The organism is Streptomyces sp. JNUCC 64, assembly GCF_054484115.1.
Genome location: NZ_CM137015.1, coordinates 4,367,722 through 4,482,368, shown reverse-complemented (window position 1 = coordinate 4,482,368; position 114,647 = coordinate 4,367,722). Strand labels below are relative to the sequence as shown.

The 114,647-nt window shown below is 72.5% G+C and carries 93 protein-coding genes, 5 tRNA genes, 1 other RNA gene and 3 pseudogenes (1 of these 102 running past the window's edge); 33 read left to right on the top strand and 69 right to left on the bottom strand.

The window, feature by feature from the left end; translation table 11 throughout:
• Positions 1-576 precede the first annotated feature (576 nt).
• From ACVWNX_RS18525 to ACVWNX_RS18485, 9 genes and pseudogenes are all read right to left on the bottom strand, one after another.
• Positions 577-1,812, bottom strand: coding sequence for a kynureninase (locus tag ACVWNX_RS18525; RefSeq protein WP_454414827.1), 1,236 nt, complete (start codon positions 1,810-1,812; stop codon positions 577-579).
• 95 nt (positions 1,813-1,907) lie between these two features.
• Positions 1,908-2,819, bottom strand: a pseudogene (locus ACVWNX_RS18520) (tryptophan 2,3-dioxygenase family protein); the annotation flags it as partial.
• A 562-nt stretch (positions 2,820-3,381) separates the two neighbouring features.
• Complete coding sequence (locus ACVWNX_RS18515; protein WP_454408335.1) at positions 3,382-3,795, bottom strand: DUF3151 domain-containing protein; 414 nt, start codon at positions 3,793-3,795, stop codon at positions 3,382-3,384.
• A gap of 295 nt (positions 3,796-4,090) precedes the next feature.
• A complete protein-coding gene (gene fbaA, locus ACVWNX_RS18510; protein ID WP_454408333.1) occupies positions 4,091-5,113 on the bottom strand; it encodes a class II fructose-bisphosphate aldolase in 1,023 nt (340 codons plus the stop codon).
• A 580-nt stretch (positions 5,114-5,693) separates the two neighbouring features.
• On the bottom strand, positions 5,694-6,242 hold the full coding sequence (gene pyrE / locus ACVWNX_RS18505; RefSeq protein WP_454408331.1) for an orotate phosphoribosyltransferase: 549 nt from the start codon (positions 6,240-6,242) through the stop codon (positions 5,694-5,696).
• Positions 6,243-6,310: 68 nt separating this feature from the next.
• Complete coding sequence (locus ACVWNX_RS18500; protein WP_454408329.1) at positions 6,311-7,111, bottom strand: aldose epimerase family protein; 801 nt, start codon at positions 7,109-7,111, stop codon at positions 6,311-6,313.
• A gap of 22 nt (positions 7,112-7,133) precedes the next feature.
• Positions 7,134-8,267, bottom strand: coding sequence for an SRPBCC family protein (locus tag ACVWNX_RS18495; protein ID WP_454408327.1), 1,134 nt, complete (start codon positions 8,265-8,267; stop codon positions 7,134-7,136).
• A 770-nt stretch (positions 8,268-9,037) separates the two neighbouring features.
• Positions 9,038-10,630 (bottom strand): annotated as a pseudogene (locus ACVWNX_RS18490) (spermine/spermidine synthase domain-containing protein); the annotation flags it as partial.
• A gap of 92 nt (positions 10,631-10,722) precedes the next feature.
• The gene (locus ACVWNX_RS18485; RefSeq protein ID WP_454408325.1) at positions 10,723-11,241 is read right to left on the bottom strand and encodes a DUF2617 family protein; all 519 of its coding nucleotides are present in this window, start codon (positions 11,239-11,241) and stop codon (positions 10,723-10,725) included.
• A gap of 1,496 nt (positions 11,242-12,737) precedes the next feature.
• On the opposite strand from ACVWNX_RS18485, the gene ACVWNX_RS18480 reads away from it, so the two are divergent.
• On the top strand, positions 12,738-13,928 hold the full coding sequence (locus tag ACVWNX_RS18480) for a pyridoxal phosphate-dependent aminotransferase (protein WP_454408323.1): 1,191 nt from the start codon (positions 12,738-12,740) through the stop codon (positions 13,926-13,928).
• Between the two features lie 36 nt (positions 13,929-13,964).
• Here ACVWNX_RS18480 and ACVWNX_RS18475 read toward each other — a convergent pair whose 3' ends face one another.
• The 3 genes from ACVWNX_RS18475 to ACVWNX_RS18465 all read right to left on the bottom strand — a co-directional run bounded on the left by ACVWNX_RS18475 (position 13,965) and on the right by ACVWNX_RS18465 (position 15,793).
• Positions 13,965-14,315 carry a hypothetical protein gene (locus tag ACVWNX_RS18475; RefSeq protein WP_454408321.1) on the bottom strand — a complete coding sequence of 117 codons (351 nt, stop codon included), beginning with the start codon at positions 14,313-14,315 and terminating at the stop codon, positions 13,965-13,967.
• Positions 14,312-14,797 (bottom strand): prevent-host-death family protein, encoded by a 486-nt coding sequence (locus tag ACVWNX_RS18470; protein WP_454408320.1) that lies wholly within the window; start codon positions 14,795-14,797, stop codon positions 14,312-14,314. Before ACVWNX_RS18470 ends, ACVWNX_RS18475 begins: the two co-directional genes overlap by 4 nt.
• A gap of 168 nt (positions 14,798-14,965) precedes the next feature.
• The gene (locus ACVWNX_RS18465; protein WP_454408319.1) at positions 14,966-15,793 is read right to left on the bottom strand and encodes an aminoglycoside phosphotransferase/kinase family protein; all 828 of its coding nucleotides are present in this window, start codon (positions 15,791-15,793) and stop codon (positions 14,966-14,968) included.
• A gap of 422 nt (positions 15,794-16,215) precedes the next feature.
• On the opposite strand from ACVWNX_RS18465, the gene ACVWNX_RS18460 reads away from it, so the two are divergent.
• The gene (locus ACVWNX_RS18460; RefSeq protein ID WP_454408318.1) at positions 16,216-17,898 is read left to right on the top strand and encodes a hypothetical protein; all 1,683 of its coding nucleotides are present in this window, start codon (positions 16,216-16,218) and stop codon (positions 17,896-17,898) included.
• Between the two features lie 40 nt (positions 17,899-17,938).
• Here ACVWNX_RS18460 and ACVWNX_RS18455 read toward each other — a convergent pair whose 3' ends face one another.
• From ACVWNX_RS18455 to ACVWNX_RS18440, 4 genes and pseudogenes are all read right to left on the bottom strand, one after another.
• On the bottom strand, positions 17,939-18,484 hold the full coding sequence (locus ACVWNX_RS18455) for a type III secretion system chaperone family protein (protein WP_454408316.1): 546 nt from the start codon (positions 18,482-18,484) through the stop codon (positions 17,939-17,941).
• A gap of 332 nt (positions 18,485-18,816) precedes the next feature.
• Positions 18,817-21,408, bottom strand: a pseudogene (gene clpB / locus ACVWNX_RS18450) (ATP-dependent chaperone ClpB); the annotation flags it as partial.
• A 368-nt stretch (positions 21,409-21,776) separates the two neighbouring features.
• Positions 21,777-22,127: a hypothetical protein gene (locus ACVWNX_RS18445; RefSeq protein WP_454408314.1), complete on the bottom strand. Its 351-nt coding sequence runs from the start codon at positions 22,125-22,127 to the stop codon at positions 21,777-21,779.
• Positions 22,124-22,384, bottom strand: coding sequence for a hypothetical protein (locus ACVWNX_RS18440; RefSeq protein ID WP_454408313.1), 261 nt, complete (start codon positions 22,382-22,384; stop codon positions 22,124-22,126). The genes ACVWNX_RS18445 and ACVWNX_RS18440 overlap by 4 nt, the downstream gene beginning before the upstream one ends.
• Before the next feature lie 169 nt (positions 22,385-22,553).
• Here ACVWNX_RS18440 and ACVWNX_RS18435 point away from each other — a divergent pair, with 169 nt between their 5' ends.
• From ACVWNX_RS18435 to ACVWNX_RS18425, 3 genes are all read left to right on the top strand, one after another.
• Positions 22,554-23,510, top strand: coding sequence for a helix-turn-helix transcriptional regulator (locus tag ACVWNX_RS18435; RefSeq protein ID WP_454408311.1), 957 nt, complete (start codon positions 22,554-22,556; stop codon positions 23,508-23,510).
• A 56-nt stretch (positions 23,511-23,566) separates the two neighbouring features.
• The gene (locus tag ACVWNX_RS18430; protein ID WP_454408309.1) at positions 23,567-24,565 is read left to right on the top strand and encodes a helix-turn-helix transcriptional regulator; all 999 of its coding nucleotides are present in this window, start codon (positions 23,567-23,569) and stop codon (positions 24,563-24,565) included.
• Between the two features lie 177 nt (positions 24,566-24,742).
• Positions 24,743-25,216 carry a hypothetical protein gene (locus ACVWNX_RS18425; protein ID WP_454408308.1) on the top strand — a complete coding sequence of 158 codons (474 nt, stop codon included), beginning with the start codon at positions 24,743-24,745 and terminating at the stop codon, positions 25,214-25,216.
• 173 nt (positions 25,217-25,389) lie between these two features.
• Here ACVWNX_RS18425 and ACVWNX_RS18420 read toward each other — a convergent pair whose 3' ends face one another.
• Positions 25,390-25,830 carry a GNAT family N-acetyltransferase gene (locus ACVWNX_RS18420; RefSeq protein ID WP_454414826.1) on the bottom strand — a complete coding sequence of 147 codons (441 nt, stop codon included), beginning with the start codon at positions 25,828-25,830 and terminating at the stop codon, positions 25,390-25,392.
• Positions 25,827-26,843 (bottom strand): hypothetical protein, encoded by a 1,017-nt coding sequence (locus tag ACVWNX_RS18415; protein WP_454408306.1) that lies wholly within the window; start codon positions 26,841-26,843, stop codon positions 25,827-25,829. Before ACVWNX_RS18415 ends, ACVWNX_RS18420 begins: the two co-directional genes overlap by 4 nt.
• Positions 26,844-27,680: 837 nt before the next feature.
• Here ACVWNX_RS18415 and ACVWNX_RS18410 point away from each other — a divergent pair.
• The 5 genes from ACVWNX_RS18410 to ACVWNX_RS18390 all read left to right on the top strand — a co-directional run bounded on the left by ACVWNX_RS18410 (position 27,681) and on the right by ACVWNX_RS18390 (position 29,899).
• Positions 27,681-27,956 (top strand): hypothetical protein, encoded by a 276-nt coding sequence (locus tag ACVWNX_RS18410; protein WP_454408304.1) that lies wholly within the window; start codon positions 27,681-27,683, stop codon positions 27,954-27,956.
• A gap of 17 nt (positions 27,957-27,973) precedes the next feature.
• Positions 27,974-28,354 (top strand): hypothetical protein, encoded by a 381-nt coding sequence (locus ACVWNX_RS18405; RefSeq protein WP_454408302.1) that lies wholly within the window; start codon positions 27,974-27,976, stop codon positions 28,352-28,354.
• A gap of 126 nt (positions 28,355-28,480) precedes the next feature.
• Positions 28,481-29,248, top strand: a complete 768-nt coding sequence (locus ACVWNX_RS18400; RefSeq protein WP_454408300.1) for a radical SAM protein — start codon at positions 28,481-28,483, stop codon at positions 29,246-29,248.
• Between the two features lie 85 nt (positions 29,249-29,333).
• Complete coding sequence (locus ACVWNX_RS18395) at positions 29,334-29,696, top strand: hypothetical protein (RefSeq protein WP_454408298.1); 363 nt, start codon at positions 29,334-29,336, stop codon at positions 29,694-29,696.
• Positions 29,693-29,899 carry a hypothetical protein gene (locus ACVWNX_RS18390; protein ID WP_454408297.1) on the top strand — a complete coding sequence of 69 codons (207 nt, stop codon included), beginning with the start codon at positions 29,693-29,695 and terminating at the stop codon, positions 29,897-29,899. Before ACVWNX_RS18395 ends, ACVWNX_RS18390 begins: the two co-directional genes overlap by 4 nt.
• 105 nt (positions 29,900-30,004) lie before the next feature.
• Here the strand turns inward: ACVWNX_RS18390 and ACVWNX_RS18385 are convergent, their stop codons facing one another.
• The 5 genes from ACVWNX_RS18385 to dnaK all read right to left on the bottom strand — a co-directional run bounded on the left by ACVWNX_RS18385 (position 30,005) and on the right by dnaK (position 35,768).
• The gene (locus tag ACVWNX_RS18385; protein ID WP_454408296.1) at positions 30,005-31,021 is read right to left on the bottom strand and encodes a helix-turn-helix transcriptional regulator; all 1,017 of its coding nucleotides are present in this window, start codon (positions 31,019-31,021) and stop codon (positions 30,005-30,007) included.
• 507 nt (positions 31,022-31,528) lie between these two features.
• On the bottom strand, positions 31,529-31,984 hold the full coding sequence (locus ACVWNX_RS18380) for a heat shock protein transcriptional repressor HspR (RefSeq protein WP_454414825.1): 456 nt from the start codon (positions 31,982-31,984) through the stop codon (positions 31,529-31,531).
• A 14-nt stretch (positions 31,985-31,998) separates the two neighbouring features.
• On the bottom strand, positions 31,999-33,186 hold the full coding sequence (gene dnaJ, locus ACVWNX_RS18375) for a molecular chaperone DnaJ (protein ID WP_454408295.1): 1,188 nt from the start codon (positions 33,184-33,186) through the stop codon (positions 31,999-32,001).
• 33 nt (positions 33,187-33,219) lie between these two features.
• On the bottom strand, positions 33,220-33,930 hold the full coding sequence (grpE, locus tag ACVWNX_RS18370; RefSeq protein WP_454408294.1) for a nucleotide exchange factor GrpE: 711 nt from the start codon (positions 33,928-33,930) through the stop codon (positions 33,220-33,222).
• The gene (dnaK, locus tag ACVWNX_RS18365) at positions 33,927-35,768 is read right to left on the bottom strand and encodes a molecular chaperone DnaK (protein ID WP_454408293.1); all 1,842 of its coding nucleotides are present in this window, start codon (positions 35,766-35,768) and stop codon (positions 33,927-33,929) included. The genes grpE and dnaK overlap by 4 nt, the downstream gene beginning before the upstream one ends.
• Before the next feature lie 304 nt (positions 35,769-36,072).
• Between dnaK and hrpA the strand changes: the two genes are divergently transcribed.
• From hrpA to ACVWNX_RS18350, 3 genes are all read left to right on the top strand, one after another.
• Positions 36,073-40,044: an ATP-dependent RNA helicase HrpA gene (gene hrpA / locus ACVWNX_RS18360; RefSeq protein ID WP_454408291.1), complete on the top strand. Its 3,972-nt coding sequence runs from the start codon at positions 36,073-36,075 to the stop codon at positions 40,042-40,044.
• Positions 40,045-40,239: 195 nt separating this feature from the next.
• Positions 40,240-40,314 (top strand) — tRNA-Asp (locus ACVWNX_RS18355).
• 177 nt (positions 40,315-40,491) lie between these two features.
• Complete coding sequence (locus tag ACVWNX_RS18350) at positions 40,492-40,680, top strand: DUF6274 family protein (protein ID WP_454408289.1); 189 nt, start codon at positions 40,492-40,494, stop codon at positions 40,678-40,680.
• A 918-nt stretch (positions 40,681-41,598) separates the two neighbouring features.
• Here ACVWNX_RS18350 and bldC read toward each other — a convergent pair.
• Together bldC and ACVWNX_RS18340 are read right to left on the bottom strand one after the other, a co-directional pair.
• Entirely contained in the window at positions 41,599-41,805 is a 207-nt protein-coding gene (gene bldC / locus ACVWNX_RS18345) for a developmental transcriptional regulator BldC (RefSeq protein ID WP_003949541.1), read from the bottom strand.
• Positions 41,806-42,798: 993 nt separating this feature from the next.
• On the bottom strand, positions 42,799-43,890 hold the full coding sequence (locus ACVWNX_RS18340) for a hypothetical protein (protein ID WP_454408287.1): 1,092 nt from the start codon (positions 43,888-43,890) through the stop codon (positions 42,799-42,801).
• A gap of 176 nt (positions 43,891-44,066) precedes the next feature.
• On the opposite strand from ACVWNX_RS18340, the gene ACVWNX_RS18335 reads away from it, so the two are divergent.
• Positions 44,067-45,155, top strand: coding sequence for a Leu/Phe/Val dehydrogenase (locus ACVWNX_RS18335; RefSeq protein ID WP_454408285.1), 1,089 nt, complete (start codon positions 44,067-44,069; stop codon positions 45,153-45,155).
• 387 nt (positions 45,156-45,542) lie between these two features.
• Positions 45,543-45,803: a DUF3073 domain-containing protein gene (locus ACVWNX_RS18330; RefSeq protein ID WP_454408284.1), complete on the top strand. Its 261-nt coding sequence runs from the start codon at positions 45,543-45,545 to the stop codon at positions 45,801-45,803.
• 309 nt (positions 45,804-46,112) lie between these two features.
• On the opposite strand, the gene purM is transcribed toward ACVWNX_RS18330, so the two are convergent.
• The 7 genes from purM to purS form a co-directional block, all read right to left on the bottom strand.
• Positions 46,113-47,207, bottom strand: a complete 1,095-nt coding sequence (purM, locus tag ACVWNX_RS18325) for a phosphoribosylformylglycinamidine cyclo-ligase (RefSeq protein ID WP_454408283.1) — start codon at positions 47,205-47,207, stop codon at positions 46,113-46,115.
• A gap of 37 nt (positions 47,208-47,244) precedes the next feature.
• The gene (gene purF, locus ACVWNX_RS18320) at positions 47,245-48,771 is read right to left on the bottom strand and encodes an amidophosphoribosyltransferase (RefSeq protein WP_454408282.1); all 1,527 of its coding nucleotides are present in this window, start codon (positions 48,769-48,771) and stop codon (positions 47,245-47,247) included.
• Between the two features lie 273 nt (positions 48,772-49,044).
• Entirely contained in the window at positions 49,045-49,833 is a 789-nt protein-coding gene (locus ACVWNX_RS18315; protein ID WP_454408280.1) for a maleylpyruvate isomerase family mycothiol-dependent enzyme, read from the bottom strand.
• Positions 49,834-49,878: 45 nt separating this feature from the next.
• The gene (locus ACVWNX_RS18310) at positions 49,879-50,973 is read right to left on the bottom strand and encodes a M23 family metallopeptidase (protein WP_454408278.1); all 1,095 of its coding nucleotides are present in this window, start codon (positions 50,971-50,973) and stop codon (positions 49,879-49,881) included.
• A 157-nt stretch (positions 50,974-51,130) separates the two neighbouring features.
• The gene (gene purL / locus ACVWNX_RS18305; RefSeq protein ID WP_454408276.1) at positions 51,131-53,380 is read right to left on the bottom strand and encodes a phosphoribosylformylglycinamidine synthase subunit PurL; all 2,250 of its coding nucleotides are present in this window, start codon (positions 53,378-53,380) and stop codon (positions 51,131-51,133) included.
• On the bottom strand, positions 53,377-54,069 hold the full coding sequence (purQ, locus tag ACVWNX_RS18300) for a phosphoribosylformylglycinamidine synthase subunit PurQ (RefSeq protein ID WP_454408275.1): 693 nt from the start codon (positions 54,067-54,069) through the stop codon (positions 53,377-53,379). The genes purL and purQ overlap by 4 nt, the downstream gene beginning before the upstream one ends.
• Positions 54,066-54,350 carry a phosphoribosylformylglycinamidine synthase subunit PurS gene (purS, locus tag ACVWNX_RS18295; protein ID WP_454408274.1) on the bottom strand — a complete coding sequence of 95 codons (285 nt, stop codon included), beginning with the start codon at positions 54,348-54,350 and terminating at the stop codon, positions 54,066-54,068. Before purS ends, purQ begins: the two co-directional genes overlap by 4 nt.
• 327 nt (positions 54,351-54,677) lie before the next feature.
• On the opposite strand from purS, the gene ACVWNX_RS18290 reads away from it, so the two are divergent.
• The 8 genes from ACVWNX_RS18290 to ACVWNX_RS18255 all read left to right on the top strand — a co-directional run bounded on the left by ACVWNX_RS18290 (position 54,678) and on the right by ACVWNX_RS18255 (position 60,256).
• Complete coding sequence (locus tag ACVWNX_RS18290) at positions 54,678-55,007, top strand: histone-like nucleoid-structuring protein Lsr2 (RefSeq protein ID WP_454408272.1); 330 nt, start codon at positions 54,678-54,680, stop codon at positions 55,005-55,007.
• A gap of 367 nt (positions 55,008-55,374) precedes the next feature.
• A tRNA-Gly gene (locus ACVWNX_RS18285) sits at positions 55,375-55,446 on the top strand.
• Positions 55,447-55,526: 80 nt separating this feature from the next.
• A tRNA-Gly gene (locus ACVWNX_RS18280) sits at positions 55,527-55,602 on the top strand.
• Between the two features lie 178 nt (positions 55,603-55,780).
• Complete coding sequence (locus tag ACVWNX_RS18275) at positions 55,781-56,857, top strand: ABC transporter ATP-binding protein (RefSeq protein WP_454408270.1); 1,077 nt, start codon at positions 55,781-55,783, stop codon at positions 56,855-56,857.
• Positions 56,854-57,687 carry an ABC transporter permease gene (locus tag ACVWNX_RS18270; protein WP_454408269.1) on the top strand — a complete coding sequence of 278 codons (834 nt, stop codon included), beginning with the start codon at positions 56,854-56,856 and terminating at the stop codon, positions 57,685-57,687. The genes ACVWNX_RS18275 and ACVWNX_RS18270 overlap by 4 nt, the downstream gene beginning before the upstream one ends.
• Before the next feature lie 85 nt (positions 57,688-57,772).
• Positions 57,773-59,464, top strand: coding sequence for a sensor histidine kinase (locus ACVWNX_RS18265; RefSeq protein ID WP_454408267.1), 1,692 nt, complete (start codon positions 57,773-57,775; stop codon positions 59,462-59,464).
• A 44-nt stretch (positions 59,465-59,508) separates the two neighbouring features.
• A complete protein-coding gene (locus tag ACVWNX_RS18260) occupies positions 59,509-60,159 on the top strand; it encodes a response regulator (RefSeq protein ID WP_454414824.1) in 651 nt (216 codons plus the stop codon).
• A gap of 24 nt (positions 60,160-60,183) precedes the next feature.
• A tRNA-Gly gene (locus tag ACVWNX_RS18255) sits at positions 60,184-60,256 on the top strand.
• Positions 60,257-60,427: 171 nt separating this feature from the next.
• Here the strand turns inward: ACVWNX_RS18255 and ACVWNX_RS18250 are convergent.
• From ACVWNX_RS18250 to ffs, 6 genes are all read right to left on the bottom strand, one after another.
• Positions 60,428-61,327: a phosphoribosylaminoimidazolesuccinocarboxamide synthase gene (locus ACVWNX_RS18250; RefSeq protein ID WP_454408266.1), complete on the bottom strand. Its 900-nt coding sequence runs from the start codon at positions 61,325-61,327 to the stop codon at positions 60,428-60,430.
• Between the two features lie 130 nt (positions 61,328-61,457).
• A complete protein-coding gene (locus ACVWNX_RS18245) occupies positions 61,458-63,020 on the bottom strand; it encodes a N,N-dimethylformamidase beta subunit family domain-containing protein (RefSeq protein ID WP_454408264.1) in 1,563 nt (520 codons plus the stop codon).
• A gap of 336 nt (positions 63,021-63,356) precedes the next feature.
• Complete coding sequence (locus ACVWNX_RS18240) at positions 63,357-65,645, bottom strand: hypothetical protein (RefSeq protein WP_454414823.1); 2,289 nt, start codon at positions 65,643-65,645, stop codon at positions 63,357-63,359.
• A gap of 546 nt (positions 65,646-66,191) precedes the next feature.
• A complete protein-coding gene (gene purD, locus ACVWNX_RS18235; RefSeq protein WP_454408262.1) occupies positions 66,192-67,463 on the bottom strand; it encodes a phosphoribosylamine--glycine ligase in 1,272 nt (423 codons plus the stop codon).
• A gap of 458 nt (positions 67,464-67,921) precedes the next feature.
• Positions 67,922-70,147, bottom strand: coding sequence for a DNA polymerase III subunit gamma and tau (locus tag ACVWNX_RS18230; protein ID WP_454408260.1), 2,226 nt, complete (start codon positions 70,145-70,147; stop codon positions 67,922-67,924).
• Positions 70,148-70,339: 192 nt separating this feature from the next.
• Positions 70,340-70,434, bottom strand: an RNA gene (gene ffs / locus ACVWNX_RS18225) — signal recognition particle sRNA small type.
• Positions 70,435-70,507: 73 nt separating this feature from the next.
• Between ffs and ACVWNX_RS18220 the strand changes: the two genes are divergently transcribed.
• A tRNA-Ser gene (locus tag ACVWNX_RS18220) sits at positions 70,508-70,595 on the top strand.
• A gap of 62 nt (positions 70,596-70,657) precedes the next feature.
• Here the strand turns inward: ACVWNX_RS18220 and ACVWNX_RS18215 are convergent.
• The 14 genes from ACVWNX_RS18215 to ACVWNX_RS18150 all read right to left on the bottom strand — a co-directional run bounded on the left by ACVWNX_RS18215 (position 70,658) and on the right by ACVWNX_RS18150 (position 82,683).
• Positions 70,658-71,938 carry a tyrosine-type recombinase/integrase gene (locus ACVWNX_RS18215; protein WP_454408259.1) on the bottom strand — a complete coding sequence of 427 codons (1,281 nt, stop codon included), beginning with the start codon at positions 71,936-71,938 and terminating at the stop codon, positions 70,658-70,660.
• Positions 71,939-72,028: 90 nt separating this feature from the next.
• The gene (locus tag ACVWNX_RS18210) at positions 72,029-72,247 is read right to left on the bottom strand and encodes a helix-turn-helix domain-containing protein (RefSeq protein ID WP_454408257.1); all 219 of its coding nucleotides are present in this window, start codon (positions 72,245-72,247) and stop codon (positions 72,029-72,031) included.
• Positions 72,248-72,435: 188 nt separating this feature from the next.
• On the bottom strand, positions 72,436-73,647 hold the full coding sequence (locus ACVWNX_RS18205; RefSeq protein ID WP_454408256.1) for a DUF3631 domain-containing protein: 1,212 nt from the start codon (positions 73,645-73,647) through the stop codon (positions 72,436-72,438).
• A 116-nt stretch (positions 73,648-73,763) separates the two neighbouring features.
• On the bottom strand, positions 73,764-74,678 hold the full coding sequence (locus ACVWNX_RS18200; RefSeq protein ID WP_454408254.1) for a bifunctional DNA primase/polymerase: 915 nt from the start codon (positions 74,676-74,678) through the stop codon (positions 73,764-73,766).
• A 102-nt stretch (positions 74,679-74,780) separates the two neighbouring features.
• Positions 74,781-75,263, bottom strand: a complete 483-nt coding sequence (locus ACVWNX_RS18195; RefSeq protein ID WP_454408252.1) for a hypothetical protein — start codon at positions 75,261-75,263, stop codon at positions 74,781-74,783.
• Between the two features lie 171 nt (positions 75,264-75,434).
• Positions 75,435-75,908: a hypothetical protein gene (locus ACVWNX_RS18190; RefSeq protein WP_454408251.1), complete on the bottom strand. Its 474-nt coding sequence runs from the start codon at positions 75,906-75,908 to the stop codon at positions 75,435-75,437.
• Positions 75,909-76,099: 191 nt separating this feature from the next.
• A complete protein-coding gene (locus tag ACVWNX_RS18185) occupies positions 76,100-78,220 on the bottom strand; it encodes a hypothetical protein (RefSeq protein WP_454408249.1) in 2,121 nt (706 codons plus the stop codon).
• Positions 78,221-78,302: 82 nt separating this feature from the next.
• Positions 78,303-79,094, bottom strand: a complete 792-nt coding sequence (locus ACVWNX_RS18180; protein WP_454408247.1) for a hypothetical protein — start codon at positions 79,092-79,094, stop codon at positions 78,303-78,305.
• A 761-nt stretch (positions 79,095-79,855) separates the two neighbouring features.
• Positions 79,856-80,212, bottom strand: a complete 357-nt coding sequence (locus ACVWNX_RS18175) for an RRQRL motif-containing zinc-binding protein (protein WP_454408245.1) — start codon at positions 80,210-80,212, stop codon at positions 79,856-79,858.
• Positions 80,209-81,306, bottom strand: coding sequence for a DUF2637 domain-containing protein (locus ACVWNX_RS18170; protein WP_454408243.1), 1,098 nt, complete (start codon positions 81,304-81,306; stop codon positions 80,209-80,211). The genes ACVWNX_RS18175 and ACVWNX_RS18170 overlap by 4 nt, the downstream gene beginning before the upstream one ends.
• Positions 81,303-81,746, bottom strand: a complete 444-nt coding sequence (locus ACVWNX_RS18165) for a hypothetical protein (RefSeq protein WP_454408241.1) — start codon at positions 81,744-81,746, stop codon at positions 81,303-81,305. Before ACVWNX_RS18165 ends, ACVWNX_RS18170 begins: the two co-directional genes overlap by 4 nt.
• Positions 81,743-81,931, bottom strand: a complete 189-nt coding sequence (locus tag ACVWNX_RS18160) for a hypothetical protein (RefSeq protein ID WP_454408240.1) — start codon at positions 81,929-81,931, stop codon at positions 81,743-81,745. Before ACVWNX_RS18160 ends, ACVWNX_RS18165 begins: the two co-directional genes overlap by 4 nt.
• Positions 81,928-82,251, bottom strand: a complete 324-nt coding sequence (locus ACVWNX_RS18155) for a hypothetical protein (protein WP_454408239.1) — start codon at positions 82,249-82,251, stop codon at positions 81,928-81,930. The genes ACVWNX_RS18160 and ACVWNX_RS18155 overlap by 4 nt, the downstream gene beginning before the upstream one ends.
• Before the next feature lie 213 nt (positions 82,252-82,464).
• The gene (locus ACVWNX_RS18150; RefSeq protein WP_454408237.1) at positions 82,465-82,683 is read right to left on the bottom strand and encodes a hypothetical protein; all 219 of its coding nucleotides are present in this window, start codon (positions 82,681-82,683) and stop codon (positions 82,465-82,467) included.
• Between the two features lie 581 nt (positions 82,684-83,264).
• On the opposite strand from ACVWNX_RS18150, the gene ACVWNX_RS18145 reads away from it, so the two are divergent.
• The 3 genes from ACVWNX_RS18145 to ACVWNX_RS18135 all read left to right on the top strand — a co-directional run bounded on the left by ACVWNX_RS18145 (position 83,265) and on the right by ACVWNX_RS18135 (position 86,131).
• Entirely contained in the window at positions 83,265-84,041 is a 777-nt protein-coding gene (locus ACVWNX_RS18145) for a GntR family transcriptional regulator (RefSeq protein WP_454408235.1), read from the top strand.
• Positions 84,038-84,607, top strand: a complete 570-nt coding sequence (locus ACVWNX_RS18140) for a GNAT family N-acetyltransferase (RefSeq protein WP_454408233.1) — start codon at positions 84,038-84,040, stop codon at positions 84,605-84,607. Before ACVWNX_RS18145 ends, ACVWNX_RS18140 begins: the two co-directional genes overlap by 4 nt.
• A gap of 724 nt (positions 84,608-85,331) precedes the next feature.
• Positions 85,332-86,131 (top strand): IS5 family transposase gene (locus tag ACVWNX_RS18135; protein ID WP_454414822.1). Its coding sequence is split into 2 segments (ribosomal slippage): positions 85,332-85,670 and positions 85,673-86,131, totalling 798 coding nucleotides; the frame shifts between segments, so codons are not numbered across the junction.
• Between the two features lie 363 nt (positions 86,132-86,494).
• On the opposite strand, the gene ACVWNX_RS18130 is transcribed toward ACVWNX_RS18135, so the two are convergent.
• The 6 genes from ACVWNX_RS18130 to ACVWNX_RS18105 are packed head-to-tail and all read right to left on the bottom strand — an operon-like array spanning position 86,495 to position 92,709.
• Entirely contained in the window at positions 86,495-87,511 is a 1,017-nt protein-coding gene (locus ACVWNX_RS18130; RefSeq protein ID WP_454408231.1) for a hypothetical protein, read from the bottom strand.
• Entirely contained in the window at positions 87,505-88,527 is a 1,023-nt protein-coding gene (locus ACVWNX_RS18125; RefSeq protein WP_454408229.1) for a glycosyltransferase, read from the bottom strand. The genes ACVWNX_RS18130 and ACVWNX_RS18125 overlap by 7 nt, the downstream gene beginning before the upstream one ends.
• 1 nt (position 88,528) lies before the next feature.
• The gene (gene serS / locus ACVWNX_RS18120; RefSeq protein ID WP_454408227.1) at positions 88,529-89,821 is read right to left on the bottom strand and encodes a serine--tRNA ligase; all 1,293 of its coding nucleotides are present in this window, start codon (positions 89,819-89,821) and stop codon (positions 88,529-88,531) included.
• Positions 89,814-90,527: a histidine phosphatase family protein gene (locus ACVWNX_RS18115; RefSeq protein WP_454408225.1), complete on the bottom strand. Its 714-nt coding sequence runs from the start codon at positions 90,525-90,527 to the stop codon at positions 89,814-89,816. Before ACVWNX_RS18115 ends, serS begins: the two co-directional genes overlap by 8 nt.
• Positions 90,524-91,459: an aminoglycoside phosphotransferase family protein gene (locus ACVWNX_RS18110; protein ID WP_454408224.1), complete on the bottom strand. Its 936-nt coding sequence runs from the start codon at positions 91,457-91,459 to the stop codon at positions 90,524-90,526. Before ACVWNX_RS18110 ends, ACVWNX_RS18115 begins: the two co-directional genes overlap by 4 nt.
• Positions 91,459-92,709, bottom strand: coding sequence for a methionine adenosyltransferase (locus ACVWNX_RS18105; RefSeq protein WP_454408222.1), 1,251 nt, complete (start codon positions 92,707-92,709; stop codon positions 91,459-91,461). Before ACVWNX_RS18105 ends, ACVWNX_RS18110 begins: the two co-directional genes overlap by 1 nt.
• Positions 92,710-92,976: 267 nt before the next feature.
• Here ACVWNX_RS18105 and ACVWNX_RS18100 point away from each other — a divergent pair, with 267 nt between their 5' ends.
• Positions 92,977-94,251, top strand: a complete 1,275-nt coding sequence (locus ACVWNX_RS18100; RefSeq protein WP_454408221.1) for a tetratricopeptide repeat protein — start codon at positions 92,977-92,979, stop codon at positions 94,249-94,251.
• Here ACVWNX_RS18100 and ACVWNX_RS18095 read toward each other — a convergent pair.
• Positions 94,232-94,891, bottom strand: coding sequence for an HAD family hydrolase (locus tag ACVWNX_RS18095; RefSeq protein ID WP_454408219.1), 660 nt, complete (start codon positions 94,889-94,891; stop codon positions 94,232-94,234). The genes ACVWNX_RS18100 and ACVWNX_RS18095 overlap by 20 nt on opposite strands.
• Before the next feature lie 161 nt (positions 94,892-95,052).
• Between ACVWNX_RS18095 and ACVWNX_RS18090 the strand changes: the two genes are divergently transcribed.
• Positions 95,053-96,996, top strand: a complete 1,944-nt coding sequence (locus tag ACVWNX_RS18090; RefSeq protein WP_454408218.1) for a hypothetical protein — start codon at positions 95,053-95,055, stop codon at positions 96,994-96,996.
• Positions 96,997-97,221: 225 nt separating this feature from the next.
• Positions 97,222-98,907 carry a PE-PGRS family protein gene (locus ACVWNX_RS18085; protein WP_454408216.1) on the top strand — a complete coding sequence of 562 codons (1,686 nt, stop codon included), beginning with the start codon at positions 97,222-97,224 and terminating at the stop codon, positions 98,905-98,907.
• On the opposite strand, the gene ACVWNX_RS18080 is transcribed toward ACVWNX_RS18085, so the two are convergent.
• From ACVWNX_RS18080 to ACVWNX_RS18060, 5 genes are all read right to left on the bottom strand, one after another.
• On the bottom strand, positions 98,837-99,679 hold the full coding sequence (locus tag ACVWNX_RS18080) for a PE-PGRS family protein (protein WP_454408214.1): 843 nt from the start codon (positions 99,677-99,679) through the stop codon (positions 98,837-98,839). The genes ACVWNX_RS18085 and ACVWNX_RS18080 overlap by 71 nt on opposite strands.
• 193 nt (positions 99,680-99,872) lie before the next feature.
• Positions 99,873-100,697 (bottom strand): hypothetical protein, encoded by an 825-nt coding sequence (locus tag ACVWNX_RS18075; RefSeq protein WP_454408213.1) that lies wholly within the window; start codon positions 100,695-100,697, stop codon positions 99,873-99,875.
• Positions 100,698-101,444: 747 nt separating this feature from the next.
• Positions 101,445-102,692: a TerD family protein gene (locus ACVWNX_RS18070; RefSeq protein WP_454408211.1), complete on the bottom strand. Its 1,248-nt coding sequence runs from the start codon at positions 102,690-102,692 to the stop codon at positions 101,445-101,447.
• A 333-nt stretch (positions 102,693-103,025) separates the two neighbouring features.
• Complete coding sequence (locus tag ACVWNX_RS18065) at positions 103,026-104,579, bottom strand: MFS transporter (RefSeq protein ID WP_454408210.1); 1,554 nt, start codon at positions 104,577-104,579, stop codon at positions 103,026-103,028.
• Positions 104,576-105,814 (bottom strand): aminotransferase class V-fold PLP-dependent enzyme, encoded by a 1,239-nt coding sequence (locus tag ACVWNX_RS18060; RefSeq protein ID WP_454408208.1) that lies wholly within the window; start codon positions 105,812-105,814, stop codon positions 104,576-104,578. Before ACVWNX_RS18060 ends, ACVWNX_RS18065 begins: the two co-directional genes overlap by 4 nt.
• Between ACVWNX_RS18060 and ACVWNX_RS18055 the strand changes: the two genes are divergently transcribed.
• Complete coding sequence (locus tag ACVWNX_RS18055; RefSeq protein WP_454408207.1) at positions 105,813-107,300, top strand: aminotransferase-like domain-containing protein; 1,488 nt, start codon at positions 105,813-105,815, stop codon at positions 107,298-107,300. The genes ACVWNX_RS18060 and ACVWNX_RS18055 overlap by 2 nt on opposite strands.
• Before the next feature lie 59 nt (positions 107,301-107,359).
• Here the strand turns inward: ACVWNX_RS18055 and ACVWNX_RS18050 are convergent, their stop codons facing one another.
• From ACVWNX_RS18050 to ACVWNX_RS18030, 5 genes are all read right to left on the bottom strand, one after another.
• On the bottom strand, positions 107,360-108,139 hold the full coding sequence (locus ACVWNX_RS18050; RefSeq protein WP_454408205.1) for an aminotransferase class IV: 780 nt from the start codon (positions 108,137-108,139) through the stop codon (positions 107,360-107,362).
• A 118-nt stretch (positions 108,140-108,257) separates the two neighbouring features.
• The gene (locus ACVWNX_RS18045) at positions 108,258-109,133 is read right to left on the bottom strand and encodes a glycosyltransferase family 2 protein (RefSeq protein WP_454408204.1); all 876 of its coding nucleotides are present in this window, start codon (positions 109,131-109,133) and stop codon (positions 108,258-108,260) included.
• 233 nt (positions 109,134-109,366) lie between these two features.
• Positions 109,367-111,010 carry an MFS transporter gene (locus ACVWNX_RS18040; protein WP_454408203.1) on the bottom strand — a complete coding sequence of 548 codons (1,644 nt, stop codon included), beginning with the start codon at positions 111,008-111,010 and terminating at the stop codon, positions 109,367-109,369.
• Positions 111,011-111,129: 119 nt separating this feature from the next.
• Positions 111,130-111,756, bottom strand: a complete 627-nt coding sequence (locus ACVWNX_RS18035; protein WP_454408202.1) for an NAD(P)H oxidoreductase — start codon at positions 111,754-111,756, stop codon at positions 111,130-111,132.
• Positions 111,746-112,486: an SDR family oxidoreductase gene (locus ACVWNX_RS18030; protein WP_454414821.1), complete on the bottom strand. Its 741-nt coding sequence runs from the start codon at positions 112,484-112,486 to the stop codon at positions 111,746-111,748. Before ACVWNX_RS18030 ends, ACVWNX_RS18035 begins: the two co-directional genes overlap by 11 nt.
• Positions 112,487-113,063: 577 nt before the next feature.
• Here ACVWNX_RS18030 and ACVWNX_RS18025 point away from each other — a divergent pair.
• Positions 113,064-114,266, top strand: coding sequence for an AAA family ATPase (locus ACVWNX_RS18025; protein ID WP_454408200.1), 1,203 nt, complete (start codon positions 113,064-113,066; stop codon positions 114,264-114,266).
• Positions 114,267-114,379: 113 nt separating this feature from the next.
• Positions 114,380-114,647: the 5' portion of a VWA domain-containing protein gene (locus ACVWNX_RS18020; RefSeq protein ID WP_454408198.1), read on the top strand. 1,364 nt of this gene lie beyond the right edge of the window; 268 of the gene's 1,632 nt are visible here — the first part of the coding sequence; the start codon lies at positions 114,380-114,382; the stop codon falls past the right edge of the window.

Genomic DNA, 114,647 nt, shown 5'->3' with positions numbered 1-114,647 from the left:
AGAGCGGCCACTTGAGGACTCGGAAGTCGGCGTGCGGGACTTCCCTTTCGCCACTTTTAGGAGTTAAGCCGGAATCCCAAGTTCTTGCCAAAAACCGCCCGGTGGCGGAGTAACGTCGCAGGTCAGGAAGAGTGCTCCCCGCGCGTGCGGGGGTGGTCCCTGAGGGCGAAGCTGTCCGCGGAGGGTGACCGCGTGCTCCCCGCGCGTGCGGGGGTGGTCCCGCAATGCCCTGGTGGGTCACGGGCCACCTGCCGTGCTCCCCGCGCGTGCGGGGGTGGTCCCGACAGGTCGTGGTACCCGAGCTTGTGCGCGAGGTGCTCCCCGCGCGTGCGGGGGTGGTCCCCCGGGTGACCACCCCTGGTACTGGAGGACGTCCTCAAGACACCGGTCCGGAACGGGCCGACGGAGTGACGAGGGCGCCGAGTGCGCCTTCGCCAGGCTCCGGGGGGAGCCGTCGCGTCGGGCGACCGTGCGCCGGTCGACGTCCCGGGCACGGGACGGGTCCGGCCCCGTGCCCCGGCGGGTTCCACCGCTCCCGCTGCCTGGAGGGCGGCGAGGCGGTGAAACCCCGTACGGTCAGGCTCGGTCCGCCCCGGCCGGGGGCTGACCGAGCGCCTCCCCCAGCACCCGTGCCGCCCGTTCCGTCTCCGTGAAGCTGACGTACAGCGGGGTGAAGCCGAAGCGGAGGGTGTCGGGGGCGCGGAAGTCGCCGATCACGCCCCGGCGGATCAGGTCCGTCATGACCCGTTCGGCGTCCGCGCAGCGCAGTGCCACCTGGCTGCCCCGTTCGGCGCGCGCCGACGGGGTCAGCACCTCCACCCGGCCCGGCGGCACGTACTCCGCGACGCACTCCAGGAAGAAGTCCGTGAGCGCCAGGGACTTGGCGCGCACCGCCTCCACCGGGACGCCGTCCCAGACGGTCAGCGCCTCCTCCAGGGCGAGCATGGAGAGGATGTCCGGGGTGCCCACCCGGCCCCGCGCCGCGTCCGGTCCCGGCTCGTACGCGGGACGCATCCCGAACGGTTCGCGGTGGCCCGTCCAGCCCGGCAGCGGGGAGTCGAACCGGTCCTGGTGGTCGCGGCGGAGGTACAGGTACGCGGGCGAACCCGGGCCCCCGTTCAGGTACTTGTAGGTGCAGCCGACCGCGAGGTCCACCCCGTGCAGGTCCAGTTCGACGGGGAGCGCGCCCGCGCTGTGGCACAGGTCCCACACCGCGAAGGCGCCCGCCGCGTGGACCGCGCCGGTCAGTCCCGGCAGGTCGTGGAGGCGTCCGGTGCGGTAGTCGACGTGGTTGAGCAGCACGGCGGCCGTCCGGGGGCCGAGCGCGGCGGGCACCTCGTCCGGGGCCACCGCCCGCACCGCGCACCCGGTCATCCGGGCCGCCGACTCCGCGATGTAGCCGTCGGTCGGGAACGTCGTCGCGTCGACGAGGACTTCGTCCCGCAGGGGGCCGCCCGGCGTGTGGCGTTCGTCGGCCTCCCTCGCCAGCCGGACCGCTCCGACGACCGCCTTGAAGACGTTCACGCTGGTCGAGTCGCCGACCACGATCTGCCCCCGCGCGGCGCCGACCAGCGGCGCGATCCGGTCCCCGATCCGCCGGGGCGCGTCCCACCAGCCGCTGCGGTCCCAGGACCGGATCAGCAGCTCGCCCCATTCGCGGCGGACCACGTCCTCGATCCGGCCGGGCACCGAACGGACCAGCGCGCCCAGCGAGTTGCCGTCCAGGTAGACGAGCCCCTCGGGGAGCGCGAACAGGTCGCGGCGGGGGGCGAGCGGGTCGGCGGCGTCGTGTCCGGCGGCCTCGAAGGTCAGCCGTCCGTCCGGCACGGGGCCGGGTCGCCCCGCAGGACGTCCGTCCGGCGCGGGGTCGTCGGGGCGGCGGTCCGGCGCGGGGCCGGGGGCGGCGTTCACACCCGGCTCCGGGCGGTCCACAGCTCCGGGAAGACGGTCTTCGCGGCCCGTTTCTCCAGCCACGCCACGCCCGCCGAACCGCCCGTGCCCTGCTTGGAGCCCATGGCCCGGCGGGTCGCGGAGAGATGGTCGTTGCGCCAGCGCCAGACGAGTTCCGCCACGTCCGTCAGCGTCTCGCCGAGCCGCAGCAGCTCCGGGTCGGCGGGGGCGGGCGGGACCTCGGCGGTCGTCGTCCCGGGGGTGTCCGCCGGGGTCCGGGGCCCGTCCCCGGGCGGATGGGCCGGGTGGTGGCTCCCGGCGGGGCGCTCCGCCGCGTACAGGGCCGCCCAGACGTCCTCCACCTGGGACGACGGCTCGTAGCGGGCGGTCGGCTCGCGGTGCAGGACGTCCGCCGGGATGCGGTGGCCCCGGCGGTCCAGCAGCCGCAGCACCTCGTCGTACAGGCTGGGGGCGCGCAGGGCCTCGTCCAGCTCGGCGTGGACGCGGGGCGCGCCCCGGTGCGGGACCAGCATGGACGCCGACTTCTCGCCCAGCAGGAACTCCATCCGCCGGTACATCGCCGACTGGAAGCCGGAGCCCTCCCCGAGCGCGCCCCGGTAGGAGTTGAACTGCGCGGGGGTGAGGGCGCTGAGCGGGTGCCAGGACGCGTTCAGCGCCTCCAGTTCCCGCACGGACCGCTTCAGCGCTGCGGTCGCGGCCGGGACGTCGTCCTCGCGCAGCGCCCGGGCGGCGGTCTCCCACTCGTGGACGATCACGGTGAACCACAACTCCATGACCTGGGTGGTCACCAGGAAGACCATCTCCCCGGGGTCGTCGGAGAGCGGCTGCTGGAGATGGGTGAGCACCTCCGCCCGGACGTAGTCCTCGTAGGGCGTCGTGCCGTCGAAGTCGAGGTGCGGCGCTTCGGGCGCGGGGGGCCCGGTGGGCGGGGCGGGTGCTTCGGGCGCGGCGGTCCCGGCCGGCGCTTCGGACTCGGTGGGTGCGGCAGTCGCGGCGGGCCGGGTGGCCGCTGTGGGCGCGGCGGGCGCTGCGGGCCCGGTGGGCGGGGTGGGGGCTTCGAGCGTGGCGGGCGGGGTGGGGGCTTCGGGCGCGGCGGGCGCCGTGGGCCGGGCGGCCGGTACGGGCTCGGCGGGGCCCGTGGGCGGGACGGCCGGTACGGGCCCGGCCGGTGCGGCGGGCTCGGTCTGCGTCGCGGGCCCGGCCGGTGGCCGGTCGCCGTTCGTGGCGCGGGGTGCCTCGTCGTGGGACATCGCTGTCTCCGTGCGTGTTCGGGTAGCGGTCCGCCCCTGCCCTTCCGGCAGGGGGCCCCGGTCCCCTCTCGCATCCTCGGTGATCTCCCCGGACACGGCAAGGCCCGCCCTGCCGGGTGGCGGCGGGCGGGCCGTGGTCCCCGGGGCGCGGCGGACGCGCCCGCGGACCGTGCTCGGGGACGCGGCGGACGCGCGGCCCCGGACCGTGCTCGGACCCTCGTCAGCCCAGGGTCTGGGCGGCCGTCGGGGAGGAGTCCTTCAGGAACTGGGAGCAGCGGGCGTACTCCTCCTGCTCGCCGATCGACTGCGCGGCGCGGGCCAGGGCGTGCAGGGCGCGCAGGAAGCCGCGGTTGGGCTCGTGCTCCCACGGCACCGGGCCGTAGCCCTTCCAGCCGTTGCGGCGCAGCGCGTCGAGGCCCCGGTGGTAGCCGGTGCGGGCGTAGGCGTACGACTCCACGACGCCGCCCCGGTCGAACGCCTCGTCCGCGAGCTGGGCCCAGGCGAGCGAGGAGGTCGGGTACCGGGCGGCGACGTCGGCGGGCGCGGTGCCCGAGGCGAGCGCCTCACGGGGGCCGGGGTCGTCGGGCAGATGGGTCGGGGGCGGTCCCCCGAGCAGGTTCTCGTGAATGGACATGGGTTCCAGTCTCCCAGGTGCCCCCGGGCGGCGGGCCCGGACCCGGGAACGCCGGGGGACGGGGAGCCGAGGGTGCGGGGCGGACCCTCCCGAACGGGACGGACGGGGAGCCCAGGGGGGCGCCGGGCGGGACCCCGTCCCGGACGCGCGGAGAGGCCCGGACGCGGTGAGGCCCGGCCCCGCGCGGAGGAAAACGTCCGCGTGGGGCCGGGCCTCACCGGACCGAACGGGTCCGGTCCGGTCAGAGCCGGTCAGGTCCGGTCCGGGAAGCCCGGACCGGGGTGACGCGCCGGGGCTACTTGAGCCGCGTGCCCGTGGAGCGCAGGTTGGCGCACGCCTCGGTGATCCGGGCGGCCATGCCCGCCTCGGCGAGCTTGCCCCAGGTGCGCGGGTCGTACTGCTTCTTGGCGCCGACCTCGCCGTCGACCTTCAGGACGCCGTCGTAGTTGCGGAACACGTGGTCCACGACCGGACGGGTGAACGCGTACTGGGTGTCGGTGTCGATGTTCATCTTGACCACGCCGTTCTCCAGCGCGGTGGCGATCTCCTCGACGGTGGAGCCCGAGCCGCCGTGGAAGACGAAGTCGAACGGGTCCTGCTTGCCGAACTTGGCGCCGACGCCCTCCTGGAGGTCCTTCAGCAGCTCGGGGCGGAGCACCACGTTGCCGGGCTTGTACACGCCGTGCACGTTGCCGAAGGACGCGGCGAGCAGGTAGCGGCCCTTCTCGCCCAGGCCGAGGGCCTCGGCGGTGCGGACGGCGTCGTCGACGGTGGTGTACAGCTCGTCGTTGATCTCGTGGGTGACGCCGTCCTCCTCGCCGCCGGTCGGGGTGATCTCGACCTCAAGGATGATCTTGGCGGCGGCGGCCTGGGCCAGCAGCTCCTGGCCGATGGCCAGGTTGTCCGCGAGGGTCTCCGCCGAGCCGTCCCACATGTGGGACTGGAAGAGCGGGTTCTCGCCCCGGGCGACGCGCTCGGCCGAGACGGCGAGCAGCGGGCGGACGTAGGCGTCCAGCTTGTCCTTGGGGCAGTGGTCGGTGTGCAGCGCGACGGTGATGTCGTACTTGGCGGCGACGATGTGCGCGAACTCGGCGAGCGCGACCGCGCCGGTCACCATGTCCTTGCTGTACTGGCCGCCCAGGAACTCCGCGCCACCGGTGGAGATCTGGATGATGCCGTCGCTCTCGGCCTCGGCGAAACCACGCAGGGCGGCGTGCAGGGTCTGCGACGAGGTCACGTTGATGGCCGGGTAGGCGAACTTGCCTGCCTTCGCCCGGTCCAGCATCTCGTTGTAGACCTCGGGGGTTGCGATGGGCATCTGTCCGCTCCTCGATGCTGTGCGGGATGTGGTTCTGACCGACCCCGACCTAGGTGTTCCGGACCCGGGCCCCGCCGCTGCGGCTCCGCCGTCGGCCGGGGCTCCGGGGTGGCGACGTCATCGTCGGTCCCATCCTCCCAGACGCGGACCCCTCCCCACGGCCCGGGGACCTCTCCCCGGGGGGTACGGGCCCCTTCCGCACGGTCCACGGGGCCCTTCCCCCGCCGCCTGGGGGGACCGTCCCCCACGGTCCGGGGGTGTCGCCCCCGCACCGCCCGTGGGGTGCCCTGGCCCCCGTAGCCCGGGGGCGTCGTCCTCACACGGGTCCTCGCGGGTCCTCGGGGGTCCTCGGGGGTCCGGGGAGGCCGTCCCCTCACCGGTCCGGGGCGTCCGGCCCCGTGGCGGGGAGCGCCCGTCACCCCGCGTTCCGGGGCGTCCGGCCCTCGCGGGTCCGTTCCGTCCGGCGCCCGCGGTCCGGGGTGCCCGGCGGACCGGGGCACTCCGGACGGAAGCGGTTCGGTGCCGGGCTCAGGTGCCGGGCTGAGGTGCCGGGCTCAGGTGCCGGGCTCAGGTGCCGGACTCAGTCGAGGCCCAGCTCGTCCTTGCCGTAGGCGTGCAGATACGGCACCGAGGCGCCCTCGGTGATCTTCTCGGCGGCGCCCGTCGCCCGGTCCACGATGGTGGCGACGGCGACGACCTCGGCCCCGGCGGCGCGGACGGCCTCGACGGCGGCCAGCGGGGAGCCGCCGGTGGTGGAGGTGTCCTCCACCACGAGCACCCGGCGGCCCCGGATCTCCGGGCCCTCCACCTGGCGCTGCATGCCGTGGGCCTTGGCGGCCTTGCGGACGACGAACGCGTCGAGGTGACGGCCCCGGGCGGCGGCGGCGTGCAGCATCGCCCCGGCGACCGGGTCGGCGCCCATGGTGAGCCCGCCCACCGCGTCGTACTCCAGGTCGGCCGTCAGGTCGAGCATCACCTGGCCGACGAGCGGCGCGGCCTCTCCGTCGAGGGTGACCCTGCGCAGGTCGATGTAGTAGTCCGCCTCGATCCCGGAGGAGAGGGTCACCTTGCCGTGGACCACGGCCTTGTCCTTGATCTGCTTCAGCAGGGCGTTACGCGCGTCGCTCATGCCGTCAGCTTAGGCGGGGCCCGGGGACGACCCGCGCCCCGGAGTCCGGGGCGCGGGGGCGGGGCCGGTCAGGGGCGGCGCCAGGTCCAGGTGGTGGTGGCCTCCAGCGGGTCCACCGGGGTGACCAGCCGGGGCGCGGTGTTCAGCCCGTCCGGCGGGCCGGTCTGCGGCTCCACGCAGACGGCGGCGTCCTGCTCGTCGTAGACCACCACCCACTTCTCCCGGGAGGTCACCGTGAGGGCGAGGCGGCCGGGCCAGGTGAGGGTGACGTCCACGCCGTCGGGCTGCCCGAAGCAGTCGTCCCAGGGGCCGGGCAGCGGGTCGGTCCGGCGGCCGGTCGGCAGATGGTCCTCGCCGCGCTCCTCCTGCCAGGCGGCGTCGAAGGACAGCTCCACCCCGGGGCCGTCCGGGTCCAGCCGCCGGTTGAACCAGGGGTGCCAGCCGAGCTGGGCGGGGAACGACGAGCCGTAGGTCTCCACGGCGAGCCCCAGCGTCAGCGAGTCGGGGGTCAGTTCCACCGTCTGGGTGACGAGCCCGGGGAACGGCCACGGGTCGGCCAGCTCATGGGTGAAGACCGCGCGGGTGGCGGTGAGGGAGTGTCGGTCGGTGCGCCAGACGCCGTCCCGGGCGGTGCCGTGGATGGCGTGCGGGGCCGCGTTCAACGGCATCTGGTGGACGTCGGCGCCGTCCCGGAAGCGTCCGTCCCGGATGCGTCCGCACCACGGGACCATGGGGAAGGAGCCGAAGCGCTCGCCCTGGCGCAGCAGCTCCGTCCCGTCGATCCGCAGACTCCCGATCCGGCAGCCGTCGCCCGGCCGCACGGTCACCTCCGCGTCGCCCGCGGTCAGCGTGATCTCGTCGTTGCTCACGTGCCGACCCTACGGTCAGAGGTCAGCGCCGCCGCCGCAGGGCCCGGCCGACGACGATCACCGTCGCCACCACCAGCGCGGCGGCGGGGGCGGCCCAGCGCAGGGTGGCGCCCTGGGCGGTGCCCTCGGGCGCGGGGACGGGGGCGTACCGGCCGCGCGGGGGCGCGTGGTCGACCTCCTCGGCGCTGCGGCCGATCATCGTGCGGCGGGCGTGGGCGGCCTCGGCGGGCGGGGTGTCGGCGCGGGCGGGGTGGTCGTCCACCTCGACCACCGCGTCAACCCCGTCAACCTCGTCGCCCTCGTCGGGGAGGACCACCTCCTCGGCCACCAGGTCGGCCACCGCGTCGGCGTCCGTCGCTTCGGTCACCACGTCGTCGGCCACCGCGTCCGCGGCCGTGCTGCCATCGGCCGTGACGTCGTCGGTCGTGACGTCGTCGGCCACCGCTTCGGCATCCGGCACGTCCCCGGCCGCTTCGGGCTCCTCGGTCGCGTCCCCGGCCGCCGTTTCGCCGGTCACCGTCTCTTCGGTCACCGCTTCGGCGTCCGGCACGTCCTCGGCCATGGTGTCGCCGTCCACCGCGTGGGACACCGCTTCGGCGTTCGCCACGTCGTCGTCGGCGTCCCCGGCGGCGTCACCGGCCCGGTCCACGGGCGGGTCCTCGGACGGGTCCGGGTCCGCCGGGTCCCCGTCCGGCCTGGGGGCCGGACGGGTCGGGTCGGGCGGGGCGAGGGCGGTGGCGAGCGTTTCGGCGAAGCGGTTCAGCAGCCGGACGGCGGCGGCCTCCAACGCGTCGGCGGCGAGGTCGGCGGCGCGGCCGTCCCCCGTCGCGGTGACGGTGAGGGCCGCCCGGGTGCCGGACCCGCCCGCCTCCTCGGCGGGCGTCAGGGCCACGGCCACCGTGACCCGCCCGGCGCCGGTGCCGCGCGCCTCGGTGCCCTCGGCCCGCAGGGTGACCCCCTCGGGACCGGGGTCGGTGCTCAGGGCGGCCCGGTACGTGATGGTGGTGCCGCCCGCGCGCAGCCTGAACCGGCCGGTGCCGGGGGCGTCCCCGGCGTCCTGCTGGAAGCCCGGCACCGAACGGGTCACCGTCGCCGGGTCGGTGAGCGCCTCGCGCAGGGTCTCCGCCCCGACCGGAATGAACACCTCGTGCTCCATGGCACCCGAGCGTACCGACGTCGTCCCCGCCGGGCCGCCGGACGGCCGGATCGGATGCGGCTTTCCGGGCGCGGGGGCGGTCCGGGGGACGTGTCCGGTGCCGCCCGGGGAACCGTCCGGGGTGCCCGGGGAGGCGTCCGGGCGCGGGGGCGGCGCCTTACGGCGCGGGTCCGTACGCCCGCCGCTTCCTGGTGGCCACCCCGTACGGGGACGTGTCCGTCGGCGGTGGGAGGGGCTCAGCCGTACCGGGGGTGGGCCAGGGTGGAGACCGGTGACGTCCCGTCCGGACGTTCCCGGGCCGCGCGCCGCACCCCGTCGGCGAGCTCGCGGGCGGTGAGCGCGGGCGGGCCGGGGGGCCGGGGGGCGGCGGACGTGCCGGACGTACGGGGTGGGCGGGGCGTACCGGGCGGCGCGGTGGCGTCCCCGGCGGTCCCGGCGGTCCCGGCAGCCCCCGCAGCCCCGGCACTCGCCGAGGGAACGGCCCCGGCGGAAGGACCCGGGGGAGCCGAGGAGACGGCCCCGACCGGCGGCCGGACGGGGTCCGGCGACCGGGCGACGTCCGACGGCGAGGTCACGGCCGCGTCCGGGGCACGGGTCACGTCCGACGGCGAGGTCACGCCCGGGGTACGGGTCAGATCCGGAGTACGGGTGATGTCCGGGGCGCGGACGGCGTCCGACGGCGAGGTCACGCCCGGCGGCAAGGTCCGGTCCGGAGCGCGGATGACGTCGTCCGACGGCAAGGTCCCGCCCGGAGCGCGGAAGACGTCGTCCGGCGGCAAGGTGACGCCCGGGGTGCGGGCCCCGGCCAGCAGCACGCCCCAGCCCCGTACGCCCGCCCCGGGCGACACGTACGGCACCACCCGCAGCCCGGCGGCCCGCACCGTGGCCTCGGCGGTCCAGAGCGTCCGGGCGCCGCCGTCCCCGTCCGCCGGGCCGCCGATCCGGACGGCGAGCCGTCCGCCGGGCGCGAGCATCCGGCGGGCGAGCCCGTAGAACTCCCGCGCGTACAGCTTGGTGGCCTCGGCGCGGCCGGGGCCGGGGAGGTCGCAGATCACCACGTCGTACCGCTCCCCGGGGTCCCGCCGGGCGCGGGCGGCGCGCAGCCAGTCGAAGACGTCCGTCCCGGTGGCGCGCACCCGGGGGTCGCGCAGGGCGTGGCCGTTGAGCGCGCGGAGGGCGGGGTCGGAGCGGGCCAGCCGGACCAGTCCGGGGTCCGGGTCCACCAGGTCGAGGCGGCGGACCCCGGGGTGGGCGAGCACCTCGCGGGCGGTGAGGCCATCGCCGCCGCCGAGCAGCAGGACCCGGGCGCGGGGTCCGGCGAGCGCGGGCCGGACCAGGGCCTCGTAGGGTTCCCGGGCGGCCCGCTCGGCCCCCGCCCCGGCCCCGGCCCCGCTGTCACCGCCCCCCTCCCCGGAAGGGGGAGGCGACGGTCCGGCCAGCCGGGGACGGCCGTCGAGGTAGAGGCGCACCGGCCGGTCCCCGCCGCCGGTGAGGACGACCTCCTGCTGTCCGGTCCAGACGGCCGCGCGGACGTCGTCCCCGTACACGGCCCGGCGCGCGCTCCGTTCGAAGTCGTCGGCGAGGACGGCGGCCACGGCGAGCAGGACGAGGACGGCGACGTTGGCACCGAGGACGAGCCGCCGGTCGCGGCGGGACAGATCGCGGTGGAAGAGGCCGAGGACGAGCAGTCCGCCCGCGACCGCGTTCACCGCCCCGGTCAGCAGCGCCCCGAAGAGCTGGCCGAACACGGGCAGCAGCAGGAGCGGGAAGGCGAGTCCGCCGACGAGGGCGCCCACGTAGTCGGCGGCGAAGAGGTCGGCGACAGCGCCGCCCGCGTCCTGGCGGCGGATGCGCTGGATGAGGACCATCAGCAGCGGCACCTCGGCGCCGATGAGCATCCCGATGGCGAGCGAGAAGGCGACCAGCGGCACCCCGGGGTCCCGCGCCCAGGCGAGGAGTCCGGCGTCGGGGCCGGTGCCGGGCGGGCCGAGCCAGGTGAACGCCGCGTACAGGGCCATGCCGCTGCCGCCGCCGACGAGGGCGAGCGTGGCCTCGATGAGCCCGAAGCCGAGGGCCGCGTGCCCGCGCAGCCGTTTCGCGGCGAGGGAGCCGATGCCCATGGCGAAGACCATCACCGAGAGCACGATGGACGCCTGGGTGAGGGAATCGCCCAGCAAGTAGGAGGCGAGGGCGAGCAGTTCGAGTTCGTAGGCGAGCCCGCAGGCCGCGCAGACGAACACACCGACCAGGACGAGGAATCGGGCCGCGCCCGCGGGGACGGGCAGCGGCGCCCGGCGGTCCGCGCGGGCGGGCGCGCCGGGCGGCGGCGCGGCGACCGGGCGCGGCGGGGGCGATTCGATCACGTTGCGACGGTACGTCACCGTTTCACCGGGGCCGGTCACCCACACGTGTGGATCTGCCGCCGGGGAGGCATGGCCTCGCGGTGACGCGTGGTCTACAGGGCGGCGGCTACGCGCACGCCGACGCGGGTACGGGTGGCGACGAGTTGGCCGTCCTGTGGATAGGCGTGCCAGGTGCGCCAGTGCACATGGCCGCCGTGGCGCTGGGCGAGCAGCGCGGTGAACGCGTGCGGGTCGCCGGGGAAGACGCCCGCGAGGCCGTGGGGGTGTTCCGAGACCAGCGCGAGCAACTCCTGGGCGCGCCCGGCGAACTGTCCGCTGGAGAGGGTCTCGACCCGGGCCGCGAACTCGTACTCCCAGTCACCGAGTTGTTTGGCCACTCCGAGCGGGAGCGGGGTGCTGCTGCCGGGGATGCAGGCGACGGTCTCCGAACAGCTGCCGCGCTCCTCCTCCAGCAGCACTTGGTGGGAGGCGCCGAGCAGGCGCAACTGGACCTTGGCTCCGGACAGTTCGAGGTCCAGGGTGGCCAGGGCGGGCAGCGGCTCCCGGCCCAGCGCCCAGGCGAGGTCGGAGGCGCTGGTGTCGGTGTAGGAGGTCTTCAGGGTCGTGAGCATGGGTCGGCTCCGCTAGCACGCAAGGGGAGAGGTGGCCGGCGGACGCCCGCGGCAGGCGCGGGACACGGTCCGGAGCGGTTCCGGGCGCTCTGCGTGCCGGCTCGTGCCCACGAGGTGTCCGCGGGCGGCGTTGACGTTAAGAGGGAATCATGAACTTCAGCGTCACCACAGCGTTTTTACCCAACTTCATGCGCATTCCATCCCGTCGAGGGCAGCACAGCTCACCTGTTCAAACCCCGCCGCCCGAACCGGTGATGACGGAAGGGGACTCCTGGGACGGACGGGGCGCGTCGGACGTACGCGACGGGGAGTGCGCTTCTCTCGCACGCCCCCCACCCGCATCGGGCGCCCCCGCGCACGGCGGACACGGCGCGACGCCCGACGGCCGGAGCCGACGGGCGTCTTCCGGTGCGCGGCCGGCCGGAGCCGATCCCCTCGGCGCCCCCGGCCCCCCTCCGGCCGGGGCTTGGTCCGGGGCTTCGGCCGGGACCCGGCTAGGCCCGGCTAGGCCGCCCGGCTACCCGGCTACGCCCGGCTTGGGCCCGCATCCGGCCTGGGCCAACCCTGGGCTTCGGCCCGGGGCCTGGGCTTCGGCGCGGGTTGGCCTCGGCCCTGGTCCAGGTCCGGGTCCGGGTCCGGTCCGGGTCCAGATCGGTCCGGGTCCAGGTCCCGGGGTCCGGGTCCGGGGTCCGGGTCCGGGGTCAGAGGTCCGGGTCCGAGGTCCGGGCTTCGGCTCAGCTGCCTCCGCCGCCGCACCCTCCCCCGCCCCCACCACAGGAGGACGACGACCCGCCGCAGGACGACCCGCCTCCCCCGCAGGACGAGCCGGTCGTGTGCGACGACGACGAACCGCCGCCGCCCGCGTACCAGCTCCCGGACCGCCGCCCCCGGGAGGACCGCCGCTCCCCCCGCGTCGCGATGACCATCACGAACACGACCACCACGAACAGGAACGCCACCGAGGCGACCAAACCAACGATCATCATGACTCCCCCTCTCGGACCCCGTCCGTCCCGTGGACCCGGGGCCCCCGTACCGACGGCTCCGCCGCACTCGACGTGCGTGCCGTACCGAGGTGCCCGAGGCACCCGATGTGCTTGTTCCGACCTGGCGGCGCGCGTCCTGGGACGCCCGGCGCCACGGGCCGTCGGTGCCGCGGAATGACTCCGATGTCCCGCGCGGCGCTGTTCGTCAGGCCCCCGTGAGCGGGTCCCTGGCGGGCCCGCTCCCCGTGTGTCCGGGAGATGCCCCCGCCGGACGCGCCCCAAAGCGGAATTGAGGAAATCCAGAGCTTTCGGACCGGTCCGGGCGGATACGGAACCCTCCCGTCGGGACGGTACCGCCCCTGGTCGGAGGGCCGGCGACCAGGTCCGGAACGGAGGAGGCCGGGAAGCCGGAAGGGCGGACTTGTCCCCGCCCCCGCCCGCCCCGGAGGATGAACGAGGACGGACCCGGAACCGGACCCCCGTCCCCCCACCACCACGAGGAGCGCCGAGATGGGCACCAGGCCGCCGCTGAACCGCAGGCTGGACGGGATGGGCACGACGATCTTCGCCGAGATGTCCGCCCTGGCCGCCGCCACCGGCGCGATCAACCTCGGCCAGGGCTTCCCCGACACCGACGGCCCGGAGGAGGTCCGCGAGGCCGCCGTGCGCGCCCTGCGCGACGGACGGGGCAACCAGTACCCGCCGGGCCCGGGCGTCCCGGAGCTGCGCGCCGCGGTCTCCGACCACCAGCGCCGCTTCCACGGTCTGGACGTCGACCCGGACACCGAGGTGCTGGTGACGGCGGGGGCGACGGAGGCCATCGCGGCGGCACTGCTGGCGCTGGTGGAACCGGGGGACGAGGTCGTCGCGCTGGAGCCGTACTACGACTCGTACGCGGCGGGGATCGCCCTCGCCGGGGGGACCCGGGTGCCGGTCACCCTGCGGCCCGACGGCGACCGGTTCCGGCTGGACCTGGACGAGCTGCGGGACGCGGTCACCCCGCGCACCCGGCTGCTGCTGATCAACACCCCGCACAATCCGACGGGCACCGTGCTGACCCGGGCGGAGCTGGCGGAGGTCGCCCGGCTCGCGGTGGAACGGGACCTGCTCGTCGTCACGGACGAGGTGTACGAGCACCTGGTCTTCGACGACGCCGACGGGAACCCCGCCGAGCACGTACCGCTGGCGTCCTTCCCGGGGATGCGCGAACGGACGCTCACCATCTCGTCGGCGGGCAAGACGTTCTCGTTCACGGGCTGGAAGGTCGGCTGGATCACCGGGCCGCCCCCGCTGGTCACGGCGGTGCGCACGGTGAAGCAGTTCCTCACCTACGTCTCGGCGGGCCCGTTCCAGTACGCGGTCGCCGAGGCGCTGGCGCTGCCCCACGCGTACTTCGACGGGTTCCGCGCCGATCTGCGGGCCAAGCGGGACCTGCTCGCGCGGGGCCTCGCGGACGCGGGCTTCACGGTCTACCGGCCCGCCGGGACGTACTTCGTCACCACCGACGTCCGCCCCCTCGGAGAGACCGACGGCTTCGCCTTCTGCCGCGCGCTGCCCGAACGCGCGGGCGTCGTCGCCGTCCCGAACGCCGTCTTCTACGACGACCGCGAGGCGGGCGCCCCGTTCGTCCGCTTCGCGTTCTGCAAGCGGACGTCCGTCCTGGACGAGGCGGTGAACCGCCTCAAGCGGCTGACGGGGTGAGGGGGCAGGTGCAGGGCGCCTTCGGACCTCCCGGTCTCACTCGGTGTCCTTCGGGTGTCGCGGCGAGGCGTACACGAGGACCACGGTGAAGGTCTCCGGACTCACCAGGTAGCGCACCCGGCCACCGCTGGTGACCTCGTACTCCCACTGCTCCCGGTCGGACCCCTTCCACTCCCTGGTGGCGTGCCTGCCCCGGAGCTGGTGCTGACGGTTCCAGTTCGCCCGGGAGAGCGGATCAGTGCGCAACGCCTCCAGACAGCGGTGCGCGTTCGGCAGTGCGATTCGGCACAGTTCCTCCCAGCCCGTCACCGCCTCCGTCGTTCCGAAGACGACGTTCCAGCCGCTGAGCGGGGGGACGCTGACCCGGTCCCCCTTCTTCGGACTCACCCGCGCACCTCGACCGGGCCGAGGTCGTCACCGCCCAGGGCGCGCGACGCCTCTCTGAGTTGATCGGGATCGGCGTTGACCCGGGCCGTGGCGCGCCAGGAGACGACCGCGCGATGCACCGCGCCCTCCGCCCCCAGTTCGGCCGCGTCGGACAACGCCCCGAGCAGCTCGACGGTGAAGGCCCGGACCTCCTCCTCGTCCAGGTGCCTCACCCAGGGGAACACCTCGGGGAGCGCGAGCAGCAGTGCCCTGGCGCCGTCGTTCTGCTTCATCAGCGCGAGGAAGAGCCGGGAAGCCGTGGTCAGGTTCTCCTCGGCGTACTCGGCGTGCGTGGCCGTGGTGAGCACCATGTCGGGCGCGTCCCGATGCGTGACGCGGAGGCGCCCCAGAGCGGCGGCCCTGGCCGCGACGCCTTTGGGGTTCCGGGAGAGGTCGGTGAAGGAGACGGTTTCCGATTCGGCTGCGAGATGAGCGATGGCCATTCTCCGAGAATACTCAGACCGTGTTCTGATTTCTATGGGAAGGCTCGCACGGCCACGGGACATGCGGACAGCGGGCGCGCCCGTACGCACATGAAGGCGCTCCGGTCGGGCACCACGGGACCAGCACGGCGAGCCACCGAACGGGTCCCTCGTTGGCCGTGCCGGGGGTCAGCCCAGCTCTCCGCCCAGGGACCGGAGCGGGGGCACCAGCTCCGGGTGGTCACCCCGTGAGGCGGACTGGAGGAGTTCCGTGGTCACGATGATCTGAGCGACCCGGCCCGCCTCCGTGCCGAGCACGGGGAAGGACTTCCGGACGCGCTCCGCGAACTCCGGGGCCAGCAAGGAGTACGCCAGCAACATGGCCGGGTCGTATCCGGTCGGCGCCCTTCCGAAGCCTTCCCAGTCCAGCAGGCAGGGTGTCTCCGTCGTGAGGTTCGCCGGTTGCAGATCGCCGTGAGCGGTGTCCCAGTCGGTGATCCGGGGCGCGGGCATGCCGAGGAACCGGGGAACCGCGCGGTCCGCCCACTCCTGACGGACGGCGACACGGTCCGTCGGGGTCCCGGCCACGGTGCCCAGGTCCGCGCGGAGCGAGTCCCACCACCCGTCCGGCGGGACCACCACGTCCGGGCCCAGCAAGGGTGACGGTGAGAGCACCGGTTCGGAGACGTACCGGCTCAGTTCGGCCAGGTACCCGTACCCCTCTTCGACGTGCTCCACGGTGTCGTACAAGGCGGGCTTCCGGACCCGGCGGTCGAAGAGTTCGGCCGCCAACCGGTTGCCCTCCCAGGTCTTCCCCGTGGCCTTGCCCTCCGGAGCGGTCACGAGGCGGAGGAAGCACGGCCCGTACCGCTGGCAGTGGACACGGGCGCTCAGGGTGCGTCCGAACCATCCCCAGACCTCGGGGCCGTCCACCGTGACGCCCAGCTCGTCCACGGCCCGCGTGAACGCCTCCGTCATCCGTTGCCGGTCGGCCGGGTCAGTCGGGGGCGAGTACATCGAGCACCTTTCGGAGCGTGGCGACCGGGACCGGCTCGGCGAGCGCCGCACGGGAGTCGTACCAGTGTGCCGACTCCGGCGCCACGGAAAGACCCGTGCCACCTCGGGGCATGACGCCACGTCCAGGAGACACGCTTGGGGAACGCGGATGTCCGGGCGGATCAGGTACGCCGGTTCACAGGTCGCCAGTTCGTTCGATTTCCTGCCGAAGAGCGATGCCGACGCGATGACGTGCCGCCCCCGCACTGATGTCCCCCGTGCGCCGGATCGGGTGGGCCTGGGGCCCGTTCCGACGCGCCTCGGCGGCCGTGCGGGGCGCTGAGCGCCAAGGTTCCGGTGTGAACCCCCGTACCCTCGCTCCCCCGGCGCCCCGGCCTCCCGCGCCCGGTCCTCCGCGCGTCCGACCCCGGACCCTGGCGCGGTTGGCGCGGTTGGCACGGCCACAGCGGCCACAGCGGCTACGGCTGCGGCGGCTGCCGCCGGTCGTCGTCGCGCTCGGGCTGTTCGCGGGGGTCCGGCTGGCCGGGGTCCTCGCGGTGGGGATCGCCGCCGCCGTGACCGACCGGTCGCTGTTCCGGCTGCTCGGGCGGTCCTGGGACTCCGCCTGGTACCTCGGGATCGCCGTGTACGGCTACGGGCACCGGATCACCCACTACCGGCCCGGGGTGATCTTCCGGGACCTGGCGTTCTTCCCGCTCTACCCGTCGCTGGTGCGGGCCGTGGAGACGGTGCTGCCGCTCTCCTGGGGCGCCGCCGGACTGCTGGTGTCGTGGACGGCGGCGGCCGTCGCCGCCTGCGGGATCTTCACCCTGGTCGCCCGAATGTACGGCGCGCCGACCGGGGTGGCCGTGGTGCTGCTGTGGGGGGTGCTGCCGCACTCGGTGATCCTCTCGATGGCGTACACCGAGCCGCTGCTGACCGCGTTCGCCGCCTGGGCGCTGTACGCGGCGGTCACCGGGCGCTGGGTCTGGGCGGGGACCCTGGCCGCGCTCGCCGGGCTCTCCCGGCCCAACGGGTTCGCCGTCGCCGCCGCGGTGATGGCGGCGGCCGCCCACGCGCTCTGGCGCCACCACCGCGCCGCCCGGGCCCCGGCACCCGGGACGGGGCTCGCCGCCCAGGCCCCGGTCCAGGCGGCCAGGACGGGTCCCGCCGCCCGGGCCGCGGCGTCCGGGCCAGCGCCCGGCCAGGCACCCGTCCCCGGAACGGCACCCGTCCCCGGAACCGCGTCCGCCCCCGGAACGACGCCCACCACCGGCACGGAGCCCGGCCCGGGAGCGGCATCCACCACCAGGACGGAGCCCGGCCCCGGAACCGCGTCCACCACCAGGACAGAGCCCGGCCCCGGAACCGCGTCCGCCGCCGGCACGGAGCCCGGCCCGGGAGCGGCACCCGGCACCGCGCCGGGCCCCGGGGAGTCCGACGGCCGTGCCCCGGGCGCACGCCCCCCGTCCGCACGCACCCGGGGTGACCGCCCGCGCGCCCGGGGTGACCGCCCGCGCGCCCCGGGCTCATGCCCCCCGGTCGCCCGCCCCGCGTCCGACCGGCTCGCGTCCGACCGGCTCGCGTCTGACCGCCCCGCGTCCGACCGGCTCTTCTCCGTCCACAGGCTGTGGACGGGCGCGCTGCTCGCTCCGCTCGGCTGGAGCGGCTACGTGCTGTGGGTGGGGTGGCGGCGCGGCGATCCGCTGGGCGGGTACTTCGCGGTGCAGCGCGACTGGGGGTCCCGGTTCGACTTCGGACGGGGTGCCGTCGCGTTCGTCGGGGTGCTGCTCTCCCGGACCAGCAAGTTCGTCTTCCCGATGGCGCTGCTGATCGTGCTGCTGGCGGTGCTGCTCTTCGCGCTGCTGCTGGCCGAGCGGACCCCGCTGCCGCTGGTCGTCTACACGGGGGTGCTGCTGGTGGTGGCGCTCGGCGGGGCCGGGTTCTTCGAGTCCAAGCCCCGGTTCCTGCTGCCCGCGTTCCCGCTGCTGATCCCGCTGGGCCGGGCGCTGGCCCGCACGGCGAGAGCCCGGCCGGGACCGGCGATCGTGGTGATCGCGTTCCTGACCGGGCTCTCCCTGTCCTACGGGGTGTTCCTGATCGCCTTCGGGCGGGCGCCGCTGTGACGGGCGCGACGGACCGGTGGCGGGACCGGAACGGGCGGGACTACTTCTCGTCCGCCGGACCGTCCCCGTCCTCGGGGCCCTCCGCCGAGTCGACGTCCTTCTCCAAGCCGAGGTGCTCGACCAGCCAGCGGTCGAACTCGATCGCGGCGCGCACCCAGCTCACCGTGGAGGACACGAAGTGCTCCAGGCTGACGCCGGTGCCGATGAGCATCTGCGCCTCACCGATCAGCCGGACGGTGCCGTCGTCGTGGGTGTGGCTGTAGACCTTGGGCCACAGGGTGCGACGGTTCCAGTCGTCGGTGGACTCCAGCAGCGCGGCCTTGTCCTCGATGGCGTGCGGCCGGTCGTAGAACGTCCGCACGGAGAAGACCTGCTGCTCGCCCTCGCCGCGGAACATGAAGTAGGTGCGGAACTCCTCCCACGGCGCGGCGAGGTCGCCCTCGTCGTCGATGACGTACTTCAGCTCCATCTGCTCCAGGAGCTGCTTCACGAGGTCCTGGTCCGGGACGACGGGGCCCGCCGGCCCATCGGACTGCGGCTCGGGCTGGCCCCCGAAGTTCGGAATCGAGGACGGGTCGATGCTCACCGTGTATTTCCCTTCGAACGGATTGAGTCATCCTCCCCCATGCCGGGCGGGTGCTGGCAACCCCCGCCCGGCGTACGTTCCGCGCCGGTGACCGGATCCGGCCGGGAAACCGGGCGGGAACCGGGTGGAACCGGTCCGGGGTTCGCTCAGAGCGTCTTTCCGGACGCCCCTCCGGAGGGGTCCGGGGCGGCTCCGGAGGCTCCGTCGGTCCCGGTCGCCGTCCCGGTCGCCGTCCCGGTGGCTGACGCACCGGGCACGTCCGGCGACGCTCCGGGTACGCCCGGCGCACCGTGCGCACCGCCCGCACCGCCCGCCCCGTCCGGCGCGTCCGTCGTCGCGCGGCCCACGAACAGCCCGTCCCCGGCCGCGTCGACCCGGACGGTGTCGCCGTCCCGGACCTCGCCCGCCAGGATCTCCCTGGCCAGCCGGTCCCCGATCGCGGTCTGCACCAGCCGCCGCAGCGGCCGGGCCCCGTACGCGGGGTCGTTGCCCTCGGTGGCGAGCCAGGCCAGCGCCTCCTCGCTCACCTCCAGTGTGAGCCGTCGTTCGGCCAGCCGCCCGGCGAGCCGGGCGATCTGGAGGCGGGCGATCCGGGCCAGCTCCTCGCGGTCCAGCGCCGAGAAGACCACCAGGTCGTCGAGGCGGTTGAGGAACTCGGGCTTGAAGGACGCCCGGACCGTCTCCAGGACCTGCCGCTTCTTCTCCTCCGGACCGGTCAGCGGGTCCACCAGGTACTGGCTGCCGAGGTTGGAGGTGAGGATGAGGATCGTGTTGCGGAAGTCGACCGTGCGGCCCTGGCCGTCGGTGAGCCGTCCGTCGTCCAGTACCTGGAGCAGGACGTCGAAGACCTCCGGGTGCGCCTTCTCCACCTCGTCCAGCAGCACCACGCTGTACGGGCGCCGCCGCACCGCCTCGGTGAGCTGGCCGCCCTCCTCGTAGCCGACGTAGCCGGGGGGCGCCCCGACCAGCCGGGCCACGCTGTGCTTCTCGCCGTACTCCGACATGTCGATGCGGACCATCGCCCGCTCGTCGTCGAAGAGGAAGTCCGCGAGGGCCTTCGCCAGCTCCGTCTTGCCGACCCCGGTCGGGCCGAGGAACAGGAACGAGCCGGTGGGCCGGTCGGGGTCGGCGATCCCGGCCCGGGTGCGGCGCACCGCGTCCGCCACCGCCGAGACGGCCTCGGACTGCCCGATCAGCCGGTGGCCGAGCTCCTCCTCCATTCTCAGCAGCTTCTGCGTCTCCCCCTCAAGCAACCGTCCAGCCGGAATTCCCGTCCACGAACCCACCACGTCCGCGATGTCGTCCGGTCCGACCTCCTCCTTGACCATGGTGTCCCGGGCGGCCTCCTCCTCCGCCTCGGACGCCTCCTCCAAGGCGCGCTCCAGGCCCGGGATCTCCCCGTACAGCAGCTTGGAGGCGGTGTCGAAGTCCCCGTCGCGCTGGGCCCGTTCGGCCTGTCCGCGCAGATCGTCCAGGCGTTCCTTCAGTTCGCCGACCCGGTTGAGGGACTGCTTCTCCTTCTCCCAGCGGGCGGTCAGCCCGCGCAGCTCCTCCTCGCGGTCGGCGAGGTCGCGGCGGAGCTTGTCCAGCCGCTGGCGGCTGGCGGGGTCGGTCTCCCGGCCGAGGGCCAGCTCCTCCATCCGCAGCCGGTCCACCGAACGCTGGAGCTCGTCGATCTCCACGGGCGAGGAGTCGATCTCCATCCGCAGCCGGGAGGCGGCCTCGTCCACCAGGTCGATGGCCTTGTCGGGGAGGAAGCGGGAGGTGATGTACCGGTCGGAGAGGGTCGCGGCGGCGACCAGCGCGCTGTCCGCGATCTGCACCTTGTGGTGGGCCTCGTAACGGCCCTTGAGCCCGCGCAGGATGGCGATGGTGTCCTCGACGGTCGGCTCCGCGACCAGCACCTGCTGGAAGCGGCGCTCCAGCGCCGGGTCCTTCTCGATGCGCTCGCGGTACTCGTCCAGGGTGGTGGCGCCGACCATCCGCAGCTCGCCACGGGCCAGCATCGGCTTCAGCATGTTGCCCGCGTCCATCGCGGAGTCGCCGCCCGCGCCCGCGCCGACGACGGTGTGCAGCTCGTCGATGAAGGTGATGACCTGGCCGTCGCTGTCCTTGATCTCCGCGAGGACCGTCTTCAGCCGCTCCTCGAACTCGCCCCGGTACTTGGCGCCGGCGACCATCGCGCCGAGGTCCAGCGCCACCAGCCGCTTGTCGCGCAGCGACTCGGGGACGTCGCCCTTGACGATGCGCTGGGCGAGGCCCTCGACCACGGCGGTCTTGCCGACGCCGGGCTCGCCGATCAGCACGGGGTTGTTCTTGGTGCGGCGCGAGAGCACCTGGACGACCCGGCGGATCTCCTGGTCGCGGCCGATCACCGGGTCGAGCTTGCCCTCCCGGGCGGCCTCGGTGAAGTCGGTGCCGAACTTCTCCAGCGCCTTGTACGAACCCTCCGGGTCCGGTGTGGTCACGCGGCGCCCTCCCCTGTTCTCCTCGAAGGCCGCCAGCAGCCTCTTCGCCGTCGCGCCCTGCCCGGCCAGGATCTCACCGGCCCGGCCGCCCTTCGCGGCGAGGCCGATCAGCAGGTGCTCGGTGGAGAGGAAGTCGTCGCCGAGGTCCTTGGCGCGGCGGGCCGCGTCCGCGAGGACGGCCAGCGTCTCCCGGCTGGGCTGCGGGGGCGCGACCGTGGAGCCGGTGACGCTGGGCAGCTCGGCGAGCAGCCGTTCCGCCCCCGCGCGCACGGCGGCCTGGTCGGCCTCGACCGAGACCAGCAGATCGGTGATGTTCTCGGCGGCGGGAGCGCCGTCCCCGCCCAGCAGGGCGAGCAGTACGTGCGCGGGGGTGAGGTCGGGGTGCCCCCCGGCGACGGCGCGGCTGCTCGCCGCGTTGATGGCGTCCCTGCTCCGGTTCGTCAGCTCGGCGTCCACGTGCGCTGTCTCCTCCTGTCGTCGCTCACTACACCTGACCAGACCAACTTACACAAAGTTGAGTCTATTCCACTCACCCTTGAGGAGGATTCCCCCTAGGGGTTACCGGAAGCGGGTCCCCGTAGGGGTTCCCGGCCACCGGCATGACGAAAGCCCCGGCCGGGACGGCTCGGGGCTCGGGGGCTCAGGGGCGCGGAACGGAGACGGCACGGGGTGCCAGGCGGGCGGAGCGAGGCGGCGCGGGCACCAAGAGGAGCGGGAGAAGAGGAGGAGGGACGACGACAGCGGCGCCACCGCGTTTCAGGTTCACGGTGGCGCCGCTGCGGGGGGAAGCACCCAAGGCGATCTATAACGACGGGGGAATCGCCTCAGGCACTGCGGGGGGTGGCGGAAATGGTCGTCGGGGTGTCGCGCGCCACCGGAGCGTCGCGGTCCACCAGTTGTTCATGGTCACGCTGGTCGAGATTGACGAAGATCATCCCGTACCGGATGGCACATCGGACGGGACGGGGAGCACCCCGCGGCCTGCGCAGGCACCGGTAGGCGCGGACGTCCTCGTCCTCGTCACGGACGACGACCACCGGCTCCCCGAAGAGGGTCACCATCAGCGAGTCGCCCTGGTGGGGGATCGCCGTGACCAAGTCGATGAAGTGCCATCCGGAGCGATAGGCGGTGGCCATCTCGCGACGGAAGGAACGATCGTCGGGCGGCGTGCTCATGATCCCCAGCCGGTCTTGGTGACGCCGGTCTTGGTGACACTGGTCTTGCTGACGCCGGTCTTGCCGACGTTGGCCGGAACGGAGAAACCCCAGCCGGTGTCGGCTGGCTTGCTGATGACCGAGCCGCCCTTGGCCGGTGCGACCCAGCCCCAGCCGGTGTCGGCTTGAGCGGTCGTGGCGCCTGCGAGACCGAGTGCGCCCGCTGCCACCACCACGGAGAAAGTCGCCAGCACTGAGCGAAGCATTCTCTTGAACATAGTCGGCTTCGTCCTCACCTGATGAGTCCTCTCCCCCGGTGCAACAAGACGATGACTCATTCAGGCACGTCAACACCACTGAACCGATGCATCATGTTCCTGCATGTACAAGACCCTGGGGGGTGGAGATTTGCCTATAACCAACACACATCCGACACATCACCACTCCATGGCCGAGCTGTGCGCCGAGGGAGGACAGCTCTACGCGAGCGCACTGAGTGCCGGACGCATCGCCCGCACCGAGGTGATCGCCGCCCCGTGCCTCCTGGAATTCGCCCTTCTCCACCCCGATCCGGACGATGCGAACTGGCTGCGGCCCGTCCCGCCCTCGGTGGCCCTGGCGCAGCGCCTCCACCCGCTGGAACGGGAAATCCTGGACAGACGTCGGTTGTCCATCGAACTGACCGAATCATTCGAGCCGTTCATGGCGCTCAGCGCCCAGGCCCCGGCGCCCACCCACGCGATCACCGTGCTCGAAGGGATCGACCGGATCAACGCGGCGCTGAACCTGGCCACCTCCGAGGTCCGCTCCGAGGTCCTCACCGTCCAGCCCGGCGGCCGCCGCAGCGAACACATCCTCAGCCAGGCCCTGGAACGCGACCGTCCGCTGACCGACCGGGGCGTCCGGATCCGCACCCTCTACCAGCACACCGTCCGGCACAGCCAGGGCACGATGGCGTACGTCGACCGGATGGCCGACGGGCTGATCGAGATCCGCACCCTGGAGGAGCTGATCGAGCGGCTCATCATCTGTGACGACGCGGTGGCCTTCATCCCCGCGGGCAACGACGGCAGCGGCAAGGACGACGTGGCGCTGGAACTGCGCCACCCCGGACTGGTCCGCTATCTGATCCGGGTCTTCGAGCAGCTGTGGCGACGGGCCACCCCCCTGCTGGACGAGGTGCCCTACCCCGCCACCCCCGACGGCATCACCGGCGTCCAGCAGTCCATCGCCAAGCTCCTCGTCGAGGGGTACGTGGACGAGGCCATCGCCCGCCGCCTCGGCATGAACGTCCGCACCTGTCGCGCCCACATCGCCAAGCTCGCCGCCTCGCTGGGCAGCGGGAGCCGTGCCCAGCTCGGCTATCTGATAGCCCGGTCGGGCATTCTGGAGCGCGATCAGTGACCGACGACTAGCCGGGGCCGCCCCACGCCGCCCCGGGCCCTCCTGGAGCGGAAGCAGTGACGGACCCCACCCCGGACCCGGGGCGCCGGACCGACGGCCACCTCCCCCACGCCGTCGAGGACCTCTGCACAACGGGAACGGAGGCGTACGCGCACGCGCTGCGCGCCGGCCGGATACCGGCGGGGGACGCCGCCGGGGCGCCCTGTCTGCTCGACGCGGGGCTGTTGCGGCCGGACCCGGAGGGCGCCGGGTGGCTGCTGCCCACCGCCCCGGCCGTGGTGCTGCCCCGGCTGCTGCGGGCCATCGAGGAGGACATCGCCCGGCACCGCAGACGCGAGGCCACCCTCGCGGACCTCTTCGAACCGTTCCTGGCGCTGGGCGCCGCCGGGGCCGCCGACGGCCAGGGCGGCATCACCGCGCTGGACGGGACGCTGCGCATCGACGAGGCGATCGCGGAGGCGATGAGCGGGGCCCGCGAGGAGCTGCTGACCATCCAGCCGGGCGGGGCCCGGCCGCCCACCGCCCTGGCGACCGCCCGCCCCCGGGAGCAGGCCATGCTGGACCGGGGCGCCCGGATGCGCACCCTGTACCAGCACACCGCCCGCCACTCGGCGGTGGTCGTCGGCCACTACGAGCAGCTCCTCGGCGACGTGGAGGTGCGCACCCTCAGCGAGGTCACCGAACGGCTGGTGGTGATCGACCGGGCGACCGCCTTCATCCCCGCCAGCACCGACCGCACCGCCGCCCTCCAGATCCGCCAGCCCGCGCTGGTCGCGTACTTCGTCACCACCTTCGAGCGGCTGTGGCGGCTCGCCACCCCGATGTGGCCGACCCCGGCGCACCGCCCCGCGCCCCGGGGGGTGCCCGCCCGCCAGCACGAGATCGCGGGACTGCTGATCGAGGGGCTCACCGACGCGGAGATCGCCCGCCGACTGGCGATGAACGTCCGCACGGTACGGGTCCACATCGCCAAGCTGGCGGACGCGCTGGGCAGCGGCAGCCGCGCCCAACTCGGTTACCTGATCGGCCGGTCGGGCATCCTGGAACACGGATGACCCCGGTCCGGGGGAGGACACGGGACGGGGGCGCGCCCCTCCCCCCGCCCTCGGGTGCGTGGTGGGTCGCTCGCGCAGTTCCCCGCGCCCCTTCGGCGCGCCCCCCCGGGGGGGGGGTAGAGAGAGAACGGGCCGGTGCGAACCACCGCCCACCGCCTATCGCAGCGAGGTGAGGAAGTGCCCGCCACCGACCGACAGCCGACCACCGTCCCCCCGGACGCCCTGCTCCGCACCCAGCGCGCCCTCGCGGCCGCGCTGTGGCACTACACGACGGCCCAGATCGCCAAGCCGTACTACGTCCGGGGGTGCGTCCCGGACCCGAAGGAGCCCGAGCCACGCGTGATCGTCGCCCTGTGGACCGGCCCGACGGCACGCGACAAGACGAACGTCTTCTTCTCCGTCCCGCTGGTGTCCGACGGCGTGCTCCTCTCGGCGGCACAGATCGTCACTGGGTTGATGCGGCTGGGCAAGGGAACCCACATCTTCGGCTCCACCGGCCACCGCTTCGACGGCAAACGCGTCCTCAACGGCGACTCCCTGGTCGAGGGCGTCACAGCGGTGACGTCCCCTGCGGAGAGCCACGAACCGCAGGTGCCGCAGGGACCGAGGGGCTTCTACTTCGAGCGGCCCGGCCAGTTGAGGGAGTACTGAGCCGGACCGGCCAGGACGCGAATGACCGTACGGCGCGGCCGAGCCGGTGGAACACCGACAGCGCACGGCTCCGAGGACGCGGCGGTCACCGTTCCGAGCGGACGAGGAGCCCCCGCCACCTACGGTCCCGGGAACAGCTCGCCGAGGCGAACCCCGGCCGACTCCCGTCCCCTCTACCTGGCGCGGATCATCACGGTCAGTACGGGTGAGGTGGGGGACGGTTGGCTGTGTCCGATGTCCTCGTATCCCCATGACTTGTAGAGGGCGTGGACCTTTCCGTCTCCGGCGGCCGGGTTGACCATCAGCGTGACGTACGGCTCGGTGCGGGCGGTGAGCAGGGTGTCGTGGATGCGGCGGGCGGTGCCGGTCTTCCGCCAGGCCGGGTGGACGCCGATCTCCTTGAGGGCCACGACCGGGTGCCGGGTGTACTCCTCGGGCGGTGTCGGGCTGGAACGCAGCCAGTAACGATCGCCGTGCTCGATGGTGTTCCCGTAGGCGTAGCCGACCGGGTTCCCGTCGGCGTACACCTCAAGGAGATCATCACAGGCGGGGTCAGGGACGGCTGGCTGCGCCTTGACGTCGCCGCGTTCCCTGGCTCGAAGCGTGAAGGTCAGCGCGGCTGCTGGCCTGTTTGGTGCTCGCGCGCCCCCGAGCGAGTGGAGGTGTGCTCCTCCCAGGTCCGGACAGAGGCACTACCAGGCGCGGTGGTGCGGAGCGCCACGTCGAACCCGTGCAGTACCCGCGAGACACGGGGGTGCCGGGCGGCATCGGCAAGGACGCTCGTGGCGGTGGCCGTAGCGGCCTCGGGCTCTCCCTGGGCGAGCTGGGCGTGCGCGAGCCGGGCGGTGTTGAGGGCCCGGTCACGTCGCATCCGTGGCCGGAGCAGGGCGAGGCCCCGATGGGCGTGTGCCTCGGCCCGCGCGAAGTCCCCGAGACGGAGGTGCGCGGCGAGAGCGAGGGTTTCCAGTTCCGCTCCGTCACGGGCCCCGGTCATCCATACCGGGCGGGCGAGACCCGGATCAGCACGTTCGAACGCGTCCTGTGCGCAACCGAGAGCGTGTCGTGTGGCCGGAGCGTCCCCGATGGAGCCGAGGGTGGCCGCCTGGCGGGCATGGCCGAGGGACGCGAACAGCGGGTCCCTCCGGGTGAGGCTCAGATTGCGGGCGACGTCATTGGCGGCGAGGGCGTCAGTGGGACGCCCCAGGTGCCGGTACATGGTTCCCGCGTGGCTCCAGATGCGGAACTTGATCGTCTGGTCGCCGGACAGCTCGGCGAGTGCCTGGGCCTCCCGCATGTGCGCCTTGGCCGCCTCGTAACGACGGCCGTCGATCGCGGCCCACATGGCCGAGGACCGGAAGGACGCGGCGGAGGCGTAGAGACTGTTGCGTACCCGCTGCGTCGCACCACCGGCGTTCTGGAGTTCCAGCGCTTCCCCGGCGAGCGCGACGGCTTCCTCTTCGATGCCGAGTCGCCCACCGTGGCGGTGGTCGCTGATGACGATGTCAGCGAAACGCTCGTTCAGACGGTTGACGTCGCTCATGCCGATGCGACGCGATGTCCTGGGGCCAGGCGTGGCCACGTCCACGGCGACCGCCGCCACCCCACTGGCGAAAGCACGGCGCTTCATATCAGAGTCCTCCTGCCTAGGCGGGTCGGGGACGGGTGCGGACCGCCCCCGGGGGATGAATCCCAGAGCTACGGCGGACAATCCGGTGACGTCCTCAAACGCCTTGCGAGTAACCGACTTGGGCCACTTGACCCGGCCCGACTTCCACGCCCGGACCGATGAGCCGTCATAGCCAGAGGAACGTCCGGTCAGTCGTTCGACGGCTCTGTTCATCGCCTCGGCGAAGCTGTTGGAACTGTAACCGTGCTCGGTCATCCATGCCTCAAGCACCGCATTGCGGATGGCGTCCATTCCGGCACGGTAGCCCGATTACTCCCGGACCTGCTGGCAAAGAGGGACCCAAAACCCCCTAGCCGACACTCCGGAGCACATCGCTGGGCCCCCTAACCAAGCTCCCTCGAAAGGGAGTTGCCTATTCAGTGACCGCCCGTGTCGATCTCCGTACGGGCGGCCACCAACCGAGACAGGCGAAAGTCCGCGTCGATGACGAGCACGGGGACACCGCAGGTCGCTTGCCGCCCTCGCGCGGATTCGCTCAGCCCCGAAAGTGAAGGCAGGACGGTCATGGAACAGGCATCGAAGGCGATGCGGAGAGACGGGGTCGCACGTCGTGTGCGGTGACGAACTCGCGATTGGCGGACTCGCATTCGACATCGGACGCGGGGTCGTAGGGAGGGTCATGGACATCACCTGGGGACCGGTCTATCTCCGCCCGCCCAGCGGTGGGATCGAGTGGACGGCGCGCCGCGAGGACGTACGTCCCGCGACGGTCCTGGACCAGATCCGCCCCGCGCTGAACGAATTGAACCTTCACAGCAGTCGGGGAGGTGTGTAGCCGTGAGCAGGCTTTTCCGTCATACCAAGTGGAACCTGCGCCAGTTAGAGTTCTGGGGCGCGAGCGCGTATGCACAGTGCGTTTCCGGGTCGCCCCAGTGCGACGCGACACCGCCGCCCGGTCCGGAGTTCCGTACGGCCGAGGGCGCGGCGCGGTGGATCGAGGTTCACTTCCGGGAGACGGGTCATCGTCGGTTCGACCGGGCGTTGTTCGAGACGGTGCAGTGGGACCCGCCGGAGGACGTCGACCCGAGTACCTTGCCGGGGGTCACGACGTGAGCCAGGCTCCCGAGCCCTTGCCCCGGTACCGAGCCCAGGTGGTGGCGGAGTGGTCCTCGGTCTACGGGGACTGGGACACCCGGATGGTCCTCGGGACGTTCACCAGCCCGTACCCGGGACGGGCCCTGCGCTGGCTGCGCAAACAGGCGTTCCGTATCGCGGACGGGCTCGACCCGGACCCTGACGGCGGGCCCATCCACCTGGACGCGCTGAACGAGATTCCGTTCCCGGACCACGAGTTCCCTGGTGACGCACCCACCCGCCTTCGCACCTGGGCGCTACACGAGGACCACGCCCCCGCGATACGGCGACTACGAGCCGGGGGCACCGTCCAGGTCATCGCGGCGGAGCACGGCGAGCGGTACGTGCTCACCGCCCGACCCGACACCGCGACCTAAGCCGCGTATCCGGGCCCCTTGGACCTCCCCCTGCCCCGCTGACCTGTCGCCCGGCAGGGGGAGCACCACTCACCACGACCGCGCGACCGCGACCCGCAACTTTGACACAGTGATAAGGAACGGCCCATGCCGCTGGTTGATGAACCGTCCCCGCTGCGAAGGGTGTTCGCGGGGATCAGTTCGCTGGAACTGGAGATCACCGGCCGCTGTCCCCGCCACTGCGCCCATTGCCTCTCCGAACCGGAACCCTGGGCCGTACCCGGGAACATGACCCCCGACGACTGGCGCCGCGTCATCACCGACGCCGCCGCGCTCGGCGTCCCCCACCTCCGGCTGATCGGCGGGGAGCCGACCCTCCACCCCCACTGGACCGACCTCGCCGCACACGCCCTGTCGTCGGGGATGACCGTCGAGCTGTACACCGACCTCGCCCACATCCGCGATGACTGGTGGGACCTGCTCACCCGGCCCGGCATCGGCGTGACGACCGGCTACCACAGCGATTCCTCGCACCAGCACGAACACCTCACCGGACACCCCGGCAGCCACAGCGACATCCGCCACACCATCCGCCAAGCCGTCCAGCGCGGAGTCCGCGTCCGCGCCCGCATCACGGACACCTTCCACGGCCAGCGCATCCGCTGGGCCCGCGCCGACCTCACAGCCATGGGCGTCACCCGCGTCACCATCGACCGCGCCTGGACCACAGGACGCAACCCCCCACCCGGACCCGGACTCGACGAGACCTACGCCCACCACGCCCGAGGACGCCTCACCATCCACCCCAACGGCAACCTCACCGGCTGCCCGCTCTCCCCCGACACCCCCACCGGAAACGTCCGCCGAACCCCACTCCCCGCACTCCTCGACGGACACCACCAAGCGACCACCTGACCCACCGCACACAAACGCCCCGACAGACCGTTGCACCGGTCCATCGGGGCTCCGCCAAGACAGCTTCAGAGGAGCTGACCGACGTATGCGCGATCGTATCGCCCGTGCCCTCGTACGGGTGCTCGCCCATCTGCCCCTGACCCGCCGCACCCGCCCCGGACGCCACACCGCCCAACACCTCACCCAACCCGAACTCAGTCCCGCCCCCGTCCCCGTAGCCATCCCCACCCCCGCACCGGACCGGGACCCCTGGCGCCGCCCCTGGACCGGCCCCAGCTCAGCCGAAGCCCTCGCGATCTTCCGCGCCGAAGAAGCCCAGCACCTGAGCCCCGCCCAACGCGAACGGTTCTACGCCACCGCCTTCGCGGAACGCGGCTACGACTACCCCTACCTCGCACGAGGCGTCCACCAGGTCACGGGGACCGGGACCGGAACGGCCGCCGCATGACCCGCGACGCACTCCTCCACGACGGCCCACCCACCGAAACCGGCGCCCACTGCCACACCTGCGGACGCTGGACCACCGCACCCATCGTCATCGGCTACACCAGCCGCACCAGCACCAACGGCGACACCACCTCCATCACCCACCACACCTGCCCCCACCACCTCACCAACGACCGCCCCACCGACCCCCCGCCCACGAACTGACCCCGTCCCCAAGCACCCCAAAGGGGCGCGGGGAACGGCGCGACCAGCCCGGACGCACCCGCACCCGAAACCCGGAGAGGCGGAAGCGCACCGCCCCGAAGGGGGCTACGCCCCCGACGCCGGCGTCGGGGGCCTCGGTGGGGTGTCCAGCCCCGCCTGGGCGATCCGCACCCCCAACTGGGCCCGGCTGGCAGCCCCCAGCTCCTCCGCGAGCTTGCGGATGTGGTGCCGCGCGGTGCGGACGTTGATGCCCAGCCGGGTGGCGATCTCCGCGTCCGTGTGGCCCTCGGCGAGCAGCGCCGCGATGGCCCACTCCCGCCGGGTGATGCCCTCCACCCCGGCCCGGACGGGCAACGGTTCGACCAGGGGGTGGGCCAGCCGCCAGAACCGTTCGAAGACGATCGCGAGGAACTCCACCAGCCCGGGGTGGCGCAGCTCCAGCGCCACCGTGCGGTCCTCGGTGGCGGGGACGAACGCGACCTTGCGGTCGAAGATCAGCATCCGTTCGGGGACCTCGTCCAGGGTGCGGACCTCCGCCGCGCCCCCGACCCGTTCCACGTACTCGTAGAGCCCCTGCCCGTGCCGGGCGGAGTGGGTGTACAGGGTCCGCATGCGGACCCCGCGCGCGGCCATGTCGAGGGCCAGCGGCAGCGCGTCCTTGAGGACGTTCTCCCGGCGCACCCCGCCGGGCTGGACGGCCAGGTGCTCCACGGCGCAGCCGTCGGACGCCTCCGCGATGGCCTCCCGGATGCGGGGCTTGCTCTCCAGCACCCGCAGTCCGGGCACCCCGGGCGCCGCCCCGGCGCCGGTGATCCCCGCGAACCCCTCCGGGGCGAGGCAGGCGTACCGCTCGGCGAGCCGGGCCATGGCGGCGGCCCGGGCCTGGCCCTGGGCGAGTTCGTCGCGCAGGGACCGGCTCAGCCGGGCGAGCACCCCGCCGGGGGACTCGGGCACCAGCCACTCGGTGTCGTCGGGGTCGGGGTGCAGCAGGCCCAGTTCGAGCAGACAGGGCGCCCCGCCCACGGCGGCCCGCCCGACGCGGCCCGCGTCCAGCGCCTGCCGGTAGACCCGTTCGCCCTCCTCGCAGAGCCGGTCCACCCCGTGCGCGTGCGCCTCAGTCATCTCCCCGTCCCCACCACCGGTGGAATTGCCACCGGTTCGTTCGGTTCTTTCCCCTTGCGTCCACCCCGCCTCTTGGCGCAGTGCAACAAGATGACGGTGGTGCCGTCGCCCCGTGACCGGCAGAGTGGGCGCGGGGCGAGGGGAGGGGAATTCTTGGTCGCCCCGGGTGATCCCCGAGTCGGCCAATCCCCCTGGTCGACCCGGGGGCACCCTCGCTTCCGGCGCCCGCCGGGCGCACCGGCCGGAGAGACGGCCGGGACCGACGGGCGGCACCGGGGGCCGTCGATCGGGCGGGCCCCACCGACCAGCCGTGACCACGGTCCCCCACATCACGGGAGTGTGAGCGAGCACCCCAAGCTTCGCACACCTCACAGACAGTCACACCCGGGTTAGCTACAGGGGGGTTCACCGGGGTGTGCCCGTCCGGTCCGCCGGACGGAACGAGGGGCCGGAAGGTTCACCTTCCGGCCCCTCGGCCCACGCTCGCCCCGCCGGACGGCGGAGGCGCTACTCCTGTCCCCGCTTGGGGCGCCACACGACCAGCGCGCTGGTCTGCTGGACCTCCTGGTAGGGCACCAGGTCCCGGCGGTACGAGGCGTGCACCGCGGCCTCGCGCTGCCGGATGGCGGCCGCCGCGCCCTCCACCGCGTCCTGGAGTTCGGCGACGCGCGCGGTCAACGCGGCCACCTGGCCCTCCAGTTCGATGATCCGCTTGATCCCGGCCAGGTTGACGCCCTCGTCCTGGGACAACTGCTGCACCTGGCGGAGCAGTTCGATGTCCCGGGCCGAGTAGCGGCGGCCCCGGCCCGCGGTGCGGTCCGGGGAGACCAGGCCGAGCCGGTCGTACTGGCGCAGGGTCTGCGGGTGCAGGCCGCTGAGCTGGGCCGCGACCGAGATCACGTACACCGGCGAGTCGTCGGTCAACTGGTAGGGGTTGCCGCGGCGGCGTCCGCCGGTGCCCATCGCGTCCATGGCCCTCATGCTCCCTTCGCGGCCTCGAACAGCTCCGCCCGCGGATCGTCGTCCGCGGTCGCCTCCCGGTACGCCTCCAGGGCGTCCCGGGCCTTGCCGGTCACGTCCTTGGGCACCGCGACCTCCACCGTCACCAGCAGATCGCCACGGGTCCCGTCCTTGCGGACGGCGCCCTTGCCGCGGGCCCGCATGGTGCGGCCGTTGGGGATGCCCGGCGGCAGCTTCAGCGTCACCGGCGGACCGCCCAGCGTCGGCACCCGCACCTCGCCGCCGAGCGCCGCCTCCACGAAGGAGACGGGCACCGTGACGGTGAGGTTGTCGTCCTTGCGGCCGAACACGGGGTGCGTGCCGACGTGCACCACCACGTACAGGTCGCCGGCCGGGCCGCCGCGCTCGCCCGGGCCGCCCTTGCCGCGCAGCCGGATGCGCTGTCCGTCCGAGACGCCGGCCGGGATGCGCACCTGCATGGTCCGGGAGGACTTGGCCCGCCCGGACCCCTTGCACACCTCGCAGGGGGTCTCGGCGATCAGTCCGCGGCCCTTGCAGTCCACGCACGGGTCGGTGAGCGAGAAGCCGCCCCCGCCGCCCCGGGACACCTGGCCGGTGCCCACGCAGGTGGGGCACACCCGGGGGGTGCCGTTCTTGTCGCCGGTGCCCGCGCACGCCTTGCAGGCGGCCTGCGAGGACATCCGCAGCGGCACGGTCGCGCCGTCCACCGCCTCGGTGAAGCTCAGCGTGACCTCGGACTCGATGTCCTGGCCGCGCCGGGGCTGGGTACGGCCCCCGCCCCCGCCGCCACGGTTGAACAGTCCGCCGAAGACGTCGCCGATGCCGCCGCCGAAACCGCCCGGCTGCTGGGCACCGCCGCCGCCCGGGGAGCCGCCCCCGAAGAGGTCGCCCAGGTCGAAGTTGAACGAGCCGCCGCCCGCTCCGGGTCCGGGGCGGAAACCCCCGTTGCCGAAGAGGGCGCGGGCCTCGTCGTACTCCTTGCGCTTCTTGGGGTCGCCGAGGACGTCGTTCGCCTCGGAGATCTCCTTGAAGCGCTCCTCGGCCGAGGCGTTGCCCTTGTTGGCGTCCGGGTGGAACTCGCGGGCGAGCTTCCGGTACGCCTTCTTGATCTCCGCCTCGGTGGCGTCCTTGGGGACGCCGAGGACCTTGTAGTAGTCCTTCTCGATGAAGTCCTTGGTGCTCATCCCCGGCGTCCCTCCTCTCCGTGCGTGCCGCGGTCAGCCCTCGTCGGGCGCACCGCTGTCCTTGCCCTCGGCGCCGTCGGCGCCCTTGCCGTCCTCTTCGCCGTCCGTCTCGTCCGCCTTGGTGGCCGAGGCGCCCGGCTGGGGCTCGGCGACCGCCACCCGCGCGGGGCGGATGGTGCGCTCGCCGATTCGATACCCGGGTTGGAGGATCGCCACGCAGGTCGTCTCGGTGACGTCCGGCGCGTAGCTGTGCATCAGGGCCTCGTGGACCGTCGGGTCGAAGGGCTCGCCCTCCTTGCCGAACTGCTGGAGGCCCATCTTGGCGACGACCGTCTCCAGGGACTCGGCCACCGACTTGAAGCCGCCGACCAGTTCGCCGTGGTCACGGGCGCGGCCGACGTCGTCGAGGACGGGCAGCAGCTCGCTCAGGAGGTTCGCCACGGCGATCTCCTTGACGGCGATCCGGTCGCGCTCCACCCGGCGGCGGTAGTTCTGGTACTCGGCCTGGAGCCGCTGGAGGTCCGTGGTGCGCTCGCTCAGCGCGGTGCGCACCTGGTCCAGTTCGGCGGTGAGCCCGGCGTTCGCCGCGCCCGCGTCCCCGGCCCGGCCCGCCGGGCCCCCCTCGGAGGGGGACCCGTCGGACTCGGAGGTGCCGCCGTCCGTGTCGGCGTTCGCGGCACTGGTGCCCTCGGAGACGTCGGCGGGCTCGTCCTGCTCGTCGAAGCCCGGGGTCTCCTCGGTCACGCCGCACCGTCCTTGCGGTCCTCGTCGACGATCTCGGCGTCGACGACGTCGTCGTCGGCCTTGGCCCCGGCCGCGCCCGCGTCACCGGCGGCGGCACCCTGGGCGCCCTGCTCGGCGTAGAGGGCCTGGCCGAGCTTCTGGGAGACGGCGGCGACCTTCTCGGTGGCGGTGCGGATCTCGGCCGCGTCCTCGCCCTTGAGCTTCTCCTTCAGCTCGGCGACGGCGGTCTCGACCTCGGTCTTGACGTCCGCGGGGACCTTGTCCTCGTTGTCCTTGAGGAACTTCTCCGTCTGGTAGACGAGCTGCTCGCCCTGGTTGCGGGTCTCGGCGGCCTCGCGGCGGGCGTGGTCCTCCTCCGCGTACTTCTCCGCCTCCTCGCGCATCCGGTTGACCTCGTCCTTCGGCAGCGAGGAGCCGCCGGTGACGGTCATCTTCTGCTCCTTGCCCGTGCCCAGGTCCTTCGCGGTCACGTGCATGATGCCGTTGGCGTCGATGTCGAAGGCGACCTCGATCTGCGGGACGCCGCGCGGCGCGGGCGGCAGACCGGTCAGCTCGAACATCCCGAGCTTCTTGTTGTACGCGGCGATCTCGCGCTCGCCCTGGTAGACCTGGATCTGCACGGACGGCTGGTTGTCCTCGGCCGTGGTGAAGATCTCGGAGCGCTTGGTCGGGATCGTGGTGTTGCGCTCGATCAGCTTGGTCATGATGCCGCCCTTGGTCTCGATGCCGAGGGACAGCGGGGTGACGTCGAGCAGCAGGACGTCCTTGACCTCGCCCTTGAGGACACCGGCCTGGAGCACGGCGCCGATGGCGACGACCTCGTCCGGGTTGACGCCCTTGTTGGCGTCCTTTCCGCCGGTCAGCTCGCGCACCAGCTCGGCGACGGCGGGCATCCGGGTGGAGCCGCCGACCAGGACCACGTGGTCGATCTCGGAGAGGGCGATGCCCGCGTCCTTGATGACGTTGTGGAACGGGGTCTTGCAGCGGTCCAGCAGGTCCGAGGTGAGCTGCTGGAACTGGGCGCGGGTGAGCTTCTCGTCCAGGTGCAGCGGGCCCTCGGCGGAGGCCGTGATGTACGGCAGGTTGATCGAGGTCTCGGTGGACGAGGACAGCTCGATCTTCGCCTTCTCGGCGGCCTCGCGCAGGCGCTGGAGCGCCATCTTGTCCTTGCCGAGGTCCACGCCGTGGCCGTTGTTGAACTGCTTGACCAGGTAGTCGACGACCCGCTGGTCCCAGTCGTCGCCGCCGAGGTGGTTGTCGCCGTTGGTGGCCTTCACCTCGACGACGCCGTCGCCGATCTCCAGCAGCGAGACGTCGAAGGTGCCGCCGCCGAGGTCGAAGACGAGGATCGTCTGGTCGTCCTTGTCGAGGCCGTACGCGAGGGCGGCGGCCGTCGGCTCGTTGACGATGCGCAGGACGTTGAGGCCCGCGATCTCACCGGCCTCCTTGGTGGCCTGGCGCTCCGAGTCGTTGAAGTAGGCGGGGACGGTGATGACCGCGTCCGTGACCTTCTCGCCCAGGTACGCCTCGGCGTCCCGCTTGAGCTTCTGGAGGATGAAGGCGGAGATCTGCTGCGGGTTGAACGCCTTCTCGTCGATGTCGACGCGCCAGTCGGTGCCCATGTGGCGCTTCACGGACCGGATGGTCCGGTCGACGTTGGTGACGGCCTGGCGCTTGGCCACCTCACCGACGAGCACCTCGCCGTTCTTGGCGAAGGCGACGACGGACGGCGTGGTCCTGGCGCCCTCTGCGTTGGTGATGACGGTGGGCTCGCCGCCCTCCAGAACGCTGACGACGGAGTTAGTCGTGCCCAGGTCGATGCCGACCGCACGTGCCATTTCGGTTTCCTCCAGAGAACTCGCTGACTGATCGCGTCCCGCGTCCGGTGGGGGAACCCCTGCAACCTGAGCGGGACAGGCTCAAGAATGCACCAAGGCTCCGACGCGGTCAACAGACCTGAGCCGGTGCCGCTCAACTTTTATCTTCCCCTTACCGCAATCACCCCTCTGACCTGCGCTCCCTCCAAGCGGCCACCCTCCGCACCCTCCCGCTCACGACCCGCCGGACCCCCGTGGGCCCCGGGGAATCCCCCCGGAAAAGGGTTCGTCGGCTTCCGGGCCGAGGTGAGATCCTGGGGGGCGTATGTCTACGCAGCCCGCTCCCGCCCCCGGCCCCCGAGGCGAACTCGGCCGCCGCGTCGCCGCGCTACCCCCGAAGGACGCCCAGCGCCTGGGCCGCAGGCTCGAAGGCGCCGTCCGCGTCCGCGAGCCGGAGGCCCGCGCGGCGGTCCTCGCCGAGATCGAGGCGGAGACCGCGAGGGCCGAGGCCCGCACCGCGGCCCGGGCCGCCCGCGTCCCCGCGGTCTCGTACCCCCCGGAACTGCCGGTCAGCCAGAAGAAGGACGAGATCCTCGCCGCGATCCGCGACCACCAGGTCGTGATCGTCGCGGGCGAGACCGGCTCCGGCAAGACCACCCAGATCCCCAAGATCTGTCTGGAGCTGGGGCGCGGCGTCCGGGGCATGATCGGGCACACCCAGCCCCGCCGGATCGCCGCCCGCACCGTCGCCGAACGCGTCGCGCAGGAGCTGGACACCCCGCTGGGCGAGGCCGTCGGCTGGAAGGTCCGCTTCACCGACCAGGTCGGCCGCGACACCTTCGTGAAGCTGATGACGGACGGCATCCTGCTCGCGGAGATCCAGACCGACCGCGAGCTGCGCGCCTACGACACGATCATCATCGACGAGGCCCACGAGCGGTCCCTCAACATCGACTTCCTGCTGGGCTACCTCGCCCAGCTGCTGCCCCGCCGCCCCGACCTCAAGGTCGTCATCACCTCCGCGACGATCGACCCGGAACGCTTCTCCCGGCACTTCGGGGACGCCCCCATCGTGGAGGTCAGCGGACGCACCTACCCCGTGGAGGTGCGCTACCGCCCCCTGCTGGAGGAGGAGGGCGACAACGCCGACCGCGACCAGATCACCGCCATCTGCGAAGCCGTCACCGAACTCCAGGGCGAGGGACCGGGCGACGTCCTGGTCTTCCTCTCCGGCGAACGGGAGATCCGCGACACCGCCGACGCCCTCAACAAGATGTTCGCCCGGGCCGGGAGCGCCGTCCGCCGGGGCACCGAGGTGCTCCCGCTGTACGCCCGGCTCTCCCACGCCGAACAGCACCGGGTCTTCCAGGCCCACACCGGCCGCCGCGTGGTGCTCGCCACCAACGTCGCCGAGACCTCGCTGACCGTCCCCGGCATCAAGTACGTCGTCGACCCGGGCACCGCCCGGATCTCCCGCTACAGCCACCGCACCAAGGTCCAGCGGCTGCCCATCGAGGCGATCAGCCAGGCCAGCGCCAACCAGCGCAAGGGCCGCTGCGGCCGTACCTCGGACGGCATCTGCGTCCGGCTGTACTCGGAGGACGACTTCGCGTCCCGCCCCGAGTTCACCGACGCCGAGATCCTGCGCACCAACCTCGCCTCCGTCATCCTCCAGATGACCGCGGCCGGGCTCGGCGACATCGAGCGGTTCCCGTTCATCGACCCGCCGGACCACCGCAACATCCGCGACGGCGTCCAGCTCCTCGCCGAACTCGGCGCGCTGGACCCGGCGGAGAAGGACCGCCGCAAACGGCTCACCCCGCTCGGCCGCAAGCTGGCCCAGCTGCCCGTGGACCCCCGGCTGGCCCGGATGGTCCTGGAGGCCGACCGCAACGGCTGCGTCCGCGAGGTCATGGTCATCGCCGCCGCGCTCTCCATCCAGGACCCCCGCGAGCGCCCCGCCGACAAGCAGACCCAGGCCGACCAGCAGCACGCCCGCTTCAAGGACGAGAGCAGCGACTTCCTGGCCCTGCTCAACCTCTGGCGGTACGTGCGCGAGCAGCAGAAGGAGCGCGGCTCCTCGGCGTTCCGCCGGATGTGCCGCCAGGAGTACCTGAACTTCCTGCGCATCCGCGAGTGGCAGGACATCTACGCCCAGCTGCGCTCGGTCGCCAAGTCCATGGGCGTCGCCGTCAACGAGGAGGACGCCTCCGAGCAGGCCGTCCACACCTCGCTGCTCGCCGGACTGCTCTCCCACGTGGGCCTCAAGGACACCGAGAAGAACGAGTACCTGGGCGCCCGGGGCGCCAAGTTCGCGATCTTCCCGGGGTCCTCGCTGTTCAAGAAGCAGCCCAAGGTCGTGATGTCCGCCGAACTGGTGGAGACGTCCCGGCTGTGGGCCCGGGTGAACGCCAGGATCGAGCCCGAGTGGGTCGAACCGCTCGCCGCCCACCTGGTGAAGCGCACCTACAGCGAACCGCACTGGGAGAAGGACCAGGCCGCGGTGATGGCCTACGAGCGGGTCACCCTCTACGGGGTGCCGATCGTGGCGAACCGCAAGGTCAACTACGGCCGGATCGACCCGGAGACCTCCCGGGACCTGTTCATCCGCAACGCCCTGGTGGAGGGCGACTGGCGCACCCACCACAAGTTCTTCACCGACAACCGCAAGCTGCTCACCGAGGTCGAGGAGCTGGAGCACCGGGCCCGCCGCCGCGACATCCTCGTGGACGACGAGACCCTGTTCGACTTCTACGACCAGCGGGTGCCCGCGCACGTGGTGTCCGGGGCGCACTTCGACTCCTGGTGGAAGCGCAAGCGCCAGGAGGAGCCGGACCTCCTGGACTTCGAACGGGAGATGCTGATCCGGGAGTCGGCGGAGGCGGTCACCAAGGCCGACTACCCGGACTCCTGGACCCAGGGACGGCTGCGGCTGCGGGTCACGTACCAGTTCGAGCCGGGGGCGGACGCGGACGGCGTCACCGTCCACATCCCGCTCCAGGTCCTCAACCAGGTCACCGACGAGGGCTTCGACTGGCAGATCCCCGGGCTGCGCGAGCAGGTGGTGACCGAGCTGATCCGTTCGCTGCCCAAGCCGGTGCGCCGCCACTACGTGCCCGCGCCCAACTTCGCCCAGCGGTTCCTGGAGCGGGCGGCCCCCCTCCAGGAGCCCCTGACGACGACCCTCGCCCGCGAACTGCACGCCATGGTCCGGGTGCCCGTCTCCCCCGACGACTTCGACTGGTCGAGGGTCCCCGACCACCTCCGGATCACCTTCCGGATCGTGGACGAGCGCCGCCGCAAGGTCTCCCCGGACGCCGAGGACAAGGACCTGGAGGCGCTGCGGCAGCGGCTGCGGCCCAAGGCCCGCAAGGCGCTCTCCCAGGCCGCCGCGGCCACCGCGGAGCGCTCCGGCCAGGCGTCCGTGGAACGCTCCGGGCTCACCGACTGGACCATCGGCCCGCTCAGCCGGGTCTTCGAGACGCGGCGCGCGGGCCAGCCGGTCAAGGCGTACCCGGCGCTCGTCGACGACGGGGACACCGTCTCGGTGCGGCTCTTCGACTCGGAGGCCGAGCAGACCGAGGCGATGTGGCGGGGCACCCGCCGGCTGATCGTCCGGAACATCCCGGTGAACCCGGCGAAGTTCGCCCTGGGCAAGCTGGGCAACGCGGCCAAGCTGGCGCTCTCGGCCAACCCCCACGGCTCGGTGCAGGCGCTCTTCGAGGACTGCGCCACGGCCGCCGCGGACCGGCTGATCGCCGACTTCGGCGGTCCGGCCTGGGACGAGGAGTCCTACCGCAAGCTGTACGACCGGGTGCGCGCCGACATCGTCGACCTGACCGTGCGGACGGTGGACCAGACCCGTCAGGTGCTCGCCGCCTGGCAGGCCGCCGAACGACGGCTGCGGGCCACCACCAGCCCCGCGCTGCTCGCCAACACCACGGACGTCCGGGAGCAGCTCGCCGCCCTGGTGCGGCCCGGCTTCGTCACCGAGGTGGGCATCGCGCGGCTGCCGCACCTGATGCGCTACCTGGTGGCCGCCGACCGCCGTCTCCAGCAGATGCCGGGCAACGTCCAGCGGGACACCACCCGGATGGAGAAGGTCCACGACATGCGCGACGAGTACGCGTGGCTGCTGGAGCAGTTGCCCCGGGGCCGTCCGGTCCCGGCGCGGGTGCGGGAGATCCGGTGGATGATCGAGGAGCTGCGGGTCAGCTACTTCGCGCACGCCCTGGGCACCGCGTACCCGGTCTCCGACAAGCGGATCGTGAAGGCGATCGACGCCGAGGTGCCGTGACCGCGCCGCCCCGCCGTGACCGTGCCGCCCGTCGGGGCGCCCCGGCCACGGCGGGGCGGAGGGCGCTGACGGCCGCCCGCGCGCCCGTGACGGAGCGCGCACGCTCGGTGAGTTCGACCTCATGGCCGGGGCTGCTGTACAGTCCTGTCTCGCAGCGCACCGCGGAAAGCAGTCGAAGCGGACGCCGCGAAACCTGGTCCTGTGGAGCAGTTTGGAGTGCTCGCCACCCTGTCAAGGTGGAGGCCGCGGGTTCAAATCCCGTCAGGACCGCAGATAGGCCCGCATCCCTCGGATGCGGGCCTTTTCCGTGCGCCCGCGCGCGTCCCGCCGATGGGCCGGACCGGGCGCGCCGGAAACGGAGTCGCCGCGCCGGGTTGACGACCCGCCCGCGCGTGGGTACCCCGTACAGGAGGGCGACCCCCGCACCGGGGGCCCGGGAGGTGGCACATGACGGCTGTCGCTCGGCACGAGACACGGGCGCTGTTGCGCGCCCACCTCTCGGCGGCGTCCCGTTACCGGCACCGGGTACGGCACTGCCCGGTCTGCGCGACCCTGCAGAAACTGGCCATGGAATCCCCTACCGGGGGAACGGATTCCCCGGAAGACCCCGACCCCGCGATTCCCTCGAACGCGTGAGGGACACCGACCCGCCGCCCGGTCGGCCACCGGGCACGGCGACGACGGGGGGAGATCCGGCCGGGCAACCGACCGGACGCCCCGGCGGAGGGTCCGGAGCCGTCCACGATCGGCCCCGGACCGGAACGCCTCCACCATCACCCTTGCGCATTACCGCAGTTACCGGATAGTCAACAAGCCGCCATGGGTGTGACGGGTGTCACCGTAAGAGTTTCGGGAACCCCCGGTTTCACCACCACCCCGTCAGGGGTCAATTTAATATGTGCAATTGCACTGCCTTCCCCGACAGTTCGGGGAACGTCCGACACCGCCCGCGCAAGCCGGGCGGAGCCTCCCAGAGACCCCCGGAACCGACCTCCGGAAGCCACCGGAAGCACTCGTTCCGCCCGACCGTCGACGCCGGGTCCGGCCGGGGCCGCGCGAAAAGGCCCTGAACGGGCACGAGAGGCCCGGACGAGGCTGAGGGGCGGGAAGAGGGGCCGCAGTGGCCTCCAGGGGCTCCTGGGGCCCGTGGAGGCTTCGACGGAGGGGGCGGGGACCCAATGGTCCGGACCACTGGCGACGCGTCCTTCCGAACGACCGCCCGACCGGGGGCGGAAGGCCCTCGGCGCACGGGAGTTGGAGCACCCCCGGGCGGCCCGTGAGCGGCCGGGACGGCGGTCGCACACCCCTTCACCACGGAATCCGCACAACAGGAGCCGGGTCGTCCGGGCAAAGAAAAATCGCGCTGGACCCGGCGGAGTCCAGCGCGATCATCGACGTCACGGCCTCGACGGACGGGGTGTCCGGCGCGGCACGAGCCCTGTTGGGGCAGGGCCCGACGTCCTGTGGAGCTGAGTGGGCGTGTTCACCGAGTGGGGGACCCGGTGAACCGTCCCGGTCGTGCGGTCATGCGGTCGTGCGGTGTCGTGCGATCGTTCAGGCTTCGCTGCGCTGCTGCGGGATGCCCGCGAGCAACGCGCGCACCTCGGCTTCGCGATAGCGGCGGTGCCCGCCGAGCGTACGGATCGACGTGAGCTTGCCAGCCTTGGCCCAGCGCGTGACCGTCTTAGGGTCGACGCGGAACATCGTGGCGACCTCAGCCGGGGTCAGCAGCGGCTCGGCATCAGGGGTGCGAGCGGTCATGAGCGGCCTCCTCGGGAGAACCGAACCTTCTCGGTTCTTTCCTCTAAATTCTGCACCTTGACACGCGTTGCCCGAAATGGCGGACGCGGGTCGAGTCGGTTATAGGACGAACGGCTTGTCCTCGGCACTACAACTACACCATCTGTCCAGCCGCGTCGGCCAAACCGATGGAATTGCCCTCCCAGGTGTTCATCACCGACGGATGCCGATGGACCATCCCATAGCGGACAGTCACACCCCCGTGACGATCCGTCACAGAGTGAGCAAAGGTCGACAGACCCCCCAATAGCGTGCAATGCGGAGCATTCAACCCAGAGTCGGACGGAAGGAGCCCTCCCCGGACTCCTTGTCCTATTTTGGCACGAGGAGTGGCGATGGGCGCAAGGCCCCGGTTAGTGCGGTCCGTCACGCTTGACGCAAAAGACCGGATCAGGACCTACGTCCTACGTCCCGGGTCCCGGACCTCCGCCCGGGCCCCGGCCACCGGCCCGCGCGACGGCGGAGCGCCCCCGCCGCACCACGACGGAATCCGTCGCTCCACCGGCCCGCACCGGCCCCGGAGCCACGGTCGCCGGACCCACCCTGCCAGGAAACGGCTCGTCAGGACACCACACCCGGTCCCGATCGGCCACGACAGATTCCGTGCCACTACCACGGAACTCCCGGCCCGGACCGACCGGACCGTACGGACTCGCGGGTCAGGGGCCCGTTCCCCGTCCATCGGGGGACGGTCCCGGCGATCGCGCCCGGATCGGCCCCCACCATCGGAAACCAGCCGTTTCGCTCGGGTCCTCTCTTTCGGGACCTAGGCCGTCTCTTACGGATCTTGCTGGGCTCGCGGGGCCTGGCACGCACTCCCCCAGGCTCCGCCCGGGGGGACCCCCAGCCGCGTTGTCGTCAGTCGCCGACGCTCCGCGTGGGCTCCTTCCTCCGCCTTGCGATCGCACGCACCAGGCCCCGCTCCCTGATCCAGCCAGATCCGTAAGAAACGACCTAGCTCGCCGACTGACGCTCGCGCACCAGCCGCCAGCGTTCGGCCAGCCGCCCGTACGCCTCCCCGGCCGCCGTCCCGTCCCCTTCCCGCAGGGCCCGGATGCCCTCCGCCACGTCCGCCGCCGAGCGGTCGGCGGCCAGGTGTCCGGCGGGCAGCGCGTGCACCAGACCGCCGTAGTCCAGCTCCACCAGCGACTTCGGATGGAACTCCTCCAGCCAGCGCCCCACCTCCGTCACCCCCTCCACCAGCGGCCCGTCGTCCAGGGCCGACCGCAGCGTTTTCAAGCCACGCGCCACCCGTCGCCGCGCCTGCACCATCGGTGTCCGGTACCGCAGCACCGGTCCTTCCCCCTCCGCCCCGCCGTCCCCTTCCACCGCACCGGCCGCCGCGCCCCCGCCGCCCACCGGGTCCGCCGGGCCCGCCGATCCCACAGGGGTCACCCGGGCCGCCGCGTCGTCCGTGCCGTCCCAGTCCCCCGGGTCCGCCGCGTCCACCGGGTCCGCCGGTGTCGCCGGTCCCGGTCCGGCGGCACCAGTCGTCCCGGCCGGTCCGGCCGGTCCGGCCGGTCCGGCCTCGCCCACCCGTCCCGGCACCGGAGCGGCCGGGCGGAACTCCCGCTCCTCGTCCGCCACCAGGACGAACCAGGCCAGCGGCACCTGCCAGGTCGCGGTGCGGATCCACGGCCGCGCGTCGGGGTGGCGCGCCCGCCAGCGCTCGTAGTCGGCGGCGTTCTCCCGGCGGACCACCGGCGGCAGCACCGCGTCCAGCACCGCCACCGGCAGCCGTTCGCCGTCCGCCAGCTCGCCCAGCGCCTGCCAGCCCCGCAGCCGGGTGCGCCACGGACAGACGCACACCACCCCGTCGACCTCGGCCACGAAGGCGTCCTCGCTCTCCCGCACCGGGACCGCCACCGGCGGGGTCGGCACCAGCGCGGCCAGCGACCTCCGCAGCTCGTCCTGGTACGAGGGCCGGTCGGGACGGCGGGCGTAGCGCGCCCAGTGGCCGCGCTCCGGTTCCGGGAAGGCCACGAGCGGCTCGTAGACCCTCAAGTACGACGCGTACGGCACGATCACCGAGGAGACCTTGGGCACCCCTGCTCCCTCCCCCCACGACCGGACCGGAAACCTGACGGCGGCCCGGCGCCCTGGGGTGTTCCCGGGCGCCGTCCCGTCCCCGGCGGCACCAGGGCCTACCCTCGTGGCACCGGGGTCCGCCACCCGAACGGCCCCGCGTCCCAACCGCCGCTACGCACCCGGGAGTCACCACCGTGACCGATGTATCCGACGGCGTCCTGCACACCCTGTTCCACTCGGACCGGGGCGGCCACGAACAGGTCGTGCTCTGCCAGGACCGCGCCACCGGCCTGCGGGCCGTGATCGCCCTCCACTCCACCGCCCTGGGCCCGGCCCTCGGCGGCACCCGCTTCCACGCCTACGCCACCGAGGCCGAGGCCGTCACCGACGCGCTCAACCTCGCGCGCGGGATGTCGTACAAGAACGCCCTCGCCGGGCTCGACCACGGCGGCGGCAAGGCCGTCATCATCGGGGACCCCGAGCGGATCAAGACGGAGGAGCTGCTGCTCGCCTACGGCCGGTTCGTCGCCTCCCTCGGCGGCCGGTACGTGACCGCCTGCGACGTCGGCACCTATGTCGCGGACATGGACGTGGTGGCCCGGACCTGCCCCTGGACCACCGGCCGTTCCCCCGCGAACGGCGGCGCCGGGGACTCCTCGGTGCTCACCGCGTTCGGGGTCTTCCAGGGGATGCGGGCCAGCGCCCGGCACCTGTGGGGCGAGCCCTCGCTGCGCGGCCGGCTGGTCGGGGTCGCCGGGGTCGGCAAGGTCGGCCACCACCTGGTGGAGCACCTGCTCTCGGACGGCGCCGAGGTGATCGTCACCGACGTCCGGGAGGAGTCCGTCCGACGGGTCACCGAGCGCCACCCCGGAGTGCGGGTCGCCGACGGCACCGACGCCCTGATCCGTACTCCGGGGCTGGACGTGTACGCGCCGTGCGCGCTCGGCGGGGCCCTGGACGACGCGAGCGTGGCCGCGCTCACCGCCCGCGCGGTGTGCGGCGCCGCCAACAACCAACTCGCCCACCCCGGGGTGGAGAAGGACCTCGCGGACCGGGGGGTGCTGTACGCGCCCGACTACGTGGTGAACGCGGGCGGGGTGATCCAGGTCGCCGACGAACTGCTCGGCTTCGACTTCGAGCGGGCCCGGGCCAAGGCGGCGAAGATCTTCGACACCACGCTCGACATCTTCGCTTCCGCGAAGAGCGACGGGATTCCCCCGGCCGCCGCGGCCGACCGGATCGCGGAGCGGAGGATGGCCGACGCCCGTCGGACCGACCGCTGACCGACCCCGTCGAACGACCCCGCGGCCGACCCGGACCGACCGTCGGACCCCCGCCGCGACCGCTCGGAATCCCGGGCGTGTCGCGGCTTCGGCGACCCCTCGGGAACCCCCGTCGGAGGCCCTCGGCGGGGGCTGAGAGATGAGACTCATCCCCCGTCGGCGGGTCGAGCGCCAAGAAGAGGTTAAAATCGCGGTTGACCAGCGAGGACGGGGCGCCTCGCGGGTTCTGCGCAGCCGCGCGTCCTGCGGGCGACGTACCGTATGGGCGCAGGAGCAGGTACCGTGGAAGCCCTACGGACCGGTCTCTCCACGGAGAGTCCGTTCCAGATCATGAACGCGTGTCAAGACTCTGGGGCCGTCGAGCCCCGTCACCGAGGGGGTCGAGCCATGGGGCGCGGCCGGGCCAAGGCCAAGCAGACGAAGGTCGCCCGCCAGCTGAAGTACAACAGCGGCGGTACGGACCTGTCACGTCTGGCCAACGAGCTGGGCGCATCGACTTCGAGCCAGCCGCCGAACGGCGAGCCGATCGAGGACGACGAGGACAACGACCCGTACGCACGGTACGCGGATCTGTACAACGTGGACGACGACGAGGACGAGGACGGCGAGTCCGGTTCCCCGTCGCAGTCGCACCGCCGCGGCGCTTGACGCCCCGGCCCACGTTCTCCTCAGCAGCCAGAAGCAGTCCACAACCGTCGGCACCCCGCTCGACCGGCCCGTCCGCATCCGCGGTCACTCCGGTCGGGGTACCGCCGATCAGCCGCACCTTTCCCGGTCCGGGGCCACAGCGCCGGGCCGGGTTTCGTGCTGTCCGCTCCCGGTGCGCCGCTTCCGGGGCGGCACACCGTCCGGTGATCACCGGGCCCCGTCCGGTGGCCGCCGCGGGGAGCGCGGCGACCGTCCGGGCGGGAACCGCCGTCTGGGGAACCATGGGAACGCGGGGACCGGGACCGGGGTCTACCGGGCGTAGTCCCCGACCAGGGCCGCGCCCGTGGTGTGCTCGCCGCGTTCGGTGATCTCTCCGGCCTGCCAGGCGTCCACGCCCCGGTCCGCCAGCAGCGTCAGCGCCACCTCGGCGGACTCGGCGGGGACGACCGCCATCATGCCGACGCCCATGTTCAGGGTCTTCTCCAGCTCCAGGCGCTCCACCGCACCCGCCGAGCCCACCAGGTCGAAGATCGCCCCGGGGGCCCAGGTGGAGCGGTCCACGACGGCGTGCAGCCCGTCCGGGACCACCCGCGCCAGGTTGGCCGCGAGGCCGCCGCCGGTGATGTGGCTGTAGGCGTGCACCTCGGCGGTGCGGGCCAGCGCCAGACAGTCCAGCGAGTAGATCCGGGTGGGGACCAGCAGTTCCTCGCCGAGGGTGCGGCCCAGCTCGTCCACGTGCTGTTCCAGGGCGAGCCCGGCGCGGTCGAACAGGACGTGCCGGACCAGCGAGTACCCGTTGGAGTGAAGGCCGGAGGAGGCCATCGCGATCACCGCGTCACCCGTGCGGATGCGTTCCGGGCCGAGGACCCGGTCCGCCTCGACCACACCGGTGCCCGCGCCCGCCACGTCGAAGTCGTCGGGGCCCAGCAGTCCGGGGTGTTCGGCGGTCTCGCCGCCGACCAGGGCGCAGCCCGCGAGGACGCAGCCCTCCGCGATGCCCTTGACGATCGCGGCGACCCGCTCGGGGTGCACCTTGCCGACGCAGATGTAGTCGGTCATGAACAGCGGTTCGGCGCCGCACACCGCGATGTCGTCCATGACCATCGCGACCAGGTCCTGGCCGATGGTGTCGTAGACGCCGAGCCGGCGGGCGATGTCCACCTTGGTGCCGACGCCGTCGGTGGCGGAGGCCAGCAGCGGACGCTCGTAGCGCTTGAGGGCGGAGGCGTCGAAGAGTCCGGCGAAGCCGCCGATGCCGCCGACGACCTCGGGGCGCCGCGTCTTGCGGACCCACTCCTTCATCAGCTCGACCGCGCGGTCGCCCGCCTCGATGTCGACGCCCGCGCTCGCGTAGCTCGCGCCGGAGCCGGAAGCGGGGGTGCTCACAGGGGATTCACCAGACATGGGGTGCACGAAGCCTTCGTGTGGGTTCTACGGGGGATCACGGGCGACGGAGCGCGTCGACCGCGGCGGTGGCCGCGGGACCCGCCGCCAGCTCGGTCTCCAGCAGCTGCTTGCCGAGCAGCTCGGGATCGGGCAGCTCCATCGGGTACTCGCCGTCGAAGCAGGCCCGGCAGAGGTTGGGCTTGTCGATGGTGGTGGCCTCGATCATGGCGTCGAGGGAGATGTAGGCCAGCGAGTCGGCGCTCAGCGACTTGCCAATCTCCTCGACGGTCATCCCGTTGGCGATGAGTTCGGCGCGGGTCGCGAAGTCGATGCCGAAGAAGCACGGCCACTTCACCGGCGGGGAGGAGATCCGGATGTGGACCTCGGCGGCGCCCGCCTCGCGGAGCATCTTGACCAGGGCGCGCTGGGTGTTGCCGCGCACGATCGAGTCGTCGACGACGACCAGCCGCTTGCCCTTGATGACTTCCTTCAGCGGGTTCAGCTTCAGCCGGATGCCCAGCTGGCGGATGGTCTGCGAGGGCTGGATGAACGTCCGGCCCACGTACGCGTTCTTGACCAGTCCGGCGCCGAACGGGATTCCGGACGCCTCGGCGTAGCCGATCGCGGCGGGGGTCCCGGACTCCGGGGTCGCTATCACCAGGTCGGCGTCGACGGGCGCCTCCGCGGCGAGGCGGCGGCCCATCTCGACCCGGGAGAGGTAGACGTTGCGCCCGGCGATGTCCGTGTCGGGACGGGCCAGGTAGACGTACTCGAAGACGCAGCCCTTGGGCTTCGCTTTCGCGAACCGGGAGGTGCGGATGCCGTTCTCGTCGATGGCGACGAACTCGCCCGGCTCCAGCTCGCGGACGTAGGTGGCGCCGCAGATGTCCAGGGCGGCGGACTCGGAGGCGACGACCCAGCCGCGCTCCAGCCGTCCCAGCACCAGCGGGCGGATGCCCTGCGGGTCACGGGCCGCGTACAGGGTGTGCTCGTCCATGAAGACCAGCGAGAAGGCGCCCTTGACCTCGGGGAGCACCTTGGCGGCGGACTCCTCGATGGTGAGGGGCTTGCCGTCGTCGTCGACCTGGCCCGCCAGCAGGGCGGTGACCAGGTCGGTGTCGTTGGTGGCGGCGACCTGGGTGGCCCGGCCGTCCTGCTTGGGCAGGGCGGCGACCATCTCGGCGAGCTGGGCGGTGTTCACCAGGTTGCCGTTGTGGCCGAGGGCCAGGGAGCCGCGCGGGGTGGCGCGGAAGGTGGGCTGCGCGTTCTCCCACACGGAGGCGCCCGTGGTCGAGTAGCGGGCGTGTCCTACGGCGATGTGGCCCTGGAGGGCGCCGAGGGAGGTCTCGTCGAAGACCTGGGAGACCAGTCCCATGTCCTTGAAGACGAGGATCTGGGAGCCGTTGCTGACCGCGATCCCCGCGGATTCCTGGCCCCGATGCTGGAGGGCGTAGAGCCCGAAGTACGTGAGCTTTGCGACCTCTTCGCCCGGAGCCCAGACACCGAAGACGCCACATGCGTCCTGGGGGCCCTTCTCGCCGGGAAGCAGATCGTGATTGAGTCGACCGTCACCACGTGGCACGGCACCGAGTGTAGGCGAGATCGACCACTGGTCCGAATTGGGGAGCCGCTCCGTAAGGCGAATCACTTACCCGCCGGTTCGCGAACGGGCCGGTACCGGGGCCTTCGGGGCACCGGGGGCGGGTGGGAGCGGCGCGCCACCGGTCGGCGCGCGCCTTTCCGTGACGGCCCTCACCGGAAGGCGTGGGCGGCGGTGACGGCCTTGGCCTCTCCTCCGTCGGGGGCCTCCAGCGTCAGGGTGTGGCCGCTGATCCGGTACCGCAGCGGGGGGCGCTCAGCCCATCAGCGGCAGCAGGTCCGTGAGGTCGGCGCGGTCGCCGCTGGCGGTCACGGCGGCGGCGCCGACCCGGTCCGCCCAGTCGGCGCGGCCGGTGGCGAGCCGGACCCAGGTCAGCGGATCGGTCTCGACCACGTTCGGCGGGGTGCCCCGGGTGTGCCGGGGGCCCTCGCCGCACTGCACCACCGCGTACGGGGGCACCCGCACCTCCACCGAGCCGCCCGGGGCGCGCACCGCGAGGACGTCCGCGAGGAAGCGGGTGGTGATCGCCAGCGCCCGGCCGTCGACCGGGACGTCCAGCCCGGTCGCGTCGTTGAGGTCGTCGGTGTGGACGACCAGTTCCACCACCCGGGTCACCAGGAAGTCGGAGAGGGTCATCGCCCCGGCGACGGTCCACACGATCCGGTCGTCGGGGGCCCCGGCGAGGGCCTCCCCGACCCGGTCGGCGCGGGCGAAGGGCTCCTCGCCGTCCCGGCCGTCGGCGGCGGCCCGGGTGGTCTCGTCGACCGGTCCGGCGGCGGCGAACGAGGCCGCCGCGTAGGCGTCGAGGGTGAGTTCCCGGCGGGCGGGCGCGGGCACCTCCAGGACGCGCTGGAGGTAGCCGACGGCGAGCGAGAGGTGCGCGACGAGTTCCCGGACCGTCCAGTCCCCGAGCCGGGTGGGGGCGGCCAGCGCCTCGGGGGCGAGCCCCCGGGTGGCCTCCCGGACGTGGCGGTACTGGGTGAGCAGGGCGGACCGGCTCCGCGCGGGGTCGAAGGAACGGACGCGTCGGGCGGCGGGAGGCATGAACCGACCCTACGCCCCGACGAGTTCCGTTCCCGTCACTTCCCGTCACTTCCCGCCGGGGACGGACTCCTCCGGCGCCGGGACTCCGTCGGGAACGGGCTCGCCCGGAACCCGCTCGTCGGGGACGGCTCCGTCGGGGACGGCTCCGTCGGGGACGGCTCCGTCGGGGACGGTGAACGACTCCCCGTTCGCCGGGAGGCCGACGCCGCGCCAGCGGAACGGCAGCCCCCGGGCGGTGTCCGGGTCGGGGCCGTCCATCAGCTGGAAGTGGAGGTGCGGTTCGGTGGAGTTGCCGGAGTTCCCGCAGGCCGCGAGGGTCTGGCCGGAGCGGACGCGGTCGCCCTCGCGGACCGTCGGCGAGCCCCGGAGCAGATGGCAGTACAGCGCGTGGACGCCGTCGCCGAGGTCGAGGACGAGGTGGTTGCCGAGGACCCGGCGGGACCCGGCCACCGACCGGACCGCTCCCTCGATCAGCAGCAGATAGCCGAGCATCGGCGGCGAGGAGCGGGTCAGATGGTCGCGCTGGCCGTCCGAGACGCGCACCACCGTCGCGTCCGCGACCGCCAGCAGCGGCGCCCCGTGCGCCGGGTGGGCCTCGGGACGCCGCACCAGGGGCCAGAACCAGGCGAAGGGCGGCCGGACCGGACCGGTGGGGCGGCCCGCCACCCGGCGCGGCTCCGGATCGGCGACCACGTCGATCGCGTACGTCTGGGCGTAGGCGTGGGTGCCGTGGCTGGGGACCTTGTCGGCCGGGCTGTTGAACGCGGTCCAGCGGCCGGTGACCGGCGGGTCCACCTCGACCGGGTCGGGGAGGACGGGCGCCCCCCGCTCCGGGCGGGTCAGCCGCAGCAGCCCCAGCACGCAGACCGTGGCCACGCCCTGCGCCAGCCACAGCAGCGGGAACAGCCCCTGGGACAGGGGCGCGTACAGCTGACCGGCGACGATCAGGGCGGCCAGGGTCAGCCACAGGACGCGGTAGGCGATGCCCAGGCCCTTGTGCAGGGCGTCACGGGTGCGGCGGGCGCCCGGGGCACTCGGAGTGCTGACGGTGCCCGCTGCGGGGCTGGAGGGGCCTGTGGGGCTGTTGGTGGAACTAGCGGGTCTGATGGGGTCAGTGGGGCTGGTGGGGTTATCAGGCATCACGGCACCGGTCGTTCGGTTTCAGGGGGTACGGAGGGTTACGTCATCCCATCACCGGCCGGTGCGGAGGCGGCGGGCGGGGCCCGGACGACGGACCGGCCCCCCGCCCGGCGGATGCCGGGGCGGGGGGCCGGGGAGTACCGGGCGGCCGGGGCCGTCAGGCGAGCAGCGCCGGGATGGTGCCCTCGTGGGCGGTGCGCAGTTCGGCGAGGGGGAGCGTGAACTCGCCCTGCACCTCGACCGCGTCGCCGTCCACCACGCCGATGCGGGTGGCGGGCAGCCCGCGCGCGCCGCACATGTCGGTGAAGCGCAGCTCCTCCGAGCGCGGCACGGAGACGACCGCGCGCCCCGTGGACTCGGAGAACAGGAAGGTGAAGGCGTCCAGGCCGTCGGGGACGACCAGCCGGGCGCCGTGCCCGCCGCGCAGGCAGGACTCGGTGACCGCCTGGACCAGGCCGCCGTCCGAGAGGTCGTGCGCGGCGTCGACCATGCCGTCGCGGGAGGCCGAGATCAGGATGTCGGCGAGCAGCCGCTCCCGCTCCAGGTCCACCTTCGGGGGCAGTCCGCCGAGGTGGTCGTGGACGACCTGGGACCAGGCCGAGCCGCCGAACTCCTCGTGGGTGTCTCCGAGGAGGTACAGCAGCTGGCCCTCCTCGGCGAAGCCGACCGGGGTGCGCCGGGTGACGTCGTCGATGACGCCGAGCACCGCGACGACCGGGGTCGGGTGGATCGCGGTCTCGCCGGTCTGGTTGTACAGCGAGACGTTGCCGCCGGTGACGGGGGTGCCGAGCACCTGGCAGGCGTCGGCGAGGCCCCGGGTGGCCTCCGCGAACTGCCACATGACCGCCGGGTCCTCGGGGGAGCCGAAGTTCAGGCAGTTGGAGACCGCGAGGGGCTTGGCGCCGCTGGTGGCGACGTTGCGGTACGCCTCCGCGAGGGCCAGCTGGGCGCCCGCGTACGGGTCCAGCTTGGCGTAGCGGCCGTTGCCGTCGGTGGCGACCGCGACCCCGAGGTCGGTGTCCTCGTCGATCCGGATCATGCCGGAGTCCTCGGGCTGGGCGAGGACCGTGTTGCCCTGCACGAACCGGTCGTACTGGTCGGTGATCCACGCCTTGGACGCCTGGTTGGGGGAGGCGACGAGCTTCAGGACCTGGTCCCGCAGCTGGGCGGCGTCCACCGGGCGGGGCAGCGCGTTGGCGTCGTCGGCCTGGAGGGCGTCCTGCCACGCGGGGCGCGCGTAGGGGCGCTCGTAGACGGGGCCCTCGTGGGCGACGGTGCGCGGCGGCACGTCCACGATCTGCTCGCCGTGCCAGAAGATCTCCAGCCGGTCGCCCTCGGTGACCTCACCGATGACGGTGGCGATGACGTCCCACTTCTCGCAGATCTCCAGGAAGCGGGCGACCTTGGCGGGCTCCACGACCGCGCACATGCGCTCCTGCGACTCGCTCATGAGGATCTCCTCGGGCGAGAGCGTCGCGTCGCGCAGCGGGACCGTCTCCAGGTCCACCCGCATGCCGCCGGAACCGGCGCTGGCCAGTTCGCTGGTGGCGCAGGACAGGCCCGCGCCGCCGAGGTCCTGGATGCCGTGGACCAGCTTCTCGGCGAAGATCTCCAGGGTGCACTCGATGAGCAGCTTCTCCTGGAACGGGTCGCCGACCTGGACGGCGGGCCGCTTGGCGGGGCCCGTCGACTCGAAGGTCTCGGAGGCCAGCACGGAGACCCCGCCGATGCCGTCGCCACCGGTGCGGGCCCCGTAGAGGATGACCTTGTTGCCGGTGCCGGACGCCTTGGCGAGGTGGATGTCCTCGTGCTTCATCACGCCCACGCAGAGGGCGTTGACCAGCGGGTTGCCCTGGTAGCAGGCGTCGAAGACGACCTCGCCGCCGATGTTCGGCAGGCCCAGGCAGTTGCCGTAGCCGCCGACGCCCGAGACCACGCCCGGCAGGACGCGCTTGGTGTCGGGGTGGTCGGCCGCGCCGAACCGCAGCGGGTCCATGACGGCGACCGGGCGGGCGCCCATGGCGAGGATGTCGCGGACGATGCCGCCGACGCCGGTGGCCGCGCCCTGGTAGGGCTCGATGTACGAGGGGTGGTTGTGCGACTCGACCTTGAAGGTCACCGCGTACCCCTGGCCGACGTCGACGACGCCCGCGTTCTCGCCGATGCCGACGAGCAGGGCGTCGTTCTCCGGCGCCTTCTCGCTGAACTGCCGCAGATGGACCTTGCTGCTCTTGTACGAACAGTGCTCGGACCACATGACCGAGTACATGGCGAGTTCGGCGCCGGTCGGGCGGCGGCCGAGGATCTCGCGGATGCGGTCGTACTCGTCGCCCTTGAGCCCGAGTTCCCGCCAGGGCTGCTCGGCCTCGGGGGTGGCGGTGGCGTGCTTGACCGTGTCCAGCGTCATGCCACGGCTCCCTTCCGCACGAGGTTGTTCAGGATGGAGGTGAAGAAGCCGAGGCCGTCGGTGCGGCCGGTGCCGACCAGGCCCTCCACGGCGTGCTCGGGGTGCGGCATCAGCCCGACGACGTTGCCCGCCGCGTTGGTGACGCCCGCGATGTCCCGCAGCGAGCCGTTGGGGTTGACGTCCAGGTAGCGGAAGGCGACCCGGCCCTCGGCCTCCAGCTCGTCCAGGGTCCGCTCGTCGGCCACGTAGCGGCCGTCGATGTTCTTGAGCGGGACGGAGATCTCCTGGCCGGCCGTGTAGTCGGCGGTCCAGGCGGTGTCCGTGGTCTCGACCCGGAGCTTCTGGTCGCGGCAGATGAAGTGCAGGTGGTTGTTGCGGAGCATCGCGCCGGGCAGCAGGTGCGTCTCGGTCAGCACCTGGAATCCGTTGCAGATTCCGAGGACCGGCATTCCCGCCTTCGCCTCCGCGATGACCGTCTCCATCACGGGCGAGAAGCGGGAGATCGCCCCGGCGCGCAGATAGTCGCCGTAGGAGAATCCGCCGGGCAGCACCACGGCGTCGACCTGCTTCAGGTCCTTGTCCCGGTGCCAGAGCGGAACGGCCTCGGCGCCCGCGACGCGGATCGCCCGCTGGGTGTCGCGGTCGTCCAGCGTGCCCGGGAAAGTGACGACACCGATACGAGCGGTCACTTCGCTCCGGCCTTTCCGGCGACGACGCCCTCGGCGGTCTCGTCGACCCGGACCACGAAGTCCTCGATCACGGTGTTGGCGAGGAACGTCTCGGCCATCTCGTGAATACGGGCGAGGGCGGCTTCGTCGACCGGCCCTTCGACCTCGAGTTCGAAACGCTTTCCCTGACGTACGTCGGCGATGCCGTCGAAGCCCAGGCGCGGCAGCGCGCGCTGCACGGCCTGCCCCTGGGGGTCGAGGATCTCCGGCTTGAGCATGACGTCGACTACGACGCGTGCCACTGGCACTCCCGAGTGTGTGGTGCTGAGCAGGTCGCTTCAGACTACCCGTACGAAATTTCTACCCGCGTAGATTCGTAGGTACCTACGTGACGCCCCTCACCCGCCCTTGATCACGCGCGGGACCTTCACCGAAAATCCCGGAAAAGACCCGTGCCCGCAATAGATACGACACGTACCGGACACGCTCAACGCAATAAAGGGTCTTCCCCATTCAATGCCCAGCCCTGTACAAAGGAAATGGCAATACCGATACTTTGCCTCAAGCAGCCGGACAGACGGCATCGCCGCACCTCAACGCGGTGAGGTCGCACGAAGGGACCGATATTCGTGGCGCAGCGTGTCGTAGTCACTCTCCATGACGACATCGACGGCGGGGAAGCGGCGGAAACGATCGTCTTCGGGCTGGACGGGAAGTCGTACGAGATCGATCTCAACCAGGCCAATGCGCGGAGGCTGCGGAAGGCCCTGGCGCCGTACGTGCACGCGGGGCGCAAGGCCCGCGCCGGGGACCGGCCCGCCCCCAAGGCGTTCCGGCACACCACGTTGACGGCCGACCCGGCGGCGGTGCGGGCCTGGGCCCGCTCGCACCGGATGGACGTGCCGCCCCGGGGTCGCATCCCCAAGCGGGTCTACGAGGCGTTCGAGGCGGCCAACTAGGCCCTCCCCCCGGGCGCGCCGGACAGCGCGGGACGTCGGCCACCGCCGTCGCCCACCGCCCCGGCCACCCTCGTCAACTGGCCTTTCACGGGCGGGCGTCCCCTTCGGACGCCCGCCCGTCGCCCGTTCCGGCGCGCGTCGGCCGCCCGTCCGTCGTCCCTTCGGGGCACGTTCGCCGCGTCGCCCGCCGCCCGCCCGTCACGCCGTCCGCCGCGGTGGTCCGGCACCCCCGGCGGACCGCGCGGGGCCCGGCCGGGGCCGGGCTCCGGACCGGACGCGGAACCCGACTTGCGCCGCACCCCCCGTGATCCGTTAGAGTTTGGGCACGCCAACGGGGCGGGGCACAAAAGCCCAGCTCAAAGGCCGTGCGGGTGTAGTTCAGTAGTAGAACATCCCCCTTCCAGGGGGAAGGCGCAGTGTGCGATTCCTGTCACCCGCTCCGCATCTCTTACCGACCACGTCAGTGGATCAGGTAGGGTGGTGCTCGCGCCGATCGGTGAGAGCCGGTCGGATTGCTTTGCGGACGTAGCTCAGTTGGTAGAGCGCAACCTTGCCAAGGTTGAGGTCGCGAGTTCGAGCCTCGTCGTCCGCTCCACGGTGGAAACACCGGAAAAACCCCAGTCATCGACTGGGGTTTTTCGCGTGACAGGGGCCTTTCACCCCTCCCCCGCCCTCCCCGGCTCCGGCCTTCTCCCCCCTCCCCTGACATTTGTCATGGACGGTGATGACACCCCGCATCGCTTTCCCCGGCCGGCGGCGGGGAGGATCTGACCATGACTACCGAAGTGACCGAAGAACGCGTGATCGACGTCACCGATCTGCGTCGCGTTTACGGGGGCGGTCCCTCCGGGCGCGACAAGGGCCGGACGGGCGGTGCCTCCGCCGGGGCCGGACGGGGCGCCAAGGGCAAGCAGGCCCCCAAGACCTTCGAGGCCGTGCGCGGCGTCACCTTCTCCGTCGGGCGCGGCGAACTCTTCGCCCTGCTCGGCACCAACGGGGCCGGGAAGACCTCCACCCTCGAACTGCTGGAGGGCCTCGCGCCCCCCGCCTCCGGACGGGTCCGGGTCCTCGGCCGCGACCCCTACAAGGAGCGCGCCGCCATCCGCCCCCGGATCGGGGTCATGCTCCAGGAGGGCGGCTTCCCCTCCGAACTGAGCGTGCACGAGACCATCCGGATGTGGGCCGGGTGCACCACCGGCGCCCGCCCCACCGACGAGGCCCTCGACATCGTCGGACTGCTGGGCCGCCGGGCCGTCCGCGTCAAGCAGCTCTCCGGCGGCGAGCGCCGTCGTCTGGACCTGGCGCTCGCGCTGGTCGGACGGCCCGAGGTGCTGTTCCTCGACGAACCCACCACCGGTCTGGACGCCGAGGGCCGCCGGGACACCTGGGAACTCGTCCGCGAACTGCGCGACAACGGCACCACCGTGCTGCTGACCACCCACTACCTGGAGGAGGCGCAGGACCTCGCGGACCGGCTCGCCATCCTCCACCAGGGCCGCATCGCCGCCGAGGGCACCGTCACCGACGTCGTGGCCTCCCAGCCCTCGATCATCTCCTTCCAGCTGCCCGAGGGCTACCACGTCGGCGACCTGCCGCCGCTGGCCGCGCTCGGCGTCACCGGACACGAGCTCACCGGCCCGGTCCTGCGGCTGCGCACCCATGAACTCCAGCGCTCCGCCACCGCCCTGCTGGTCTGGGCCGAGCAGCGGGGACTGGCCCTGCGCGGGCTCGACGTCCGCTCCGCCTCGCTGGAGGAGGCGTTCCTGCGGATCGCCCGCGAGGCCGAGGACCAGGACGGCGCCGCCTCCCCCGTCAACGGAACCCCCCAGGTGAAGGAGCCCGTGCTGTGAGCACCGCCGCACCCCGTCCCGCCGGTCCGGCGGACCGCGCCACCCCGCACGACGCCCCCCGGGCCACCACCACCGCCGTCGACCGGCTGGTCTCCCTCACCCGCGCCGAGGTGAGCCTGCTGCTGCGCAGCAAGGGCACCCTGTTCGCGGCGGTCTTCGTCCCGCTGGTCCTCCCGTTCAGCTTCCGCTCCGTGACCAAGGACATGGACCTGGAGGGCACCGGGCTCTCCATCGGCACCATCCTGATGCCCTCCGCCGTCGGCTTCTCCCTGCTGTTCGCGGTGTACATGGCGTTCACCGGCATCCTCGTCGCCCGCCGCGAGGAACTCGTGCTGAAGCGGCTGCGCGTCGGCGAGCTGCGGGACGCCGAGATCCTCGGCGGCACGGCGCTGCCCTCGGTCTGCGTGGCGCTCATCCAGTGCGCGGTGCTCGTCGCCGGATCGGTGGCGCTGCTGGACGTGGGCGTCCCGAAGGCCGTCCACCTCTCGCTGCTCGGGCTGGTGCTCGGGTTGGTGATGTGCGCGGCGCTCGCCGCCGTCACCGCCGCCTTCAGCCGCACCCTGGAGAACTCCCAGGTCGCGGTGATGCCGCTGATGCTGGTCTCGATGTTCGGCTCCGGCATCACCGTCCCGCTGGAGATGCTCCCCGACGAGGCCGCCCGGATCTGCGAACTGCTGCCGCTGACCGGGGTGATCTCCCTGGTGCGCGGCGGCTGGACCGGCACCATGTCCGGGACCGAGACGCTGACCGCCGTGGTCACGGCCGTGGTCTGGACGGGCCTGTCGGTGTTCGCCGTACGCCGCTGGTTCCGCTGGGAGCCCCGGCGCTGAACCGGGGGCCGCGTCCGGGGGACACCATCCGTCCCCCGGGCGCGGCCGCCATCCCGCCGTCGCGGGGCACGAGGAGGAGGACGGTGTGAGCACGGTGAGCGGAGTGATGCGCAAACCGGACGCCTGGTGGCACGGGAAGACCACCAGCGCCAAGGTCGAGTCGTACACCCGGGGGTCCTTCCATCTGCTCGCGGTGGTCGAGATCACGGCCATCGGGGTACTGCCCCTGATCACCGTGCCGCTGCCGCGCGCCCTCGTGGTGACGGTCCTGGCACTGGTCCACGCCGCGCTCTGCTCGCTCACCGTCGCCCGGTCCCTGGACTGGGTCTGCGGCACCCGGGGCAGACCCTCCGGGGTCCTCGCGCTGCTCGCGGCGAGCACCGTCGTCGTCGCCGTGGTGGGCGCGCTCCTCCTGCTGTGGGGAGTGGACCCGGCGAGCCCCGGCCGGGACGACGAGAACATGCTCTCCGCCGTCGGCACCTTCTACCTCGCCGTCTTCTCCTTCGGCGTCGGCGGCATCAGCCTGGGGCTGCGGGGCAACCGGCGGATCGTCGCCACGGTCTGCGGCGGCGGGCTGCTGTCCGCCGTCGGACTGCTCGCCCTCGGTTTCCCGCCGCTGGCCGCACCGGTCATCGCCGTGTGCGTGATGTTCTTCGGCGGGCTGCTGGCGCTGACCGCCGCGTTCTCCGTCTGGCTGCTGACCGTCGTCATCGAGCTGGACACGGCCCGCGAGACCCGCACCCGGCTCGCCGTCGCCGAGGAGCGCCTGCGCTTCGGCCGGGACCTGCACGACGTGCTCGGCCGCAACCTCGCCGTCATCGCCCTCAAGAGCGAACTCGCCGTCCAGCTGGCCCGCCGGGAGCGGCCCGAGGCGGTGGAGCAGATGATCGAGGTGCAGCGGATCGCCCAGGAGTCCCAGCGGGAGGTGCGGGAGGTCGTCCGGGGCTACCGCGAGGCCGATCTGGCGGCCGAACTCGCCGGGGCGCAGGGCGTCCTCACCGCCGCCGGAATCGCCTGCTCGGTGACCGGCACCGCCGCCGGACTGCCCGCCCGGACCCAGTCGGTGCTCGGCTGGGTGGTCCGCGAGGCCACCACCAACGTGCTGCGGCACGGCGACGCGGAACGGTGCTCCATCGCCCTGGCCCGGGCGGGCTGGACGGTGACCCTGACCGTGGAGAGCGACGGGGCCGCCCCGGCCGACGGCACCGCCCCGAGCCGCGGCGGCACCGGGCTCGCGGGGCTGCGGGAACGGCTGACCCGGGTCGGCGGCACCCTGGAGGCCGGGTTCGCCGACCGTCCCTCGGGCCGGGTGTTCCGGGTCGTCGCCCGCGTCCCGGCCACGGCGGACACCACGGCCACCGTCGGCACCCCGGGTGCGCAGGCGCCGTCGGGTGCGCAGGCGTCCTCGGGTGCGTCGGGTGCGTCGGGTGCGTCGGGTGCGCCGGGTGCGCCGGGTGCGCCGGGTGCGCCGGGTGCGTCGGGTGCGTCGGGTGCGTCGGGTGCGTCGGGTGCGTCGGGTGCGTCGGGTGCGTCGGGTGCGTCGGGTGCGTCGGGTGCGTCGGGTGCGTCGGGTGACGATAGCCGCGCGGGGAACGGGACGGACGGCGTGGTGGGCGGGACCGTCGGGGTCGATGGCACGGACGGGACCGATGGCGCGGGCAGGGCGGACGAGGACGGGGAGTCACCGCCGGGGGACGGGCGGGGCGGACCGGCGGACCGAACAGACGGAACGGACCGAACGGACCGAACGGACGACGGGAGCGTGACGACCGGATGAGCGCTGAGCACGGCGGACCCAGCGGCGGGAGCGGGCCCGGTGGAATGGGGCCCGGTGGAGCGGAGGCAGCCGGCGGTCCGGGCGGGCCCGGGGTGCGGGTGCTGCTCGCCGACGACGAGCACCTGATCCGGGGCGCGCTGGCGGCCCTCCTCTCCCTGGAGTGCGACCTCCACGTCGTCGCGGAGGCCGCGTCCGGACCGGAGGCACTGGCGATGGCCCGCGCCCACCGCCCCGACGTCGCCGTCCTCGACCTCCAGATGCCCGGCGCCGACGGTGTGAGCGTGGCCACATCGCTCCGCGTCGAACTCCCCGACTGCCGGGTGCTGATCGTCACCAGCCACGGCCGCCCCGGCCACCTCAAGCGGGCGCTGGCGGCCGGTGTGCGGGGATTCGTCCCGAAGACCGTGAGCGCCCAGCGGCTCGCCGAGATCATCCGGACCGTGCACCGGGGAAACCGCTACGTCGACCCCGAGTTGGCGGCCGACGCGATCTCCGCCGGGGACTCCCCGCTGACCGCCCGGGAAGCCGAGGTGCTGGAACTCGCCGCCGACGGGGCGCCCGTCACGGAGATCGCGGAGCGCGCCGCACTCTCCCCCGGGACGGTCCGCAACTACCTCTCGTCGGCCGTCACCAAGCTGGGAGCGGAGAACCGGCACACAGCGGTGCGGCTCGCGCGGGAGCGCGGTTGGGTATAGTGGGGCCCGCCCCTCGGGGCACCGGCGGACGTAGCTCAGTTGGTAGAGCGCAACCTTGCCAAGGTTGAGGTCGCGAGTTCGAGCCTCGTCGTCCGCTCAGTGGGAACAAGCGTGGGCCCCGGTCGTTTCGACGACCGGGGCCTTCGTGTTTCCCGCCCCGCTCCGGCTTCCGCCCGAGCACCGGCCCACCCCTCCGGGGGAGACGGGCCGGTGCTCGGACCACCGGGAACGCGCCGGGAACGGGCCGGAAGGGGTGCGGGGCCGGGGCTCACTCCCAGGTGGTGCCCGTCAGCCGCTCGTACGCCTCCAGGTACTTCGCCCGGGTCGCCGCCACGACGTCCTCGGGCAGCGGGGGCGGCGGCAGCTCGGCGGCCCGCTCCCAGCCGGACGCGGGGGACGTCAGCCAGTCGCGGACGAACTGCTTGTCGAAGGACGGCTGGGCGCGGCCCGGCCGCCAGGACTCGGCGGGCCAGAACCGCGAGGAGTCCGGGGTGAGCACCTCGTCCGCGAGGGTCAGCGTCTCCCCGTCGAAGCCGAACTCGAACTTGGTGTCCGCGAGGACCAGGCCCCGCTCCCGGGCGATGTCCCGGGCCCGCGCGTAGACGGCGAGGGTGACCTCGCGCAGCTCCCCGGCGGTCTCCGCGCCGACCTGGCGGGCCACCTCCTCGAAGCTGACGTTCTCGTCGTGCTCCCCGACCTCCGCCTTGGTCGCCGGGGTGAACAGCGGCTCGGCCAGCTCGGAGCCGTCCGTCAGCCCCTCCGGCAGCGGCAGCCCGCAGACCGTGCGGGAGCGCTCGTACTCGACCAGGCCGGAGCCGGTCAGATAGCCCCGGGCCACGCACTCCACCGGGACCATCCGCAGCGACTTGCAGACCAGGGTGCGGCCCTCCCAGTCGGCGGGGGCGCCCTTCGGCGGCTCGGTGCTCAGCACGTGGTTGGGGGCGAGGTCGGCGAGCCGCTCGAACCACCACAGGGACAGCCGGGTCAGCACCCGGCCCTTGTCGGGGATCTCGGTGGGCAGCACCCAGTCGTAGGCCGAGATCCGGTCACTGGCGACCATCACCAGGTCGCCCGCCTCGTCGCGGTACAGGTCCCGCACCTTGCCGGTGTGCAGGTGCACCAGCCCCGGAACCTGTAGTGGTTCGGGCTTTTCGACGAATCCGGACACGGTGCCTCCCCGTGGTTCTGTACGAGTGCCGCCGTGATTGTCCCGCACGGGGGCACCCGACCGCGAAACGGGGGCGGTCGGTGGTGGCCGGGGGCGTCGCGTGACCCGTGGGGCACACGTTGTCCGTGGGTCAGTCGCGTTTGCAGATGCGGTCCAGGAGGTTGGCGGTGGCCCGCTGGACGCGGGGGTCCACATGGCCGGGGCGGTCCAGCGCGGGCGACCAGGCGAACGTCCCCGAGGCGAAGACCAGCGCCCCGGACGGCGCCCGGTACAGGGAGGTCTCCTGGTGGCGCCGTCCGCCCTCGGTGTCCCGGTACGGGGAGTGCGCCAGCAGGATGCGCTCCTGGTGGTCGGGGAGCGGGGCGCGCGGGAAGTAGCGGTCCGCCTCGCCCGCGACCAGTCCGGGCAGTTCGTCGCCCTCGTGCGCGCCGGTCGCCTCCCACAGCCAGTGCCCCGCGTTGCGGACGATCATCGGACGGGGTTCGGGGACCCGGCCCGCGTACTGGATGCCGAGGAGCTGCTGTTCCGGGCGGCCCTCCTCGCGCCAGAGCGCGGACCGGCCGGGGCCCCGGCGCTTGCGGCAGGCCAGCAGCCGGTCCGGGGTGCCGGACGCGGAGGGACTCAGCTCGACCTGCCAGTACATGCTGTTGGCGGAGAGGAACACCAGCGAGGTGCCCTGGTCACGGGCCGTCTCGGCGGTGCGCCGCATGTTCGCCGACCAGTACTCGTCGTGCCCCGGGAACACCAGGCCCCGGTAGCGGGTCGGGTCCACCCGGCCCGCGTGCAGATCGGTGGCGTCCGCGTACGCCAGGTCGTAGCCGTAGCGCTCCGCCCAGCGGATGAAGTCGTAGGCGTGGCCCACGTGCAGCGGCAGCCCCGCGCCCGCGTACGGCCGGTCGAAGGAGACGGTCGTCGCGGCGTCCTCCTCGCCGAGCAGCCGTCCCTCGCCGTCCCATGCGTGGTAGAGGCTGGCGCCGGTGCGGCCGTCCTCCGGGTAGAGGTTGTACGCCTGCCAGGTGATGTCCGGCAGCAGCAGGAGGAGGTCGGCGGGGCGGTCGTCGCGGACCGTGAAGGGGATGTGCGAGCGGTACCCGTCCAGGGTGGTCAGCACCGCCACGTACGCGCCGGGGTTCCAGTACGAGGGCACCTGGAGCCGCCAGGACAGCCACCAGTGGTGACAGGAGACCGTGCGGTCGGCGGTCAGGGGCGCGGGCTGGACGATGCCCGACAGCCGGGGGCTCGTGGTGATCTTCGAGGCGCCGTCGCCCGCGTAGTGGCCGATGCGGTAGACGTCCACCCCGAACTGCTGCGGCGGGTTCACCGTGATGTGGAAGTCGAGGGCCCCGCCCGGGGCGACCGCGGCGGTCGACGCGAACCCCTTGATCTGACGGTCCACGTCGTTGGCCGTCCGCAGCCCCGAGGGCAGATGGGGACGGGCGGCGGAGGCCAGGGCCGCCCGCACCGCGTCGGGGTCGTCCGGGTGCGGGCGGGGGCGGGCGCTGTCCGACGGGGTGTCCACGTACCAGGGGACGACCTGGCCCGTGTCGCCGAAGTAGTTCTCGCTGCCGCGCAGCCAGGGCAACGGGCCCATGCCGAAGGGGTCGTTGACCGCGTGGGCCAGGGCGCCGGACTCCCAGCGCCGGATGGGCCCCGGTTTTCCGCGCGGGGTCTGTTCCTCTTCGTACGGCGCCATGCGGTCCCCTCCCTGAGTCCCCCGGGCCCGGCCCTCCACCCGGGCTGCTGTGCCGGCGGGCGGGACCAGCACATCACATAACGCACGCGTTCCGTCACCGTTCGTCGTTATTTGACGGTGTTCCGAGCGGCCGGAGCGGGGACACGGCCCGTACGGGGGAAGGCCCGTGGCCTCCGACGGCCGCTCGTCCGTCGCTCAGGCGTTCACCCGGGGCGGCCCTCTGGCCTTCACCCCGGGCGGCCCTCTCCGGCCCCGTCGGATCCGGGGCGGTTCCGGGGCGCTCCGGCGGGTTCGGGACGGGGCGCCGTCGGGCCGGAGGCGGGGACGTAGGCCGGGTCAGACGAGGCGCAGGGGCTTGTCGGTGCGTACGTTGCGGTCGGTGAGCCAGTGGCGCAGCGGGGTCGCGTCGCCCCGGTCCACCAGGGCGCGGACCCGGGACTGGAGGTCGGCCACCCGCTCGCCGCCGAGGAGCAGCGAGGGGCCGTCCAGCCAGTCGAGTCCGGGGGCCGCGCCCGCGGTGTCCACCGCCGCGCAGCACACCGTGGCGAGGACGTGTTCGGCGAGCAGGTCCCTTCCGCTGCGCGGGGGTTGGAGCGGGAAGAGGGGGGACATGCCCTCGTTCCACAGCACCTCGTCGGCGGACCGTCCGCCGGACGCGGCCGTCTCCCCGCCGGTTCCGGTGCCGCCGGCGGTTCCGGTACCGGCGGCGCCCTTGGCTCCGGCGGCGGGGCCGGTGCCCGTGCCGTCGGGCGGGGCGTCCTCCTCGCGGGCCAGGCGGGCGGTGAGCGCGGCGGCCAGTTCCCCGGCCTGGGGGGTGCCACGGCCCTCGTCGTCGAGGGCCTCGTCGTCCGGGTCCTCGTCGTCCAAGCGCTCGGCGTCCAGGGCTTCGTCGTCCAAGGGCTCGTCGTCCAGGGCCGGGGCCGGGTTCGCGTCGGGGTACCGATCGGCGTCGGAGTACTGATCGGCGCTGGCGTACGGGTCCGGGGTCGGACTCGGGTCGGCGGTCGGTCGCGGGGCCGGGCTCGGGCTCGGGTCGGCGGTCGGTCGCGGGGCCGGGGTCGGGTCCGGGTCGGCGGTCGGTCGCGGGGGCCGTTCAGCGGCGGGACGCTGGGCCGGTTCGGCGGCGGGGTCCGGTACGGGTTCCGGTCGTGGTTCCGGGGGGAGGGCCCCCGGGTCGGCTATCCGTGCCGGGGGCTCCGCGAGCGGGGACGGCGTCGCGGACGGAAACGGCGACGCGGACGGGGCGTCGGACCGCCGGGCAGAGGACGGGGAAGAAGACGGGGACGGCTGGGGCGGCGGGGGCGGGGTCCGGGTGGGTTCCCCGGTGGTGAGGTGGTCGAGGACCCGGGCGAGGGTGGGGCCCTCGGGGCCGGGGCGGGCGCCCGCCCCGTCGAGGACCGACTGCAACCGGGCCGCCTCGGTGCGCCAGGTGCGGTCCACGACCTCTTCCGGATACGCCTGCCAGTCCACCGGGGCCCAGTCGCGTCCCGTCTCGGCGGGCCCGCCGTGGAACAGCCGCGCGGCGAGCAGCGAGGCCGCCTCGTCGACCGCGCCCGGTTCCTCCAGCAGATCGCACGCGGGCCGTTCGCCCAGCCGGGCCGTGAAGCCCTCGGCGAGCCGGTCGCGGCGGGACAGTTCGGTCAGCGCGGCGACCACTCCGGCGTCGAGCCGGGAGGGCCAGCGGCCGATCCGCCAGGCGGGCAGCGCGACCCTGGTCAGCAGCCGGTCCCAGCCCGCGTAGGCGAGGCCGACCTGTTCCTGTGCGACGATCCGCAGCCCGTAGTCGACGCTCTGCGCCCGCTCGGCCGCCGCGGCGGCGACCCCGCGCTCCATCTCGGTGGCGTGGGTGCGGCAGGACTTCAGCAGCAGTCGCGCGACCCCGCCCGTCACCCAGAGCCCGCACCGGGCGAGCGGGCCCCGGTCCGGGTCCGAGGCCACCGCGACCGCCGCGTCGAGGCCCCGGACGAAACGGCGGGCGGCGGCGATGTCGGGGTGCGCGGACGGACCGGTGCCCGCGACCACGGGGGCGAGGACGGCCCGTAGTTCGGCGACCCGCATCCACCACAGGAACGGCGATCCGATGATCAGTACGGGGGCCTTGCGGGCTCCGCGCTCCCGGGTGGCGGCGGTCGGGTCCTGGACGGTGGTGCGGGAACCGGCGTCACGGGACCCGGCCGTGCCGGACCCGGCCGTGCGGGACTCGGCGGTCCGGGGCTGCTGGGCCCGGTGGGCGCGGTCCTCCAGCCAGCTGTCGCAGTCGGGGGTGAGGGCGATCTCCGAGGGGGCGGGGACGTCGAGCCGGTCCGCCAGCTCCCGCACCAGCCGGTACAGATCGGGGGCGGCGGCCTCGTCGACCGGGACGGTGGGACTCACCGCCGGACGGGACCGGGTCACGACCAGACCGATCCCCGCGGCCACCACCAGGACCGCCACCGCGGTGCCGGTGAGCACCCAGCGCGCCACGTCCCAGCCGCCGCCCCGGGCGAGGTGACCGCTCGCCTGTCCGGCGAACAGCACCACCGCCGCCGCCGCGGGCAGCAGGGCGACGGCCGTGGCACGGCCGCGGACCCGCAGCACGGCGAGGGCCCGGGAGCGCGCGGACAGCGCGCCCGTCTCCACACCCATGTCGGACACGACCGGATCTCACCCCCTACCGTCCGCCGGGCGCGCCGGGGCGCCGACGGACTCCCTTGCCGTTGCTCACTCCCCCACTGTGGCACCGCCCCCGGACATCGCAATGCCGGTGGGCCAAGTGCCGGAACGCATGCGCCGCACCATAGTTGGGGCCCCGGCCGCCGTCAGCCGGATAGACCATCGGTCACTCGATGGAATGGCTTTGGGCAGAGCTAGGGGGCGCATGCGGGCGAGGACACGAACGCATGCGCGAGCGTGAAGCGGATTCCGCGCGCCGTGTTCGCACTACGCCCGCCCTCGCACACCTACCCACGCGCCTGGGCTGAGCACCCTCGTACGGCAGACGACCGGCCCCGGCCGAGGGGCGCGGGACGGGAAGCGGGATGGGCAGCGGGACGGGAACGGCCCCGGGCCGGTGCGCGGGGCGCGTCCGGTCCGGGGCCGTCATGGGGACGTCACGGGCCTCGGGGTGCGACGGGTCGCAGGAGGCGACGGGTCGCAGAAGGGAGGAGGGCGGAGGGCTTGGCGCCCGTCCGGTCAGTGACCGGGGGTCGTCGTCTCCCCCGCCGCGGCCTTCGCCGCGATGTCCGTCCGGTGCTGACCGCCGTCCAGCGTGATCCGGCCGACGGCGGTGTAGGCGCGCTCGCGGGCCTCGGTGAGGTCGGCGCCCGTCGCCGTCACGGACAGGACGCGGCCCCCGGCGCTGAGCACCCGGTCGCCGTCCCGCTTGGTGCCCGCGTGCAGGACGTACGCGTGCGGGGCGTCCCGTTCGGCCACCGCGTCCAGCCCCCCGATGGGGTCGCCGGTGCGCGGGGTGTCCGGGTAGTCGCGCGAGGCCACGACGACGGTGACCGCCGCGTCACCGCTCCAGCGCAGCGGCTCCAGATCGCCCAGGGTGCCCCGGGCGGCGGCGCGCAGCACCCCGGCGAGCGGGGTGCGCAGCCGGGCGAGGACCACCTGGGTCTCGGGGTCGCCGAAGCGGGCGTTGAACTCGATCACCCGCACTCCGCGCGAGGTGATCGCCAGCCCCGCGTACAGCAGTCCGGAGAACGGGGTGCCCCGGCGGCGCAGCTCGTCCACGGTCGGCTGGAGCACGGTCTCCAGGACCTCCTGCACCAGCTTGGGGTCCGCCCACGGCAGCGGCGAGTACGCGCCCATGCCGCCGGTGTTGGGGCCCTCGTCGCCGTCGAGCGCGCGCTTGAAGTCCTGGGCGGGCTGGAGCGGCAGCACGGCGGTGCCGTCGGTGATCGCGAAGAGGGAGACCTCGGGGCCGTCCAGGTACTCCTCGATGACGACGCGCTGGCAGCCGGCGGCGTGCGCCCGCGCGGCCTCCAGGTCGTCGGTGACGACGACGCCCTTGCCGGCCGCCAGTCCGTCGTCCTTGACGACGTACGGGGCGCCGAAGGCGTCCAGCGCCTCGTCGACCTCCTCGGCGTTCGTGCACACGTAGCTGCGGGCGGTGGGGACCCCGGCGGCGGCCATCACGTCCTTGGCGAACGCCTTGGAGCCCTCCAGCTCGGCGGCCTCCCCGGACGGGCCGAAGCAGTCGATCCCGGCGGCGCGGACCGCGTCGGCGACCCCGGCGACCAGGGGGGCCTCGGGGCCGACGACGACCAGGTCGGCCTCCAGCCGGGTGGCGAGGGCGGCCACGGCCGTCCCGTCGAGCGCGTCGACGGAGTGGAGTTCCGCCACCTCGGCGATGCCTGCGTTCCCGGGCGCGCAGTGCAGGGAGGTGACGTCGGGATCGAGGGACATTGAGCGGCACAGGGCGTGTTCGCGGGCGCCGCCGCCGATGACGAGGACCTTCACGCCCGCCAGCCTAACCGCCGCCCCACCACGCCTCGTGCGGGTGTCCGACGCGCGGACGCCACGGGGCTTGGAGGATCGTCCGAAGAGGCCCCCGTGCGGCGGAGGGCTTTCCCTTCGAGGGGCCGCCGTCCGAGAACTCTCCGAAGGGCTTTCCGAAGGGCTTTCCGAAGGACTTCCGGGGGGGCTTCTCCTGGGGGCTTCTCCTGGGGGGTGGTCACTCCCGGCAGCACCCGGACGTTCACCCGCTCACGTGGAGGGGGCCGTCCCGCGCTCAGTGGTCGTCACGCGCGGAAGCCACTGAGCGCGACATCGTGTGTGGGCGCCACGTCATGGACGCGACGCGGCCCGGGCACGGCGCGCGTGGCGGACGTGGCGGACGTGGCGGGCATGGCACACGTGGCAGGTGTCACAAGCGACGTCCGGAGCGGCGGCCAGGTCGCCCGGAGGCCGCAGGGGCGTCACTCGTTGGAGAACTCCTCCAGGACGGTGGCGCCCAGCTCGTTGACGATGAGGTCGTGGCCGGAGAGCGCCGTCTCGTCCAGGTCGGGGTCGTCGTCTTCGGGGACGTCGTCCTCGGGGGCGATCGACGCGACGGGGCGGGGCAGGCGCTGCGGCTGGCCGCCCCCGGAGGGGCCGCCGGACGACGGGGCGGACGGCCCGGGCCGCGCGGCGGGCGGGGCTGCGTGGGACGCCTGGGGCGCCCCGGGGGCGGGAGCGGCCGTCGGGGCGGCGGAGTGGGGGGGTGCGGGTACGGGGCCGCCGTACGCGGGCGGGGCGCTCGGGGGGACGGGGCGTCCGCCGAAGTTCCCGGCGGCGGGCGGCGGGGCGGAGCCGCCCGAGGGGTCGACGATCGCCTCGACCCGCCACTGCACGCCGAACTGTTCGCTCAGGGCCTGCCGCAGCACGTCCTCGCTGCCGCTGCTGGCGAAGTTGTCGCGGGCTCCGGCGTTGACGAACCCGATCTGGAGGGTGGTGCCGTCGAACCCGGCGACCTGGGCATTCTGGCTGAGCAGGATCCAGGTGAAGCGGCGCCGGTTCTTGACGGCCTCCAGGATGTTCGGCCACAGGGACCGGGGGTCGAGCCCCCCGGCGGGCGGGGCTGCGTAGGACGCCTGGGGCGCCGCGGTCGCCGCGGGGGCGGCGGGCGCGGCCGGGGCGGGCCGGGCGGCGGCCTCCGGCGGGGCGGCGGGCCGGTCCTGCGGGGCGGGGCGTCCACCACCGGCCGGCGCGGCGGTGGGCCAGCCGCCCGGGCGGCGGGCGGCGGGCTGGGCCTCGGTCTGCGGGGCGGGGGGCGCGGCCTGGGCCACGGGCTCGGGGGCGGGCGCCGGGGGGGCGGCGGGGACCGGCGGCGCGTAGACGACCTCGGGGCCGGGCTGCGGCGGGGCGTACTGGACGGGTGCGGGCGGCGCGACGGCCGGGGCGGGGGCGACGGCGGGTGCCCCGACAGTAGCGGGGGCGGGGGCCCAGCCGGGGCCGGGGGCCGCCGCGCCGATCCCTCCTGCTCCTCCGGCCCCTCCGCCGACGGTGGCGCCGCGCTCCAGCCGTTCCAGCCGGGCCATGACGGAACGCTCGTCGTCGTAGGCGGCGGGGAGCAGCACCCGGGCGCAGATCAGTTCCAGCTGGAGGCGGGGCGAGGTGGCCCCGCGCATCTCGGTGAGGCCCTCGTTGACGAGGTCGGCGGCGCGGCTCAGCTCGGCGCCGCCGAAGACGCCGGCCTGGGCGGTCATCCGCTCCAGGACGTCGGCGGGGGCGTCGATCAGTCCCTTCTCGGCGGCGTCGGGGACGGCGGCGAGGATGACCAGGTCGCGGAGGCGTTCCAGCAGGTCGGAGACGAAGCGGCGGGGGTCGTTGCCGCCCTCGATGACCCGGTCGACGACCTCGAAGGCGGCGGCGCCGTCACCGGCGGCGAAGGCGTCCACGACGGAGTCGAGCAGCGAGCCGTCGGTGTAGCCGAGGAGCGAGGTGGCCATGGCGTACGTCACGCCGTTCTCGTCGGCACCGGCGAGCAGCTGGTCCATGACGGACATGGAGTCGCGGACGGAACCGGCCCCGGACCGCACCACGAGGGGGAGCACGCCGTCGGCGACGGGCGTCTCCTCGCGGGAGCACACCTCGCCGAGGTAGTCCCGGAGGGTGCCGGGGGGCACCAGCCGGAAGGGGTAGTGATGGGTGCGCGAGCGGATGGTGCCGATGACCTTCTCGGGCTCGGTGGTCGCGAAGATGAACTTGAGGTGCTCCGGGGGCTCCTCGACGACCTTGAGCAGGGCGTTGAAGCCCGCCGGCGTGACCATGTGGGCCTCGTCGATGATGTAGATCTTGTAGCGGCTGCTGGCGGGCCCGAAGAACGCCTTCTCGCGCAGGTCACGGGCGTCGTCCACACCACCGTGGGAGGCCGCGTCGATCTCGATGACGTCGATGGAGCCGGGGCCGCCACGGGCGAGGTCCACACAGGACTGGCAGGTGCCGCAGGGGGTGGGCGTGGGGCCCTGCTCGCAGTTCAGACAGCGGGCGAGGATGCGCGCGCTGGTGGTCTTCCCGCAGCCGCGCGGCCCGCTGAACAGGTACGCGTGGTTGACCCGGTTGTTCCGCAGGGCCTGCTGCAGGGGCGCGGTGACATGCTCCTGCCCAATGACCTCGGCGAACGACTCCGGGCGATAGCGGCGGTACAGCGCGAGAGACGACACGTATACGAGGTTATAGGCGCCCACCGACAACCCGGACCGGAAGCGGTCCCGGAGCGGTCCCCGAGCGGACCCGGAGCGGACCCGGAGCAGGTCGGAAGCGGACCCGGAGCTTCGGACCCGGAGCGGATCGGGAGCGGACTCGGGGCGGGTCGGGAGCCCCCGGACCCCGCCCGGCGGATCGCCTCCACGCACGACAACGCCCCCCACGCACCCGCCAGAGCCGACCTACCCTTGCTGCCTTCCGGCCCTGGGGGAGTTCAGTCAGATAGCGCCACGTGAGGGGCTCCGCACAGAGTACCCGATCCTGGGGCCCACGAACGAGTTCGCGACCACCGCCCGGCGTCATGTAATGTCTGCGACGGAGGATTCGCCTAGTGGCCTAGGGCGCACGCTTGGAAAGCGTGTTGGGGGCAACCCCTCACGAGTTCGAATCTCGTATCCTCCGCCAGTGCCTCACCGGGCACTACGTCGAAAGGCCTCACCTTCGGGTGGGGCCTTTCGCGGTTGTCCTCAGAAGCCGTTGTCCTGGTTTTTGTCCACAGCGTCGGCTTCCTGCGGCCCCCACAGCACCGTCGCGAGCTTCCGCGCGACCTCCTTCAACATCGCGTCGGGCACGTGCAGATACCGCGCGCGCATCCGCGTGGAGGTGCCCGGCTCCCACCCCATGATCTGATCGATGACCCGGTCAGGAACACCGAGGAGCATCAGGATGGTCGCGGCGGTGTGCCGGGCGTCGTGCAGCCGGGCGTCCCGTACCCCCGCGTCCTCCAGCAGCTTCTTCCACTCGTGGTAGTCCGTGTTCGGACTGAGTGGACCGCCGAGCGGCTTGGTGAACACGTAGTCCGACTCGGTCCACAGGCTCCCGGCGGCCACCCGTTCCCGGGCCTGAGCCACCTTGTGCAGGCGGAGCATCTGGACCAGGGGACCCGGCAGGGGCACCGCACGCCGTCCCGCGCGCGACTTCGTGTTCTTGGTCTCCCGCCGCACCTGGTTGCGCTCGGGGCAGTACCCGGCCTTCCGGCCGCACGGCGACACCTCCCGGCACCCGTGCTCGTACTTCGGCCGCAGACGGTTCCGGCGGAGCTTCAGGTACTCGTTGTCCAAGTCGACGTCGGGCCACCGCAGACCGAGGGTCTCCCCCTGCCTCAGGCCTAGGGCGAGCGCGAGCATCCAGCGGGCACTGTTGCGGCGCTTCCTCACCTCGGCCAGAAGGCTCTGGACCTCTTCGACCGAGTAGGGCTCGATCTCATCCTCGGGTTCCTCAACCCGCGGCGGCTTGGCCAGCGCGGCGGCGTTCTTCGCGGCGTGGCCACGCCGCACCGCCTCACCGAGGGCGGTACGAGCGGTGCGGTGCGCCTGGTGGGCGGTGGCGGGCTTGCTGCCCTTCTGCTGCATCCGCCGGTACAGGCTCTCCAGGTGTTCCGGCTCCAGACGGTCGATGCGGTGCTTGCCGATGCCGGGAACGAGGTGCACGCGAACGGCGACCTCGTAGCCGTCGTAGGTGTTCTCGCTCACGACGGCCTTGGCGATGTTCTCCACCCAGTGCCACAGCCACTTCTCGACGGTCCACAGCTTGCCCGGTTGCTGCGCGGTCCCCTGGTCCCGCTGCTTCTCCAGCCTTTTGACCTCTTCGATCAGGGCGTCTTCCGAGGTACGGGTGATGTGCCTCCGGTAGGGCTCTCCGTTGTCCCTGTAGCCCATCGGTACTCGGGCGTGCCATCGGCCGTCCGCGCCGAAGTAGATGGCGGATTCACCGTTGGCTCGGCGGGTGCGCTTCTTCTCCTCCGCCACTGGCGGGTTCCTCCTGCGGTTCTCGGGAAACGGCCGGAGCGCCGCCCCGCGTGGTGCGGGGTGACGCTCCGGTGTGGAACGGGTCGGGTGTCAGGCGGCGCGCTGTTCGGCCCTAAGGCGGGTGACGAACGCGGCGGGGGCGTCGGCGGGGACACGTCGGAGTGCGCCGACCATCAGGGACTCCAGCTCGCCCGTGCGGATCAGGCGGAAGGCAGTGGTCCGGCCGATGCGGAGGCGGCGTGCGGCTTCTTCGACGGTCAGCAGGACAAGGGTCGGGTCGGTGACATCAGCGAGATGGGCCGTGTCCACGGCGGTTCTCCTTCATCGCGTGACGGCGGGGCCGGGCCCGCGCTCTGAGACGTCCGCTACCTCCGCTACTGCCGCTACCGTGCAGGTCAGGGGCCTGTTGGTGGTAGCGGATGGGGTAGCGGTAGCGGATAGGGGTCTGGGTTCCCGCTGGTGTGCGGGGCCCGGACACCAGGGTGGCGCGGAGGGGGTCAGGGGGTGGTGGTAGCGGGTTGGGTAGCCGCTACCGGGAGGGTGTCCGCTACCGGTTCGGTGCCGTTGACCTGCGGGGTAGCGGCGGTAGCGGTGGTAGCGGACTCGTCGGAGCGGGGCGGGCAGTAGCGGAGCCAGGCGTCCGCGAGGTCGGCCGCGTAGTAGCCCTTGGACACGGTGCGGGGGCCGGTCTTGATGTTGCGGGAGCGGATGGGCTGGTTGTCGGCGGTGACGTAGTCGCTGAGCATGCGGGCGAGGGTGCGGGGGGTGAGGGGTTTGCCGTCGAGGTCGGCCCAGGGGGCGTCGTCCAGCGCGGTCAGCCGGTCCACCAGGTCGGCGCTGAGCAGCCGTTCGGCGTCCCCGAACGCGTCGCGCAGATCGGCCAGCAGCCGGATACCGGTGCTGGCTTTGTCCCCGGTGCTGGCGGCGGTGACGAGGGCGACGCATGCGGCGCGGGCGCGGGCGGGCCAGTCGCCGCCCGCCGCGTCGGCGACGGCGATGAGGGGTTCCCAGACGTCGGCGGGGCGGTCGGTGATGCCTTCTGGCATCTCGGGCCACGCCCCGGCGATCTGGTCGCGGACGGTGTCGGCCCACTCGGCGAGGCGGTCGCGGAGGGTGTGGCCCTCGGCGACGTGGATGCGCTCGCGGAACGGTTCGACGGTCTCGTTGGGGGCGCGGCGGCGCATGCGGACGACGACGGAGCGGGTGAGGATGGTGTCGGGGAGGTCCCCGAGTCCGGCGGTGGCGAGCGCGGCGTAGACGGGGAACGGCTGGACGACCTGTGAACTCCCGTCGCCCACGCACCGGTACACCACCCCGGACCGCCGGTGCCCCGCGTTGATCAGCCCCCGCAGGTCCTCGTTCCCGGAGGCCCGGGGCCCGAACACAGTGTCGATCTCGTCCAGCAGGACGACGGGCCGGGCCTCGGTGTCCGACACCGACCGGAACAGCGCGGCCGGGGACACATCGGTGGTGATCATCGGCCGGGGCACAAGGGTCTGGATGATCTCCAGCGCGCGGGTCTTGCCGGACCCGGGCTCAGGGGACAGGAACGCGATCCGGGGGGTGGACTCGAACGCGTCCAGGAGGTGCGTGTGGGCGTTCCAGAGGCTGACGGCGGTGAACACGTGCTCGCTGGGGAACACGTTGAACCGGCGGTGATGCGCGTCCACCGCGTCAAGGACCGCAGCTCCGTCAATAGGCATGGACATGGGGTGGTCCTTCTGAGTCGGGCCGGTCAGGTCAGGGCGAAGAGCAGAGGGGACGCCCTTGCGGGCGGCGTTCCCCGGGGCGCCTACGGCCTGCCGGGGCGCGGGCTGGTTGGCGGTCACGCGGTGGTTCCGGCGGCGGCGAGGCCGCGTGTGACGGCGCGGCGGGCGTAGGGCTCGGGGACGCCGACGGTGACGGCGGCGGCCACGATCTCGTCCCCGATCCGGTCGAGTCCGCACGGGCCGGGGCACCGGGCGTGCTGGGCGGCGAGGAACTTCGCGACGCCGTACGCCTGTGATCCGGCTCCGGTCTCGGTGTGGTCGCGGACCCTGCGTGTCCCGGTGTCGAGGCCGGTGCGGACGTAGCCAGCGGTGTGGCGGCACCCGGTGGCCACCGTCCGGTCCCACCGCGCGGCGGCGCAGACGGAAGAGGCCACCCGGTCGCGGGCGGGGGTGGCGTCTTCCCTGACGACGAGGGCGCGGACGGACTCCGGGAGCGCGGTGACGGGGCCGGTGCCGGGGGCGATCCAGCGGGCGTACTGCATCCGCGACTTCACGTCCACCCCGGCCCGGACGGCGTTCGAGGACGGCATCGCGCCCCGGTAGATCCAGTGCTCGCCCCGGGTGGTGGGGACGGTGCGGGTGGGGGGCAGGGTCAGGCGGGCCCACGCGACGGCGGCGGCCGAGTCGAGGTCCACCACCGTCAACCCCCCGCCCCCGGCGCCGCCGGGGTGGTAGGCGATCCCGGCGGCGGACCGCCACACGGACGCCCACGCGGGCGAGGCGAGGACGGTGGGGTCGGTGGTGGCGGCGGCCCACCCGTGGCACGGCCGCGGGCACTGGCAGGAGCCAGGCGTCTTCATGTTCGGGCGCCCGCCGCACGCGTTGTCGACGCAGGTCGGGCAGTTGCCGACGGGGAGCTTACCCGCGCGGAGCGGGAGGACGGGCACCCCGGCCGTCGCGAGTCGGAGCGCGGTGGCCAAGGGGCCGTGACCCCGGGCGGGGGGTCGCGGGAGGGGGGTCGGTTGGGTCATGCTGGAGTCCTCCAACGGGTCTGTGGGCTGGTTGGTTGAGGGCGGCCCCGGACTTTGGCGAGACGGGGGCCGCCCTCGCTGCTGTTGGTGAGTTGGGGGGGGTTACTCGGGGTGGCGGTGGGTGATCAGGTAGGTGACGCCGTCGTGGCTGGCGTAGGGGTGCTGGGTCCACTCGCGTCCGAGGCTGTCGGTGGCCGTGACGCCGTGTCCGCCGATGTCGGGGCGGACCAGGGCCATCGCGAGCCGCACCAGGGCGGTCGTCTCCTGGCGGTCGGGGGTGACGCCCTGCCAGATCCGCTCGGTGATCAGGGCCCCATGGCGGTACGTCGCGGTGACCTCGTGCTGGACGCCGCCCACCCAGACGGTCACCGAGAGGTCCCGTTCCTCCTCCCGCCGCTCGCAGGGGCAGGGCTCGGTGTAGGGGGTGCCGTCGGGGTAGGAGGGCCGTCCGGCACGGCGCCAGGCGAGGGCCTCACAGGTGCGGGCGGTGTGGCAGGGGCAGGAGGGGCAGTCGTCCGGCGCGGCCCTCACCCAGCGGTGGCCATCAGGGGGTTCCAGCGACGGGTCATCGATCCATCGGGTCATGGGTTCCTTACGTTGTTGGATCAGTCGCCGGTCGGCGGCTCGTAGTACGGGTCGCAGTCGGTGCAGATGGCGAGTTCGCCGGGCCAGTCGGGGTTGGGGACGATCCCGTCGTCGCAGTCAGCGCGGGTGCAAGTCACGGAAGCTCCGGGGCTTCGCTGGCCATGAGTCCTCCTAGCGGTGGTTGATGGTGCCGTTGGCGCGGCCGAAGAGGCCGGTGGCGGTGATGTTCTGGGTGATGTGGGTGGTGGTGACCGGGGTCCGTCGGGTGGTGCGGAGGACGACGGGGGCGGCGATGACGGCGGCGACGATGAGGGCGGCGGCGGACCACAGGGCGTGGGTCATGGCGATGAGTCCCGGGGCGGCGTAGGAGAGGCCGACCCCGGCGGCGGCGACCCCGCCGCCGACGGTCGGGGCCAGCAGGGCGGTGGTTCGCGCCCACGCGGGGATCTGCTGCGGCGCGGGCGGGGGCGGCGCAGCCCCGGCCGGGGTGGGCGGGGTGGTGGGGTGGGTGTAGGCAAGGGTGCGGGTTCCGTTCGGGAGGGTGACGATCTCGACTCCCGGGGGGAGGCTGGCCGGTCCGTGGGCCGGGTTCGGGGTGGTGTGGGTGGTGGGCGGGAGGGTGGTGATCTCGTATGTGTCATGCACGGTGGTGGCCCTTTCGTGGGCGGCCGGGCGGGGTGTGGGGTGCCTGTCATCGGCCTGTCACCCGTGCCTGTCTGCGGCCTGTCATCTGTCACCTGTCTGTCACCTGTAATTCGCAGGTCACAGGGGGGTTTCCGGGCTCCGGGCCGGTATCGGGCCCGGGGTGTGTCCGGGGTGACAGGCGGGGGTGGGGGTCAGGTGTCGGTGTGGTGCTGGCGGTGGACGTAGCGGGCCTTGCTGCCCTCTCCGACCCGGGTGATCTCACCCTCGGCCGCCCATTCCTTCAGCCACTTCTGGATCACCGGACGGCGGGTGCCGAACGTGTCCTTGAGGGCGCGTTCCATCGCGGACGCTCCGGTGCCGTCGGGCCCGGCGTCGATGAGGAGTTGGAGGGCGGCGTTGCGGGCGTCGGGCTTGTCGAGGTCGCGGGGAGTGGTCCAGGTTCCGGGGTCGGACCAGTCGGCCCCGGCGCCCGCCTCCGGCCCGGCGCCGGGCCCGGTGGTGTCCCGGTCGGCGGCGGGGAGGCGGAACAGCGCCTCCAGCTCGTCGGCGCCGGGGGTGGGCGGGGGCTGGTCCCATCCGGCAGTCGCTTTCCACCGCGCCCCGCCCGGTTCAGCGGGCGCGGACGGTCCGGTGGTCGGGGACGGCCCCGGACCACGGCCGGGGGCGGGGGCGGTGGTGGTGGTTTGGGGCCAGAGGTGGCCGCACCGGTCGTGGGTCCAGCGTTCGGTGTAGGAGGGTCCGGCGGCGGTGGCGGACGGGGCGTCGAGGGCGGGCCGCCGCCGGGCGGTCGTGACGCAGACGGTTTCGATGCCGGAGGGGGTGATGCGCCACTGCTGGGCGGTCTTGGGCTGCTTGCCCTCGGTCCCGACGAGCATCGAGCCCGGGCCGGAGAAGGAGTTCTCCGCAGACAGGGCCCGCCACCCGAAGACGTGCCCGAGTTCGGCGTCCTCGGTGGTGCCGGTGCAGACCCGGTTGGACGCCATCTTCCGCACCATCGGGTCCGGGAGGACGTCCGAGGTGACGCGCAGGACGGAGACGACGGCGCGGATCGCCATCGCGCGGGCGATCCGGATCACCTCGGAGATCCCGGCCATCACGGCCCGTGCCTCGCGGGTGGCGGACACCTCGGCGCCCTCGTCCACCACGATCACGATCTCCGGCACCTCCGGGGACACCGGGAGCTTGTCGTCGTCCTCGGCGCGCATGTGCTGCTGGTAGGTGACCTTGCGGGCCTTCGCGATCCGGACTGCGGCTTCCAGCATCAGTTTCGCCTCGCCGGGGGTGGACGCCACCCAGTCGACCCCGGGAACGGGGACCGCCTCCATCGCGGTGGGGTCGCCGCTGGTCTGGGCGTCACGCCAGGCGTGGAGCCAGGGCAGGCCGAGGGAGCCGCCGTTCAGGTCGATGACCCAGACCAGGGTGTCGTTGGTCTGGTTCAGGCGGGCGATCAGGGTGTGGAGCCAGTTCGTCTTCCCGGTGCCGGTCGCCCCGGTCACGATGGTCGACGCCTGCCGCATGTCCAGCTCCGAGCGTCCCCCGTCCGGCAGCAGCGCGACCGGCGCGGGGTTGTTGACCGTGGTCGTCTCCGCGATCTCGTCGACGGGGAAGGGGAGTTCGCGGCCGTGGTAGGAGTGGGTGGCGACCTCGATCAGCACCCGGCGCCGCGACACCCCGGGCAGGACCTGGAGGCCGCAGCCGTCGGGGAGGTCGAGGTCGGAGGCGAGGGCGTCGGCCCGGTCCGCGATCGCCCGCCGCGTCGTCCCGCCCTCCGGCAGCTCCACCTCGACGGTGTAGCCCATGCCGGACGGCCAGTGCTCGATCCCCGCAACCGTCACGTCCTCGACACGGCAGACCCGGGCGATCCGGTCGATCCACTCGGCGGCCAGCGCCCGACGCGTCCCGATCGTCAGCAGCATCCGCCGCCGCGCCTGCTCCGTCTCCTCGTGCGCCGCGAACCCGACGGCCAACGTTCCTGCGGTGATGCTGCCGACGGTCAGCGCGCCGAGCGCGGCCAGCGACACCGGGCCGCCCGTGCCGAGCGCCCACCCGGACCACGTCCCGGCCGCCGCCCAGCACCCCGCCCGGAAACTCAGGGTCGCGGCGGTCACCCGGCGGCGGACCCCCGCCACCGTCGTGCCCACCGCCCCGGCCGCCCCTGCGGCGAACGCCCACCCGGCGGGCATCCCCGCGCTGTGCGCCAACGCCGTCGCCACCAACGTCCCCGCCGACGCGTTCAGCGTCCCGGTCAGCAGGCCATGACCCGCCGACCAGTCCACCCGCACCCCACCAGCCTTGCTGTTCTTGCTGCTCACAGGGTCTCTCCTCCAAGGGACAGGAAGGGCCGGCCCCGCGCTCATGCGGGGACCGGCCCGGAACCGGACGGGGTGGGACGGGTCAGCCGACGTTCCAGCGGCGCTCGCCGTCGAGGCCGTTGCGGGGGTTCTCGTTGCGCTCGATGTCCTCGGCGTGGACCCGGCGGAAGGTCACGCCGACCTCGGCCAGGGAGTCCACGACCCGGCTCATCGCCCGGTAGCCCTGCCCGATCTCTTCCACCACCCGCTCGTCCACGGGGAGTTTCTCGTCGGACAGCTCCGCCAGGACCCGCAGCGTCTCCTGCACGGTGGCCATCGCCTCGGGCAGGTCGTCCACCAGAACCTGGAACTCGTACATGTGCTCCGGGTCGAACGTGGACGCGGCCTGGAGCATCACCTCAGCCGCGTCGGACAGACGCGAAAACCCGCCCTGGGTACCGGTGTCGGACACGTTTCCTCCAGCGTGATCGATTCCGCCCAGCACGATCCGTGCCGGGCCCCGCCCCGAAAGGACGGAAGCCTTGCTACCCGGCGCCGTGCGCCGGGGGTTGCTGACGGTGGTGTCCGGCACCGGCACCTGGCCCGGACGGCCGGTGCCGAGGATCTCCGCGTCCCGCGCGGCACGGACCCGCCGGGCCCGCTCCGCCAACCGCCGCCACACCGCCCGCATGTGCTTCAGCGCCCTGCCCGGGTGCTTCGCGTTCCACAACCCGGACACGACACCGACACCCGCCGCCAGCACCGCCGCACCCGCCATCCGGGCACCATGCCGCACCGCCGACCTGCGCAACGCCCGCCGCTCCGCCTTGCCGGGCCGGTGCCCCGCCGACCGCCGCAACGGCGCCCCCGACGAGTCGAGCCCCGACTCACGCAACGCCTTCGCCACCCCCCGGGCCACACGCCGCTCAGACCGCGCGGCACTCTTCCCCGCCCGCGCCCCGGCACTCCCCGACAGCCATGACGAACCGCTGCCCGTACTCCCGGCGCGGCCCGGCGTCGACCGCAGGTTCCCCGTACCCGTGGGGTCCTGCCGTCCCGGCCCGGTCTGCTGCGGACGCGCCGGACGAACCTCGCCCCGCGCCCCCGCGCCCGGACCGGACACGGAGACGGGGGCGGAACCCAGCGCGGACACCGAGCCGGGGACCGGCCTGTGGGGCCTGCCCGGAGCCGTCCCGGGCCCCGTCCCGCCCGGCCTCGCAGCCTGGGACGGGACCTGCGCGGCATGCCGCTGGGGAGCCGGGGCCTGGTGACCGCCCGTGCGGGCGCCACTGGCTCCCAGCACCGACCCGAGCGGACGCGGAGCACGCGCCCCACCACCCACACGACGAGCAGCAGAAGAAGCCACCGAGCCGGACCCGGTAGCACTGGAACGGGACTTGAGGGTCTGGGACTTCGCTTTGCGGCGGACCAGGCGGCGGGCCAGCCCCGCCGCCCCCGCCACACTGACCACGGCACCAGCGGCAGCCAGCCCCACCGGCCCGGCCACCGACGACAACCCCGCAGCGACCGCGCCGACCGCGTTCGCACCAGCCACAGCCAGCGGAACCCCCGGCAACCCAGCCGCAGAAGACGTGTTCTCGGCCGGAGCCGGATCGGGCGGCGGCGCCTGGGGCACCACCTCAATGACGGTATCGGTCATGCTGCGAACTCCTCTCGCACACGCTGTTCAGGGGTGTCGGTGCAGGTCACGCAGGTGCCGAGCGATGTGGGGATGACGTATCCGGCGTCCCGCCCGCAGACGGGGCAGGTGCGGCGGGCCCGCATCGCCGCGGCCAGCGCCGTCCGGCGGCCCGGCGTCATCGGGCGCACGGGGCGGGCCAGGTCGACGCGGTAGAGGTAGGCCACCAGCGGCCCCCGACCACGGCGTCGGGGGCGCTGGAGTTCGGCGGCGATGTCTTGTCCGCCGGGGCGGAGTCCGGCGGCGCGGAGCTGGCGGCGGGTCGCGAGTCCGGGCGGGGCGTGGCGCCAGTGGTAGACGGGGAGGGCGGTCATTGGGCGCTCGCGATGGCCAGCGGCACGGAGCCCGTGCCGGGGGTGCGGTGTTCGGCGTAGCGGGCGGAGACCCAGCCGAGTGACCAGCCGCACAGTTCCGCCGCCTGCCGCACCGGCAGACCCTCAACAGCCGCAGCAGCGGCGATCCGACGGGCGAGGGGTTCGGGCTGCTTCTCGTTCACCGGGCCGCCGGACAGCAGCGCGGCCCGCTCCCGGGCCTCGCTCTCAGCCTGTTCACGTTCCCGCTCCGCCTGTTCACGGACCCGGGCGGCGTGTTCACGGGCTTCCCGTTCGGCCCGCTCCTGGGCCTCGCGGCGGGCGGTTGCTTCGCGCTCCAGGCGTTCGGCGGTCCGGCGCTGTTCAGCCTCCCGTGCCCGGTGTTCACGCTCCCGCTCGGCCTGTTCACGAACCTGGGCGGCGTGTTCACGGGCCTCCCGCTCCGCCCTGTCCCGGGCCTCCCGTTCGGCGCGCTCGGCGGCGCGGGCAGCATGTTCACGGTCGGCCTGTTCGCGGGCGAGGCGGGCCTCGTGCTCGCGCTGTTCACGGGCGAGTGCGGCGGTGTGTTCGCGTTCCTCGCGAGCCCGGCGGTCGGCGGCCTCCCGCCGCTCCACCACCGCCCGCTCCCGCGCCTCCCGCTCCCCCCGGGCCCGCTCCCGCTCCGCCCGCTCCTCCGCGTTCAGCCGGGTCACGGCGGCGGCGATAGCCCGCCGGTAGGCGAGGCTAGTCTCCGCCGTCACGATCAGCAGCATGGGCGCCACCGCGTGGACAGCCACCCCCACCAGGTCTTTCCGCAGCGCCGACTCCGCGACGTTGAGAGCGAGGGTCATGAGGCCGGTCATCCACCGCAGCACCACCGACCACCGGCCACCGTCCGCGCCCAACCGCGCCAAGACGTCATCCAGCTTCACCACGATGACCACCGCCGCGTCCACCACCACCGGCAGGATCGGCGCGGTCCAGTCCCACTCGTCAGCCGTATGCGCGGCCATCAACGGGGTCACGGTCAGAACGGAATAGAGCATCGCCCCACCCACGATCATCCACGTCCCCACCGACAACGCACGCTCCGCTGAACGAATCTGAACCCTGTTCATCCAGCACCACCCTCCGGCCCGAGCACGGGCATGGGGACCGCCCGCCAGGCGACCTGGGACGCGGGCAACGACGACGGCGGCCCCCAACCGGACGGGTCCGCGCCGTGCGCGACGGCGGACGCCTCGGCGTCGTGAACACTGGCGTGGACGCTGTGAACAGCACCCCAGCGCAACAGCACCACCACCATCCCCGGGGCCACGGGCGCCCGGCGCGCCGCCCGCAACGCCTCCTCCAGATCCACGACCCGGGCCCCGGCCGCCTCCAGCTCACGGGTGACCTCGAGGAGGTCCCCCCGGGCGATCTCGGTGTCGTTCTCCGCCTCGTCCAACCGGCCGCGCAGCTCCCGGACCTCATCCTGAGCCCGGGCCACCTCCCGCCCCGACCGGGTGGCGTCTTCCACCAGGGCCCGCAACCGTACGGCCCGCACCAGCCGGATCACTCCGCCCCCTCCAGCCGGTCCCCGAACCCCACCAGCCGGATGACGGCACCCGCGTACGCCGCGGTCGCCTTCATCACCCACGTCAGGCCCCCGGACTGCGTCCCCACGGTCACCGTGCCCGGGGCGATGGCCAGGGCCTCCCGCCACGCCACCACCGGCACCAACAGCCCAGACAGCGTGCTCACGCGGCGGCCCCCGTCCCGGTCTGGCGGCCACGGCCCTGGCCGGACCGGCGCGGGCCCGAACCGGACCGGGGCTGGGGAAGGGCGATGACGTTGAACAGGCCGGGGGCGTAATCCTCGATCACCTGGGCGGCGAGCCGGATGGTGTCGTCGGCCAGGTGCGGGGCGTCGGCGAGGATGTCGCGGGCCGCGTCCAGCCGCGCCGCCCGCTCCTCCTCGGTCTCACCTTCGACGCCCAGCCACAGCTCCGGCGGCGTCCCGAGGGCGAGTTCGATGAACTCGGTGGTGTCAGCGGCCACATGTCCGGCCACAATGTGCTTCACGGGTTGTTCCTCTCAGGCGGAACGGCTCGTGGCGGCCCCAGTGCTCGAATCACTGGGGCCGCGCCGTTCAGGAGGGGACCGCCGCCGCGAACGCGGGGGCGGGAAAGGGCCGCAGATGGCGGCCGGGGCCCCGGGCCGGATCCGATCCGGCGCCGTCACGACCCCCGCACGAAGCGGGTCCGGGGCAGTGAAACAGGTCAGGCAGTCAGACGGTCAGGCGTGGCGGGGGCTCCAACGGCCCTCGCGGACGGCGGACAGCTCATCCAGATAGCCGTCCACCGCCTCACCCATCCGGGCAGCGTCACCGTGCTGCCCTACCTCAGCGAGGTCACGCTGCGCGGTACGGGCCGACGCGACATCACCCGCGATATCAGCGGCCAGCTCCGCGTCCGGGACCGTGCCCCGGGAGAAGAAATGACGAGCGGCAGACATACACACTCCCCTGATCATCGGCATGGGCCGGGAACTCCCGACTCCCCGCACCCCCGCCCGTCCAGCCACCACACGAAACCGCGGGGGCTGGACGGGCGGGAGAGGCAGTCGGCCGCAGCGTCACCGCCGCGAGACCAAGAAGAGACAGACCGGGAAACGGATCACGGCGCTCGCCCGCCGGTCCATCACGGCGGCGCCCAACGATGTCTTCGGTACACCGGACCCCCTGGGGTCGAAGGAACAAGGACTGCTGCAAGGGGGACCTCGTCCCCACCCTCCGGCCGTTGCTCGCGGTCACCGGGCCACCTCGCCAGTCGGGCCGAAACCCTGTCCCCTGGCCTTCAGCGGGATCGCAGCGTCCCCGCCTTCTGCACCGGAGCAGCCCGACAAGGGCCCCTCCGGGTGGTTCACCAAGACGGCAGGAATGCCGCCGCAAGTGGGCACACTTAATGGTGTTGCACCACCTGCTCAACTTATTGGTACAAGCTGATGCAGTGATGTTGCACCCACGGACAGTGAGCCGTCAAGGGATTGGAGCCCACATGTACCAACAAGTTGAGCGAGTGCGTCATGATGGGCGCATGAACAAGCTGCCGAAGTATCGCCAGGTAGCGGACGCGCTGCGCCGCGACATTGATGGCGGCACCTACACCCCGGGCGCGCGCTTGCCCTCGGAGAGCGATTTGATGAGTCGCTTCACCGCATCGCGCAACACGGTCCGGTCCGGCCTGAAGCTGCTCGTCAGCGAGGGGCTGATCTCGTCCAGCCAAGGTCTGGGCTACGAGGTTCGCAAGCACGAGGTCTTCGAGCTGAACGCTTCACGCTTCGAGAACCTGACCTTCCCGCAGACCGGTGACGCCTACAGCACCGACGTGGCGAACGCGGGACGGCGCCCCACTCAGTCGTTCAGGGTGGAGGTGACGCCTGCGGACGAGTACGTCGCCACCAGGCTCAAGGTCGCCGCACAGGCAACCGCCGTCCTCCGGTTCTGCCACCGCTTCGTGGACGACGTGCCGTGGTCGACGCAGGCCACGTACTACCCGGACTGGCTGGTGCGGGAAGCCCCCCGTCTAGCCGAGCCCGGGGACATCGCCGAGGGCACCACGCGCTATCTGGCCGGGATCGGCGTCGGGCAAGTGGGGTACTTCGATGAGGTCTCGGCGCGCATGCCCACTCCCGATGAGGCCCGTCTCCTCGACGTCTCGGAAGGCGTCCCGGTCCTCCTCTGGACTCGGACCGGCTACTCGGAGACCAAGCCGATCCGGTGCACGATCACGACGTTCCGTGGCGACCTCAACCGCATGAACTACGAGATCGGGACGCTCACAGCCCGAGAAGAAGGAGACGTACAGACGTGATCATCGAACGGGCGACCCCTGACGACCTTCCCAAGCTGTTGGCCTTCAGGGAGGAAGCAGCGGCTTGGCTAACGCTCCGGGGCACCGACCAGTGGCAGCGGCCCTACCCCGCTGACAAGCTCCTCGCCACCATCGCCGCAGGCGATGTCTTCATGGTGCGGGACGGCTCAGTCACAGCCGCCACCATCACGCTGACCTGCGAGGCCGAAGAAGGCTTGTGGGCCCCTGAGGAGCTTGAAGCCCCCTCGCTGTTCGTGAACAAGCTGACCGTGGCCCGGTCCCACGCCGGTCGCGATCTAGGCGGGCGGCTGCTCGACTGGGCCGGGGACCAGGCGCACCGGGCGGGCGTCACGTGGGTCCGCCTGGACGCCTGGACGACCAACACCAGGCTCCAGGAGTACTACCTACGTCACGGGTTCGCGCATGTCCGAACCGTCACGGACGGTGGGGCGATAAACGGCGGTCCGCGCGTCTCGGGCTGGCTCGCACAGCGCCCTGCGGCGCCGAGCGAGACGCATGGTCTCGTTGACCGGACCGAGGTCGCCGGTTACCCGGTTCCCTCCTGACGGGGCGGACGCCGCCATGTGTTCCTGTTGTCCTGGTCTTTGTCCAGTACGCCGATGTTCGCCGTCATTCAGGGTCGTACGCGCACCCCGTGCCACCTGCTGTTTGAACCCCTACGAACGCCCACGTACGGCCGTGCGCACAGTTGGAAAGCGTGTTGGGGGCAACCCCTCACGAGTTCGAATCTCGTATCCTCCGCCAGTGCCTCACCGGGCACTAACGTCGAAGGCTCTGACTGGTTTCCGCCGGTCAGAGCCTTCCTCGCGTTCCAGGCCAGGGCGACTCAGCCGACGCGGCCGGACGCCCCACGCCACTATCCGGCGCCCTCTCCGTTGTCGCGTGGTCTCAGTTTTGACCTCAGTTGCGCTTCCGCACTCCGATCCGCCCCACGTCCGAATCGTCGCCCCCTTCCAACCATCTGGTCGCGTAGCGCCCACAGACGACCTCCGCAGACCCTGCGCAGGCTGGAGATACCGATCCGACTCAGGCGCTTTTTAGTCGAAATCAGCCCTAATGTGTAAGACTATCCCCGCTGCGGCTAAGCACAGGGCTGTCCTCCGCTGCCGCCAAACACGGAACCGTGCACTCAGCCCTCTCCCCTTCGCAGTTTCAAGGACCCAACAGTGCGCGAGCAGCCACTGCACGACGGCGGCGAGCAGGCCGACCGCCACGACTAAGACATCGTTTCTGTTGGCTTGATCGTTCGTTGAACTGTGTGTGACGGATCTGGTTGAGCGTTTGGTGCCGGATGAGTTGTGGGTGCTGTTCCGGCGAGTGGTGCCGCCGACGGAGAACAGGCGCCCGCAGGGCGGGGGCAAGCGGCGGGCCGGTGACCGCGAGGCCTTGGCGGCGATCGTCTTCGTGGCCACATCCGGCTGCACGTGGCGGCAGTTGCCCCCGGTGTTCGGCCCGTGCTGGCAGACGGTGTACCGCCGCTTCGCCCAGTGGAGCCGGGACCGTGTCTGGGCCCGGCTCCACCGCGTGATCCTGGACGAACTCGGCGCCCGCGGAGAGCTGGACTGGTCGCGGTGCGCGATCGACTCCGTGAGTGTCCGGGCCGCAAAAGGGGGCCACTGACCGGACCGAATCCGACCGACCGTGGCAAGCTCGGATCGAAGATCCACCTGATCACCGACCGGAACGGACTGCCCCTGTCGCTGGGCATCTCGGCCGCGAACATGCACGACAGCCTCGGCCTGATGCCCCTCGTGCGCGGCATCCCGCCCATCCGCTCCCGCCGCGGACCACGACGGCGCCGCCCGGCCAAGCTCCACGGCGACAAGGGTTACGACTACGCCCACCTGCGCCGATGGCTCCGCGGCAGAGGCATCCGCCACCGCATCGCCCGCAAGGGCATTGAGTCCTCCCAGCGCCTGGGCCGCCACCGCTGGGTAGTCGAACGCACGGTGTCGTGGCTGACCGGCTGCCGACGACTCCACCGCCGCTACGAACGCAAGCCCGAGCACTTCCTCGCCTTCGTCGGCATAGCCGCAGCCCTCATCTGCCACCGCAGACTTACCAACTGAAACAACGTCTAAACCCACAACCAGGGCGACCTGCTCGCCCTGCTTCTTGGATCGGCGAACCGAGCGGCGTCAGGCAGAGCGTCGTATCGGGCGGCGGCTCATCGAGTCCCGCCCAGCCGCGCCGAGCCGGAGGAAGCGGACAGGTGCGGCATACACGTGGCGCCGCCTACCGCGGCTGATCCCACATGCCACCGTGTCTGCGCCCACACTGGGACGTCACCCCGAACGTGGTCCGCAAGCTGAATCGCCATGAAGGAATTCCCCCTCCGCCCAAGACCGTTGGCGCTCCCCGCGCCGGGCGTATGACAGCACGCACCACCGACAGCATGTAAGAAGTCGATCGCCAGGAGTGACGATCTTCCGCTATGCCTCCGGGGCCGAGCGCGTCGCCTCCCCCTGTCCCTCGATGGCGCGAGCGATATCCGGCCATGGAGCACGCAAGGCGCCGAAGAGCGACCAGTAGTCGTAGGCGGCTCGAACCATGGCGCTGACGCCGAGGCGGGTGGCTTCGGGGTCGATGGCGCCTATGACGCGCCGTGTGATTCCGCCGGCACCCCGAGCTGCTGGGGCGATCCCGTGGCCGAGCAGAAGCGTGGCGGTACGGAGGGCATCCAACGTCGGTGGTGGCGCCATCTGTGCGAAGCGCCCAAAGACCAGGGGTTGCCAGCTCGCCCTGGTACGCGCCCAGGCCAGGCGTTCCAGCCCAGTGCCGAGGTCAACGGCCATCCGGTCCGGGTGATCAGTGTTCCACAGGAGGACGATGTCGCCGAGGGTGAGGTCCAGGTGGCGGAAGCGTAGTGTGATGCCTTCGACCTGCCGTCGGCGCCACGGGGTGAGCGTTCCGTAGATGCTCAGGTGCCTTGTGTGGAAGCCGAGTTGGGAGAGGACGGTCAGCCAGCCGTCGAGGATGGCGCCGTACTCGCCCAGGCCGCCTATGGGGTGGACTCGGGAGACGTTGACGAAGGAGGTCAGGAAGCCGTCCATCAACCGGCCTTCCGCGTCCCGTTGGCCGGTGAAGCGGACGACCGGCTGCGGGATGAATCCGCCTCGATACGTGCGGGGTTGGCCGTCCTTGAGGACCGGGTCCAGGGCCTGGACAGCGGAGATCGTCAGTTCGGTCTCCCTGCCCCACCTGAGCGGGAGGCAGGCGTCACGTGGGGCGCCGACCCGCGCGAAGCCGGCTTCCAGGGAGTCGAGGATCTCCCTCCACGTGGGTGATCTGCGTGGCGGCTGGTAGGGGCTGCCCCGGTGCGGGTGAAGAATCTCGATGCGGGGGCCGTCGGCGGTGAACTCCCAGTGGGGTCCTAACGCGGCGCTCAGTACGCCGGGTATCCGCTGGGCCAGGTCGTCTCCGACGGTGCCGGCGGCGCGGGTCAGCACGATCGGGCCGACATCGCCTGGAAGTGGCGCGCCGGGTCGAAGCGCTGCATTCCGATCGCCTGGACGCGCTGGTGGTCGAGGCTTTCCGCCCGTTCGATCGCGTCGGCGAGCCTTCGTGCCGCGGTCTCGTCCTCCTCCCTGGGGTCGACGACCGCGACCGCGCCCGTCTCATCGCACAGGGCGGCGTGGACGCAGGTTCCTCCGCGCCAGGTCAGGGCGGCCATGGGAGTGCCGGCGCGGAGGGATTCACCGAAGACCGCGGCACCGGCTTCCACGTACGTGCGAGCGTACGTGTAGACGAAGACCGAGGCGTCGACTATGGCTGCGGTCTTGGCGGGACCGCCGAGTTCGCCGATCCACTTCACGTGGTCGGCGCTGAAGAGGCGTTCGTGACGTCGCACGTACGCCTCGTCGAAGACGGGGCCGACGATCCGAATGCGGCGCCCAAGGATCTGGGCCGCCCGCACGGCGATGTGCGGTGCCTTCTCCTCGTCGATCCGGCCGAGCCAGACGAGATCGGTGCCCGCAGTGGCCGGCGGCTCCTTCTCGTCGAGGCCGAGGTGGACGGCGAGCTCAGGGATCGGCTGGTGGTCCGCGTACCGTTCGATCATCTCGGGCGAGTAGCAGTAGAGCCGGGAGCGCTGGCCGTCAAAGGCGGTGGCGGTGTGCTGGAAGACGGGCGAGTGCTGGAAGGTGGCGACGTCGCAGTCCAGCTCATTCCAGGTGCGCGTCCACGCGGGAAGCGACGGGTACTCGTGGCCGACGACCAGGAGGTCGTACCCCGTGTCGCGCAGCTCGCGCTCGGCGAGCGATCCGGTGGAGATGTCCTCCAGGCGGACCGGCTTGCGGACCCAGTCGTGCTCCAGGTCCGTGAGCCAGCCCGGCCCGAGGAGGTGTACGTCGGCGCCTGCGGCACGGGCGCCTACGGCGACCGCCCACAGCCATCGTTCGATCCCGCCGTATCCGGCGGGTGGAAAGGCGTAGCTACCAGGGAAGTCGCAGACGCCGACGAGCACGTTATGCCTCCGGTGTTCCGTCCGCCGAGATACGGCGGAAGCCGAGATACGGGAAGAGTGATTCGGGCAGAACGATCGAGCCGTCCTGCTGCTGGCACTGCTCAAGGAGCGCGGCCAGGGTGCGGCCGACAGGCAGACCGGAGCCGTTGAGGGTGGCGACGAGCTTGGGCTTGCCGTCCTCGCCGCGGGTCCGGATGTTCGCCCGGCGGGCCTGGAAGGTTCCGAAGTTGGAGACCGAGGAGATCTCGCGGTACGTGTTCTGGCTCGGGATCCAGACCTCGAGGTCGTACGTGAGCTGGGCGGAGAAGCCCGTGTCGCCGGCGGGCAGCTTGATGACCCGGTAGGCGAGGCCGAGTTCCTTGAGGCACGCCTCGGCGTGGCCGACCATCTCCTCCAGCTCGGCGTCCGCCGTCTCCGGGTCGACGATCTTGACCATCTCGACCTTGGCGAACTGGTGCTGGCGGATCAGACCGCGGGTGTCACGCCCGTACGAGCCGGCCTCCGAGCGGAAGCACGGGGTGTGGGCGGTCATGGCCACCGGCAGCTCGGCGGGCGGGATGATCTCGTCGGCGTAGAGGTTGGTCAGCGGAACTTCGGCCGTCGGGATGAGGAAGAGCTCTCGGTCGGCGACGCCGGTCTTGAACAGGTCCTCCTCGAACTTCGGGAGCTGGCCGGTGCCGGTCATGGTCTTACGCGTGACCAGGTAGGGGACCGCGTACTCGGTGTACCCGTGGCGGCGGGTGTGGAGGTCGAGGAAGAGCGTGGCAAGCGCCCGCTCCAGGGCCGCGCCGGCACCGCGGGAGACCGCGAAGCGCGGCCCGGACAGCTTGGTCGCCCTACCGAAGTCGAGGATGCCGGTGGCCTCGCCGAGATCGACGTGGTCCTTCGGCTCGAACGTGAACGTGGGCGGCGTGCCCACGCGTCGGATCTCGACGGCGAACTCCTCGGAGTCGCCGTCGGGGGCCGAGTCGTCCGGCAGGTTGGGGATGCTCAGGAGCAGGTCGCGCAGCTGGGCCTCGATCTCCTCCTGGCCGGCCTCGATGTCACGGATCTGGTACTTGATCTCGCGTGCGCGCTCCTTCAGCTTGCTGATGTCGCCGCCCTGCTTGGCCGTCCGCTGGACCTCGCTCGCCACTCGCTTGGACTCTGCCCGCAGCTCATCGGCCGAGCGGATGTTCTGGTTGCGACGAGACTGGAGGGACTCCAGCTCGGACAGGTCCAGGGAGTAACCGCGACGAGCGAGCCGACGAACCGCTTCGGCACCCATTTCAATCAGGGCGCGGGCATCATGCATGAGGAAGATCCTTCTGATCCGGCGAGTGGTGGGATACGGAATCGACGGTAGCAACCGCGGTTCCTTCGCCGATCCGCATTACCTCCCTGTCACCGGAGCCGACCGCGTGATCGAGAACGGCAGTTTCAAGATCGTTCATCAGGGCCCTGACGAACGCCGGCAACTCCGCATCGGGGATGGCGACGGGCTCGATGTACGGGGCTTCCGGGAAGAAGAGGGGCATGGCCCCGCCGGGAGTCCGTTCGCGATGCCACAGAAGCACGGAGACCAGCAGGCCATGGGCCACCAGGACGCGGGGGCCGGGGTGCTCCAGGGCCGCGAGCACCCCGGTGAGCATCCTGCGAATGCCCTCGCGCTGCGACTCGCTGCCGCCGGGCGGCCGCTCGTGGGCGCCGTGCCCGTCGAGCCAGACGGCGTATTCCAGGAACGGGCTTCCCTCGAATTCCCCGTAGTCGAGTTCGTTCAGCCGCGGATCGGTGATCAGTTCCGGTCCGGGAACTCCCATCAGCAGGTTGGCGGTCTGCTGGGCACGGGGAAACTCGCTGGCCAGCCACGTCTTCACGCTGTGGAGGGAAACGCTGCTCCAGCCCTTGCTCAGCGACCGACGGCCGTCCTCGCTCAAGCGGATGGGCTTCGTCAGGTCACCGTTGACCAGGTAGCGCCGACTGTAATTCGTCTGTCCGTGACGGAGGACGTAGGTCGTCATGATCGGTTCCTCGGGGTCGGTGCCGACAGCCACGCAAGGACTTCGGCCATCGTCGCTCCGCGCGGATCACCGGTTTCGAGGTAGAAGAGAAGGCCGTCCAGGGCCAGGGCTCGACACCACGGCGCCAGGACGGGCACGGGGATGCGGGAGATCCGGGCGGCAGCGGCCAGGCGGGCGTCCGTGCCGTGTCCAAGCTCGTAGTACACGGTCCAGAAGGCCCAGTCGAAGGCCGCATCGCCCACCATCGGGAGGGGGTCGATCAGGCGAGGGTGGCCCAGCCGGTCGAAGAGCACGTTCTCGCGGTAGAGATCCGCGTGCAGGACCGTCCCCCGACCGCCGTCCTCCTCCAGGGTCACGAGGGCCGGGAGAGCCGCGTCGACGTGCTCCTGCCACTGGCCGACATCGACCGATTCCAGACGGCGGCGCACCCTGGGACGTACCTCCTGATGCAGGTACGAGGTCAGGGAAGGAAGCTCACGCGGTCGGCGCTGGCGCCGGCCGATGGTGTGGAGGCCCTGGAGGGCGGCGGCCACGGTCTGCAGCTTCCCAGGCGGCCGCTCGTCGCCACCGGGGCGGCCCCCGATCATCTTCAGGGCCGCCACGGCCAGGTCGTCCGCCGCCTCGACGACGCCTGCCGTCGGCCCGCCCGCCCACAGGCGTAGGGCAGTGACCTCCTTGCGGAACCGCGTGGGATCGGCCCACGCCTTGAGAAGCAGCGGACGACCTTCGAGAGTTCCGGCCATGACGATCACGGAGGCATGCCCGGCATCGTGATAGCCATCGAGGGTGAGCTTCCAGCGATCCGCAGCCTCCTCCATCAAGGAGGGCACAGCATCGAGCCACCCGGAGATTTCGGGGCCGTAGTGAGTGACCAGCCGACGCCGGCATTCCGGGGAGACCTCGCCGAGCCCCGTGAGGGTCCGTTTCTTCATCAGCTCAGCACGATCCCGTCGGAGACCAGCTCGTCAGTGAGCGCCGGGAACTCGCCCAGCGCCTCCGCCACCAGTGCCTGCACCTTGTCCACCTCGGTGTCCGGGGACGACAAACGGACGAGCACACGCCACGGCTGGTCGAGGCGCTGCCCTGTCGTGCTCACCAGATGGACCTCGGCATGCCCTCCCGTCGCCTCGTGGAGCCGCTGGGCGAGCCGACGGGCGGCGATGTTGTAGAGCTTGCCCACGTGGTAGACGGGGTTCTTGCCGTTGGCGCCCTCCAGGTTCATCGGTCGCAGGGGCGTGATGAGCCCGTTGACGCGGTTGCCGCGGCCGACGACGCCCTCGTCGCCGGACTCGATCGAGCTCCCGGTGTAGGTGAGGTACAGCTCGTCCTTCTCCGGCACGTCGCGCGCGTTGAGCCGGAAGCTCGCCTCGGCGCCGGGCAGGTGGAGGCCGGCGATCCGGTAGCACTCGGCCAGGACGCTCTCGGTGTTCTGGACGTACTCTGCACGGCTCGCGACGAGCCGCGACTTCTGCGGCACACAGAGCACGACATCCGCCCGCTCCCCGTCCCAGTAGCCCATAAGCTTCACGTCCGACCCACACCAGGCGTGAGAGAGGGTGAAGTCGCTCTCCCCGGAGAAGTGGTCGACCAGATCCCGCGCGAAGGACTCGAAGACGTTCTCCGGCGCCCAGCCGGTGCCCAGCGACGTGTCGTTGGAGAGCCGCACGCGCCGCTCCCGCAGGTCGTCGATCGACCGGGGGTTGAACCATCGCGTCCGGTCGGGCACCTCGTCGCTCGTGAGGACGGCACCGGGGCTGGAGTTGCTGGTGATGTTGAAGGTGATGTCGAGGTGCTCGGAGACCTCGGGGAGTCGGCGGGCGAAGAACGCCCGCACCTCGGCCTCCACGATCTCCTCGACGGGGATCCGCTCACCACCGCACATGGGCGCGGCGCGGCCGTTGACGAGCACCCGGACCGGGGCGGTCATGCGGCCGGCGCCGTACCGGACCTCACTCGCTCCGCCCAAGAGAGCGAGCTTGTCGAAGTTGTGGTGCAGGACCGCGCCGAAGTGCTGCACGGTGTAGGCGCTGTACGCGCGGGACAGCCGCTCGGCCAGCTGGTCGGCGAGGGTGTCCGGATGGCCGAGGCCCTTGCGCTCCACGATGGTCGTGGCGTCCGGGGCGGACCCGCCCGTCTCGATGACGAGGTGGCTGTTGTCGATGATCGTGCTCGTGCGAAGCATCACGAACTCCCGTTCAGGGTGGACAGAAGGGGATGAGCGCAGGCGCAGAACGCCTGGACGAGCGGTAAGTACCGTGTGTGGTGACGAGGTCGATGTCCTCGGTTCGTGGATGCCATCTTCCTGGCCCTCAAGGTCCTGTTCGAGGGCTCTGATAGGTCACCAAGAGGACTTTTACAGGGCTCTGTTGGACTTCTGTGGGCGATTTTGCGCCACACCGAGGACATCGCATGTCACTCTCTGACGAGAACTCGTCCCCGGAGGAGATCCATGTCCCGTCCCGCAGGCAACACCCGACTCAAGTCCGCCCGCCTGGCGGCCGGATACAACTCACAACAGGCTCTGGCCGACGCCATCACCAAGACGGCACCCAAGCTGGGCATCAGAGGGCTCGCTGTTGGCGTGCGTCAGATCCGACGCTGGGAGTCCGCCACACCGCCCTGGCCTCAGCCTGACGTCCACCGAGTTCTGACCCACCTCCTAGGCCAGAGCGTGGAGGATTTGGGATTCACCCCACCCTGGGGAAATGAGAGCCGCCACGCGGGCTCGACGGTCCGCAACACCCCGCATGCGCCTCTGAAGGGAGTGCGGCTAGCTAACGTCCCCGTCAAGGCCGGCCCCGCAACGCAACCGGTCACAGTAGGCAAGGACTTCGAGGCCGTCACTCGTTCTCACCGGCACCTCTACTGGTCCGTAGCTCCTTCCGTACTGCACCCCGCAGTGCTGGAACATGCCCGTCTTGGATGCGCTCTCCTACCGGAGACGGCGAACCCTGCTCGCCAGACCCTGGCCGGCGCCCTTGCCGAGTCCTATCTACTGGCCGGGCGCATCGAGTTCTTCGACCTACGCCAGCCCGACCAAGCCTCGGAAGCCCTCTTGCGTGCCCTGCAAGCGGCGGGCGAAGCCGACGACCCCCTCCTGGGATCGGCCGTCCTCGCGCACATGGCGTTTATCCCCGGATGGACCGATGACCGGGAAGCGGCGATCGAGCGCATGGTGGCCGCCCGTACCTACGCTCGACGCGCAGACGCCTCCGCGGAGCTCTGGGCATGGCTGGATGCGGTCGAGGCGGAATGCGAGACTCGATGCGGCGATCCTCGTGCCGCGCTCCGCCTGATCGGACACGCCGAGGACGCCCTTTCCTCGGGCTCCGAGCACCCCAGCCCTGAGTGGCTCGACTGGTTCAGCCCCGTGCGCCTGTCCGCGTTCAAGGGGAACACGCAGCTGAAGGCCGGCCACCTACCACAAGCCCGCCAGACTCTTCAGGAGGTACTCGAAGACATGCCGCCCGAGTCGGACAAGCAGCGCACGGTCGTCCTCGGCGATCTCGCCGCGGTCGAAGCTGCGGACAGCCACCCGGAGGCAGCGTGCCGGTACGCCGTCCAAGCTCTCGATCAGCTCGCCATCACCTGGTACGCCACGGGCATGGAGCGTATCCGCGAGGTCCGACGCACGCTCGCCCCATGGCAGAACGAGCAGTGCGTCCGAGACCTCGACGATCGTCTCTACGACTGGGGAACGACTGTCAGCGCTCTCCAGCGTTGAACTTGGCGATCTTCTCAGGCAGCTCTGCAAGCGAGTCGATGCGCATCGTGGTGATCGAGTCCGCATCCGGGTCACGCTGCTGAATCGTGCCCCAGGGCCCACGCCGAATCAGAGCTGTCAGAAGCCCCGCCCGCACGGCCGGGCGAATGTCGTTGTCGAGCCGGTCGCCGACGTACAGGATCTCGCCCGGCTCGGCAGGCGTTGCCTTGATGACGTGGTCGAAGAACTTCACGTCCGGCTTCGACGCCCCCCAGTCGTCACTGGTGGCGATCAGGTCAGACGGAAGGTCCAGCCCGCGCAGCAGGCCACCCGCACGCACGGTCTGGTTCCCGGCGATGCCCACCCACAGGCCGGCCTCCCGCAGCGCGGCCAGTGTGGGACGCACATCGGAGTAGAGGTCGTCCTCGCCGAACCATTCCGGCTTCCCGGCCGCCGCGCGCTTCTCGCGCTCCTCGGTCAGATCGAACCCCGGCCGGAACTCCTGGAACGTCTCGCGGTAGTCGCGCCCCTGCGCGATGACCGCCCCGAACATCGCCGCGAAGGTATGCCGCGGCACCTCCAGCCAGTCCGCCCAGGTCCCGTACTCCCGGGTCTCGTCGACAAGACACTCACCCACGTCGAACACCACCGCACGAATCATGCTCCGCAGGTTAGACGGTGCGGCATCTGGAGTAGACAGCCCTGTCAGACTGCGGCCGAACTTCCACCACATACATGACATGATCATGCCATATCGCCCGCGCTGTCAGTGGTGTGGCTCACCATGGACTAACGTGCTGTGATCAACGTGGGGGAAGAACCATGACCGTCGAAGAGCCATGTTCAGGGCTGCCCATCGAGTTCCTACGTGCCATCGCCGCGCAGTCCGGGCCGGATTCACCGCCCGTCGGCATGGCAGTGGCCCGGGCACACGAGCTACCTGAGGGAAGCGCGCGCGACGACCTCCTGCTCGCGCTTCTTCGTGGGGCGCTCAGTGCCTCTGCTCCCGAATGGATGCTCAGCGCCGCGATCGACAGCGACCTTCGGCGGCAGGCCGCCTCCTACGTGAGCTATTCGATGCGCCTGTCCGCCGCGGCGCTCGGCCATCCTTCATGCCCGGACGAACTGCGCGCGGAGACGCTGCGCCGCTGCTCCCTGGCCCAACTCGGCGCACTCGGCCGACGGGACTGCGGGCCGACACTGACGGGGGCGGTTGTCAGCGAGCTACGTCGGCGTGGACCGCATAGCCAGCCGATGACGCCGGCGCTCCTTGAGAATCCCGGGACGGCACAAGTCATCCTCCGTGAGCCGATGCTCGACGACTCGGTCTTCGCCGCCGCTCTCGGCCTGCTGCCCGTACTTCCCTCCTCCCCACGGCTGGACGAGGGGGACGGCGATGTCATGGCCCGATTCGACGCGTACATGGCCACCTTGGACGCGGGCAGCTCGATGTGGGAGGCAATCACGCGAGTCCATATCGACCGTCATCGTCAGTTGATCGAGTGGGCGCGGGGCACCCTAGCGAGCCACTACATCCGGAAACACCTGCTCGGCACCATCCCTTGGGACGTCGAGGGCTCCCTCCTCGAAGAGATCGCTGTTCGCGACCTTGCAGACTTCCCTCGCGCCTCCCTGATCACGCGGATGAGTCGGCTACTCCGGGATGGCGCCTCGGAGGCGGATGTGCGCTCGCGGCTTGCCGGTGGGTTCGCATCCCTGTCCCCGAAAGAGCGCTGCCACGTCGAGGAGTTCTTCGACGAGTCCCCTGAAGTCCGCTCCGCGGGGCTGCGGGCCGCAGTCCTTTGGGTGGAGTCCAGGGCCGACACCTCCTGGCGACACCTCCTCACTCCGTCCGACGCCAAGGACCGATTCGGCCGCGCGCACACCTGGCGCGCGCCGCAGGAGCTGCTGGTGACGCTCGGCGAGCGCTTCGCGGCAGTAGCCGAAGAGGCTCTGGAGCTCTGGGAAACCGACCCCGAGCCTGGCCGACGGACTCCCCGCGATGTGCGATGGCTGCATTCCATGCTCCTTCACCTCCCTCAGGTGACGAGCGAGGTGAAGGACAAGGCTCGTGCTGTCCTACGGTATGCGGGACTGCGGCCTCGTCGAAGCTGGGAGGTCAATGAGCTCGCCACAGATCAGCACGATCGCGAGTTCGCCGATCTTCGCACCGCCATCGACCGGATCCTCGGGGACCCGACCACAGCTGCCCGCAGTTCGGCGCTCGGCGATCCACAACAGGTCACCGTACGAGATCTGGCAACCGTTTCCGACGAAGTGCTGGACGACTATCTCTCCCGCCACGCCGGAAACGATGAGCTCGTGGAGAAGGCGCTGCTGTCGTTCGTCAATCGCGACAGCCACCGGCCGAAGCTCGGTTTCTCCGACGTGCTGGGACGGCACTCTTCACCACAGGAGGCGCTGCTCCAGGTCACCGCTGGCCTGCGTAAGCGCCTCGGGGGCGGCCCTCACCTCCGCGAAGCATGGGTTCGGCAAGTGCTCAGACTCCCCGAGTGCGATACGAAACTCATCTGCGCGCTGCCGGCTTGGGCCGCATTGACCGTCGGTGGTCCCGAGCACGGCACGGCTCACGCCGCGGTCGCGTCAGTCGTCACGACCGCGCTCGGCGAAGACGAGGAAGCCTGGGCGCGTTTCGCCACCAGCCCCGCCTCCTACTCCGGGCCGACTGCCTGGCTCCGCCTGGGCGACATCCTCACCGCCGCGAAGGAGGGCGGCGCGTGGCCGAAACCTCCGAACGGCCGGTGATCCAGCCAGCCTCCGAGTGTGGGACGACAACACGGCGGCCACGGCTCAAGTCAAACCCACGAGGCGTGTCGGCTCCTGGCTCGCATTCTGGCCGACAGCGGGTCCGGCTCTCTCCCCCCAGAAGGCACAGTCGGAAGTTCACGTCGTGGATTCGCTCGGCAGGCGGAGGCGGGAACATCGCCATTCCGCTTGTAGGCGCTCGGCCGGACCGGTACGACGGTCACCATGTACCGATGGTCGCCGCTCAACGATCGACAGCTGGCCTTGCTCACCCGCATCGGAGAGGGAACGGATCCCGTCACCTCGGCGAGCCCGGAACTTGCCCACACCGCCCGTGCCCTCAAGGGTCGGGGCCTCATCACCATGCCCAAGCATGGTGGGAAGTGGCAGGCGGAGATCACCGACGACGGTCGCTTCTACCTGGAACACGGCCACCACCCGGACCGGCCCGAGCCTGCCCCGCGCAAGCAACGACCGGCAACCGCCGAGCCGACACCGGAGGCTGCGGCACCTCCCCGTCGGCGGGCGAAGCCCCCGCTCGAGGCGAAGCCGGCGCTGGCACGCCCGGCGAAGCCGCCACGGCAGTCGCGGGCGGAAATCGGCGCGGCTTTGATCGCGGAGGTGCAGAAGGCCGGGCGATTCCTTCGGGTTCCTGACCCGAGCGACGAGGAGCGGGCCCGCTATCGCCGGGCGTTCGACGCGGCGCGGCAGTGCGCTCCAGAGGGCTACCACCTGAAGTACAGCGGGCGGGCGAAGGGTGACTTCTTCCTCGGCCTGCTCCGGGTGACGGGCGAGGACGACACCGAGTGGAACCGGATCCGACTGGCCCGCAGTCGTGTGATCACCGACGTTGACGACGTGATCGCGGCGGTCACCGCAGACCACAGCGCCTTCGAGATCTCGGACGAGGTACTGCCGCGAGCGCTCGCCCTCCTTCGGCTCCTCGCCGAGCGGGCCCTCGCGCGGCATGGCGATATCGCGGTGTCGAAGAAGCGCAGGCAGACGAGGCCGCTACTCACGGTCCACGGCAGGACGTACGAGATCGGCTTCAAGGAACGTCAGAAGCAGGTCCGTTACGTGCCCACGCAGCCGGGCCGACGGACGTATGACTGGCAGCGGGTCACCCCGGCCCACCGGTTCGAGCCGTCCGGGGAATTGGAACTGCACGTGAGCCAAGGCCCGGGGCACAGCTACGGCTGGAACAAAGAGTGGGCAGATACCGCCAAGAAGCCGTTGGAGGACCAGATCGACTCCGTCTTCCGAGCGCTGAAGGCCCACGCGGAGGAAGAGGAGCAGGCCCGGCTGGCACGGGAAGCAGAGCAGCAGCGTCAGCGTGAGGAGCGGGAGCGGCAGGAGGAGGAACGCCGCCTGCGAGAGGCAAAGGAACACGAGGAGCGCCGTCGGCAGGAGGCGGAGGAGAAGGAGCGCACGCGGCAGGAGTGGGAAGCGGCGGTCAGCGTTGCGACGATCAAGGCAGTGGACGCCACGCGGATCGACCGGTTCGGTACCGCCCTGGCGCAGTGGCGGGCCGCAGGGGAGATGCGGGCCTTCTGCGCCGCGCTCGATGAGGCCGCCTCCGTCTCGGACGACGCCCACGAAGCCGGGCGGCTGCGCGAGTGGTCAGCGTGGGGAAAGGCGGAGGCCGACCGGCTCGACCCGACCGTGGCTGGCAGGGGCCTGACCGCCCACAGCCTCCACACGGAGCCCACGGGCGACCAGCTACGGCCCTTCCTCGACGGATGGCATCCGCAGCGGCCGGAGAAGGAGGAGCACCCGAAGAAGGAAGAGCCCAAGGCGGAAGCCGATCCACCCAAGCCAGAGCCGGAGCGGTGGCGTGACTTCACCGACGAACGTCTGGACCAAGGCTGGAGATATGGACCCCGAGGTCGCGCTCGATGGTGGAGGCGATGACGCCGTGCCCGCGGTCGCGTAGGGCCTTCACCGATTTCTCCACGAGCTTCCCGAGCCGGACGACCTCGTCCCGCAGGGCGACCAGTTCGTCGTAGCGCTCGGCCTTGTCCTGGCCACACCACTCCCGAACGGTCCGCAGGACGGCCGCTTCCGCGTCCAGCTTGCGGTCGTCCCGGCGGCTGTAGGAGTACCAGGAGGACTGCGTGCGCTCCTGATCGATGGCCTGCTGCCTGCGGCCCACCTCCGGAAGGATGTCGTCGGCGAAACGGCCAGCCACCTGGTGCGCGATGCGCTCGGTGACCGGCCACCCAGCCAGACACAGGCCATCGCGGTTCTCGTAGACCATCGGATCGCCTCGCAGCTCCGCGGGATCCATACCGACAAGGGGAGCACTGCCGTCGAGACGGCCCATCTCCAGGATCCCGGCGTCCGCGACACTGCGCCGCAGCCGCAGCTTGCTCTTCGGGCGGACAAACCCGAGGATCAGCCGCGCAGCCTCGAAGTCGGCACTCCCTCGCACATGCCGCGACGCCTCGGCCAAAGCGAGCTCGCTCGCGTCGTCCGTGCGGAACGCCTCGACGTCCTCCCAGCGCGCCACGAGGGAAGTCGCGTCGACCCACTCCTGTAGTCCGGCGTCGTCTCCGTCGAGGAACCGCACGTGGAGCCAATCAGCCCGGCCGCGCCCGCCGACCCGTACGACCTCGACCCGACGAACCGCGCCACCCAGCTCCTTCGGCCTCGCCCGGTAGGCCCAGTGCTCACCCATCTCCATGTGTCCATTGAGCCAGGTCCGCTGATCACCTTGCCCATCGATTGCCGAAACCAGCACGGAACTGAGCGCCAGAGAGGTTCTTCAGGGGCTATCCGAGGCCAATACCTCTGTCATCTGCAGTCGAGCGACGCGTTGAGTCTTCCTGGCGGGTGCTCAGCGTCCAAACGTCCCGATCCGAGTCGACCATCAGCGGTCAGGTGCTCACTGCCCTATTCGCGTCCGAGCTGGTGGAGAGACGAAGGATCTTGTCCCAGGTGACCACTAGCCCCGCCGCGGCGGCCGTGGCCAGGGCGACGCCCACAGCTGACGAAGCCAGGGCAAAGACGATGCCAGCGAGACAGAAGGTAAACGCAGATCCTCGCAGCACCTGTTGCCGCCACGTTCTGCGCTCGCGGTGACTGTGCAACAGCCCATCGGCGGATACGTCCCCAGGTGCGAGATCTTGCAGTCGCCCGCTGGCGAGCACTTTCAGGATCCGCTCCACTTCGAGCAGAGCACGCTTCGCACCGTCGATCCGATCAAGCTCAATCCCGTCCCGGAGTTCACGCACGAGGGCAGCGGCTGCTGCGAACCGAGCCACGACCTGGGGCATGGGGTTACGGCCGTCAGGAAGCGCACGTTGCACGGCATACCTCTCCAGTGCGATGGCGAAGTCTTCCAACGCTTGCACTGCCGCAACGTGCGGAGAGTTGAAGGGCGATGCCGTCGGAGGCTCCTTCCCCGTTACCTCCAGAGGCTGGAGAAGGGCTTCATAGGCCCTACGCACCGTCACCGTCATGGCCTCGGTCGTCCACCGTTGCATGCCCTGGTTCGCGACAAGCGAGGCGATCACAGCAGTGATCAACATGGGCGTCACCAAGACCCCTATGACGACGGCGTCGCGCCAGACGTGCCAGCTTGTACGTTGGATGGCTGCGGCAAGGACGCCACCCGCTGAGACGGACAACGCGACGGGGACAATCATCTTGAGGTCGACTGCCCTCCGGGACGCCTGATACAGGACGTCTTCGCGCTGCAAGTAGTCCAGCGTCGGATGGTCTGGACGCGTCGCCAAGGAGCTGTCGCGGACCTGACGCACCAGGTGAGCGCGGCGCCGTCTCGCGTGTGCCCGCGCGTGAGCCCAGCAGATCCGTTCCAGGAGCGTTCTGTTACGTCGGCGCTGCGACGTTGCCGTCACGGTCAGGGCCCATATCGACATTGTCCAAGCGGCGAAGATGAGCGCCCCAAACTCGGTTTTCGACACGTCCTCCCCTTCCGGGACATCGATGGGCTCAGCCCCATCACAAGTCCCTATGCCCTGGGGAGGTTCGCCAACGCCTCACTGCCAGTACGAAACTCTGTGCGAGCCGAGTGCCGTCGATCCGGCCGCCGCGGGCCCGTGACCAGCTACAGGACCAGGCTGCCGACCTGGCAGACGACCCAGCTTCGTGGTCTCAGTTCTGGTCTCATTCACCGCCGTCCAACCCTGTCCGGACAGGGCCATCCCGAACGCTCCGCATCAGGTCAGGACGCCCCTGCCCCCTCCGGACGGGCATACGAACACTTGGAAAGCGTGTTGGGGGCAACCCCTCACGAGTTCGAATCTCGTATCCTCCGCCAGTGCCTCACCGGGCACTAACGTCGAAGGCCCCGCTGCTCGCAGCGGGGCCTTCGACGTGTGGGGTATCGGTTGGCGCCCCGGGGAAGTCGCGGGCATGGACCACCAGCGGGAGAACTCTCCACCGGCTCCGGGAACCCCGGTCTCCGGAGAGGCAGGCGCTCCCTTTCACCTGTTCTTGAATTCGACCGGGCCGGTGCTCATGCGGAAGTTGCCGTTGGAGTACAGCGTCGGGCGGGCTTCCTGGTGGTTCCCGCTGTACTTCTCCACGTGGCGGATCTCGATGCCGCCGGGGACGGTGAAGTCGATGAGGGCGATGGCGACCCAGTAGGACAGGTTGCGGTCGTTGAACAGCGGGACGGTGACGGTGGACCCACGGCCGTCCGTGACGACGGCTCGGGCTCCGTAGGACTTGAAGGAGCCGGTGCCGTTCTCGACCGCGCTGTAGGCGCAGATCAGGACGTAGCCCTGGAGGTCGGGTCGGCGGATGGTGACGGTTTCGCGCCCGGGTGCGCGGGCGTCGCCGTCGAGAGCGATGTACGGGGGTGCGGAGGGGGAGCCGAGTTGCCGGTAATAGACGACCTGCTCCGACCTGTTCGGCCTGGGGCCCTTGGGGGTGACGAGGCCACGGGGCACGTAGAGGGCGTAGAGGTCGAGGTCGGCACCGGCCCGGCGGCGGTCCGCGCTGCCGCCGTTCCATTCCAGGCTGGCGGTGACGACGAGGTGCGGATCGTCCTTGCGCATGTTGATCGTGGCCTGGCCGCCCTTGACGAGGGCGACCCTGCCGAGCGGCACGGGCGGGTGGACCGGCGCGGCCGACGGCGACCACGCGGGGGCGGGCGGGGCCGTCCGGGCGGCGGGAGCGGGTCTGCGGGGCGCGGGGGCCGTCTCCGGCGGAGGTGCGGGCGCGGGAGCGGGACCCGGGTCGTCGACGACGATGCCGAAGTCCTCCGCCAGGCCCGCCAGCCCGCTGGCCCAACCCTGCCCGACCGCCCGGACCTTCCACCCGCCCTGGCGCCGGTACAACTCGACGAGGACCGCCACGGTCTCCCCGCCGTTCATCGGCGGCGGAACGAACGCGAGCCGCGTGGACCCGCACTCGACGTCGGCGCGCGGGGTGCCCACGGCGTCGAACCGGGCGGCCGGATGGTCGACATCGACGCTCGCCACCACGGCGACGCGCTCCACCGAGGCCGGGACGCGCCGGAAGTCCGCCGTGACGGTGCGCCCGGTCACCGTCACGCCGTCCTGCGACCGGTGGTTGTAGAACACCAGGTCCTGGTCGCCACGGACCTTGCCGTCGGGCCCGAGCAGCACGGCGGAGACGTCGAACGGCACGCCCGAAGCCGCGACGGTGACCTGGCAACGGGCGCCGACCAGGGGTGCGTTCGCGCCTTTGGAGAGCGTGATGGCCATCTGAGCCTCCTGTGGTGATCCGTCCATGGTGGCGGCAGCGGCTCGGTCTCGTCAGGCGAAGGACCAACCAGGTGTCGGCTCCCCGATGCTCCCCGATGCTCCCCGATGCTCACCGGTCTCACCGGTCTCACCGGTCTCACCGCACCGAACGGCACCGAACGGCACCGACCAGCACCGGGGGTCCCTTGGTCTCGGTTCTGGTCTCGTCCGACCCCGTCCAGCCTCGCCCGGACCGGCCGCTCCGAACGCTCCGCCGCAGGTCAGGACGGAGGGGCCCCACCGCGTGGTGGGGCCCTTCGGCGTGGGCGGGGCCCCTCGGTCTCCCTGCCCCCCTCAGTCCCCCGCGGCCCGGCCGCTCCGCGCCGCCGGGGCCTCCGGGGCCGGAGTCGGGGCCGTCGTAGTCGGGTCCTCGGGCCCCGGGAGGGGTTCGTCCGGGGGTGGGGGGAGGGTGTGGAGTCGGGTGACCGGGGAGAGGGCTAGGGCTATCAGGACGGTGGCGGACGCGGTCGCGGCGGCGGTGAGGGCGTGCTCGGCGCCGACGCGGCCCGCGAGGAGGCCCGCGGACAGGCCGCCGAGGGCGCCGCCGCCGAACAACAGGGTGCGGAAGACCGCCGTCATCCGGCCCATCATCGACCGTGGGGTGCTGGCCTGGCGCAGGCTGACGATGACGACGCCCGCGACGCCGAGGCCGAGGTAGGTGGTGAAGAAGGAGAGGACGAACATCCCCACCATCACCGGTCGGGGGCCGCTGGCCAGGACGATCAGCGTCGGGCCGAGGAGCAGGGCCGACTGGGCGACCAGGTAGACGAGGCCGAGCCGGAAGCGCCGGATGACCGCCCGGGAGACCACCGCGCCGATCAGTCCGCCCACCGAGGCGGTGGCGAAGACCGCGCCGAGGGTGGTGGGGGCCAGGCCCAGGTCGCGCGTTCCGTACAGCAGGAACATCGTCCACACGGTGACCATGGAGAAGTTGCAGCAGAAGCCGATCAGGGCCAGTGACCGCAGGACCGGGTTCCCCAGGACCCAGCGCAGGCCGTCCCGGAGTTCGGTCGGCAGATGGCGTCGGGCGGGTGCTTCGGGCTTGGGCTCGGGGGTGCGGATGAGCAGCAGCGAGACCAGGGACACCAGATAGGAGAACGCGTCGACGATCAGCGCGACGGGCGCGGTCAGGGCGCCGACCAGGACGCCCGCGAACCCGGGGCCCGCCACGTCGGCCGCCGAGGAGCTCACCCCCATCTTGGCGCCCGCCTCGACGTAGCGCTCGGGGTCGCGGACCAGGGTCGGCACGTACGCCATCCAGCTCACGTCGAACAGCACCGAGGCGACGCCGACGGCGCAGGCGATCACCAGCAGGGTGCTCAGGCCGAGCGCGTCCGTCCAGTACAGGACGGGGACCAGCGCCAGCAGGACCATCCGGACCAGGTTGGCGCCGAGCATGACCGGTCGCCGCCGGACCCGGTCCACCCACACCCCGAAGACCAGGGCGAGGCCGAGGTACGGGACGAGTTGGAGGAAGCGCAGCACGCCGACCTGTTCGTCGGTGGCGCCGAAGGCGAGGATCGCGGTCAGCGGCAGGGCCAGGTTGGTGACCTGGGCGCCGAGCAGCGAGAGCGTCTCGCCCACCCAGAACTTGAGGAAGTCGCCGTCGCGCCAGAGGCTTCCCCCGGCGCCCGGGGCCGGGGCCTGGGACGGGGCCTGGGCCTGGGGCGGGGCCTGGGCCTGGGGCGGGGGCGGGGGCGGGGTGGGCGCTCCGGCAGGCGCCCCGGCGGCGGCTCGGGTGGGGGCTCCTGCGGGCGCTCCGGCGGCGGCTCGGGTGGGCGCCCCGGCAGTGGCTCCGGCAGGCGTCCCAGCGGCGGCTCCGGCGGGCGCTCCGGCGGGGGACGTCATCGTCGTCCCCGGCCGATGACGTCCGCCACCGCGTCGGCGACGTGGTCGACCTCCTCCTCGGTGTTGTAGTAGTGCGGCGACAGCCGCAGGCACCACTCGACGTCCTTGTCCCCGAAGTCGAACTGCGCGAACTCACGGAAGCTGAGTGCCGAGTTGATTCCCCGGGCGTCCACGGCCGCCTTGAACGGCTCCGGCCGCCAGCCCTCCACGGCGAAGGTGACGAGTCCGGCGAGGCGCGGGCCCCGGTCGAGCAGCCGCACCCCGAGGACGGGGGCCAGCCGTTCGCGCAGCCGGGCGGCGAGCGCCGGGGTGCGCCGCTCGATGGCCTCGACGCCGACCTCGCGGGCGTAGCGCACCGCGGCGGCGCTGCCGAGGACCGTGGCGTAGGGGAACTCCCACTCCTCGAACCGGGCCGCCGTCCCCACCGGTTCGTACCGGTCCGGCCCGGTCCAGCGGGCGCCGTGCATGTCGATGAACAGCGGTTCGTTCCCCGCGCGCAGGACGCGGTCGGAGACGTACAGGAACCCGGAGCCGCGCGGCCCCCGGAGGAACTTGCGGCAGGTCGCGGTGAGGAGGTCGCAGCCGATCTCCGCCACGTCGATGACGAGTTGCCCCACCGACTGGCAGGCGTCGACCAGGTAGAGCAGGTCCAGCTCGCGGCAGTGGCGGCCGATCTCGGCGACCGGCGAGACCAGGCCCGAGTTGGTGGGGACGTGGGTGGCGGACACCAGTCGGGGGCGGTGGGTCCGCATCAGCGCCGCCATCGCCGCCACGTCGACCCCGCCCCCGGGCGCGTCCGGCGCGTGGACGACCCGGACCCCGAACCGTTTGCGCAGGGACAGGAAGGCGATCTGGTTGGAGACGAAGTCGTCGCGGGTGGTGAGGATGACGTCGTCGGCCTCGAACGGGATCGACGACAGGGCGTTGGCGTAGGCGTGGGTGGCGCTGCCCGCGAAGGCGATGTTCCCGGGCGCGGTGTTGACGAGGGCGGCGATCTCCGTGTGGAAGCCGCGCACTTCGGCGGCCCGGGCGGCCGACGCCTCGTAACCGCCGATCCGTGCTTCGAGGTTGAGGTGGTCGACCATCACGTCGAGGACGGGGGTCGCCAGCAGACCGCAGCCCGCGTTGTTGAAGTGGACGACCTGTCGGCACCCCGGGGTGTCGGCCCGCAGGGCGGTGACGTCCAGCTGAAGTGCTTCCCGACCAGGACCAGAAGCGCTACCGTTGTCTCTCATGAATGACGGTAGCACTTCTGGGGAGTTGGCCGACAGCCTCCGTACGCTGCTCTCCCGGCTCTCGCCCGGCGACCGGCTGCCCAGCAGCCGGGAGCTGACCAAGGAGTACCGGGTCGGCCCCGCGACCGTGGCGCGGGCCATCGCCGCGCTGGCCGCCGAGGGCGCGGTGGTCACCCGTCCGGGCAGCGGTACGTACGTGGCGCGGCGCCCCCGGCACCACGGCACGGCCCCCGCCGTCCCCGACACCGCCTGGCAGACGGTCGCCCTCACCGACCGCGCCGTCGACACCCACGCGATCGCCGACCCGCTCGGACCGGCCCCGGCCGGAACGATCGCCATGGACGGCGGCTACGTCCACCGCTCGCTCCAGCCCACCCGGGCCCTCAGCGCGGCACTGGCCCGGGCCGCCCGCCGTCCGGACGCCTGGGACCGCGCCCCGGCGGGCGGACTGCCGGGGCTGCGCGCCGTGTTCGCGGGTGCCGTCGGCGGCGGGGTGACGCCGGAGGACGTGCTGGTCACGGCGGGCGGACAGAGCGCGCTGTCGATCGCGTTCCGGGCCGTCGCCGGGCCCGGCAGCCCCGTCCTGGTCGAATCCCCCACCTATCCGCGGGCCCTCGCCGCCGCCCGCGCCGCGGGGCTGCGGCCGGTGCCGGTGCCGATCGACGCCGACGGACTGCGGCCCGATCTGCTGGCCGACGCGTTCGCGATGACCGGCGCGCGGCTGCTGTACTGCCAGCCTGCCCACCAGAACCCGACCGGTGCGGTGCTGACGCCCGAACGGCGTCGGCACGTCCTCGACGTGGCGCGCGCCTCGGGCGCGTTCGTGATCGAGGACGACTTCGCCCGGCACCTGGGACACGGCGGTCCGGTGCCGCGCCCGCTGGTCGCCGACGACCGCGACGGCACGGTCGTCCACGTCACCTCCCTCACCAAGCCCGCGGCGCCGAGCCTGCGGATCGGGGCGCTGGTGGCGCGGGGGCCGGTGATGGAGCGGATGCGGGCGGTGCGCCTGGTCGACGACTTCTTCGTCACCCGGCCGCTCCAGGAGGCCGCGCTGGAGGTGCTCAGCTCCCCGTCCTGGGAGCGGCACGTCCGCTCCCTCGGCGCGGCGCTCGCGGAACGGTGCGCCGTGCTGACCGCCGCGCTCGGCGAGAAGCTGCCCGGCGCGGTCCTGGCCGGGCCGCCCACGGGCGGGCTGCACCTGTGGGTGCGGCTGCCGTCCGGCGTCGACGACACCGCGCTGGCCGGTGCCGCCCGGCGGCACGGGGTCGCCGTGAGCGCGGGCGCCCGGCACTTCGCCGCCGAGCCACCGGCGGCCCATCTGCGGATCGGGTTCGCCGCCACCGCCGACCTCGCCGAACTGGCGGAGGGAGCACGGCGGTTGGGGGCCGCGCTGGCGGACTTGGGGACGGGGGCGGATGCGGGGACGGGGGCGGGAACCGGGTCGGATGCGGGGACGGAAACCGAGGTGGGGGCGCCTCGGTGAACCGCCGTCCCGCACGCCCCCGCACGCCCCCGGCCGCACGGGGCGGCGGGAAAGCGTCCCTACAACTCCTCGCCCCGCAGGGCGAGGTACGCGTCCCGGAGGTGGATGAGGGCGGGGTGGTCCGGGGTGAGGGGGGTGTCGCCGATGGCGGACAGGGGGCGGACGCCGAAGGCGGCGTTGGTGGCGAAGGCGGCGGGGAGGGAGCGGGCCTCGGCCAGGGTGAGGGGGCGGGTCACCGACGGGGTCAGATCGCGGAGCAGGGCCATGGTGACGCCGGGGAGGACCTCGGCGTCGGGCCACACCACCGTGCCGTCCGGGTCGACGAAGCCCACGTTCCAGGTGCCGCCCTCGCTGATCCGGTCGCCGGGACCGGTGAACAGCGCGTCGTCGTAGCCCCGGAGCTGGGCGGCGCGCCGGGTGTGCAGCAGCCCGAAGAGGCCCACGTGTTTGACGGCGGGGACGTCCCGTTCGTAGCGGAGGGGCAGGGCCCTCAGGGGCGGCGGGGCGGGCGCCGGGGCCGGGCGGGTGGTGACCAGGACGTGGGGGTCGGTGGCCTTCGACGGCGCGGCGGGTTCCGTCGCCGGGTCCAGGACGGTGATCCGGACGACGAACGATCCCGTCAGCCCCTCGGTCGCCCGTCGGACGTGGCGCAGGACCGCGTCCCGGTCGAGGGCCGCCCCGAACACCGTCCGGCAGTCGCGGACCAAGCGGTCCAGGTGGAGGGGGAGTCCCCGCACCCTTCCCCCGTCCACCCGCAGGGACGTGAAGTGCCCGTAGTTGGTGAGACCGAGGGCGAGCAGTTCTTCCGGGGTGGCGGGGCGTCCGTCGAGCAGGGCCATGGGCGACAGGGTCTCATCCGGGACGGATGAGGGTCCGGGACGGGCGCGAGTCCGGAGCGTACGGAGGGCTGGGGACGTACGGAGGGCTTGGAGGCGTACGGAGGGTCCGGGGCGGCCGTCAGATCACCGGGGGGCGGCCCAGTCGGGTCATGCGGACCACCGTGCGCCAGCGCATCGGGCGGCGCGGGCCGCCGGAGGTGCGGACGCCCTCCCAGAAGCCGCCCGCCCAGGCGCGCAGTCCGCCCAGGGAACGGGTGCGGGCCAGGGTGAGGAGGGTCCAGGTGGCGAGGTACGCCGGGACCAGGAGGACCGGCAGGTTGCGCTTGGCCAGCCAGACGCGGTTGCGCGCGGTCATCCGGTAGTAGACGGCGTGCCGGGCCGGGCTGGTCTTCGGGTGCTGGAGCAGCAGGGCCGGCTCGTAGACGATGCGCCAGCCGTCGTCCAGGGCCCGCCAGGCGAGGTCCGTCTCCTCGTGGGTGAAGAAGAACTCGTCGGGCCAGCCGCCGATCCGGTCCAGCATCGGCATGGACAGTCCGTGGGCGCCGCCGAGGAAGGTGGTCACCTCGCCGCCGCGCATCGGGTCCGAGGCGCGCAGCCGGGGCACGTGACGGCGCTGGGTCTCGCCGTGTTCGTCGGCGATGCGGAAGGCGGCGATGCCGAGCCGGGGGTCCTCCTCGTACATCCGGGCCAGTCGGCCGAGGACGTCGGTGTCGACCAGCAGACCGTCGTCGTCGAGGTCCACGACCACGTCCACGTCGCCGAGGCGGCGCAGTTCCTCGATGGCGACGTTGCGGCCGCCGGAGACGCCGAGGTTCTCGTCGAGTTCCACGCCGTGCACGTGGTCGGGGAGTTCCGGCAGCGGGGAGCCGTTGCCCACCACGACCACCCGGGTGGGGGCGAGGTCCTGCCGGGCCACCGAATCCAGCAGGGCGCGAAGCTCGTCGGGGCGGTTGCCCATGGTGAGGATCGCGATGCCCATGCGGGGGTGACCCATGAGTGAACTCCGTCCGTACGCCGTCTTGCCTGGGCTGAGCCTATCCGTGGGCCCGTTCGCGCACCTATCCCCGGGTGCGGGTGCCCCGGTCCGCCCCTCGGTGGGGGCGGACCGGGGCGGGCGGTCGGTCGGGCCGTCGGCTCGGGGGTGAGGGTGGTGCCGGTCTGGCCGCCGGCTGAGGTGGGTGGTGTCGGTCCGGCCGCCGTCTTCTGGAGGGGGCGGGCGGTTGGTGGTCAGGGCGCCGTCTTCAGGAGGGGGCGGTCGGGGGCCGGGGTCCGGTCCGTGGAGGGCTGGGCCGGGGGCCGGTCGGTGGGAGCCTCGGCCGGAGTCCGGTCGGTCGGTTCCGGTGGGGTGGTGTCCGGTGGGGTGGTGCCCGTCGGGGGGACGGTGCGCAGCAGGGTCCACACCAGGGCCGCCGTCACCGCCGCGAACCCCGCGCTGAGCAGGGACGCCGTCTGGAGGCCCGTGGTGAACGCGGACCTCGCCGCGGCGGCCAGTTCCGTTCCGCCCGGGAGGCGTTCGGCGAGGTGCAGCGCCGTGCCCAGGGTGTCGCGGGCCCCGGCGGGGGCGTCGGACGGGACGTGGGCCCGGTAGACGGCGGTGGCGACGCTGCCGGTGACCGCGATGCCCAGGGCCAGGCCCAGGTCGTACGCGGTCTGGCCGGTGGCCGCCGCCGCGCCCGCCTTCCCGGGCGGGGCCGCGCCGACGGCCAGCACGGTGCCCAGCACGCTGATCGGCGCCACCCCGAACATGATCACGGCGAGCGCCAGGGACACCGGCGCCACCCCTTCGGCGACGGCGGTCGTCGCGTATCCGGCCAGCGCCACGGCCAGTCCGCCGAGGACCACGTGCGCGGGACGGTTCCGGCGGGCGAGGACCGGGGTCAGCTGCGCGCCCGCGATCAGTCCGGCCGCGCCCGGCAGCAGCCACAGCCCGGCGGCCAGCGGGGACAGTCCCGCGACGGACTGGAGGTACTGGGGGACGAGGTACTCGACGCCGTTGAGCGCCGTCATCCCCAGCAGCAGGGTCAGCAGCGCACCGGTGAACGTCCGGTCGCGGAACAGCCGCAGGTCGAGGAGCGGGCGCGGCAGCCGGTTCTGGCGCCGGACGAACGCCACTCCGAAGGCGGCGCCCGTCAGCAGCGTCAGCGCGGGCAGCGGGCCCGGACCGTGCGCGGCGGCGTCCTTCACCGCGTGCACCACCGGCAGCACGGCCAGCAGGAACAGGGCGACGCTCGGCGCGTCGAGCCGTCCCGCGTCCGGGTCGCGGTACTCCGGCAGCAGCTTCCGGGCCAGCAGCAGCACCGGCAGCATCACCGGGACCCCGATCAGGAACACCGACCCCCACCACCAGTGGGCCAGCAGCACCCCGCCCACCACCGGTCCCACGGCCAGCCCGACGGAGAGCGCGGTCACCCACAGGGCGATGGCGGTGGCCCGTCGGCGCGGGTCCGTGAACAGCCGGCCGATCAGCGACAGCGTGGACGGCAGCACCGCCGCCCCCGCGATCCCCAGCGCCGCCCTGGCCGCGATCAGGGTGCCCGGGTCGGGGGCGTACGCCGCGAGCAGCGAGGCGACGACGAACCCGGCCGAGCCGAACAGCAGCAGACGGCGGCGGCCGACGCGGTCGCCGAGGGTGCCCATCACCACCAGGGTTCCGGCGGTGAGGAAGCCGTAGACGTCGGTGATCCAGAGGAGTTCGCCGCCGCTGGGGGCCAGGTCCGCCGCCAGGTACGGGGTCGCCAGCCAGAGGACGCCCAGGTCGGCCGTCATGAGGGTCACGGGGAGGAGCAGGAGCGCGAGGCCCAGCCAGGGGTTCCGCACGGTTCGCGGGGTTTGCCTCGGCGGCTTCTTCGGGGTCTTCTCGTCGTCGGGCATGTGGGTCTCCCCGGGCTCGTGGGTGCGGGTTCGGGTGGTCGGGGGCGGGTGGTCGGGGGCGGGTGGTCGGGTGGGGGCGCGCGGTGTGCGGGGCCCGGGGGCTCGGTCGCGCGGGCGTTTCAGAGGTGGGCGACCGCCTCGCGGGCCTCGTCCAGGAGGGCGCGGATCCGTTCGGGGCGGCGGGGCGCGGGCACTCCGGACAGTTCGGTGTCGTGCAGCAGGCTCACCCGGGCGTCGGTGATGCCGCAGAACTCCGATACACCGAGCCGTAGTTGAAAGTCCATGGCCTCGTCCAGGCCGGTCGTCCGGTACCGCTCGCGGGAAGCGCCCGCGAGGCCCAGCCACACCATCCGCTTGCCGGAGAGCCGGGGGGTGCCCCGCCCGTAGGCGAAGCCGTAGTTCCACACCCGGTCGATCCAGCCCTTGAGCACGGCGGGGACCGAGAACCACCAGACCGGGAACACCACGACGACGTCGTCGGCGGCGGCGATCCGGTCCATGTGGGCGTGGACCTCGTCGGAGTACCGCTTGTCGCGGTCCTCCCAGTCGGGTTCGTCGGCCGGGGTCAGCCGGGGGTCGAAGTCCTCGGCGTACAGGTCGAGGAGGTCCACCGTGCCGCCCCGGGCGGTGAAGTGGTCCCGCAGGTGGACGGCGGTCCGGCCGGTCAGCGAGTCCGGCCGGGGGTGGGCGGCCACGAGCAGGGTGCGGCGGGGGGACGCCGTTCCGGGGGCGCGGTCAGAGGCCAAGGCCGGAACCGCCGCTCGCGTCGATGTTCTGTCCGGTCACCCAGCGGGCGTCGGGGGAGGCGAGGAAGGCGACGACGTCGGCCACGTCGTCGGGGCGGCCCACCCGGTCGAACACCGAGTACGCCGCAGCGGCGGCCTTGGCCACGGGGTCCGCCATCCAGGGGTGGATGTCGGTCTCGATGGTGCCGGGCGAGACGGCGTTCACGGTGATGCCCCGCCCGCCGAGGGTCTGCGCCAGGGTCAGGGTGAGCACCTCGACGGCGCCCTTGGCGGCGGCGTACGCGGTCATCCCCGGGAAGGCGACCTTGGTGACGCCCGACGAGATGTTGACGATCCGGCCGCCGTCCCGCAGCCGCGACAGCCCCTTCTGGACCACGAAGAACGGCGCCTTGGCGTTGACGGCGAAGACCCGGTCGTAGGTCTCCTCGGTCACCTCGTGGATGGTGCCGGGGCCGCTCACCCCCGCGTTGTTGACGAGGACATCGAGGCCGTCGGCGTGCCGGTCGAACGCGGTCCACAGGGCGTCCGCGTCGCCGGGCACGCCCAGTTCGGCGCGGATGGCGAAGGCCGAGCCGCCCGCCGCCCCGATCGCCGCGACGGTCTCTCCGGCGGCGGTCGCGTCGCTGCCGTAGTGGACCGCGACCCGCGCCCCCTCGGCCGCCAGTCGCAGGGCGATGGCCCGTCCGATGCCCCGGCTGCCGCCGGTCACCAGCGCGGTCTTGCCGGTCAGACGGCGCGGGGCGGTGGCCGGGGCGGCGCCCGGGGCGGTGGCCGGGGCGGGCGTCCCGGCCTGTGCGGTGCCGGTGCCGGTGCCGGTGCCGGTGTCGCTGTGGGTGGGGGTGTGGGTGTGGGTGTGGTCGCCGGTCTCGTCGGTGTCGGCGCCGGTGCCGTTGGTGGTCTTGTCTCCGGTGCCGTTGGTGGTGTTGCTGGTGGTGTCGATGCCGTGTGCCACGGGTCCGTCCTCCGGTCCTCGGTGGGCGGGACCGTTCGGTGTCCCGTCCGCTGTGGTCCACAGGTTGGCGCGCGGGTGTTCGGGGGCGGTTCGGGTCCGGTTCGGGTGCGGTTCGGGGGTCCGGTTCGGGTCCGGCTCCGGGGCGCCCACCACGGGCACGACGGCAGGGCGGCGCGCCGACCTGGAAAGCGGTCCCACCACGACGGCGCGTTCCCCGGGACGGGCACCCCCGGCGCCGCGCACCCCCGGCGCCGCGCACCGCCAGCGCCGCGCACCCCCGTGCCGACGGTGCCCCGGAACACCCGGGCTGATTGACTTGTCCGCCGACCAGGCTGCGCAGGCACGGGAGTTGACCATGGGTACCCAGGACGCACAGGACGACACGCCCGGAAGGCTGCGGGCGATCAGCGACGAGGTGTCGGAACGGTTCTACGAGCGGGCCGACGTGGTGCGGACGCTGCTGGTGACACTGCTCGCCGGGCAGCACTCGCTGGTGCTCGGCCCGCCCGGAACCGCGAAGTCCGAGCTGGCCAGGGAACTGTCGGGCCGGATCGACGGGGCGACCTACTGGGAGATCCTCCTGTCCAAGTTCACCGCGCCGACCAGGATCTTCGGCCCCATCGACGTCGCCGCGCTGGCCCGGGGCGAGTACCGCCAGGTCTACGACGGCCGCGCCACCACCGCGCACATCGCGTTCATCGACGAGATCTTCAAGTGCTCCACGGCGGCGCTGAACGAGACGCTGGGCTACCTCAACGAGCGGATCTACCACCCCGAGAACGGCGGCGACCCGATCCGCTGCCCCCTGATCGGGGCCATCACGGCGAGCAACGAACTGCCCGGCGGGGAGGACTCGGCCGCGATCTACGACCGGATGCTGGTGCGGATCGAGGTCGGATACCTGGCCGACCCCTCGAACTTCGCCGCGCTGGTGCGTTCCGCCGTCAGCCGCCCGGCGCCACCGGTCCGGACCACCATCGGACTGGCCGCGCTGCGGCACGCCGTGACCGAGGACGTCCCGGCCGTGGACGTGCCCGACGCGATCGTGGACGCGGTGTGTTCGCTGCGGGCCGCCCTGCGCCGCAGGGAACTCGTCGCCTCCGACCGCCGCTGGCGGCAGGCGGTGGGCCTGCTCCAGGCGTCCGCCTATCTCGACGGCCGTCCCGCGGTCACCGAGACCGACCTGTCGATACTCACGCACGTGCTGTGGGACTCCCCCGACCAGCGCCCGGTCGTCGAGCGCGAGGTGCTGCAACTCATCAACCCCGACGCCAAGGAGGCGCTCGACCTGGCCGACACCATCGAGGAACTGGAAGCCCAGCTCGACTCCATGGCGGGGCAGTCCCGCGAGGCCCTGAGCGAGTGGGTCATCAAGAACGCCCACCACAAGCTCGCCACGGCGGGCAAGCGGCTGGAGCGACTGCGCGAGGTGGCGGTGGGCGCCGGTCGTTCCACCGCCGCCATCGACCGGGTCACCGGACGCCAGCGCGCTGTCCGCACCCGTGTCCTCACCGAGGCCCTCGGCGTGGACGCCAGCATGGTGCAGGCCCAGCTCTGAACGCCGGGAGCGGGACCACGGACAGGACACCGGACCGGCCGGACGGTCCCACGGGCCCGCCCGGAGGGCGGCCGACCGGGCCGGACGCCGCCCCCGGGGGGTACACGACGGCCGTGATCGCGGACCGGTTCGACCGGATCGCCTGGCACGACACCTACGCGCAGTCGGCCGGACTGCGGGAGCTGGCGGAGGAACTGGGCAGACGCCACGACTGCGCCGTCGACCTCCTGACCGACGCGTTCCTCGCCGCCTACACGGCCGGTCCGTGGCTGCGCGAGCGTGCGGAGATGGACCTCACCCGGCTGGTCAACCACCAGGTCGTCACCGCGCTGGTGGAGTCGCCCGAGTTCGCCGGGCTGCGCCGGGAGACGGTGGGCGACC

What these genes read in the sequence shown, in the direction of transcription:
- ACVWNX_RS18170 (WP_454408243.1), bottom strand. Translation starts at nt 81,306, where the DNA reads ATGAACAGGGTTCAGATTCGTTCAGCGGAGCGTGCGTTGTCGGTGGGG.
- ACVWNX_RS18385 (WP_454408296.1), bottom strand. Translation starts at nt 31,021, where the DNA reads ATGACTGAGGCGCACGCGCACGGGGTGGACCGGCTCTGCGAGGAGGGC.
- fbaA (WP_454408333.1), bottom strand. Translation starts at nt 5,113, where the DNA reads ATGCCCATCGCAACCCCCGAGGTCTACAACGAGATGCTGGACCGGGCG.
- hrpA (WP_454408291.1), top strand. Translation starts at nt 36,073, where the DNA reads ATGTCTACGCAGCCCGCTCCCGCCCCCGGCCCCCGAGGCGAACTCGGC.
- purM (WP_454408283.1), bottom strand. Translation starts at nt 47,207, where the DNA reads ATGTCTGGTGAATCCCCTGTGAGCACCCCCGCTTCCGGCTCCGGCGCG.
- ACVWNX_RS18025 (WP_454408200.1), top strand. Translation starts at nt 113,064, where the DNA reads ATGGGTACCCAGGACGCACAGGACGACACGCCCGGAAGGCTGCGGGCG.
- ACVWNX_RS18200 (WP_454408254.1), bottom strand. Translation starts at nt 74,678, where the DNA reads ATGACCCAACCGACCCCCCTCCCGCGACCCCCCGCCCGGGGTCACGGC.
- ACVWNX_RS18205 (WP_454408256.1), bottom strand. Translation starts at nt 73,647, where the DNA reads ATGTCCATGCCTATTGACGGAGCTGCGGTCCTTGACGCGGTGGACGCG.
- ACVWNX_RS18040 (WP_454408203.1), bottom strand. Translation starts at nt 111,010, where the DNA reads ATGCCCGACGACGAGAAGACCCCGAAGAAGCCGCCGAGGCAAACCCCG.
- ACVWNX_RS18440 (WP_454408313.1), bottom strand. Translation starts at nt 22,384, where the DNA reads ATGTTCAAGAGAATGCTTCGCTCAGTGCTGGCGACTTTCTCCGTGGTG.
- ACVWNX_RS18110 (WP_454408224.1), bottom strand. Translation starts at nt 91,459, where the DNA reads ATGAAGAAACGGACCCTCACGGGGCTCGGCGAGGTCTCCCCGGAATGC.
- ACVWNX_RS18050 (WP_454408205.1), bottom strand. Translation starts at nt 108,139, where the DNA reads ATGGCCCTGCTCGACGGACGCCCCGCCACCCCGGAAGAACTGCTCGCC.
- ACVWNX_RS18240 (WP_454414823.1), bottom strand. Translation starts at nt 65,645, where the DNA reads ATGGGTGTGGAGACGGGCGCGCTGTCCGCGCGCTCCCGGGCCCTCGCC.
- purL (WP_454408276.1), bottom strand. Translation starts at nt 53,380, where the DNA reads ATGACGCTGGACACGGTCAAGCACGCCACCGCCACCCCCGAGGCCGAG.
- ACVWNX_RS18330 (WP_454408284.1), top strand. Translation starts at nt 45,543, where the DNA reads ATGGGGCGCGGCCGGGCCAAGGCCAAGCAGACGAAGGTCGCCCGCCAG.
- pyrE (WP_454408331.1), bottom strand. Translation starts at nt 6,242, where the DNA reads ATGAGCGACGCGCGTAACGCCCTGCTGAAGCAGATCAAGGACAAGGCC.
- ACVWNX_RS18195 (WP_454408252.1), bottom strand. Translation starts at nt 75,263, where the DNA reads ATGACCCGATGGATCGATGACCCGTCGCTGGAACCCCCTGATGGCCAC.
- ACVWNX_RS18470 (WP_454408320.1), bottom strand. Translation starts at nt 14,797, where the DNA reads ATGGCCATCGCTCATCTCGCAGCCGAATCGGAAACCGTCTCCTTCACC.
- ACVWNX_RS18085 (WP_454408216.1), top strand. Translation starts at nt 97,222, where the DNA reads ATGTACCGATGGTCGCCGCTCAACGATCGACAGCTGGCCTTGCTCACC.
- ACVWNX_RS18115 (WP_454408225.1), bottom strand. Translation starts at nt 90,527, where the DNA reads ATGACGACCTACGTCCTCCGTCACGGACAGACGAATTACAGTCGGCGC.
- ACVWNX_RS18310 (WP_454408278.1), bottom strand. Translation starts at nt 50,973, where the DNA reads ATGCCTGATAACCCCACCAGCCCCACTGACCCCATCAGACCCGCTAGT.
- ACVWNX_RS18055 (WP_454408207.1), top strand. Translation starts at nt 105,813, where the DNA reads ATGAATGACGGTAGCACTTCTGGGGAGTTGGCCGACAGCCTCCGTACG.
- ACVWNX_RS18395 (WP_454408298.1), top strand. Translation starts at nt 29,334, where the DNA reads ATGCGCGATCGTATCGCCCGTGCCCTCGTACGGGTGCTCGCCCATCTG.
- ACVWNX_RS18495 (WP_454408327.1), bottom strand. Translation starts at nt 8,267, where the DNA reads ATGGAGCACGAGGTGTTCATTCCGGTCGGGGCGGAGACCCTGCGCGAG.
- ACVWNX_RS18485 (WP_454408325.1), bottom strand. Translation starts at nt 11,241, where the DNA reads ATGCTCACGACCCTGAAGACCTCCTACACCGACACCAGCGCCTCCGAC.
- dnaJ (WP_454408295.1), bottom strand. Translation starts at nt 33,186, where the DNA reads ATGAGCACCAAGGACTTCATCGAGAAGGACTACTACAAGGTCCTCGGC.
- ACVWNX_RS18060 (WP_454408208.1), bottom strand. Translation starts at nt 105,814, where the DNA reads ATGAGAGACAACGGTAGCGCTTCTGGTCCTGGTCGGGAAGCACTTCAG.
- ACVWNX_RS18090 (WP_454408218.1), top strand. Translation starts at nt 95,053, where the DNA reads ATGACCGTCGAAGAGCCATGTTCAGGGCTGCCCATCGAGTTCCTACGT.
- ACVWNX_RS18515 (WP_454408335.1), bottom strand. Translation starts at nt 3,795, where the DNA reads ATGTCCATTCACGAGAACCTGCTCGGGGGACCGCCCCCGACCCATCTG.
- ACVWNX_RS18100 (WP_454408221.1), top strand. Translation starts at nt 92,977, where the DNA reads ATGTCCCGTCCCGCAGGCAACACCCGACTCAAGTCCGCCCGCCTGGCG.
- ACVWNX_RS18065 (WP_454408210.1), bottom strand. Translation starts at nt 104,579, where the DNA reads ATGACGTCCCCCGCCGGAGCGCCCGCCGGAGCCGCCGCTGGGACGCCT.
- ACVWNX_RS18045 (WP_454408204.1), bottom strand. Translation starts at nt 109,133, where the DNA reads ATGGGTCACCCCCGCATGGGCATCGCGATCCTCACCATGGGCAACCGC.
- ACVWNX_RS18175 (WP_454408245.1), bottom strand. Translation starts at nt 80,212, where the DNA reads ATGACCGCCCTCCCCGTCTACCACTGGCGCCACGCCCCGCCCGGACTC.
- ACVWNX_RS18315 (WP_454408280.1), bottom strand. Translation starts at nt 49,833, where the DNA reads ATGCCTCCCGCCGCCCGACGCGTCCGTTCCTTCGACCCCGCGCGGAGC.
- ACVWNX_RS18080 (WP_454408214.1), bottom strand. Translation starts at nt 99,679, where the DNA reads ATGGAGATGGGTGAGCACTGGGCCTACCGGGCGAGGCCGAAGGAGCTG.
- dnaK (WP_454408293.1), bottom strand. Translation starts at nt 35,768, where the DNA reads ATGGCACGTGCGGTCGGCATCGACCTGGGCACGACTAACTCCGTCGTC.
- ACVWNX_RS18245 (WP_454408264.1), bottom strand. Translation starts at nt 63,020, where the DNA reads ATGGCGCCGTACGAAGAGGAACAGACCCCGCGCGGAAAACCGGGGCCC.
- serS (WP_454408227.1), bottom strand. Translation starts at nt 89,821, where the DNA reads ATGCATGATGCCCGCGCCCTGATTGAAATGGGTGCCGAAGCGGTTCGT.
- ACVWNX_RS18145 (WP_454408235.1), top strand. Translation starts at nt 83,265, where the DNA reads ATGAACAAGCTGCCGAAGTATCGCCAGGTAGCGGACGCGCTGCGCCGC.
- ACVWNX_RS18105 (WP_454408222.1), bottom strand. Translation starts at nt 92,709, where the DNA reads ATGCTTCGCACGAGCACGATCATCGACAACAGCCACCTCGTCATCGAG.
- ACVWNX_RS18260 (WP_454414824.1), top strand. Translation starts at nt 59,509, where the DNA reads ATGGGGCCCGGTGGAGCGGAGGCAGCCGGCGGTCCGGGCGGGCCCGGG.
- bldC (WP_003949541.1), bottom strand. Translation starts at nt 41,805, where the DNA reads ATGACCGCTCGCACCCCTGATGCCGAGCCGCTGCTGACCCCGGCTGAG.
- ACVWNX_RS18095 (WP_454408219.1), bottom strand. Translation starts at nt 94,891, where the DNA reads ATGATTCGTGCGGTGGTGTTCGACGTGGGTGAGTGTCTTGTCGACGAG.
- ACVWNX_RS18390 (WP_454408297.1), top strand. Translation starts at nt 29,693, where the DNA reads ATGACCCGCGACGCACTCCTCCACGACGGCCCACCCACCGAAACCGGC.
- ACVWNX_RS18480 (WP_454408323.1), top strand. Translation starts at nt 12,738, where the DNA reads ATGGGCACCAGGCCGCCGCTGAACCGCAGGCTGGACGGGATGGGCACG.
- ACVWNX_RS18435 (WP_454408311.1), top strand. Translation starts at nt 22,554, where the DNA reads ATGGCCGAGCTGTGCGCCGAGGGAGGACAGCTCTACGCGAGCGCACTG.
- ACVWNX_RS18350 (WP_454408289.1), top strand. Translation starts at nt 40,492, where the DNA reads ATGACGGCTGTCGCTCGGCACGAGACACGGGCGCTGTTGCGCGCCCAC.
- ACVWNX_RS18275 (WP_454408270.1), top strand. Translation starts at nt 55,781, where the DNA reads ATGACTACCGAAGTGACCGAAGAACGCGTGATCGACGTCACCGATCTG.
- ACVWNX_RS18445 (WP_454408314.1), bottom strand. Translation starts at nt 22,127, where the DNA reads ATGAGCACGCCGCCCGACGATCGTTCCTTCCGTCGCGAGATGGCCACC.
- ACVWNX_RS18380 (WP_454414825.1), bottom strand. Translation starts at nt 31,984, where the DNA reads ATGGGCACCGGCGGACGCCGCCGCGGCAACCCCTACCAGTTGACCGAC.
- ACVWNX_RS18465 (WP_454408319.1), bottom strand. Translation starts at nt 15,793, where the DNA reads ATGTACTCGCCCCCGACTGACCCGGCCGACCGGCAACGGATGACGGAG.
- ACVWNX_RS18400 (WP_454408300.1), top strand. Translation starts at nt 28,481, where the DNA reads ATGCCGCTGGTTGATGAACCGTCCCCGCTGCGAAGGGTGTTCGCGGGG.
- ACVWNX_RS18070 (WP_454408211.1), bottom strand. Translation starts at nt 102,692, where the DNA reads ATGGCCATCACGCTCTCCAAAGGCGCGAACGCACCCCTGGTCGGCGCC.
- ACVWNX_RS18150 (WP_454408237.1), bottom strand. Translation starts at nt 82,683, where the DNA reads ATGTCTGCCGCTCGTCATTTCTTCTCCCGGGGCACGGTCCCGGACGCG.
- ACVWNX_RS18415 (WP_454408306.1), bottom strand. Translation starts at nt 26,843, where the DNA reads ATGAAGCGCCGTGCTTTCGCCAGTGGGGTGGCGGCGGTCGCCGTGGAC.